Here is a 114758-nt window from a genome sequence, read left to right as displayed (position 1 = left end):
CACTCCATGAGGTGGGGTCAGCAGATATCAAGATTGCAATCGTTCATCACACGCTCGATTGGCTTCTTCCACAGGAGAGGCCCGCTATTCAGCGAGCGCTTGCGATAAATTTTGACGCAATTTTGTGTGGGCATAATCATGATGCCAACGCGCAGAGTCTGACTACTAATCTAGCGAATATTTTTATTAGCAATACTGGTTGCTTGTATCAGAACGAAGAGTATTTCAATGGCTATTCTGTAATTAACTACGATTCAAACGAAGGCGTCTGGGTGGTTGATGCCCGGGAATACTATTTCCAAAGGCAAGAGTTTGATGAGTCGCCGAGATTTTCTGCCAACGGCCGTGCATCGTTTCGCCCATCTGGGGGCAGAGATGCCATAAAGATACTGATACCAGGCGTAGCCTTGCAGGCGGTCCAAGAGAGGGCTGATTCGCTTTTGCTTTCGTATAGTTCCTCAGACGTCGCTCCCAAAACTGCCGGGGCAATTTTCGTGGAGCCTCCTCTGTGCAGATTAAGCGAGGATGAGGCATCCGGTGAACGTGCCGAGTCTGATTTTGTGACTCTGCGAGATTTGGCAAAGTCTGACGGCCCGTTGATTTTTCTGGGAAAAAGAGAGGCGGGGAAGACCTCCTTATTGCATCACATTGCAGTTAATAGATTTACCGATTTTAGAGGAGCGGCGAGAATCGGCATCGTTATCGATTTGAATGCGCTGCGAAGATTCACGGATGCGGCCATTCTTGAGCAGGCAGTCGAGTTTTGTGGCGGAGAAATCCGTAGAAAAGACATAATTACTTTGATGGGCGAAGGGCAAGCTGTTGTTTGCATTGACAATGTCAAGCTTTCGGATAACGAGACAGCGAAACTAGTTACCGCTTTCATCTCCCGCTTCCCTAATCCAAGGTACGTGCTTAGCTCGAGCGAAGAGGTCTATGTCACGCTAAATAGCAGCGCACCTGTAAATTTTGGAGTCGATTTCCAAAAAATACACGTTCATTCATTCAAGCGAAAACACACGCGAGAGTTGACCAAGCGATGGTTCAGTGCTTCCGGTCCTGCTCTGAACACGAGGGTGGCTCTTCTTGAACGGCTGCTTGCTGCACTCAGAGTGCCTAGAACGCCGTTTCTGATATCTGTTTTACTGTGGGTGCTTGAGCAACGCCCGGACGCGCACCTAATTAATCAGGCGACTGCAATTGAAGTTCTAATCGAAGGGTTGCTTAAGAAATTGCATGAATCGAAATCAAGAAAAGAATTTGACTCCACGATTCAGCAGCACTTTTTGGCCGAATTTTCAGCGCTTCTCGATGATAGAGATTCGGAGTGGGTTGCTGCAATTGACTTTGAGCAGTTTGCGGTCGACTATTTTAAGAAGCGGGGCTTGACTGTCTCGAGCAGCGGGTTTACTAGCGAGTTGATGCGCAAGGGAATTCTTTACGACGGAGGTGATCGCGTTGGCTTTAAGTTTGATTGCTTCAGGGCATATTTTTTGGCTCACAAATTTGCAGAGTCCGCAGCGCGTTGGGAGGCAGCGGTAACTCCGGAAAATATTCATCGCTACGTCGCAGAACTTGATCTTTTCACCGGCCTCCATCGAGACAGAGTCGCGGTTTTGCGAAAGGTTCGCGCAGTTTGCGAGACTGCTTTCTCAGAATTTGAAGGAATCTATCCTTTAAGTCAGATCGATACCCTTGCTTCGCAACAAATGGACATCGATGGCGGGTTGCTTAAGGCGCTTGAAGCTCAGATATTTGAGGAGCGAGAGGCGGTCGATTCTGAACAGGGCGGAGGGCCGTTGGTCCGGGTTGAACCAAAGCACATAAATGACGTTGAATCGCGCAAGCGCCGAGGTGCGCACGCTTCTGATGTGGGGAGGCTTATTGAGACATTGCGGGCATTTTCGGTTGTATTGAGGAATTCTGAGCTTGTGGATGAAGTGTCGCTTAAGCGAGATGCTTTTAGATCTGTTCTCTTGTTGTGGTCTACTGTCACATTGGCGGCAATTGTGTCTGTACTTGAGGCACTGAAGACGGACAATTTCGTCGATGAAGAGGGAAAATCGTTTGCAATTCCGGATCAAATGAAGCACTTGATGCGTGCAATCATTCCACAAATGATGATCTCGTTCATGACTGAGAGTCTTTCCACGCCGAAGCTTCAGCTTTTTGTGCGAGAGCAGCAGAAAAGTGATCAGACCTTGATAAAGACGCTTTCGGTGTTTCTGGCATTGGATGCGGATGACGAACACGCAATAAGTATGACCGCAAGCATTCTTCAAAAATTTGGCGGCAATTCATTTGTGGTTGAGTTAATATTTTTTAGATTAATTCACTTGTATTTTTTCAAGGAGGTGCAAGGCGCAAGATTTAATGAACTGCGTAGCTTGCTAGGGACAGTGTTTGCCAAACTGAAGGGCGGGGGTATTGGCGAGACGGCATTCTTGAAATCGAGTTTTCTCGAGAGCTTGGATAAGAAGGCCTTGAAGGACAAGAAGGCAACATAGGCCCCTCTGCGACGGGCCGTGCCGATTTAGAGCTCCGGCAGAATTGGAGGACTCCGGCGCAGGATGCGTTTCGTTTGAGCAACCTGCAGTCTGGAGGGCTCGGGCGGGCGCAGGGCGATTTCGTTTAATCGCATCATCAATGCCTCACGAGGGAAGACCCAACTGCGCCCGATCTTCAGCCCAGGCAACTCGCGCCGCCGGGCTTCTTCTTCCACGGTCGTGGCTTCGCAGTCGAGAAGGCTCGCAACCTCGTCTTTGGTCAGAATTTCCCTCACGCGGTTCCTCCAATTGGCTTGGTGACGGGCAGTCGAACTGTGAGCCCTAGGCCTTCAGTCTCTAGCCCCCGCGCAAACGCGATCTCATCAAACCGATCCATGAACTGCTGCCGCCAGTCCTGCCAGGTCATCGCAGCACGCTCTGGCGGATCGAGGCGCATCCCTTCCAGCGGGCAAATCGGGGTGACCTCGGTTTCGGTGCATTTTGTGGCGGTTCGCAATGACGGCACTCGGCTGCTCACTTGAGATCCGGCTTCGCCGCGCGTTGCGCCGAGGTTCTACGATGCGCTGGCAGTAACTCATTGGGGCCTCGCCACCCAGGCGCAAAATCATCCATCCATGGCCCAGGCACTCACTTTCCCGAGTCCATCATCCATGCCACCGCGCTCACTTGGGCGGCACCCGCTCGGAAGTACCCCGCCACGGTATCCGTGCTGCGATGCCCCGTCATGGCCATCGTGTCCTGAAGGGGCATGTTCTGCCGCCCGGCCTCGGTCACGAACCCCGACCGTAGCGAGTGCGCCGAAAAATCCCCCTCCACTCCGGCGAGCGCGCACCGCGCCTTCACGATGTCCCGCACCGCGGTCCCGGAGAGCCCGTCGGTGCCGAGTTTTCCGTTCTTGAGGATCCGTCGGAAGAGGGGCCCCGAGCTGATGCAGCTCGCCTTGAGCCAGGCGTCCAGCGCTTCGGCCGCCGACCCCACCACCGGCTTCACGTCTTCCGGACGGATCTTCCCGTTGTGGTTCGTCTTCGAACTGGCCAAGGTGTACAGATAGGCGCCTTCATCCCCGCGGTGCAGGTTCTCGAACACAGCCTCTGAGACTTCCGAGCGCCGGCGCCCGCCCGAGGCCCAGGCGAAGAGGAGGAGGGCGCGATCGCGCTTGCCCTTGAGCGAGTCGTCGCAGGTTTCGAGCACCGCCTCCAGCGGCTCCTTGGTCAGCGCACGTTGCTTGTGGGGCAGGGCGTTGCGTTTCGCGTAGGCCTTTCGGGTCTTGCTCAGCAGCGCCTTGACTGCAGGGTCGACGCACGGATTGGGCTGCTTCGAAACGTGGTGCGCCATCGAGAGCACCGAGATCCGGTGCATCAGGGTGTTCAGCGCCGGCGCCCCGAGTTTTCCCTTGAAACCGGCTTCCACCAGCGCCTGGTCGATCTCGGGCGGCAGCTGGTGCTCGAGACCCGCCTTGGTCGAGCGCTGCGCATGGTCGACGATGAACTGGACGACCACAGGAACTGCCACCGGCAGCGCCATCTGCCGCCCATACCGCGCGCCGAACCAGGCGGCCCAGTAGCGCATGGCGGCGCGGTACGCCAGACGGGTGTTGTCCGATTCGCCCTCGGCCATCAGGTCGTGCGCGGCTTCCTCGGCCATGTCCGACAGCTGGCCGGGATCGAGCAGCGCGTGGTCGCGTTGCAACGGCACCAGGGCCTTGGAGACCTTGGGCACCTCAGACGGCGGCACTTTTTCAGCAGATTTCATGGGCGAGCTCCAGCGGCATTGGCTTCACGGACGACGGCGCTCCACAATGTAGTTCTAGTTATTCGTTTGACATTCAGCGTCGGCCCGTGGAATTTCCCCCCCAGGGAAATCGGTGCGCTCGGAAGCGGGAGCCAAAGAGATTTCCTGGTAGCAGTCGAGGCAATTTCTTTGTCAAACTTAGAGTTGAAGGTAGTTTCTTCGGCAAACACCGAGCAGCTAACCGCATGCTCGTCGAAGAGGTCAGACTGCGCCCATGGATCGATCGTAGCGATGACGGCACCACTGCGGGATGACGTAGAGACCACAGGCCGAGTGAGCGATCCACATGGGTTGGAAGCCATGCGCTGACCGAGCAGGGAGTCGCGTTGCCGAGAACGAACAAGACTTGCCAAATCGTGGGGCGTCGCCTATTTTTATTTTTTTCGAAAGGCTCGGTCATGCTGACGTAGACGAAAACTGAGAGGGGCAGCTCGATTGCGGCGAGCTGCCCCTTTTTGCCTCAGAAGCTTTCCTGGTTCGGAATGCGCTGTAAATATAGCGCAGAGGGAAGCCTTTTTCCAGTTTTCTCAACGACGTGAGCATGGTCGTGAATGCGCTATGGATGCAACGACCATCAAATCCGCTCGCGGACGCTCCCCGCTCAAGGCTTCAAGTTCTGTTCGCGCCGAGGTACAGAAGCGGGGAAAACGGCCCGGTAACCTCTGCTACTTCTACGGCGCAAAGGTGGATAGGGATTGGGTGGCAAGGAGTTCGCTCGAGCTCGCGGCCATGCTGCACGCCGAGGCCTCCCAGGACATCCTCTCGTACAGCTGCGACCCCGATCTGATCTGGTCCGAGTTGTCGTCGGCGGGCTTCATAGGCTCCAGGCCGGACATGCGCCTTCAGCGCCGCGGGGCTCCCCCTGAGCTGTGGGCGGTCAGGCATCAAGCTGCAGTGCGAAACGACCCTTGCGACCAAGGACGAATGGAGACCCAGGAAAGCCACGCGAAGTCCGTCGGCTTCTCCTGGAGGTGGTACACGCAGGACGACGCCGCGCGGGAGCAGGTGATGCTGATGAATTGGCTCAGCGTCAACCCGCTCCTGCTTCAGTTTCGCTCCCTCGAGGTCGACGCGCTGCGCGAGGAGATCTCCAGGCTGGTGATCGCCCGCGATGGCACGACCGTCCGCGATGTCTATGCCGCCGTCCACACGCCACGGGCCCATGCTTTCGTCGCACTGATGCGTGGCCACCTGCGGCGGTCGCTCACCGTTGAGATCACCAAAAGGGCGTTTGGCCTGTCCACGCCGGTCATCCCGTGGAGCGAATCGTGAGACATACCGCAAGCCGGGCGATCCGCCTCGAAGAGCTGGACCTGCCTCATGCGCCGCTGCCGGACACTGAACTTCTGACGCCCGGCAAGAGGGCGCAGTACGACAAGCTTCGATGCGCCCTGGAGGCCTACTGGGGCGGCATGCCGCCAAGGGAGGTGTTGCGTCTTCATGGGGTCAGCCGACAGCGACTCAGCTATCACGAGGAACGCTTTTTCCTTCCGCACGCCGATGGACGCGTCTGGGGGTTTCGCGCGCTGATCTCGGGAACCCGAATCAAGAACTACGAACGCGAGCAGCCGTCGAACAGGGAAACAATCAGCGATGGCGCCGGTGCCGCAGGCAGCTTCACCCAGCTTCTCAAGGCCTATCCGTCCGCCAGGGCAGTTCTCGACAAGGCGATCGCAAAGGAGGAGGGGAAGGAGCCCGAATCCATCGCCCTCAATCGGGCTGCGCTGCACCGAGCGTTCTTGGCTGTGCTGCGCAACGAGGGGGTGGGGCCGACGCAGTATCCCCTTTGCACAGCCACGTGCGCCTACGAGGCCATGCGCAACTACGTTTTGGACGGAATCCGAGACAGAGGCACCGGTGCTGCGCGCCAGGGAATCTTTGGACAGGACGCGAATGATGGTTTGGATGGCGGCAGTGGCAAGACCGGCTGGCTTCAACCGCTCTTGCCCTGCGACATTGCCTGCTACGACGAGCAACAACTCCCGGCCATCGGCACGGTCACGTTCGAGCACGAAGGCCAGCAATTTGTCCTTCCCATGGAGCGCATGTCGCTCTGCGTGCTGGTCTCGCAGCACCCGAAATGCATCCTTGCATATCACCTCTCCCATCGTTCCCGCGTGTCATCGGCCGATTTCCTCGAAACGTTCAACAACCTATTGACGCCATGGAGCCCGAGGGAGTTCAAGGCGCTTCCTAAGCTCGCCTACAAGGAGGGGGCGGGACTGCCCAACGGGGTCATCCCTGGCTTTCTCGAGGGTTTGCGTATTGCCCTGATCAGGCTGGACAACGATCTGACGCACTACGCCGATGCGGTCCTCGTCTACCTGCGGGAATTGCTCGGCGCGGCGATCGAGTTTGGGAAGATCAGACGCTGGCTTACCAGGTACGCGGTAGAACAGGTCTTCGCCGCACTTCAGAAGGAACTATCGCGACTCCCATCGACCACCGGCAGCGGTCCGGCGGATCGCCACGTCCACGACCCGGCCGGCAATGCCGTGAAGTGGAACGTCTCGTTCGAGGAACTGTCCGAGCTGGTCGAGGTCATCGTCGCCAACTTCAACGGCGCCGCGCGAAGGGAGTTGTACGGCGCGACGCCACTCGAAGCCCTGCATCGTGAGTGGGCGGGGCGCCACGCCGAAGGAAGCGCCATTCCTGGCTACCTGCCGACATTGGCAGAACACCTCCCTTTGCCGGTCGGCATCTGCAAGGTCACGATCCGCGGCAGCGAAAAGAAGGGCGTTCCTCCGTACATCGAACTGGATCATGCCAAGTACACGAGCGACATGCTCCATTGTGCTTGGCATCTCATCGGCACCCCGATGATCGCCCTGCTTCAGAGGGATCATCGCCTCATTCAGATCAGGTACCCCGATGGCTCGAGCTTCGGCCCCGTCAATGTCACAGGACACGGGTCGCACAGCTTTCACGATCGGGCGACGCGGCAGGAAGTCGTTCGCCTTCACAAGCAACGGGCCATTCAGTACGCGGGCTCGGACGACCCGATCGAGGTCTTCAAGGCGCACAAGGTGGAGCAGATGCGCACCCATGCCAACAGAAACCCAGGCAAGGTCGTTCGGGGCTCCAACAAGGTCCTTGCCACCCTGAGGGGCGGCGCCCCGATCGGGCCGATTTCGAGCGCGCCCGCGGCACCCGTCGCACCCGCACACGCTCCGGACGACCGATCTTTGGACCAGCACCCGGCTGGCGGCGCAGGAGAGTCTGAAATGATCGAGGAACTTGTGTACCGTCAGGCCCACCAGGCCAAACACCCGATCGCCCGGCGCAACGGGTATCTGCTCTCGACCACCATGCTTGAAGTCGCCAGGAAGCTCATCTTCACCTGGGTCGAACTCGGCAAAAGCGGCCTCGCTTTCGCCGGCTCGTCGCGGGCAGGGAAGTCGACAGCGCTGCGTGCCATCTCGGCTGCACTGCGCCAAGCATTCCCGGACCTTCTGTTCGTGGACTTCAGTTCCGAAACGCAGACCCCTACGGACCGCTATGAGCGCCTGTTCACCCAGTTCATGGAACAGCTTGCCAGGGGCAGTTCCCTGCGGCGTCGCACCCAGGACTGCCACGCCTTGGCCAACTGCCTGATGTCGATGTGTCGCGACAGTGGCGCGGCCCACTGCGTCGTCCTGCTGGACGAGGCTCAAAGACTCGGCGTGCACCAATGGGAGGCACTCTCCATTCTGTGGAACCGCCTCGAGATGAACAACTTCGGGATGTGCGTCTTCTCTTTCGGCAGCGAGGAGCTGCGCCACAAGTCCAAACTCATCCAGGATGGGGCAGGCTCGCAGGGGGTAGCGGGACGCATCTTCGTGAAGGTGTTCGACTTCGATGGTTTGCGTACGCGCGACGAACTCAAATTGCTCTTGGCGCAGTTCGACGAAAAGCTCCAGTTTCCGGATGCGCAGTGGCCGTTCACGCGGTATTTCGCTCAGGCGGCGTACGACAGAGGTTGGCGCCTGGCCAACGAGGCGGACTCGTACTGGCAGGCACTCTGCACTCACTCGTGCATTGACAACCTTGGAAACGGGCGGGGCATATGCATGGAGTGGGTGGTCGATCCGATCCACTATGTCCTGAAAGACTGCCTGAACAACCCGCAGTGCATACCCGGAACCACTCCACTGGATTGGGCCAAAGGTCTGGAGTTGCTGCGCCCCAAGAAGATCTATTGAAGCATTCGATCTGGATCTGGCCAAACTCGTACTGGCGCCCGTCGGAGAGTGCTTGGCTGACAGCACACAAATTCGGCTTCCTGAACGGAATCGACGGGAGAGTCCTCGGTCGCGTCTTGGCGGGCGTAGACCCAAGCGGGGAGCAACTACCAAGAAGTGCCCCGGTGCGCCTGTTCAACCGCATCGCCCAAGAACGACGATACGGCAACAGGCCCGGCGGGCGGTACGATGTGCTACGGGCTCATACGCTGGACGAGCTCTTCGGACCACATCGGCGCGCGATCTGCGCGCCCCGCCTGCAACTTTGCCCTGTATGCATCGAAAGGTGGTTTCATTCAAGCCTCCATCAACTCGAAGGACTGCGATCGTGCCCGCTTCACGGCGTCGACCTCGTTTCTTCCTGTCCAGGCTGCGGAAGGAAGATCTTTCTGGACGATACGCCCGACTGCCTGCGGCATCCTCTCTGCTGCCATAGGTGCGGGCGGCCTTTCGCAGGCCGCGAGCCACGTTTTTGTGAGCTTTTTGCTGAGAGGGAAGGGGGGACCTCAAGGGCGGCAACTCGCATTCAGAGCGAGATCGCGATGAACTGTCGATCAAGGTCATTGTCCAGCGTGGATTCGAACGGGGTCTTGCCAGTGGTCGACGCGGTTTCCCTTGAAGCCCTATTGGATGGAACGCCTGTTCGTCAGCGACTCGAACTGAGGGGATCGCTAAAGGTTCAGGTACACGAGCCGCCCTCGCTGAGCTTTCAGTTCGCGGCCTTGGAGGCTGCGCTCCCTTCAACCATCGCGTGGCTTCGTTCTATGGGACGGCATCGCGCAGACGAGTGAAGGTCTCTGCGGACACCGGCGACTCAAATCCTTACTTATGGATAGGGGTGGATAGTGCTCTGTCAGACGACAGCCTTGTGTACAAAAATCGGCTTAGGGGTGAGGACGGAACCCAATGATCAGTACGGGTGGCACCTTGCCTTGGTAGTCCGAGGGGAGTGTATCCACCTGCCTTACGGCCATCAAGACCGCGTCATCCCAGGACTTCGTTCCACTGGAGGCGAGCATCTTGAAGCTGAGAATTCTGCCGTCCGGCTCGCTTCGCACCTCAACTTCCGTGGCGGGGTTGGATCGAAGCGACGGAGCCATAAGCAGCTCCTCTGGGAAGTGGACGTACGGCTTGAAGACGGCGTTCACCCTATCTCCGTAGCTTAGCCATGGGGTCGGAGGAAGCCTTCGTGTAAGCGGGCCGACGCATCCCTTGCCGTCGGCGCTGACACATACCCGGATGCTCGCCCGGTCCGCCGCCATCAGGACGTATCGCACGTACGTCTGTCCCTTCTTATCTGTGGAGGGGCCGGTGCAATCGTCCTTGCGGTTGTCCTCGTCGACTCTCTGGGTGACCCGAATCACGGGAGGTTCTCCCTGAAGGTCCTCGGCGAGGAAGCGCCCCTTCAGCAGCTCCTGGTTACTCGAGCTGTAAAAGAATCCGGTCTTGGCGAATTCGTAGCGCTCTAGACATCTGCCTTCTGCATAGAACCAGGCGCCGAGCACACTGGCGCCCTGAGTGCTTTCTAGCGCCGCGACGCTCGGGGAAGCACCCGGGACACCTGAGGAGCGAATTGGAATTGGGGCATTGCATCCGGAGGTCAGGATCGAAGCCAGCGTAGCGAGGATGAGTGAACGCATTGACATCATTCTATGGAGGTCCGCCGGAACAGCGAGCTTGAGATTGATGGCCGTGCGGCTGCTTCGCCCCCACGCGCTGAGTGAAAATGTGGCCGGCCGTCAACGTGTAGCTGAGCTATACGGGCAGGAGGCAAGGATTCGACGTTCCCGCTGCCGATCTATTTCCGATCCGGAATTGAACTCATGAAGTTGGCTTTCAGTATTTTGATTCTCGTGACTTCGGCCCTTGGCGGATGTGCGGTGGATCGAACCAACGATGCCTCCGCGATGGGTCCTCTGGTCGTTGCCCCTCAGGCGCTTCACGGCAAAAACAAGCCGCCGATCTACCCCGCCATTGCCAAACAAAATGAACAAGAGGGTCGGGTAGTCATTCGTGTCTGGATTGACGCCGAAGGACGACCTTCGAAAGCTGGCGTTCGGGAGTCGAGCGGACACGTGACTTTGGACCAAGCAGCGTTGGATGCAGTTCGCGCTTGGGACTTCTTGCCGGGCCGTCGCAATGCCGTAACCGAGGGAATGTGGTTCAACATTCCAATCAGTTTCAAGCTAGCCGAGAGGAAGATCGTCCGCGAAGGTCTGGATGCTCCGCACGATCGACGACAAACTGAAGGAATGAAGCCGCAGGCAGGGAGAGTGCTGCCCTCCTCAATCGGAGGCGCATCTGCGCAGGACTCGCCATCTCGCATTCCGCAGAATGCGAGTGTCTGCGATCGCATCTACGCAGACATCGCCAAGGCGCCGGAGGAGCTGCAAGCGGTCTTGGATCGCTGCGACTGGGATACGGATGCCTTCGTTGTTGCGCTCGGAAACCTAAACCGGATGCCGCCCCCTGCTGGGCTCAAGTCCATAGTACTCAAATCACGCGTCGATGGACGACACGCTCTTGGCGTGACCTACGAAATTGACGTTTTCTTCAACCCGCTACAAGCGTATCCGCATCCAATCGCGTTCGCAAAACTGGAGCAGTTGATTGCAAAAGTGAGTACGGCGTATGAAGTAGATCGCATCGAGATCGTCGGCTACTCCGATCCCAACGAGCGAGAGGAACTGGCGGAGATGGCGCTAGATTCAAAGCGCGCCGAATTCATGCGCAGGTACTTTGTTGCTGCGGGTGTCCAGCCGGAGCGCATCACTACGACGACCGGCGCCTCGAGGAACGAGAACACCACAATCGGTCGTGCACGAGATCGATCGGCGGCAGTCAAGGTTCATGTGCTTCGGCAAGATTGACCCCGTCCTGAGACGACGAGCGGCCAAGACGCGACATCGCGTCGACCTCAACTTCAGCTTCCGCCCCCGCGAAGTCTTCAATCGACAAACCGCATGTCATCGACCAAGGCTTAGTCCGTTCCCTCAAACACGTGGAGCAGGATGGTTGCAGTGCTTGACCGACGGGGGCGATAGCGGTTTCCGACGGACTTCGCCGGCAGGAGGGGGTGATTCGGCAGACCGAATGCGACCAACCACCAACCGAACTTTTTCGGCGGGAGGAGGCGTCCCGCCTGCACCTCAGTCGCCGGAGCACCGTCGCGCCTTGGGATTTGGCCTATTCAAATTCGTGGCGGCCTAGCTCTGGTCAATCAATCCGATGTTACATTGGGATGTAACTATCTGTTTTTTTGAGGGCTGAAGATGGGTGGAAGAGGACGAGCGGTTCGCCGTGGCGGGACAAGTCGCACACAGCGAGGGCACTGCCGGAGAGGCGTGGATCGTGCGCTCAAACGGGCTTCCGCCATGTTGGCCGTACTTCTCCTGGCGGGATGCGGGCATCGGACGCTTTCTGACGCACCCAGCGATGGGACCCGGGTCATCATCCAATCCGTTGGCGACGTCGGGGTCCGACTTACACGCACCGACAGCAACCGGGAGGCGGCGCCGTACATCCTGAAAGTCAACGGCGCCGTGATCGGCAACGATTTGACGGGCTTGGCGACCCACGTCGTCACCAAGCCTGGGAAGGTACAGCTGTCCATCCGGTGCTTGCTTCCCGGCAGTGCCATCGATCAAGCCCCTCATAACGCGCCCGCCCCCTTTTCCAGAAGCCCAAACGGCGAAGGAAAGATCAGCGGCGTGAGTCGCCAGGCGTTTTCGCTCATCGAACTGACGGACGAATTGGCGGCCGGATCGAGCTACGACCTTCGATGCGCGGCGATCGGTGCGAATCGCGCTCGCGCGTGGCTGACTGTGAAAAAGGAAAATCAATGAGATTGCCCATTACGCTGCTTGTGACGCTGGCTCTATCCGGCTGCAACGCGCCCTACATGATGGGCGACTACAAGGCGCCGGACACCGGCCCCGCAGCAGTGCTTCAGATGAGCACGCCCCAGGCTTCCGGGATTCTTCGTTCGACCGTGTCCGGCAGTTCGTTCTGTGGGAAGACGTACTACCTCGATCGAATCAAGGTCGAGCAGGACGGCAACCAGGGCGCCTTGATGAAGATCGAGGCGGAAAAGCCCATGGACATCACCATGATCTACAGCGCGGCGTTCGAAGGCCCGTTTTGCCGGATCAACTTCTCGTTCTTTCCAAGGAGGAATGCCAAGTACGATGTCGAAGTCGATTCCGTAGGGAAATACTGCTATGTCCGAATGTTCCGCGAAGACAAGCAGAAGGGCTCGGTAACGAGGGTCAAGGACGAAACGTTCCGACAGGTCTACCCAAGCTGCACGTGAAGCCCCCCGGTGAACGGGCGATCGGTGCGGGAGTCGTTTGATGCGGGGCATCGACCGACGCAATGTGACTGGTCGCGAAAAGCTCCCTTCGCGCAGTCTCGAAGATCGACCATCAGAGCGATACAGAAGACCTTATCAACATCGACATGCGGCTCGATGTACGTCCGGAAACTTGCGTTGCAGCGCCGACATCGAGTTTCTTTCTGCACCACAGGGCAGAACCGGTCTTTGACCCCCGCAGGCACTCCGACCAGAACACTCACTTTATGACATCACTATGACCTTCCGGCACGTCACTGCAACGCTGGCCATCACTCTGTCGACTTTGGCTCTTGCCGAGGATCAGCCCACGCGCGAACCGATACCGCGGGAAGATCTTCAGTCGTTGGCTGCAACGTACCAATTGCTCCGGGACTCCTTCGTGAAGCCACTTTCCGGGGAAGAGATCATGCAGGCGGCTCTGCGCGGGATGCTGCGCGAGATCGACGACGAGGGCGGACAGTTCTTGATGAAGGAGGACCTGGCCGATCTCGCCACACCTCCGGGCTATAGAGGCGGCGCAGTGGGCCTCGAAATGCTCTCGCGCAATAGCGAAGTTACCGTGATCTCGCCCATCGCGGACAGTCCAGCGGAGAGGGCCGGCATCCGACCCAACGACGTGCTGCAGGCGATCGACGGCACGCCTATTCGGGACAACATCAAGCTAGCCTTCAGAATGCTGCGCGGCCCACTGGGCAGCAGCGTGACGCTGACAATGCGCCGCCCTGGCATCGAGGCGCCCAGGGAAATCAAGGTCGAGCGACAAAACGTGCAGGGTGCGTTCGTGCGGCTGTCGATGGTTTCTCCCGAAATTGCCGTGCTGCGCGTCTCGGGGTTCAGGGACAACACACTCCAGCAAATAGCGCGCGAGCTCAACACGCAATGGCGCACGCAGCCATTCAAGGGGTTGGTGTTGGACCTTCGGCGCAACACGGGCGGTCTACTCGATGTCGCCGTCGGCACCGCATCGCTGTTCCTGCCGGCGAAAAGCAGGGTCATGGAAACGCAGGGACGCCGCACCGAATCGAACGCCGTCTATTTCGCCGATCCTGCTTACTACGCACGAGGAACCGACCCATTCGCTGCGGTGCCCCCCGAGATCCGGGCGCTCCCGCTAGTCGTCCTCGTGGACGAAGGAACGGCCTCAGGGGCGGAGATCGTGACGGCCGCCTTGCGTGATCACAAGCGCGCGCGCATCGTTGGCCGCAAAACCTTCGGTCGCACGAGCATCCAGACCGTGACGCCGCTGGGCCCTGATCGTGCAGTGCGATACACCTCCGCCTACTGGTTTCCCCCCTCGCAAGAAAAGCTCGAAAAAATCGGTATTACGCCAGACCGCATCGTGGAAGCGGTTGATTTTCAAAAGGAAATCACCGAGGCGACTTCTGAGCTTCGCGCGAAGCTTCAGTGAGTCATGGAGGCCCGCAAGTCCCTGAGAACCTCGCTGCTCCCGCGCCTGATCGCAGCGGTACTCGCGGCGTCGACCAACAGCAGTCCGACTTTTGTAGGCGTCGAGAGGCGGCCAATGGCGGCCGCTCGTTGCGGCGCTCTTCCGGCGCGGCCATTCTGCGGCAGACCGCCTTCGTCAGTTCGTCGGCGGGTTACCTCGACTTCCGCTTTGACGCTTCGTCTGGATTCCTGCCGTTGCCATTGGCGTCGTCTCCTTGGTCGCCTTCGTCTAACCAGGCGGAATTCGACCACCGCGGAATTACGTCACGCCCGGGGCAGATTCCGGACTGTCAGGATCAAAACTGCATCCTCGCGTCGGCGGTTTTTGCAAGCGGTCTCTTGCCATGCGATGGGTAACCGATAGACTGGCTCGGCTATAAAAGTCGCGGCCCAGACTATGGGAGGCGCAATTTAGCTAGTCCTCACTTGCGCTTTCTGTCGATTTCGAATTCTTTCCATTTTATTGTGGCCAGGTTCGAGTTGACGCTCGCCACACCAACAAAGACAACCTATGGCCTTCCTTCGCGCGTCGCTGCTTGTCGTCCTGGCTTTCATGTCGGCTTGCGGAGGCGGAGGGTCCGCTGGAGGAGGTGGCAGCACGACCAGTGGCGGTGTCCAGACCCTGCAGGTTGGGTTGACTTGGCCCAATCGGGATGTCTATCTGTTCAAGGACTCCGTGGTTATGCCCGCGTTCTTCGGATTCGATGGCCACGCGCCAATCTGCGTGGCGACCGCCGGCAAGCTGCCCGCCGGTATGGTGCTCGGCAGCAATTGCGCGATCGTTGGGCGCCCCACCGAACCCGGGAGCAACTTCAACATCAGCATCCGGGTTGGCGCCTCTGGGGTGTCAAACACGATCCAGTCGACTGTCACCGTCCGCGTGCTGGCGCCTTCTGCACGCTACATGGCTCGCACGATGAGTCAGAATGCCTTCTCCATCGGCGAGACGGTGAACGATGTCGTGACGATCTCCGGATGGGAGGCGCCGGCCGACGCGGAGATTGCGTGGGTCTACACGCTCAAGAGCGGCGCTCTGCCACCAGGACTCACGCTGAACGCCAACACCGGCGCAGTGGTCGGTACCACGACCTCTGTCGGCTCCTTCTCCGCCGAAATTGGCGCGCGGATGAGCACGAAATTCGGGGCCTACGAGACGGTGGCGACGTATGCCGTCAACGTCGGCGTGCCAGGCTTCGGCTACGTCAACACGGGCGGCACGGGGCAGAGCCTTAACGGAATGAACTCGTACATCGGCCAGCCTTTCTCCGCCGAAGTCAGTCTCAGCGCCACGGCGCCTGCGGGCAGCATCCTCAAGGACTTCGCGATACCTGCTGTGCAACTACCCGCCGGGCTGACGATCGACCCCGCCACCGGTCGAATCGCCGGAACGCCGACGACGACCTCGGCAAACCTATCCATCCTGGTGAAGGCCACCATCGTCACCCCGGGCGGCGCGAGCAATCCCACCCAAACGAACTTCGGCGTGAGCGCTAGCCGACCGATCCTCATTCGCCATGTCTCGAGCACCGTGCCCGTCGGCACGGTAGGCACGCCCATCTCTCTGAATCCCATCATCACGGCGATTAGTTCACTGCCCCTGACGGCGCCGACATACAACTATGCGAAGCAGCCAGGACCGTGCTCGCTTCCGACCGGTGTTTCGATCGACCCCGCGACAGGAGTCGTGTCGGGCACCCCGGGTACGGCTGGAAATTTCATCTGCTACTTGGACATCACCATCACAAACGCGGGAATCAGTTGGCTGCAGCAATCGACCCTGCTTACCTTCGCCATCCGCTAGTGCGGCCTAACTGCGGCGACTCAATCATCAGCGAACTCCGACGCACCGGGATCGACCGTCGCGTGCTCGCTCCTCCTATGCCTGCTGATTCGGACTGGCGGTCCGGTGGCTCTGGCTCGCCTGCGATGCCTTGACGCAACATTGTCTGCAGCGCTGGGTTTGAAGCGCGTGCGCACCAACTGCGCGACCGTCAACAATCGAGTACGGATCAGTCCTTTGTTAGGGCTTGCAGCTAGAGCGGAAGTCCGCCTACGCGGCCGGAACAGGTCCGTGAGAATCCTCTTTTATTGCGCACGTACATTCACTTCCATGAGCCTCATCAGAATCAGCTTATTCTCCTTGGCTTCGCGTGTCGGTCTTCTGCTTTTGACTTTGATATTGACGAGCTGCAGTACGACCCGAACCCTTCAACCGACTTCAGCTCCTGGCGACGGGAAGGCACTCGTGTATTTCATTCGCAAGAGCTATCCGCCATATGTGCGGGAACTGCGATTGAACGTGAACGGAAACCTCGTAGCGACGATCTCGAACAATGACTTTGTGGCAGTCAATGTTCCAGTCGGAAGGAATACGATCTTGCTTGAGGTCAATGACGGCAAGCCATTCTCGTTCCAAATGCCGATCGATCGAGCGGAGCCGAAGTACGTGATTCTTACGGGAGATGTGAAGAAGGTTGGACAGGCGATGACGGGCTACCGGGAGTTCACCGTGTACTTGAACTGGATCCTAAGGGCGAATCCGGTTAGTCGGTCCGAGGCTGAATCAGCAGTCGCCGAATTCGGCAAGCGCCTAGAGTGAATGCCTGTTTTGATCGGATCGCGCTGCCACCACCCTATATTTAACATAAGCTGCATTGCATGATTTAAGCCGTTGATTTATAACGACTTTTCTTCCGCACCAAGAGATTGCCATCACGCGAGATCGCGATGGTCAGCGTGAGCTTGTGGTTGTGGTTGTAGTCCAAGACTCAGGACGTTGAGTCGGGGCGCTGCCCGGGCTCGGGCCGCCGATGCAGGCCCGCGTCAGAGCGTTCGTGTTCAAGCATTTGATCGCGCGCGTTGGGCGGCTAACTGCCCACATCGTCGTCGGGCCTCGCGCACGAGCATCGCCCAGCGACGCTCGTTCCCAACCGTGGAGCTTCGCAGACTCGTTCAGTGCCGCGGGCAACTCGCGAGGACCCGAGGGCCTCCGCCCACCGCTGGCAGCTCTAGCGGGCCCGAAATCCCAACTGCCGTCCTTCGGCGGCCGGACTCCCGGGGCGGACCCCACCTTGGCTCTGGTTACCAACGGGGCACACCCCACGGCCTGCAAAGGAATTACCTGAACTTTGTCAAACGAATTACTAGAACCGCATGTCGTTCCGTTATTCGTCACACATGCCATGTATGATGTCTTACGTATATTGTAAATATATTTCGATAATCCATTATTATCGAAAGTAAAACCTCAGGGAAGGAACCCGCATGGATCCGAGAAGTTCGAGCGCCAACATCCTCCCGATCCGCAGCGCCGGCCGCGGCATCCAGGAAGCCCAGGTTTGGGAAGCGGCCGACGCGCTGTTGCACGAAGGTCTACGCCCGACCATCGAGCGCGTGCGCCAAAAGATCGGCAGCGGCTCACCCAACACCGTGAGCCCCATGCTCGAGCGCTGGTTCGCCACGCTCGGCAAGCGCTTGGACGGCCATGGCGCAAATCTGGCCGCCGGCGAAGCGCATCAGCTGCCCCTGGGCATCGTCCAGGCCGCCAAGCTGTTCTGGGAGACCGCCCGCCGCGAAGCCGACCAAGCGCAGGTTCAGAAGACCGAGGCGACCCGCCGCGAGCTCGAGCTGCAGCGCAGCGCCCTGGCCCGGGAGGAAGCGGACCTGCAGCAGCGCGAGACCTCCTTCGAGCAGGCGCGCGTGGCGCTCGATGAAGCGCTGGCGTCCTCGCGTCAGGCGGTGACGGCCATGGAGGCCCAGATGCACGCGCAGCAGCAGGAATCCGCTCGCCTTCTCAGCGACGCCGAAGCCGAGGTGCGGCGCCTGCGCAAGGCGTTCGACGAGGCCGTGGCCAGCAAGGAAGCGCTGCGGGAGAAGGCAGCAATGGAACTGGGCACGGCGCAGCGCGACGCCAGAGAGGCCGAGCAGCGCCACGTTGCGCACGAGCGCCGGCTACTGGCCGACGTCGACCGGGAGCGGGTCGCAGCGCGCCAGGCCTCCGGGGACCTCGTCAAAGAGCAGAAGGCGCGGGCGGCAGAACACGAGGCCGCACGTACCGCGCAGGCCGCGGCAGAGCAGGCCCTCCGAGCCGAGAAGGCCGCGCACCGCGAGGCGGCCGCCACCTGGTCCCGCCAGCATCAGGAGGGCCAGGTCGAACTGGCGACACTGCGCGAGCGCGCCGCCGGGGCAGAGCAGCGGGCCACCGACCTGGCCGCGCAGCTCGAGCGCCAGCAGGGGCAGGCCGAGCGGGAGATTGCCCAACTGGGGGAGGGACACGCGGCGACGATGGCAGCCCTGCGCCAGCTCGAGGCGAGCCGAAGCAGCGAAGGAGCAGCGAAGCCCGCGCCCGGCCGTGCCGCTAGGGGCAAGAAGACGTCGGAATGAGTGCGCACGGGCAAAGACAATAGCTTTTCATGTCGCCTTTCAACGAGCAGAAGGCGGCCTAACTCGTGGATGGGCTCAGGACTGAGCTCCGACTGCCGAGGACCTATTGGACCGATTCAGGAAGATGCGCCATCTGAAGGGCATTGGGGCCCCGCCCTCGCCTCTTCTTCAGGCCCACCCTTTCCCGCCGAACAACTCGCCTATCCCTCCCCTCCCTTCGATAGACCTCCTCGACGAAGAGTTGGCCGAGCTCAACCGGCACGCGGGCGCAAACCCCCTTTCGAGGTTGCTTGCAAACCCCAGGTGGAAGGAGGAGTCGGCCATCGACTTCGCCCATACGTCTGCGCAGATCGAGGGCAACACCTATTCGCACGCGGACACCATAACCTTGCTGAAGATGGGCCGCACCGCGGGCGGAAAGAGCTTTGTTGAAGCCCAGATGATCGTCAACCTGCGCAGCGCCTACGAGTTGGTTCTAGGCGACGCCTCGGCATTGGTCCACGCGGGCGTCGAGGGCGTGAGGAGGATCCACTCCGTGTTGATGCGAGGGATCTTGCCGGACGATCAACTCGGCGCAACGCGTAAGACCCGGCGGGTACGCATCTCCGGCACAGAGTACAGGCCGCCCGACGCCCCCCCGTATCTGGACAAGCAGGCTGCCCGCGTCCAGGAGAACATTGTTCGGGCAGCCAACCCCTTCGATGCTTCGGTTTACGCAGCGTGCGCGCTCTCATGCTTGCAGCTCTTCGAGGATGGGAACAAGCGAACGTCGCGGGTCTTCCAGATCGCGATCCTGATCGCCTCTGCCGCCGATCCAGTTCCCTGTTTCGATGATCGAGGCCTACATCAGCGCCCAGCTGACTTACTACGAGATCGGTGACCTGCTAATGCATCCCCCTTCGTGCTCGACGCATACCGCAGCGCCTATCCGGTCCAAGAACCCGAGGAGCGTATCGCCGCGGCCAGCTCCGACTCCGTCGAAAGGCCCGCGCCTCCCGCCCCGGAGACTCCGGGCGGCAGCAGCAAGGGCTGAATGCGTCCGCGAGTGAATTCGATCCAGGCACACTTCCGCCTGGACTCGACTCACCCTCCGAACTAGGACCCCTGAGCCCCCTGCAACCGGTCGGCCTCTCGCGCCAGCGCTACCGCGTCAGCGACTTCCTTGGTGGAGAGCGGGCCCGCGAGCTCCACCTCGCCTGAAAGTACGCTCGCGAGTGCAGCACTACCGGCCTTCCCCGCCAGCCAAGCGAACGCTGACGTGATGGACCCGCCGCCGAACTTCGCGAGCAAGGCTTTGCCCGCAGCAAGGCGGACCGACGCGAATGGCTCGTGATCCATTGCGGCAGACGCCTGCCGCACGATGAGGGAGAACGCCTCCAGCTTGTCGGCCTCGGTCCGCAGCCGCCGGGCCTTTGCCGCGCTGTGGGCGGTGTGCCCGAGGAGCGCCGATTCGAATGCCTCGATGAATACCTGGATCTCTCGACCTTCCTCCCACCCCGAATCTCCCCGCGATAAAACCACGACGGGGCGTTGGCGTGCTGCCGTAGCGCGCGCGGCCGCCGCATTGGCCAGGTCGGCGTATGCCGGATCCCAAACAAGCAGCGGCGCATGCTGCGAGCCATGCACCGCCCAGCGGCCATCGATGTTCAGGAACCGCGTGTAGGTGCCCGGGGCCCCGCCGTTCCTGTCAAGCTCCAAGGTAGCTGAACGGTGATCAGAAAGGGTGAGCAGAAGGTACTGGCGCGGAGGCATCGGATCGCATGGGCAAGACAGGGGACACGATTGTCCACGCTCATTGGCCGCTACCCGCCCTTCTCAGTTCCGGCGGGCTCCCCCGTTCAAAGACTTCAAGAATCGACAGGCCGCGACTCATCGGCCGCGAGCTTGCCTTCAAACCTGTCTACAAGCCGTGCAGATTGGCGATTGCGATATGGCCCTATTGGCGGCTCTCTGAATCCTTCTGCCTTCCGCCGCTGAGCGGACAGAACTGCGTTGAGCGCATCGAGCGTGCCCTCAGACCGAGGCTCAAGAATAGCAACCGGCGTCAGTCCGTACTCGTGACAGAGCACCCAATGCTGACGCCAGCGGGCCAGACCCGCTTTATAGACCGGCACCCCGACTTCCTCGAGCACAGGTCGGACACTCGGCAACCAGGGCCCGGATCCCGCCAGACGATCGTGCGGAGAGTGTGGGCAGGATCGCGGGCCGTGCATGGCATGCTCGCAGGCGGCGGCGTGCGACGCCAGAAATCAGTGACGCAGTGGCGGAATGCGCCGACTGCGCGCGTTTGCAGTTGTGGAGAACTTCGTGGCTTAGATCGCAAGCTCCTTGAGCGTTTTGCCAGAGGCGACCAAGGCCTTGAACTACTTAGGGTGAGGCCCCATGCCTCCCCAGACTTGTTCATGTCCATTGGCGTATTTGGCTTTGTGATGCACCGAGGTCGCAGGAGGTGCATTGCGACCTTGGGCCATTGCGGCCTCCGTGCAATGACGGGGGCGACTCAGGCCAGTTCGCGCAGGGTTGCTTCGAGCCGGGTTCCGAGCCACACCGGCGTTTCGAACATCGGATAGTGGCCGGAGTTGGGCAGTTCCTCCACGATGGCATCGGAATACCAGCGCAGCCAGGTCCGCTCGATGGCGGCGCGGGTCAACCCCGGATCGTGCTGTCCGACGAACAGGCGCACGGGGCAGGCGCTGCCGGCGATCTCGTCTTCGAATCCCTTTCGTGCCCATTCGTTCAGGTAGGAGACGACGGCGTCCTCGCTCGATCGCTGACAGGACGCTCGTGCGACTTCGCGGGCCCAGTTTGCCGACAGCCGCTGGCCGGTGGATGCGGCGACGATGGCCTGCCGGCCGGCGACGTCGTGAGCAGCCGCCTCGAACGCGGCAAAGCGCTGCGCATCCATTCGCGACCCGCAGGCGGGCACCGGGGCGATGCCCACCAGTGCCCGGACCCGCTGGCCCGCATCTGCCAGCACCCGCTGCATCGCCATGGCGCCCATGGAATGCCCCACCAGTGTGCAGTTGTCCCAGCCTAGTTGGTCGAGGATGCGTTGCACGTCCTGCGCCACTTCGCTGAACGAGAAGTTGCCTGACTCGCCGCGGCGCGCGCCATAGCCCCGGATGTCCGGCAGGCAAGCCGACACCGCGTTCGGGTCCATGGCCTGCAGCACGGCACCCCAGTCCTGCGCGGTGCCCAGCCAGCCCGCGAGGAAGAGGACGCGGTGCCCACCCTGCCCGAAGCGCAGGCAAGAAATCGGTGCAGTCATGCCCTCACTCCCCCTTCATGCCCGTTTCGCGAATCAGCTTCTCGTAGCGGGTGAATTCGCGCGCCAGCGTCTGGCGAAAGCGCGCAGCGTCCTCGAAGGACCGGGTGAGCCCATTGGCGGCCAGCCTGGCCTGCACGTCGGGGTCGGCCATCACGGCAGCCAGTTCGCGCTCCAGTCGCTGGACCACGGCGTCGGGCGTCCTGGCAGGCACCATGACGCCCTGCCAGGCCGTCAGCTCGACACCGGGCAGCGTCTCGGCCACGCTGGGCAGCTCGGGAAACTGGGGATCGCCCCGCTTGCTGTTGGTGGTGGCGATGGCGCGCACACGGCCCGCAGCAACGTGCGGCTTCGCCGAACTCACCAGATCGAAAAGCAGGTTGATCTGGCCTCCAGCGAGGTCGGTCAAGGCTGGAGCATTGCCCTTGTACGGAACCACGGTGATGTCGACATTGCCCCGGCTCTTGAGCAGTTCGCAGCCCAGGCCAGGCGTGGCGCCCGGTGATCCGCAACTCACCTGGCCAGGCTTCTCAGCCGCCAGCTTCAGTAACTCGGGGACGCTGCGCGCAGGGAATTCACTGCTGGCGAGCAGCACGAAGCTGACCTCGGTTAGCTTGGCCACGGGCCGCAGTTCCGTGCGCGGGTCGAAGCGCAGCTTGTATAGGTAGGGGTTCTGCACCACGGTCGGCAAAGCGAAGAACAGCGCGTAGCCGTCCGCCGGCTGGTGGACCACCCACTCCATCGCGATGTTCGTCGCCGCGCCCGGCCGGTTCTCGATCACGACCGGTTGGCCGAGGCGTGCACTCAATTTCTCGCCGACGAGGCGCGCCGTCGTGTCCGCGCCCGCCCCGGCCGGATACGGCACCACCAGCTTGACAGGCCGCTCGGGCCAGGCCGCCGCCGCGGACACTGCCGGCGCTGCCACCGGGCCGAGGAGAGTGGCAAGCACGAGCGCGCAGGCCGCGCGGAAGGCTCTCGGATTGTTCATGACGTTTCCTTCATGGATTCGGGCGGGCAAGCTCAGGAACGCAGACGCCAGCGGCCACGGTCGTCGCGATCCAGCCGCCCTTCGGCGCCCTGCGACTCCAGCCAGCGCACCAGTTCCCGGCCATCGCGGCTGCCGGTGGCCCGCATCAGCTCGGCGAACGTCTTCGCCCCTTCGGCCAGCGCGACCTCCGGGCTGCGCACGGGAGCGTCGGCCGGCGCTACCTGTGGCGGAGTGGGCACCAGGTATTCCATGCTGCGCTGCTCGCCCGGCGCGAGCAACGGCAGGGTGAGGTCGAAGCCCAGCTTGCTCCCAGCGCGCGCGCCCCGCAGCGACGGATCCAATGGCATTGCCCGCATGCCATCCATGGCTACCAGGTCGCGGCCGGCCTGGAAACGCGTCGCCAGCGCCCACTCCATCTCGGCGTCGGAGAAGATGTCGATGTCGGGGTCGACCACGAACACGTGCTTGATGTTGGCTTGGCATGCGAACGCCGCGGCGATGGCGTTGCGCGCCTCGCCAGGTACGCGCTGCTGCAGTGCCACGCGCAGGTTGAACATGCCGCCGGTCGCCGCGCTGGCGTAGACCGCCTTCAGTTCGCGCACGGCCAGCTGGATCGACTGCCACGCGGTCACCTCGGTGCGCAAGGCGCAGAGCTGCGCGGTGTCGGTGCGGTCCATGTTCCGGCCGCTGATCGTGAGGGTCTGGAACACCGGATCGCGCCGGTGCGTGATCGCCGTCAGGTGGAACACCGGGTTGCGCTTGACACCGCCGTAGTAGCCCAGGAATTCGCCATAGGGCCCTTCCGGGTCCACGTGGCCGCGTTCGTCGAGGTAGCCTTCGAGCACGTATTCGGCATCGGCCGGCACCAGCAGGTCGCTGGTGATGCACTTGACCACGCCCAGCGGCGCGCCGCGCAGGGAGGCCAGCAAACCCATCTCGTCGACCGGCATGCGCATGGTGGCGGCGACGTAGTCGATCGGGTTGGCGCCCACTACGAAGGCCACCGGCATCGGCTGCTTGCGCTGCGCGTACCCGAGGTACAGGGCGCGCATGTCCGAAGGCGCCACCAGGTCCACGCCCGCCTTGCGGCGACCGCGCAGCATCAGACGGCGCACGCCGATATTGGTCCAGCCATTGGACGGGTCGCGCGAGAAGTCGATCGCGCCGATGTAGGGCGCGCCATCCAGCTCGTGCTGCAGGTGCACCGGCAGTTGCGTGAGGTCGGCGGCGTCCCCCTCCAGCACGACCTCCTGCACCGGGGCATCGGCGCGCTGCACCGTGACGATCGGCTGCGCCTTGCGCAGGCGGCGCAGCACCTCGGTCACGAGGTCGCCCGGCGTCGAGCCGAAAGCCTGCGCCACACGTTCGCGACTGCCCATCACGTTGCCAACCAGTTCGGGCCCTTCGCCGCCCGGCTGCGCGAAGAATTGCGCCGCGGCTGCGCCTTCCAGCGCGACGGCGACATCAGCCAGTGCGGTGACGCCATGCCGTTGCAGCTGTTCGGGGCCGAGCGCGTCGAGGAAGCGTCGGAGGCGGAATTGTTCGAGGTTTGGGTTCATTCGGCTTCAATCCCTGCAAGCTTGACCAGCGCGCCCCAGCGCGCGGTATCAGTGGTAACGCGTTGGGCCAGTTCGGCCGGCGTGGAGGATTCGGGTTCGGCGCCGATGCTGCGCAGCGATTCGGCGAGTTGCGGATCCTGCAGCGCGCGCTGGACCAGCGAGGCCATGCGCGCGTTGTGTTCGGGCGCCACACCGGCCGGCTGGAACACCGCGAACCATGCGGTCAGGTCGTACTTGGGGACCCCTGCTTCGGCCATAGTCGGCACCTGCGGCAGGGCCGCCATGCGGTGCGAACCGCTGACCGCCAGCGCGCGCAGCTTGCCCGCGCGCACCAACGGAATGGCCAGCGTCGCATCGGCGAACACCAGTTGCAGGCGCCCGCCCATCAGGTCGGTCATGGCGGGCGGGACGCTCTTGTAGGGCACGGCAAGCATGTCGGTGCCGGTCAGCGTCTTGAACATCGCGCCAGCGACCAGTCCGGTGGCGTTGCCGGTGCCATAGGCCCAGCGGCCCGGCTCCCGGCGCAGCGCCGTCACCAGTTCCTTCACGCTGGTGACGTTGACCGTCTTCGGGTCGCCGACCAGGACGAAGCCGAGCGTGGCGACGCTGCTCACCGGAGCGAAGTCCTTCACCGGGTCGAAGGGCAGCTTCTTGAACAGGTGGATGTTGGCCGCGTGCGTGGAGTTGGGCGTGAACAGGATGGTGTTAGCGTCCCCGCGGGCAGCGGCGACGGCCTGCGCCGCAAGATTGCCCAGGGCACCGGGCCGGTTATCCACCACCACCGGCTGGCCGGCGAGCACCTCAATGCGGTGCGCCAACTGGCGCGCCGCGGTATCGATGCCGCTGCCGGCGGCATAGCCGACGAACATGCGCAGCGGCTTGTCCGGCCACGCGCCGGCGGCGCTGGGTTGGGCGAAGCTGGCCGCCGGCAGCGCGGCGGCGGCCAGGGCAAGCAGATGGCGGCGGCGAATCGTCGTCGAGTTGGAAAGGTGCATCGAAAGCTCCGGGTTCATCAATAGCGCGCCGACAGCGCGGTGGCGCACAGGTGGGCCGCGAAGGCGCTCGCCCCCTGCGGGTTCATGGCCGGTGCGTGGGCCAGGTACTGCTTGCAGGCGCGCAGGGCTACGGGCGAGCCTGCGGCCAGCGTGGCAATGAGCGCCTGGGCTTCCTGCTCCAGCCGGGCCGCCGGAGCCGTCCAGCTCACCAGGCCGCCGGCCTGCGCCTCGCTGCCGGACCACTCGCGGCGGCTGAGAACCAGCCAGGCCAGCGACTTGGGCGGCACGCGGTCGCACAGCGCCGCCATCACCAGCGTGGGCGGGATGTCGCGCTCCATCTCGGGCACCTGGAAGCAGCTGTCTTCCGCCGCCAGCGTCAGGTCGCACAAGGCGGCCAGCGCGGTGCCGACACCGATCGCGCGTCCCTGCACGATGGCCAGGGTGGGCACCGGGGTGGCCTTGATCGCGTCGTAGAGGTCAAGCGCAGGCTGCGCCACCAGTTGGCGCAGGCGCTCGCTGGACGGCGGCGGCGCGCCCTTGGCTGGCGTGGGCGACACCCGGCCGGCGCAGAAGTCCGCGCCGGCGCCGCGCAGCACCACGAGCCGGACCTGGGGGTCCAGGCCCGTCAGCGCCGCGATGATGGCCTCGCCCATGGGCGCGCTGACGAGGTTGCCGTTGTCCGGCGTGTTGAGGGTGATGTGCAGCACGTTGCCGTCGCGGCGCACGCGCACCGCGTCCAGGCTGCCGCCGTCGTTGTCATGCATGGCGAAGCTCCTGCGATTTCCGGATCAGTTCCCACAGCGCGAGCGCGGTGGCGGGCATGGGGATTTCTTCCCGGGTGTGCGCCGACAGCGCGTCCGCCAGGGCATTGAAGGTGGTCGCGGTAGCCGGGGTGATGCCCGACTCGCCGCCACCCTTGACGCCCAGCGGATTGCCGTGCGTGGGGTCGTTGGTGAGTTCGATCGTAAGGGGCGGCAGCAGGCCGGCACGCGGCAGCCGATAGTCCATGAAGGAACCGGCCAGCACCTGACCCTTGCCGTCGATGGCGTAGTGCTCGCCCAGCGCCTGGCCCAGCCCCTGCGCCAGTCCGCCGTGGATCTGGCCTTCCAGGATCAGTGGATTGATCGCCCGGCCAACGTCGTCGACGGCAGCGTAGCGCAGCAGCTCGACCTCCCCGGTATCGACATCGACCTCCAGCTCGCACACGGCCGCGCCGGTGGGATAGGCGGGCATGCGGCCGAAGAACTCTGCCACGACCGCCAGCCGCTTGCAGGCGCGGTCGTCCGGCAGTCCGTGCTGAGCCACGTGGCGGGCGAGGTCGGCCCAGCTAAGCACGCGATCGAACCACCACTTGCGTTTCAGCACGAAGCCATCGCCATGCCGCTGCAGGCGCTGCGGATCCGCTTTCGCCAGATCGGCGGCGACGAGGCGCGAGCGCTCCAGCAGCCGCGCCGAAGCCTCCACCAGCAGCGTGCCGGCCAAGCGCATCGAGCGGTCGGAATGGGTGCCGCCGCCGACCTTGACGAACTCCGTGTCGCCGGTTCGCAGGTGCATGCGCTCGGGTGGCAGGCCCAGGTGCTCGGCGAGCACCTGCAGGAAGCTGGTCTCGTGCCCCTGGCCGGTGGACTGGGTGCCGGACACGATGTCCAGCTGGCCGTCGGGCCGCATCTCCAGCTCGATGCGTTCGCGCGGAGCGCCCACCGGCGACTCGATGTAGTTCGCCAAGCCAATGCCGCGCAGCTTGCCGCGCGCGGCGGAAGCCTCGCGCCGCCGTGCGAAGCCGGCCCAGTCGGCCAACTGCAGCACCCGATCCATGTTGGCCTGGAAGTCGCCGGCGTCATAGGGCAGACCCATGGGGCTCAGGCGCGGCAGCGTGTGGCGGGGAATCAGGTTGCGCCGGCGGATTTCGATGCGATCGATACCAAGTTCGCGCGCCGCGACGTCGAGCACGCGCTCAATGGCATGCATCGCCTCGGGCCGCCCTGCTCCCCGGTATGGGCCGGTGGGCACGGTGTTGCTCATCGCCGCCGAGATCTTCACGGCAACCGCGGGCACGTCGTACACGCTGGTCGTCACGCGCGAGGAGTTCGACATCGGAACGTACGACACCGCGTGGGCGCCGACGTTGCCGGCCAGATGGTTGTCCAGTGCAAGAATGCGCCCCTGCGCATCGAAGGCGACGGCCGCGCGGATCAGCAGGTCACGCCCCTGGTAGTCGCTGACGAAGGCTTCGCTGCGGTCGCTGGTCCACTTGACAGGCCGGCCTACCCGGCGGGCGCCCCAGAGCACGGCGACCGGCTCCATGTTGAGCGCGTAGCGCGGGCCGAAGCCGCCGCCGACGTCGGGGCTGACCACGCGCAGGCGTTCCGGCGCCATGCCCAGTGCGTCGGTGAGCATCATGTGCTGCCGGTTCACGCCCTGACTGCCGGCGACCAGCAGCCACCGGTCCTGTGCGGCGTCGTAGTGGCCCAGGGCCGAGCGGGGCTCCATCTGGCAGTTCACGATGCGGCTGTTGCGGAACTCGCGGCGCACCACGCAGGCGGCGCCGGCGAACGCGGCATCCACGGCCGCGCGATCGCCCAGTTCCGTTTCGAAGCAAAGGTTGCGCGGCAGGTCGTCGTACAGCTGCGGTGCGCCCTCGGCCAGCGCGTCGTCCGCGCGCACCACGGCCGGCAGCACCTCGTAGTCGATGGCGACGGCCTCCGCCGCATCGCGAGCCTGGTGAACGGTTTCCGCCACTACCATCACGAGCGCTTCGCCGACATGGCGGACCTTGTCGATCGCAAGCGGCCACTGCCGACGCTCGTAGATCCGGCCGGTGCTCGAGCGAGTAAAGGCCTTGGCGCGGGCGTCGACCGCGTCGACGGGATTGGGGATGTGGTCGATGCCGCGGTGGCCGTCGTCCGCATAGTCACGGCCCGTGAGCACCGCGATCACGCCGGGCATGCCGCTCGCTGCGGCCGTTTCGATGGCGACGATGCGCGCGTGCGCATGCGGCGAGCGCACAAATGCGGCCCAGGTCTGGCCCGGCAGGTCCATGTCGTCGGTGTACTGGCCGCGGCCCGTGATCAGGCGGCCGTCCTCGCGTCGCGGCAGTGGCTGGCCGATCATGCCGTCGTCTCCCTGTGCGTCGGTGCGCCGAGCGCGTGGGCGGCTTCCTTCACCGCTTCGAAGATGTGGACGTAGCCGGTGCAGCGGCACAGGTTGCCCTCGAGGGCGCGTTCGATGCTGGCGTCGTCCACCATGCAGCCGCTGCGCAGCAGGCCGTCGGCGGCCATGATCATGCCAGGCGTGCAGAAGCCGCATTGCAGGGCATGGCAGCGGTTGAACGCCTGCTGCAGCGCGTGCAGCCCGCCAACGGGCGCCAGGCCTTCGATCGTCGTGACCGCGCCGCCACTGGCCTGCGCCGCCAGCACGGTGCAGGACTTCACGGCCATGCCATCGAGGTTGACAGTGCAGGCGCCGCACTGCGTGGTGTCGCAGCCGACGTGGGTGCCGGTCAGCCCCAGGTCCTTGCGCAGGAAGTCCACCAGCAGCGTGCGGCTGTCGACCTGCCGCTCCACCGCGCGGCCGTTGACTGTCAGTTGCACGCGGGCGAGTCCGGCCGACGTCACGCCGTCATCGACTTCCCGTGCGGCCGGCGCGAAAGCCGTGGCGCCCCCGCTGAGAAGGGCTGTGAAGCACGAGAAGAACTGGTCGGCCATTTTCTGCGCCACGCCGGCGACCAGCCGGGAGCCGATCTGCGCCAGCTTGCCCCCGACCTGGGCCTGGGCCGTGTAGTCCAGCCGGGTGTCGCCGGCTTCGTCGCACAGCCGCACACGCGCCTCCAGCTTGCCGAAGCCGGCGACTCCACCCTGCCCCTCGCCCTTCAAGCGGTAGCCCACGAGCGGCTCGATGTCGAGCAGCTGCACGCTGCCGGTGAAGCGCGCCTTGACCGGCCCCACGGCGGCCAGCACGACGGCCTGCCACTCGGAAGGACCGGTGAACTCGAACTGCTCGCAGCCCTGGATGCATCGCTGCAGCATCGCCGGGTCGTTGAGCGCGGCCCACACGGCGGCACGCCGGGCGGGGATGAGTTGGGTTCCGGTGAATTCCATGCGGGTATCAGTCCTTGATGGCCACGGGGGACGCGGACAGCTGTCCGAGCGCGCGGTCCAGCAGCACGCCGGCCAAGTGCGCGCGGTAAGCGGGCGTTCCGGCGAGGTCGTCGTTGAGCCCTTCAGGGGCGAGTCGTAGTTGCTGGATGGCGAGCAGCGCGTCCGCTGGACGGGAAGACAGACGTGCCTCGGCTTCCGTCCAGCGCAGCACGCAAGGCGCAGCGCCAGTCAACGCGACGCGCACGCCGGCAGACGTTTCCGCCAGGAACAGCCCCACCAGCGCGTAGCCGGAAGCCGGATGGCGGTGCTTGCAGTAGACGGCGCGCTGCGGCAGCGGGAATTCGACCGCGGTGACGATTTCTCCCGCCTCCAGCGTCGTGCTGAACATGCCGGTGAAGAAATCGTCCGCGGCGATGCGGCGGCGGTCGGTGACGACCGTCGCGCCCAGACCGAGCACGGCCGACGGGTAGTCGGCGGCCGGGTCGTTGTTGGCGATCGAGCCACCCAGCGTGCCGCGCTGACGCACCTGGGCATCGCCGATCAAGCCGGCCAGCTCGGCCAGCGCAGGGATCGCCTGGCGCACCACCGGCGAGGCCGCGACCTGCGCATGCGGAGTGGCAGCGCCGACGCTCAGCACGCCGCCCTGATAGGCGATGCCGTGCAGGCCGTCGAGCCGCGCCAGGTCCACCAGATGCGATGGGCGCGCGAGCCGGTGCTTGAGCGTGGGCAGGAGGGTCATGCCGCCGGACAGCGGCCTCGCCTGCGCGTGCGCGCGCAGCAGGCGCACGGCTTCAGCGAGGTCCTGGGGGCGTTCGTAGCGGAAGGGATACATGGGACCTGGAAAGGAGGCGTCAGCGCCGTGCGCACTCGTCGGCGGCCCGCGCGGCGCGGATGCCGGCCCAGCGGCGCACGGACTGCGTATCGATGTCGAATAGATCGAGACAGCGTCCGACGGTGTGGTCGATCATTTCGGCGATGGACTGGGGCCGGGCATAGAGAGCTGGCACGGGCGGCATGATCACGGCGCCGTTCTCTCCGGCCTGCAGCATCGCCTTGAGGTGGCCGTTGTGCAGGGGCGTTTCGCGCAACATCAGCACCAACCGTCGGCGCTCTTTCAGCACGACGTCGGCCGCGCGCGTGAGCAATCCCGAGGTATTGCCGTACGCGATCTCGGACAGCGAGCGGATGGAGCAGGGAGCGACCACCATCCCCATCGTCTTGAACGATCCAGAAGAGATGGTGGCGCCGATGTTCCCGGGATAGTGGACCTCGGCGGCCAACGCCTCGATCTCCTTCAGGCCCATGTCGCATTCGGCGGCCACCGTCATGCGGGCCGATTCGCTTATGACGAGGTGCGTCTCGATCCCCGAGCCTTGGAGCATCTGCAGGATACGGATGCCGTATGCCGCGCCGGACGCGCCACTGATGCCTACGATGAGGCGGCGGGGGGAGGCTGGTACGGACGGTACGTTCGGATTCATGGATGTCTCTCGGGGGACGCGGGCCGTGATGATGGGCGAACCAGCTCCCGAACGCGAGCGACTCTTGTGAGCAATGCTCACAATCTGCCTCAGGCCGACCGTTTTAGCGCGTGCAACAGCTGGGCGAGCGAACGCTCGGTGTCCTCGCCCTCCTTGCGCAGCCATTGCGTGAAGTTCTCGATCACCGGGTCTCCGTGCCAGCCCGGCGCGATGAGGGCGAAGTACTGGCGCTTGCGCGCGAGTTCCGCCCCGAACGGGGCGCACAGCTTCCCGGTGATGACGTCGTCCGCCACCATCGACAGCGGCGCCAGGACGACGCCCAATCCTTCGGCCGCCGCCTGGATCGCCAGGTACATCTGCTCGAACTGCAGCACGTGGGCCGGTCGCAGCAGCGGCTGCTGCGCCAGTGCCAGCCACTCGGCCCAGGGCAGCGGCTCGTTCCGGTAGCTCAGGACGGTCTGCTGCCTGAGATTCTCCGGCCGCTGCAGCTGCGCGGATTCCAGCAGGTCCGGGTGGCAGATGGGCAAGATCGTCTCCGTCATGAACGGCATCGCCACCTGCTCTTCGGGTTGGCGGAAGGCGCCCCGGATCGCCACCTGGTCGATGTCGAAGTTCGGCGGCCCCGCGGAGGTCGTGAGCTTGACTTCGACCCCGGGAAGCCGCCGGTGGAAGTTCGACAGCCGCGGGATCAGCCAGCGGATCATGATCGTGGGCGGCGCATTCACGCTGAGCGCGCGCGTCTCCCTGTGTTCCTGCAGGTAACTGGCCGCCACGGAGATGCGATCCAGCGCCGGGGTGACCGCCGCCAGCAGCGTACGGCCGGCGCTGGTAAGGCCGAGCGGCGCCAAGGAGCGCTCGAACACCGCCGTTCCCAGCCACTCCTCCAGGGCGGCGACCTGCTTGCTGATGGCGCCGTGCGTCACGCCAAGCTCGCGCGCCGCCTCGCTCATGCTCACGTGCCGGGCAGCGGCCTCGAAGGCACGCACGGCGTTCAATGGCGGCAGTTTTCGCATGCCGCGGATTATGAGGAATTCTCACAAGGATCGCATCCAGGGTCTTACTGGCTGGGCAGAAGAGCTCCACAGAACTAGAGTGAGATCTCGTCCACCCGATAGTCGAAGAGCCAGTGATATCGCTCGATAACGCGATCCGGACTCCATTCCCTGTCAACGTATGAGGCTGCACCTTCGGCGCTAGCGAGTTCGGGGTTGTGAAAGCGCCGCCCGTTCTCGGTGGATTTCTCCACGATCTTCGTCGTTCGAACGATGCGAACGGCTTCGTACCTTTTGAGAGCGGCACTGACGTCGCCAACTTCACCGAGCGCCCGCGCCAGAATGAATCCATCCTCGATGGCCATCACCGCCCCTTGTGCAAGGAAAGGCAACGTCGGATGACTCGCGTCACCCAACAAGGTCACCAGGCCCTTCGTCCACGTGGACATGGGCGGGCGAGCCATCAGAGCCCAGCGGAAAGGAACGTCGATATTGCGGATCAGTTCATGGATGTCCGGGTGCCAGCCTTCGAAGTCGGCGTGACACTCGGCGTGCGTGCCGCGCTGGTTCCAGGATTCCGCCATCCAACGATCGGTCTCGACAATGCCCACGAAGTTCAGGAGCTTGCCTGCACGAAGCGGATACTGAATGACGTGCCGTCCAGGGCCGACCCAGTTAGTGCCGACTTGCCGCACGATCGAAGGGTCGATCCTGTCGACGGGGATGACACCACGCCAGGCCATGCATCCGGAGTACGTCGCCACACCGTCGCCGAAGAGTTGCCTGCGAATCGTCGAATGCACGCCATCGGCACCCACCAGTGCCTGGCCCTCACTGACGGAGCCATCGGCGAGGTACAGCCTCACGTAGCCGCCCGGGCCGTCCTCCTCGAAGCGCTCGCACTTCGCGTTCAGGCGGATGGCGCCGGGCGACAGCGCCCGGATGGCATCGACCAGCACTCGATGAAGGTCGGGGCGATAGATCGTGTAGTACGGGAAGCCGTACTTGGCTATGGAGGACTCGCCCAGGTCGAACAGCTTCCACGTCTGGCCAGTGTTCCAGAGCCTGATTTCCTTGCCTGACGGCTCCACCGCGATGGCTGCCAGCTCTCTGGAAAGGCCCAGCAGGTGCAGCGCCCGCGTCGCATTGGCGCTCAACTGAAGGCCCGCGCCGACTTCGCCGAGTTGCGCCGCCTGCTCGAACACCAGGACCTCGCGGCCCTGGCGCAACAGGGCAAGCGCCGCCGTCAAGCCACCGATGCCGCCGCCTGCGATGAGTATGGGTTTGCTGCTCATGAACGGCTACTCCGCGGTGACGTTGGCTTGCTGGATGATCCTCGACCACTTGGCCGAGTCGGCGGCAATCACCTTGCCGAAAGCATTTGCGCCTTCGACGCCGGGCTCGACGCCCTGTTCGTTGATCACGCGGCGGATCTCCGCCGACTGGGCCGCCCTGGCCATCGACGTTCGGAGCTTCTGAAGGACAGGCTCCGGCGTTCCCTTGGGCGCGACCAGGCCGAACCAGGAGTAGGCCTCGTAGCCAGCGCCTGGAATTGACGCCTTCATGGTCGGCACCTCGGGTAGGGGCGCATATGACGTCGCTCCGCCCACGGCGACTGCGACAAGCTTGTCAGTCTTTACGAAGGGGTACAGCGCTGCCGCTGTGTCGAAGACCAAGTCGACCTGTCCGCCGATGGCATCGGTGATGGCTGGATTGCCGCCGCGATAGGGAATATGGGTCAGCTTGACCCCGGTGGCGTCCGAGTAGTACTCGGTCGAGAGATGGCCAATGGAACCCGTTCCTGCCGTGCCCACGGTGACGGCTCTTTGCTTGCTCGTCCGCGCCACGTCCGCCAACGTACGAATTCCGGATGCTGGCGAGGCGGCAATCATCATGGGCCCGCGCAGTGCCATCCCGATCGGTTCGAAGGATTTCGCGTCGTACTTCAGGTTTTTGTACAGGCCGGGTGCCACGGCCAAGGTGCTGGTCCCGCCCCACAGCAAGGTGTATCCGTCCGCTGGCGCACGCGCGACAAATGCGCTGCCGGTGGTGCCCGCGGCGCCTGCTCGATTGTCGATGACGACTGGATGGCCCAGGTCGTCCGCGAGTGCCTTGCCGTAGACGCGCGCGCTGGCGTCCGTGGGGCCGCCCGCGGGAAAGGGCACCACGATCGTGATTGGACGCGACGGATACGCCGATTGGGCGAACGCGCCGAGGGACCAGGCGGCGCTCAGCGCCACCGCCGCGGCAAGCCGCAGGGAAAAGGCCATGGGATGTGTCTCCTGAACTGGATCTGACGCGGGTCAGGCCCGCCAACGTTTGAATTGGAGCGCTTCCTTAGAAATAAGTGAAGGAACGAAATAGAATCAATTGATAACTAATCGTTTTGAATCGAAGGCCGCGAGCAATGAACTTTTCGATACGGCAACTGAGGGCATTCGTTGCGACGGCGCGCCTGCGAAGCTTCACTCGAGCAGGGGAGCAGCTCCATGTCACGCAGCCGGGCTTGAGCGCGATGCTGCGGGAGCTGGAGGGGCAACTCGATTGCAGGCTGTTCGAGCGAACCACGCGCAACGTTGCGCTGACGGCGCAGGGCAAGGAGTTCCTGCCCACGGCGGTCCGGGTACTCAAGGATCTGGAAGAGGCGGCCGTTTCGCTTGGCCAGATCACGTCGACCCAGCGACGCCGCTTATCGGTCGGCGCCACGCCACTCATTGCCTCATCCATCGTTCCCGAAGCCTGCGCGGCGTTCGCGGGCATGCATCCGAGTGTTCAGGTCGAGTTGCAGGATCTGGACAGGGCCACCATCTATGAGCGAGTGCAGAGCGGCGAGCTCGACGCCGGATTTGGCGCGTTCATGACTGTGTCAAGTCTGGTGCGCCGCCGGCGTCTGCTCGAATCCCCGCTCGTGCTGGTTTGTGCCGGGAATGAGGCGTCGAAGTCCGTGCGATGGAAGGAGTTGCCCGCAGCGCCGTTGCTCGGACTTCCGCTCGACAACCCGATCCAGCAACTGGTCGAAGGCCGACTACGCTCCGCCGGGTCCGCTGCGACCGTCGCGCAGCGATTCAATCAGCTGCACACCTTGCTGGCGATGGTGGAGTCCGGCGCAGGACCCACCATCCTGCCGGATTTCGTAGCGAGCGCTGCGTCCCGATACAGGGTTACGTTTCAAAAGATGAGGACACCTGCAGTCGCCGTCGACTTCTATGAGATCACCAAGGCGGGGCGGTCGACCAGCGATCTGCTGGCCGATTTTGGAATCTGCCTCGTCCAGGCGTTCGAATCTCACAGTGAGGTTTGATGAGCAGTCAATGCTTGCAGTGCGCCTCTCGTTTGTGCTTGAGATACGTTTAGTTTCTGTGCGGTACAACGGTGTGACGCCGACCTAACGCTTTTCTCGCATTGACTGTCCTACCCAACGGTGGGTGACGTGCTGCCGCCATCGCAATTTCGCGGTCGTATGGCAGGACGCGGCCATGGGCCGACTCTCGACAATGATCGTTTTTCGACCGCCCGGCGCGACGGCGACGGGCGATTTTGGCCGGTCCGAAACTTCTGCACGATGCTCATGGGCTCGTTCTTCCTGAGTGCGAACCAAGGCGTGCCTTCGAAAAAAGTGCCGTCGCAAGGTAGCGCAGTCCAGTCCCACGAGCCCGCTGGATCGCGCGCACGCCCCCTTCGGAATTGTCGGCTTCCGCGGATGCGTCGGCCGCACGGTCTTCGACTTCATGGGGTACTGTTCCGCCATTGTCCGTCTGACGGGACACGCTGACGGCTGCAGCTAGATCGTCATGGTGCTTCGAGGTCGCGCAGGCACTGCAGGGCCTGCGCCACGGCGGTACTGCGCGAGGTGTCGTTGCGCCAGTACATCATCACCGGCGGGGCGGAGCTGAAGCGCATGGGAAGCCGCTGCAGCGCACCCATGCGCTCGTACTGCGCGATGGAGCGCTGCGAGGCGATGGTGACCATGTCGCTGGCGGTCAGCATGGAAAAGCTGGCGAACACCGAGTTCGACTGTAGCGCATCCGCCGGCAGGCTGCGCTGAGCTAGGCGCAGTTCTTCGTTGAGCAGCGTTCGCGCAGGCGTATCGCGGCTGAAAACCACCCAGCGGTAGCGGTACAGGTCGTCCCAGTCCATGGATTTGAGGCGGTGCAGCGGGTGGCCCTTGCGGGCCACGAAGTGCAGGGGCTCCGCGTAAAGCACTTCCGATTCGACCAGAGGCGTCAGGTACTGGGGGTGCGAGCGGCCCACCGCGACGTCCAGCTCGCGCCTGCCTAGCATTTCCATCAGGCGGTCCATCGTGCCTTCGACGATGTCCACGCGCGCTCCCGGCATCGCCTTCAGCAAAGCCAGCACGGCCCCCGGCACAGTGGAGGCAATCGTCGCGCCAGAGCCGCCGATGGCCACGTAGCCGGTGCTGCCTGCCAGCAGCAGCGCCATCTCCTCCCGAGCGCGGTCGAGGTCAACCCGGATACGCCGGGCGTGTTCCAGCAGGACTTCGCAGTAGTGCGTGGGCCGAAGGCCACGCGCGTGCCGCTCGAAGAGTTCCACGCCCATGTCCGCTTCCAGGTCCTTGAGCCACTTGGAGAGCGCTGGCTGGGTCATGTGCAGCAGCTCTGCCGAGCGGCTGACATTCTGCGTTTCGGCAAGACTGATCAGCAGCTGCAGATGCCGCAGGCGGATACGTTGTGTCCAATCCATGAAATGCCCAAAGGTATATCAAATATTGTATGACTAACGCATTTTATTCATTGGCTTGTTGATGGCTTGCGGCCAATACTCGCCGGCTGAATGACTACCAGGAGACACGATTCATGAAGGTTGCGCAGCACTACATCGATGGGGCTTGGGTGCCCGGGAGCGGCACCACGGGGACCGCGCTCGATCCCGCCACGGGCGAGCCCGTGTCGGAATTCGCGGAAGGCACGGCGATGGATGCACAAGCCGCAATGGCGGCAGCCACGCGCGCCTTCCACGTCACCAGTTGGAAGCACGATGCAAAGCTGCGCTCTGACGTTCTGCTGTCCGCCGCTACCCGGCTGGAGGAGCGCCGCGAGCAGGTGGCGCACCTGCTGGTGGCGCACAACGGCAAGATGCTGCGCGAGGCCATGGGCGAAGTCGCTGCCGCCATCTCCGAACTGCGCTACTACGCGGGCCTGGCGAGAAACCTCTTCGGGCGCATCATCGAGATCGAGCCCGGCTGCTTCAGCGCGCTGCATCGCGAGGCGGCAGGCGTGGCCGTGATCATCGTGCCCTGGAACGCACCCGTCACCCTGCTCGTGCGCTCGCTGGGGCCGGCGCTGGCGGCGGGCTGCACCGTGGTGGTCAAGCCTGCGCACCAGACCGCGCTGGTGAGCAACATGGTGCTGGACACGGTCCTGTCCGACCCGCGCCTGGCGCCGGGCATCGTCAACACCGTCACCGAGTCCGGCGCCGAGGTCTCCCGGGCTCTGTGCGAATCGCCCGAGGTGGCGGTGATCAGCTTCACCGGCTCGACCGCCGTGGGCAAGGCCATCGCCCGGGCCACGGCGGGAAACCTCACCCGACTGTCCCTGGAGCTTGGCGGCAAGGCTGCGGCGGTGGTGTTCGACGACTGCGACCTGCAACAGACTGTGCGCGGGGTGCTCGCGGGCGGGCTGATCCTGTCGGGCCAGCAGTGCACCGCGCTGGCCCGTGTCATCGTGCATGAATCCCTCTTCGACCGGTTTGCGGCCGAGTTGTCCGCCGCCATGCATAGCGTGAAGCCCGGCCCCGGCATGGACGCCGCGTCCGGCATGGGGCCACTCATTGACCGCGCCAACCGCGACCGCATAAAGGCGCTTGTCGAGGGGGTGGACCGGCCTGCGGACGTGCTGGTGCGCGGCGAGGTGCCCGGTGGCAGCCTAGCGCAGGGCGCCTTCATCACCCCGAGCCTGATTGCGGTAGAGGACCTCGCGAGCCCGCTCGTGCAGAACGAACTCTTTGGCCCAGTGATGGTAATCGAGCGCTTCAACGACGAGGACGATGCCGTGGCCCGGGCTAATGCCACCCGCTACGGCCTGGCGGCCAGTGTCTGGTCCCGAGACACCGGGGGCAAGGCCCGGCGCGTCGCGAACCGGCTGCGTTCAGGCAGCGTCTGGCTGAACGCGCACAACAAACTCTTCGCCGAGATCGAGACCGGTGGCGAGCGTGATAGCGGCTACGGCCGGCTGCACGGCGCGGAGGGTATGAACGACTTCTTGGTGACCAAGCATGTCTACCAGAGCACCACAGTCTGATCCGAAAGCCGCCAAGCCAATGTCACTTGTTCATCAAAAAAGCGCGTCCATGAACTCTCCCAGTCCTGACCTGCAGGCTCTTGCCCTTCCCACTGTGCGGGACGCGTTCTACCACTTCATGCGCGAGGTAGGCTGCCGGCAAATCTTCGGTAATCCCGGCTCCACCGAGCTGCCGATGGTCCGAAATTTCCCCGACGACTTCAAGTACGTGCTGGGCCTGCAGGAAGCCTGCGTGATCGGCATGGCGGACGGCTATGCCCAGGCTAGCCATAACGCCACATTCGTGAACCTGCACTCGGCCGCCGGCGTGGGCAACGCCATGGGCAACATCTACACCGCCTTCAAGAACCAGACGCCGCTGGTCATCGTGGCGGGCCAACAATCGCGCTCGATCCAGCCCTTCGATCCCTACCTGCACTCGCGGCGCGCGGCCGAGCTGCCGCATCCTTACGTGAAATGGAGCATTGAGCCCGCGCGCGCCGAAGACGTTCCGTTGGCCATCCGCAAGGCCTACCACATTGCCATGCAGCAGCCGCGCGGCCCGGTGCTGGTCTCGGTACCAGCGGACGATTGGGACAAGGCCTGCCATCCGCTGATGCCGGCGCAGGTCAGCCAGGTGGTGGCGCCCGATCCGGCGCAGATCCAGATGCTGTGCGGGTTGATTCAGGAGAGCCGGCGCATCGCACTGGTGGTCGGCGCCGCCATCGACCGCGAGGGCGCCTGGCCGGAGGTGGTGCAATTGGCGCAGGCTTGCCACGCCGCTGTTTTCGCGGCACCCATGGCCTCGCGCGGCTCCTTCCCGGAATCGCATTCCTTGTTCCAGGGCTTTCTGCCGGCGTCGTCCGCGGCGATCCGCGAGCTGCTGTATGGCCACGACCTGGTGCTCGTGGTCGGCGGGCCGGCGTTCACCTACCACGTGGAGCGCGATACCGAAGGCTCGCACCTGCCCGAGGGCGCAACGCTGGCGGTACTGACCGACGATGCTGAGGCGGCCGCGTCCGTTCCCCAGGGCTTCGCGGTGCAAGGCAGCGTGCGCCTAGGGCTGCAAGGCCTTCTGCGCGGGCTGGTCGAGCGGCCGGCGATAGAGCCGCCGAAAGTGCCGCGAAGGCCCGTGCCCGCAGTGGCCGAAGGCACGGATCCCATCAGCGTGGCCTTCGTGCTGCAAACCCTCTCCAAGCTGCGTGACCCGCGGGACATCGTCGTCGAGGAGGCGCCCACGGCCCGGGTGGTGATGCACCAGTACTTGCGGATCGATGAACCAGGCACCTTCTACACCATGGCCAGTGGCGGGCTGGGTTACGGCATGCCCGCGGCGGTCGGCATCGCCATGGCCCAGCCGGACCGGCGCGTGATCTGCGTGATCGGCGACGGGTCATCTATGTACAGCATCCAAAGCCTGTGGACCGCCGCCGAGCAGGGCGCGAACGTGGTTTTCGTGGTGCTGAACAACCGCCGCTACGCCGCCTTGAAGCGCTTTTCCGGGGTGCTCGGGTTTGCGGCCGGCGAGAAGCTGGTTGGCATTGACATTCCGGGCATCGATTTCAGTGGCTTGGCCAAGTCCCAGGGCTGCTTCGGCGAAAAAGTCGATGAGTGGGGGCAGGTCGAGGCGGCGCTGTCGGCCGCCCTACAGCGGCAGGGGCCGACGGTCCTCGACGTGGCGGTCGCCTGATGACGAAGACCCTGCCCAGGCCACGCCACAACAGCATGTAGATTGCCACCAGGCGAACATCTTGCGATTGCACTACGAAGAAGACAAACCCATGAAAACCACCCTGCCCTGGCTCAGCCGAGCCCCGAAAACGGTCCTCGCCATCGCCTGCCTGGCGGCGTCTTTAGGCGCCGCTGCGGCCGAATGGCCGGACAGGCCCATCACTATCGTCGTGGGCTATGCGCCGGGCGGCGCCAACGACGTAATCGCACGGTTCCTGGCGGAGAAGCTGCAGCCCGTTCTCAAGCAGACGATCATCGTGGAGAATCGGGCCGGCGTCGCCTCCATCGTGGGCGCGCAGGCGGTGGCGCGCGCCAAGCCCGACGGTTACACGTTGCTCATGGGAGCCAGCGGCCCCATGGTGTTTAACCATGCTCTGTACTCCAGGCTGCCCTACAAGCCCAGTGATTTCGCGCCAATTTCGCTGACCGGCACGTTCCCCCTGGTGCTGATCGCCAACAAGGACGACCCGGCGCGGAACGTCAAGGAACTGGTGGACGCCTCGATCCGCAACCCGGAGCGCTCCAACTACGGCGCCAGCGCGGCGTCGTTCCAGCTGATCACCGAGCTGTTCAATGAGGCCACGGGCGCGAAGTTTTCGCATATCGGCTACAAGGGCAGCATGGAGTCGGTGAGTGCCGTGATGTCCAAGACGGTGTCCATGACCATCATCGACCCGGGCCCGGCGGCCACCGCCATCAGCAGCGGCCGTGCGAGGCCCCTGGCCGTGACCTCTGCCGAGCGCATGAAGCAGTATCCTGACATCCCGACGATGAAGGAGCTTGGCATCGACTCCACCGTCACGCTCTGGAGCGGCCTCTTCGCGCCCGCCAACACGCCGCCTGAGATCGTCAAGCGCCTGCATGCAGAGGTGGAGCGCATCGTGACCACGCCCGATGCCAGGGCGCGCCTGGAAAGCCTGGGGGTCACGGCAGCCGCGTCCAGCAGTCCGGCGCAGTTCGCGGAGCTGATCGACGGCGAGATCGCGCGCTGGAAACAAGTCGCCAAACGCAGCGGCGTGAAAGCCGATTGAAGGCGGAGTTACCCAACGAAGGTAAATGATGGATACCACGATCGAAAGAATGCCGCCAGTGCTGCTGCAGGCCACCCGCAGCGGCCTGAATTGGCCTACCCCGCCGGTATTCGGCAGGCCCGAGGACGAGAGGCGACACCTCAAGCAGCGCCTTGCCGCCGGTTTTCGCATCTTCGCGATGCATGGCTTCGACGTCGGCATTGCGGGGCACATCAGCGCGCGCGACCCGATCCTCATCGACCACTTCTGGGTGAACCCGCTGGGCGTGCACTTCAGCCGTATCAAGGTGTCGGACCTGATGCTGATCGACCACCAGGGGCAGGTGGTGGAGGGCAAACACCCCGTCAATGCGGCGGCGTTTTCCATCCACTCGCGCATCCACCGCGCGCGGCCGGACGTCGTCGCCGCAGCGCATTCCCATTCACGCAACGGCACTGCCTTCGCTTCGCTGGGCAGGCTTTTGCCGCCCACCACCCAAGAGGCATGCGCCTTCTACAATGACCACGCCGTGCTGCAGGCTTACGGCGGCATTGCCAGCGAGCTTTCGGAAGGCGACTTGATCGCCCAGAGCCTGGGACAGGGCAAGGCCGTCATCTGCCGCAATCATGCGCATTTCACCGTGGGGCATTCGGTGGACGAGGCGGTCTTCTGGTTCCTGCGGATGGAACGGGCCTTCGAGCAGTACCTGTTGGCCGCTGCCGCCGGCACACCGGTCGAAATCGACGACGTCACGGCCAGCCTGACAGCCCGGCAGGTGGGCTCGCACAGCGCAGGCTGGTTTGGCCTGCAGCCGTTGATGGACAAGGTGCTGGCGGAGCAACCCGATCTATTGGAATAGTCCATCCACGGTTGCTATATATCCTCAGCCTTACCCATTTCTCGTCGCTTCTGCCAGACATGCTCACCTTGGGGTGATCGTCCTTCTCGTGCATGTATGGGCCCAGCGCCTATTGCAAGGTTTTTTCGGTGACTTGACGTAAACGGTTGCATGCATGTATACGGTCTTGCCGGTGGGCGCGTCGAAACATGACCGCACCCCAGTCCTAAGCAGAAAGACGGCTTGATCCCGAAGGGCAGCTGGCATTAAAAACAGGCTTCAGGGTGTCGATCCAACAGTTTTGTCACTCACTTCCAAAAGCTTCGCAATCCTATGCTGGGGGTCATTCCTCCCTTGATCGCGGAGCTCGGCTATCCGGGCTACGACGCGCCCATCTGGACCGCGCTGATGGCGCCCCAAGGCACGCCCGCACCGGTGCTGGCCAAGCTGCGCACGGCGGCCGCCGAGATTCTGAAGGACAAGGACATGATCGACAAGATGAATGCGATCGGCATGGATCCGGGCGATGCCGATTCCGCCGCTTTGTCAAAGCGCATCGCGAGCGACATCGTGCGTTGGGGGCAGGTTGCGAAGGCCGCGAACATCTTTCCCGAATAGAAGTTGGGAGGTGCACCGCGGCATCCGAGGTCAGAAGTGGCCGCGGAAGCTGAAGATAGATTTCGAAGATCGGTCGCGCACAGGATGGCGGAAGGGTGCCGGTGCGCCACATCGCCGGCCGGCGCATGCGAGGCAAGCCGAATGGTCGCGCCCAGTGGATGTCTCGACCGCTCGTGCATGGTGCCGCCCTGGGAAGTGGATCTGCCGACCTAGGCCGGCCGTCTCGCCGCGGCTTTTTTCACCGTCTCGGCGAAGGCCAACGCAGCCGGCTTCGGCTGCGTGCCGCGTCGCGACACCAGGAACAGGTCGAGACTCACTACGGGATCCTGCAATATCGACACGCCCAGGCCCTGTCCGAGGCAATCCTCTATCGCGAATGACGGAATGACGGCATGGCCACGGCCCGCACGCACCATCGCGATGAGGGTCCCGATCAGGTTCATCCGTGGTCGCTGCTCATGCGCGAGGCCCAACTTGGCGAGGTGCTTCTCGATCAGTACCTGGATTGGGTTGTCGGTCGGCAGACTGACGAGCGGCAGGCCCGACATGCTGGACCAAGGCTGCTTGCGAATCAAGCCACTCACGCCGGTTCCGGGCGGGCTGATGAGCATCAGTTTGAACTTGCACAAGGGCTGGCGCAACAGCCCGACCGCTGGCTTCACGAAGAAGCCGAGGCCGATGTCGGCCTCTCCGTCCATCACCCGCTGGCGCACGACACTGACATCGACGTCCGCCAGATTGACCTGCACTTGCGGATGGCTGTCGGCGAATGCCCGAACTACCTCGGGCAACAGGGTCGCCGACACCATGGGCGTCGCGGAAATATCAAGACGGGAGCGCACGGCCGCCATGCTGCCGCTCACGACCGAAGCAAGCGCGCGCAATTCGTCGATGATCCGCTCGGCCACAGGCAGCAGCCGTCGACCAGCGTCGGTGAGGTCGACGGACCGCGTCGTTCGATCGAAAAGGCGCGCTCCCACCTGCTCTTCCAGTTCCTTCACGAGCATGCTCATGCCCGAAGGCGACAGATGAATCTGATCGGCCGCCTTTGCAAAGCTCTGCAGGCGCGTGACCTCCAGGAAGGCATGGAGCTGGCGGCTGCTCACATTCATCAGTTTTGTTGACGAATTCATCAGAATCTTCCGTTTGATCAATGTCAAAAGTGTCGCTGTAATTGTCACCCACTCATAGAGAGACATAACCGTGAACACATCCAGGACCTTGCAGCCGCCGCCCTCATTCCGGCACCGCCGCCGCATTCTGCTCAGCGGGCTCGCCGCGCTGGCAACCCCCTTTGCCAGCGCACAAGGTTCGGCGGACGCTCCGGTTCGCCTGATCGTTCCCTTTACGCCCGGCACCGGCATCGACCTGATCGCGCGCCAGATCGCTCCCGCCCTTTCAGAACGCCTCAAGCGCCCGTTCTTCGTTGAGAACCGGCCCGGAGCCTCGGGCAACATCGGCACGCAGGAGGTCGTTCGCGCGACACCGGACGGCACCACCCTGCTCGTGAGTGTCAACACGCTCGTCATGAACATGGCCCTCTATCCCAGGCTGGGATTCAATCCGGTGAGCGATCTCGCGCCGGTCAGCCAGACCAGCTGGGGCCAACTCCTCCTAGTCGCGAATCCGGGAACCGGGATCGACACACTGCAAGGGCTGATCGCACGGGCCAAGGCGAAGCCGGGCGCCTTGAACTACGGCTCGCCCGGCGCGGGCACGCCGCACCACCTGGCGATGGAGCTACTCAAGAACAGGGCCGCGGTTTCGCTCACGCACATCAGCTATCGCGGCACCGCTCCGGCCGTCACGGACCTGCTGGGTGGTCAGATCGACGTCATGTTCCTGCCGATCCATGTCGCTCTGCAGCATGTGAAGGCCGGCAAACTCAAGGCGCTCGCGATCAGCTCCGACAAGCCGAGCCCGTTGCTCCCGGAGGTACCGCCACTCAGCATTCTCAAGCTGGGAAACATGAACGTCGACATGTGGTACGGCGTCTTGGCACCCGCAGGCACTCCGCGTCCCTACATCGAGCGCCTCAACAAGGAGCTGCGCGAGATCCTGGCGCAGCCGGCCATTGCCAAGGCCTTCGAGACCCAGGGCATGACCCCTGCCCACAGCACGCCGGAGGCCTTCGCACAACTGATGGCGGCAGACGCCAAACGCTGGGCCGACCTGATCAAGGCCCAGGGTATCACCGCGGAGTAAGCGAGAAATGAACAAAGAATCAGCAATCTCGGCGCAAGCTGATGCCGAGGTCGTCATCGTCGGTGGTGGTCCTGTGGGCATGGGCCTGGCCATCGAGTTGGGCCAGCGCGGCGTTCGCACGATCGTGGTGGAACGCTATCCGCAGCCCCAGCCCATCCCCAAGGGCCAGAACCTCACCCAGCGCACGATGGAACACTTCCACTTCTGGGGAGCGGAGAAGCAGCTGCGTGCGGCGCGCACCATTCCGCCGGAGTACGGAATCGGCGGCCTGACCGCCTACGGCACGCTGCTGGGACCCCACAGCTACGACTGGCTGCAGCGCGACCTGGTCAAGCCCTACTACTACACGTCGAACGAGAGACTTCCGCAGTATGCGACCGAGGCGGTGCTACGACGACGCGCCGCCGAGCTTCCCTCGGTTCAGACCCTTTACGGATGGGATGCGCAAGCGCTGACCCAGGACGCCGACGGCGTGTCGATCACGATCGCCGAGCGCGACGGCGGCAGCCGGCGGGTCTTGAAGTGCGCCTATGCCGTCGGTTCGGATGGAGCCCGCTCGCTGGTGCGGGAACAGGCCGGCATCACGCAGACGCGCACCGACCACGACCGCATGATGGTGCTGCTGGTCTTCAAGTCGCATGAGCTGCACAGGCTTCTGGAGTGCTACCCGGGCAAGTCCTACTACAACGTCCTGCAGCCGGCGCTGAAGGGCTACTGGAAATTCTTCGGCCGGGTCGACCTGGGCAGCACCTGGTTCTTCCATGCGCCGGTGCCGCCCGGCACGACCAAGGACAACTTCGACTTCGCCGCATATCTTCGCGAGGCTGTCGGCGCGGAGTTCGACGTCGAGTTCGAGCACATCGGTTTCTGGGACCTGCGCTTCATGCTGGCCGACAGTTACCGCGAGGGTCGCGTCTTCGTCGCTGGCGACGCTGCGCACAGTCACCCGCCCTATGGGGGCTACGGCGTGAACTCCGGGCTGGAGGACGCGCGGAACCTGGGCTGGAAGCTCGCCGCGACGCTGCAAGGCTGGGGTGGCGAGCGCCTTCTGGATTCCTACGATGCGGAGCGGCGGCCGGTGTTCGGCTCCACAATCCGCGACTTCATCGCCAAGTCGATCGATGCGGACCGGGAGTTCCTGGACGAATACGATCCGGCCCGCGACCCGGCGGGTTTCGAGGCTGCATGGCAGGCGCGCGCCCAAGGCGCGGTCGGCGAGGTCCACGCCTTCGAGCCCAACTACGAAGGATCAACCGTGGTCTGGGGGAGCGAAGGCCGAGTGAGCAGCGCGAAGGGATCCCACCGATTCGATGCCCGTGCGGGACACCACCTGGCACCCGCCGCGCAGTCGTCCGGCAACAACATCTACGACGAGCTGGGACCCGCATTCACGCTCCTGACGATCGGCGCGCCGTCTGGGACTGTCGAGGCATTTCGCGATGCGGCAATTGCGATGTCGCTGCCCCTGAAGATCGTGCCGGCGGAGAGCGGGGTTGAAACCGACCGGTACGGCGCCAAGCTCGTCCTGGTGCGACCAGACCAATTCGTCGCGTGGGCGGCGGACGATGCATCACTCGACGACGCGCGCCGCGTACTGGCGGTCGCGTCCGGTCAAACTTGATCTTGGAGGCTAGAGGCAGGAAGTGGTCGAGCGCAGCCAGTCAATCAGCACACGCAGCTTGGGCGGCACGCGCTTACGGTCAGGATAGTACAGTGCTAGATCCGGCAGCGGAGTGGTCCAGTCGGCCAACAGCTGTACTAACCGCCCCTCGACAATGTGGCGCTCGGTGAAGCTGCCGATCAGGTTGGCGATGCCGATGCCGTCCACCGCGGCGTCGAGCATCAACGCCACGTCGTTCATCACGAGGCGCCCGCTCACCGCGAGTGTCATAGCCTCGCCGTTTTTCTCGAACTCCCAGCGCTCCAGCTGGCCCGAACTCGCAAAGCGAAAGCCGATGCAGTCGTGCGCCAACAACTCGCGCGGATGCACCGGCGTGCCGCGCTCGGCAAGGTAACGCGGCGCAGCGACGATGCAGTTGGCCATCGGCGGGCCGACCCGCATGCCCACCATGTCGCGCTCGACCATGCCGCCGAAGCGGATGCCCGCGTCGAAGCCCTGGCCCACGATGTCGACCAGCGTGTTGTCGATGGACACCTCCAGGTCGATCTGCGGGTATGCGCGCAGGAATGCGCCGAGCACCGGCTGCAGCACCCAGAGGTAGGCCCCGCGCGACACCGTGAGCCGCAGCAGACCCGACGGCCGCTCGGCGCTGTCGCTCAGTTCTTCGGAGGCCAAGGCCAGCTCCTGCACCGCCGGGCCTATGCGTTCGAGAAACCGCGCGCCGGCTTCAGTAAGGTTCACGCTGCGCGTAGTGCGGTTGAACAGCGGCACGCCCACGCGCTTTTCAAGCAACCGCACGGCTTGGCTCACGGCTGAGGGCGATACGCCCAGGCGCACCGCAGCGGCAGAAAAGCCGCGTGTCTCGGCCACGGCCACGAAGGTTACGAGTCCGTCGAGTTGGTCCTGGCGCATGAGGTCAAGCGGAAAGGAAATCGGATCAATCCTTGAGTAACCGACAACGTACTTTATCGACGCGGCTGACGATCAAAGCAACGCGGCACGCGCGCAGTCTAGCAATGGGCTCTTGCATTCCTTATCAAGGGTATTCAATCACATCAGCGAGCGCTTCTTCTTATCCCAAAACATGGTGCGTCAGTGGCCTCGACGACGGCCTCGGCCTGGCACTCGCGCAAGGGGAAGCGGGCCACCGGTCACGGCGCCATCGGCTCGCTGCATGACGCACGGTTGGCTGGAATCGCACTGCGGTTGGCTGGTTTTGGGGCATCGCACCGCGCCGTGCGGCTCCGTTTGCTCCTAAAGTCAAGGCACTTTTTAGGAGCTTTCACATGACCTTATCACTCGACGGCGTCAGCATCCCCGATAGCCAACTTGCCAGAGAAATCACCGAACTCGTGCGGGACACCGAATCCCCGTTGCTGTTCCATCACTCCAGCCGCGTTTATTACTTCGGCGCCCTGGCTGGCAAACGCCGTGGCCTGACCTTCGACCCAGAATTGCTGTACGCAGGCGCAATGTTCCACGACATGGGTCTGACGCACAAGCACAGCAGCGCATGCGAACGGTTTGAGGTCGACGGCGCCAACGTTGCGCGCAGCTTCCTTTGCAGCCACGGCATTCCGCAGAACGACATCGACTTGGTTTGGAATGCGATAGCACTGCACACTACGCCCGGCATCCCGCAGCACATGCACCCGGTTGTGGCGCTCGTGACCGCTGGCGTCGAGATGGATGTACTGGGCATCGACTACCCGGCCTTTGACAACGCCCAACGCGAGCAGGTGGTGGCCGCCCATCCACGCACCGAGAACTTCAAGGAAGACATCCTCGAGGCCTTCTACAACGGCATCAAGCATAAGCCGGACACCACCTTTGGCAACGTCAAGGCGGACGTCCTGATCGACAAGGACCCGAGCTTCCAGCGCGGCAATTTCTGCAGCGTGATCCGCAACTCGGCATGGAAGGGCTGAGCGCGCTCAGCCTTCGCGCTTGCCAGCGCTGCCAAAGTTAAGGCGGTACTGCTGCGGGCTGACGTCCAGCCTTCGCATAAACACAGCCCGCATACGATGAGCATCCTTGAAACCACACTGATAGGCCACGGTCTTCAGGGGAGCCTGACTCGTCTCAAGCATCACGCGCGCCGCGTCCAGCCGAGCGCTTTCGACAAACTCCGCTGGCGTTACCTGCGTGTCGCGCGCGAAGATGCGCGCGAAGGTGCGTTCGCTCATGTTGGCGACTTTCGCCAACGTGCCTACCGTCAAGTCATCGCGCAGGTGGGCGAGGACGTGCATCTTCGTCAGCATCAGCGGTGAGTCGGCCTCGACAGGTGGTGTCAGGAACGGGCTGAATTGCGACTGCCCGCCGGCTCGCTGCGTAAAGACAACCAAGCGCCGCGCCACTTGCAGCGCTACCTCGACGCCATGGTGCTGGCCGAGGATATACAAAGACAGATCGATTCCCGCGGTGACGCCTGCCGATGTGTAGAGCGCTCCGTCCTGCGTGTACAGACGGTTCGAATCGACCCGTGCCATCGGACACAACCTGGCAAGCGCCGCAGCATCATTCCAGTGCGTGGTCACGGTGCGCCCATGTAGCAAACCTGCTCTCGCCAAGATAAATGCACCGCTGCAGATAGAGCCATGGTTCTTTGCGCGCACACTGGCGGCTTTTAGCCACGCGTACAGATCGGGGTGAAATTTTTGGTGGACCAACGCCGGTCCGCCCGCGACCAGCAGCAGATCGTAGGCGTCAAGCGCCTCGCTGTAGTGGCGGTGCGCCTGTACGGGCAATCCGTTGGAGCAGGCCACCAGCCCCCGTTCCACGCCGATGACCTCAATAAGGTAGTGGTCCTCTGTCGCCAGAAAGCGATTGGCTTCCGCGAACACATCGAGCGGGCCGCTGACATCGAGCGATTGAACCCCAGAGAAAACGAGTAGGGCAACGGTTCTGGTCATAGGTAGATGGCGGAAAAACGTCTCGACTTGGCGGGGTACCGCCTGCGATCCCGATCGATATGAGGCAGGGCATTCAGACTTGCCAAGTCAGGTCCCGGGAGGTCTGCACAGCATCCGGCAACCGCCGGGGTCTCACTTTACCAAGGAGTCCATCCTGACAAAACCCATGCTCACCGCGATCCCGGAAGTGTTGCGCGCCACCGGTGCGCCGGTGGTAGACAACCTAAACATTCAGACTGCGGGACCGCGTGGCCCCGCACTACTGCAAGACATCTGGCTCATCGAGAGATTGGCCCACTTCGACCGAGAGGTGATTCCTGAGCGTCGCATGCATGCCAAAGGATGGGCACACGGTACCTTCACGGAGTTCCGGCCCCTTTTGCACCTCCGCAATGTATCTATGAGCGCAAAGCCTGGGACAATTCGCCACAGAAAAGATGTTGTAGCAACAGGAGCGATGCAATCGGTGGTTGCTCTTACTGGCGACCGGCCTACATTGCTACGTCTCGGAGCGGATTAGGCGCCAGTGGGCATGAAGTCGGTCGACACTGACAGCGCTTCCCACGCCTTGATCTCTTCCTGGAGCGCGCCGAGCTTCTCGCGCACCACCTTGACTGCGTCGGGGCCAAGCAGCAAATGCTTGGGCGGGATCGCCGTTTCCGTGATCTGGATCATGGCGCGCGCGGCCTTCACCGGGTCGCCCGCTTGCTTGCCACTGCGCGCCAGGCGCGCCTCGCGCACGGGGCCCATCACCGGCGCGTAGTCGTCTATGGTCTGCGGCGCGCGCACCATCGAGCGTCCCGCCCACTCGGTGCGAAAGCCGCCCGGCTCCACGGCCGTCACGTGAATGCCGAAGCTCGCCACCTCCTTGCCCAGCGTCTCCGAAATGCCCTCGAGCGCGAACTTGCTGCCGTGGTAGTAGCCCAGCCCCGGAAAGGTCACGATGCCGCCCATCGAGGTGATGTTGAGAATGTGACCGCGCCGGCGCGAACGCATGAAGGGCAGCACTGCCTTAGCAATAGCCACAGCACCGAACACGTTCACCTCGAACTGCTGGCGCAGTTCGGCAAGCGACGATTCCTCCACCGTGCCTTCGTGGCCGTAGCCGGCGTTGTTGACCAGCACGTCAATGGCGCCGACCGTGGCCTCCACCTCGGCGACCACGCGCGGCACATCGACGTCGTGCGTCACGTCGAGCAAGCGACCGAAGGAGCGTCCGGGTTGGAGCGCGTCGAACTCGGCGCGGGCGGCCTCGCTGCGCAGCGTGCCGACGACGCGGTGGCCGGCAGCCAGCGCTTCTTGCGCGAGCGCGCGGCCGAAGCCGCTGCTGACGCCAGTGATGAACCAGGTCTTGGGGGCGGATGAAATCGTCATGGTGTATGTCCTAACGGCGAGTGGAAAGGTGATGGAAGAACTGTGCGCGCAACCGATCGCTTTGATAATCCGCTTAACGCGACAAACACCATGAAGCCTTTCTTCAAAATCAGGTCGCAACGCCATGCTTAGCAAGACTCGATTTGGTATCCATTGCGCTATATCAAAGACCGCCTGGAATGGCGTCACTCGCGCATCAACGCGCCCACGAATCAGCGCATATCGTCAGCAATAGCGAGCAGCCAGCAGTGTCAGGCGCCGGTGCCGTTTGATAAGCGCGCGGCCATTCCCATTGCGTCGGGGAGAGTAGTTGGCAAGCAGATCGCACGATCTCACGCGACTTCAACATTCCATCTATTGGAATTGTTGACTTTCGAAGAACTTCGATTGTTTCTACCATGCCAATGCACGTGGTGGCGGCCACGCTGCCACAGCCATCCTTTGTTCACATAGCTACACACGGAGCAACCCCATGCACGGAGACCACACACAGGCAGTCCGCCCCTTCCTAATCGGGTCGACCTGGACTACCGGACAGGGCCAGCCCTTCGAATCCATCAATCCCGCTACCGGCGGGCGCAACGGCCTGATCGGCGCGGCCAGCAAGGCCGACGTCGACTTCGCGGTGCGCACCGCCAAGGCCGCGCAGGCGCGACCCGAATGGCGGCAGATGCTGCCCCACCAACGCGCAGCTATCCTGCACCGCATCGCCGACCTGATTGAGGTTAACGCCGAGGAACTTGCCGACCGGCAGATGCGCGAGAACGGCAAGCTGCGCCGCGAGTGCGTGACGCAGGCCGCCGGTGGCGCCGCGGCGTACCGCTACTTCGCGGCGATCTGCGAGACCATGCCGTCGGAGATCGCGCCCTCGCGCGGCGATCACCTGTCGATGGTGCTGTACGAGCCCTACGGCGTGGTGGCCGCGATCACGCCATGGAATTCGCCACTCACGCTCGAATCGCAAAAGGTGGCCGCCGCGCTAGCCGCCGGCAACGCGGTGGTGCTCAAGCCCTCGGAGTTCACGCCGACGATCGCGCTGCGCATCGCCGAACTCGCGCTGGAGGCGGGACTGCCGCCTGGCATCTTCAACGTGGTGACCGGCCTGGGCGCCGAGACCGGCACCGCGCTGGTAGCGCACCCCGACGTACGCCTGATTTCCTTCACCGGTGGCACCGCCACCGGCAAGGCCATCGCGCGCGAGGCAGCCGGCCGCATGGCCGCGGTGGCGCTGGAGTTGGGCGGCAAGTCGCCCCACATCGTGTTCGCCGATGCCGACCTGGACAAGGCGCTCGAAGGCGTGCTGCACGGCGTGTTCTCGTCGACCGGGCAGTCGTGCATCGCGGGCACGCGCCTGTTCGTGGAGCGCAGCGTGTATGAGGGCTTCGTGCAGAAGCTGGCGACGGCGACCAATGCCCTGCGCGTGGGGCCGCCGGACGATGCGCAGTCGCAGATCGCGCCGCTGTCGTCCTTCATCCACCGGGACAAGGTCGAAACCATGGTCGACATGGCGCGCGAGGACGGCGCCACGGTGCTGGCCGGCGGTAGCCGCCCCGGAGACGCGCGCCTGGCCAACGGCGCCTACTTCCTGCCGACCATCCTCGGCAACGTGAGCAACAGCGCGCGCATCTGCCAGCAGGAGGTGTTCGGCCCGGTGCTGTGCGTGCTTCCCTTCGACAACGAAGCCGACCTCGTGGCGCAGGCCAACGACACGCTCTTCGGACTGGCCGCGGGGGTGTGGACGCAGGACTTTCCCAAGGCCTGGCGCGTGGCACGCGCGATCGAGGCGGGCACGGTCTGGATCAACACCTACAAGACGCTCAGCGTGTCGGTGCCCTTCGGTGGCTTCAAGGAAAGCGGCTCGGGGCGCGAGAAGGGCTTCTTCGGCATCCGCACCTACCAGGAACCCAAGACTGTGATGGTGGGGCTCTGAGATGCCGATCGGTTTTATCGGCCTGGGCGTTATGGGCGAGCCCATGTGCGCCAACCTCGCGGCAAAAAGCGGCGAACGCGTGCTGTGCAACGACCTCGACGGTGCACCGATGCGGCGGCTGGCCGAACGCGGGGCGGTGACGGCTTCGTCGCCGGCCGAACTGGCGCGTGAGGCCACGGTCGTCTTCATGTGCCTGGCGAGCGCGCAGGCGGCACAGGCCGTGGCCGACGCGGTGCTGGCGGGCTGGCTCGGGCTCGAGGGCGGGCGACTGCTGGTCGACATGGGAACCACATCGGTCGCCGCGACGCACGCCATCGCCGCGCGGGTGGCGGCAGCCGGACATCGCTATGTCGATGCGCCGGTAGCGCGCATGCCGGCCGCGGCCATCGAAGGCACGCTCAGCATCATGGTGGGCGGAGACGCCGAAGACGTGGCCGCGCTGATGCCCTACTTCTGCTGCATGGGCACCGACATCACGCATTGCGGCGGCACCGGCAGCGGACAGGTGGTCAAGATCCTGCACAACACCGTGCTCTTCGAAGCGGTGCAAGCGCTGGCCGAGGCGGTGGCGGTCGCTCGGGCGCACAAGGTCGAGGCCTCGGTGCTGCTCGACGCCATCGAGTTGGGCTCGGCCGATAGCCGCGCCGCGCGCGTGCAGGGGCGCCAGGCGCTGCAGCCGCGCGCCTATGAGAAAGGCCGCTTCGCGACGCGCTATGCGCTCAAGGACGTGAGCTTGGCGCTCGAACTCGCAGAGACTGCGGGGCTCGATGCAGCCATGGCGCGCGAAAGCGCGTCCACGCTGCAGCGGGCCGTCGACGCCGGCTGGGGCGACCGCTACTACCCGGCGCTCTACGAGATCATCGCCCGCGACGGGCAGGACGCGCCGGGCGACTGACCTCGGTTTTTCCATCTTCATTCCAACGATGCCGCCAAGCCGGCAGGAGACAACCCCATGAAATCCATTCTTGCGATCGCCCTCGGCTTGCTCTTCGCAGCCAGCAGCGCTTCGGCCGCCTTTCCCGATAAGCCCGTCACGCTGATCGTGCCGTTCCCCGCGGGCGGCGCCACCGACGCCATGGCGCGCTTCACCGCCAACCGCCTTTCCAAGGAACTGGGCCAGCCCGTGGTAGTGGATAACCGTGGCGGCGCGGGCGGCGTCATCGCGGCGGAAACGGCGCTGGGGGCACCGAAGGACGGCTACACCATCTTCTTCGCGACCACGGGGACCATGGCGATCAACCCCTTCATCTACAGGAAGCTCAAGTACAACCCCCTGACCGATTTCGAGCCCGTGGGCAACGTGGCTTCGGCGTCGAACGTGCTGGTTGTGCATCCGTCGGTCAAGGCGAAAAACGTGGCTGAACTGATCGCGCTGGCCCAGGCCCGTCCGGGCAAGCTGACCTATGCGTCAGCAGGCATCGGGACATCGAGCCACCTGTCGGGCGCGCTCTTCGAGAGCATGACCAGCACACAGATGCTGCACGTGCCCTATAAAGGCTCCGCGCCCGCGCTGTCCGACTTTCTCGCGGGCCGGGTGGACATGATGTTCGACACCGCCTCGACCCACGCGCCGTACGTCAAGGCCGGCAAGATCCGCGCGCTGGCTGTGACCAGCCCGCGCAAATCGCCCGCGTTCCCGGGCGTGCCCTCGATTGCCGAGGCCGGTGTTCCAGGCTACGACGTGACGATCTGGTTCGGCGTAGCCGCGCCGGCGGGCGTCCCGAAGGCCTCGCTCGACCGCCTCTCGGCCGCGCTCCAAAAGGCCTGGCAGGCACCCGACATCAAGGCCGCACTGGCCGACGTGGGTGCCGATCCGCTGTACCTCGGGCCGGCCGAGTACGAACGATTTATCGCCGCAGAAAACCAGAAGTGGGGCCGAGTCGTCAAGGCCTCGGGCGCCGAAGCGCAGGACTGATCGGCCTACTAAACCGGGCCGCGTGCAATGGTGCGTTCCACATCGCGCACTAGGGCGAGCAGGGCTGGCGAGAGATCGCGCACCACGCTCGCCATCGACTCACTGGTCGAAACGCTCAAGTTCAGCACATAGTGCGCAGCGCCGTCAGGGCCATCAGATTTATTCGCTCGCACCGGCGCCGCCAGCGCCACCACTTCAGGCTGCCACGACGCGGCACAGAAGCCGTGGCGTCCGACCATGACGATCGCCCTCTCGATCTCATCGCGCAGCGCCGGCCATTGTTTGCCTCGGCGCTGCTTGAAAACCGAGTACAGACGATCGCGTTGTTCGTCAGGCAAGGTCGCCAGATGCGCGCGTCCGAGGGAAGTCAGTTCCATCGGCACGCGCTGCCCCGACACCACGCTGCGCAGCGACACTCGCCGGTTGTACCGGATTGATTCCAGGTAAACCATCTCGTCGCGATCAGGTGCCGCGAGCCCAACGTTGATACGGTTCGCCTCGGCCAATGCGCGCATCTTCGACGCAGCGACGGCCAGTACCGTGGATCCCGAACGCATCGCATGAGCGAGGCCGAGCACAGCCGGCGCCAGCCGATAGGCACGATGCTCGATCTGCAGCATGCCCGAGCCCACCAGCGTTTGCGTGAGTCGGCTGACCGTCGAGCGCGCCAGCCCAGTGCGCTCCGCGAGTTCCGCATTGCCCAGCAGCTCCGACCCGGCACGGAAAGCGCGCAGAAGTTCAATGCCGCGTTCCAATGAGCGGTTGACAGGCGAGATGCCTGGCTTTTCATCGATCGCGTGGGTAATTCGGGTCATCCGATTCTCCTTCGTCAATTCGATCGTCTTCGATCAGGTTCCATTCTATGGAATTTGGGGAGTGCGCGTCGGACACTGAAACCCTATGCTTTCTCACTCGCGATTCACGCCTTCCACAAGGAGACAGACATGCCTCGTTCAAGATCATGCCGCGCGCTGTCGCTAACAGCTTTGCTGCTAACGTCACTCGCGTTCTCCCACCCTGCTGCGGCACAGGCCTTCCCTACCAAAAAGCCGATCAGGCTGATCGTTCCCTTTGCGGCGGGGGGTGGCACCGATGTGATTTCGCGCGTGCTCGGTGCTGGCATCGGTGCCGAACTGCACCAGACCGTCATCGTCGAGAACAAGCCAGGCGCCGGCACCCTTATCGGCAGCGACTACGTGGCCAAGAGCGCGCCCGACGGCTACACGCTGCTCATGGCCACCTTCGCCCATGCGGTGAACCCCAGCTTGCTAACGAAGCTGCCCTATAACCAAGCGACCGCGTTTGCGCCGCTGAGCCTCGTCGGCGAATCGCCCAACGTGCTGGTAGTGCGGCCCGAACACGCTGTCAAATCCGTGGCCGACCTCGTCGCCTATGCCAAGGCCAACCCCGGCAAGCTCAGCTACGGTTCGTTCGGCAACGGCACGTCGGCACATCTGGCGGGCGAGCTGTTCAAGAGCCTGGCCAAGGTCGATCTCACGCATGTGCCGTACCGAGGTTCGGCGCCCGCGCTGACCGACCTGCTCGGCGGCCAGATCGACATGATGTTCACCACGACGGCCAGCGTGGCGCCCTACATTGCGAGCGGCAAGCTGCGCGCACTGGCCGTGACCTCGCCGCAGCGTTCGTCGGCTTTGCCCAACGTACCTACCGTGGCCGAGAGCGGCGTGCCTGGCTATGTGGCGCAGAGCTGGTACGGCCTCTATGCGCCGGCCGGTACGCCACGCGACGTCGTGATGCAGCTCAACGCCGCCATTCGCAAGGCCGCATCGTCCGAGACCTTCCGCAAGCGGATCGAGGACGAAGGCTTGGTGGTGCGTGCATCGCCGCCCGAGGAGCTCGCGCGCTACGTCGCCGCCGAGGAGGCGCGCTGGGGCAAGGTGGTGCGCGACGCGCACATCACCATCGACTGATTCTTCTTTTTCCTCTTTTTTTATCCCGCCATGACCACCAGCAGCCTTTACATCGACCTGCGCACCGAGGACGGCATCGCCATCCTCAGCCTCAATCGGCCCGACGTGCGCAACGCCATAAACGACGACATGCGCGGCGACCTCATGGCCGCGCTCGATCAAGTGAACCGCGACGACGCCGTGCGCGCCCTGGTGCTTACCGGCGCCGGCAAAGCCTTTTGTGCGGGCGGCGACATCCGGGCGATGCAGCGGCGCATGCAGGCCCCCGCGAGCGAAGTAGCCTACAACGGCTGGGCGCGCCAACAACGCACGCACCATGTGCTCACTGCCCTGCATAACCTGCCCAAGCCGACGATTGCCGCGGTGAACGGCGCCTCCACGGGCCTGGGCACCGACTTGGCCATGGCCTGCGACTTCGTGGTAGCCAGCGAGGCGCACGCGAGCTTCGCGTGGAACTATGTCCTGCGCGGACTGATTCCGGACGGCGGTGGCATGTACTTCCTGCCGCGGCGTGTGGGTCTCGCGAAGGCCAAGGAGCTGATCTTCACGGGTCGCACGGTGCGCACCGCCGAGGCCGTCGACCTCGGCATCGCCGACCGCGCGAGCACACCCGAGGCGCTAGTCGCCGATGCCGTGGGCTGGGCGCGCGAGCTGAGCGCGGGTTCGCGCACCGCGCTGGCCCTTGGCAAAACCATCCTGAACCAGAGCTTCGAGCTGCAGGCCGAGCAGGTCTTCGGCATGGGCAGCCAGGCGCAGGCGATCTGCTATGCGTCAAGCGAGCACCATACGGCGGTCAACGCCTTTCTAGCCAAGTCGGCGGCGAAGGAGTAATGGCGATGGTTGCATCCAACGACGCCATTTCGCGTTTGCTCAAGCCACGCAGCGTGGCCGTGATCGGCGCCTCGGCCGACCTCACAAAGACCTCGGGCCGCCCGGTGGCCTACCTCCAGAAGCACGGCTTTGCCGGCGCGATCTACCCCGTCAACCCGAAGGCCGACACCATCGCAGGCCTGCACTGCTACCCCGACGTGGGCTCGCTGCCCCAAGCGCCCGACGTGGCCCTCGTGCTGCTGGGCGCGGAACGCGCGCACACGGTCGTGAGCGACCTCTCGGCGCGCGGCACGGCGGCGGCGATTGTGCTGGCGAGCGGTTATGCGGAAGCCGGCGACCAAGGCCGGCAGCGCCAGCACGAGCTGCTCGAGGCAGCGGGCGGCATGCGCCTGCTGGGGCCTAACACCATCGGGCTCGTGAATCTCAGTGACCGCATCACGCTGTCGGCCAGCGGCGCGCTGGAGTCCGACGAACTGCTGCCGGGCGGGATCGCCGTGGTATCGCAAAGCGGCGGCATCCTGGGCTCCTTGCTGTCGCGCGGTGCGGCGCGCGGCATCGGCTTCTCCAAGCTGATCTCGACCAGCAACGAGGCCGACCTAGATCTCGCGGACTTCGTCAACCACCTGGCCGACGACGAGGCCACGCGCGTGATCGCGCTGTATATGGAGAGCATCCGCGACGTCGCCAAATTCCGAGCCGCCGCCGCCAAGGCTGCGCGCGCGGGTAAGCCGCTGGTGGTGTTCAAGATCGGCCGCTCCGAATCGGGCGCGCAGGCTGCGGCATCGCACACAGGCGCGCTGGCCGGTGCCGACCGCATGTACGATGCGCTGTTCCGCGAGGTCGGCGCGATCCGCGCAAGAGACTTCGCCGACCTGCTCGATCTTCCCGCGGCGCTTGCCACGGAGCGTCGTCTGGAGGGCAAACGAGTCGCCATCCTGACCTCGACGGGCGGAGCGGGCACGCTGGTGGCCGACAGCCTTGGTGTAGCCGGCTTCGAGGCGCCGGCGCCCGATGCTGCCACCGCCGACAAGTTGCGCGCACTTCAGGCTGGAGGCCCATCGGTCCTCGACCGAAATCCGATTGACGTGACTCTCGCGGGCCTTCAGCCGCAACTGCTGCGCCGGGGGCTCGCAGCGCTGCTCGAAAGCATGAGCTATGACGCAGTCGTGGTAATCGTGGGGTCTTCCGCCCTGGCGATGCCGGACTTGGTGGCCGACGCCATTCGCGACTGCCTGCCCAGCACCAGCAAGCCGGTACTTGCCTATGTCAGCCCACACGCGCCGGCTGTTGCATCGTTGCTCAATCGGCATGGCGTACCCGCCTTCAGCGCTCCGGAGAGTTGCACGGTGGCGCTGCAAGGCCTGTTCGCGCATAGCCATCCGCCACTGGTCACGCGCGTCGATGCCGGACCGGTCGTGAGGATTGACGATTTGCCATCGGGTTCTCTCAACGAGGCTGAGGCCAAGTCGCTCTTCGCGCGCTTCGGCGTACAAGGAGTGCGCGAGCATGCGGTGGCCGATGCGCAGCAGGCCGCCGAGATGGCCGGCACGCTGGGGGACAAGGTAGTACTGAAGATTCTTTCGCGCACCATCACCCACAAGACCGAGGTCGGCGGTGTCGCGGTGGCGGTGCCCTCGGCACAGGTGGCCGCGCGCGTGCAGCAGATGGAGCGCGACGTGCGAACCGCGACCGGCGATGCGCCCGAAGGCTATCTGGTGCAGGAGATGGTATCTGGCGGCACCGAGCTCATCCTGGGCCTGCACCGCGATGCGCTGGGCGCGGCGCTGCTGGTAGGGATGGGCGGCGTAACAGCCGAGCTGATCAACGATAGCGTGCTACGCATGGTGCCACCGGGCGGAGCGCTTACGCGCGATGAGGCCACGGCGATGGTGCGCGAGCTCAAGACTTGGCCGCTGCTGGATAGCTACCGGGGGCGGCCGGCGGCTGATGTAGATGCGCTGGTGGATGCGATCGTCGCGTTCTCGCGCATGGCGAGCCAGATGGGCGCTGGCCTCGAGACCGCGGAGATCAATCCGCTTTTCGTACTGCCGAAAGGAATGGGCGTACGAGCAGCCGACGGAGTCGCTGTGTTGCGAGCGAAAACATGAGCTAGTTCCTTCCTTCAATTAATTGATAACCACTAAGGAGACAAAACTGTGAAATTGACAAGAAAAACCGCCGTGTGCGCATTCGTCGCTGTATGCGCAGGCGCCATGGCAACGGCTTCAGCGCAGCCAGACCCCTTCCCCACTCGACCTGTGCGAGTGGTAGTTCCGTTTCCCGCGGGCGGTACGCTCGACGGGCCTGCACGACTGCTCGCGACGTCACTAAGCCGCGTGTCCGGCCAACAATTCATCGTCGACAACAAGGCCGGCGCGGGCGGCACCGTTGGTGCAGGCGAGGTGGCGCGCGCGCCAGCCGACGGCTACACCCTCCTGATCTCATCTAGTGCGGTGCCGATTTCGCAGGTTCTCTACAAGAGCGTACCCTTCGATTCGGTAAAGAGCTATCGCGAGGTTGCCATGTTCTCAGATATGCCCTCGGTCATAGCGGTGAATCCTCAGCGAGTGCCTGTGAAGACATTGGCCGAACTGATCGCATACGCCAAGGCTCATCCAGCGAAGCTCAATTACGGTTCGCCTGGCTCAGGCACTGGCGCTCATCTTGCGGCCGAGATGTTTAAAGACCATGTCGGCGTCGATATCTTGCATGTGCCCTATCGGGGCGCAGCACCCGCCGTCACCGACGCGCTGGGCGGGCAAATCGACATGGTGATCGCCGGGCAGTCCTCGGTCGCTCAGCAAATAGCGGCCGGAAAGCTGCGCGCGTTGGCGGTGACCACAACCAAGCGCTCCGCTCAGCTACCCGATGTCCCCACAGTGGACGAAGTGGTTAAAGGCTATGAATCGACTACCTGGATCGGTCTCGCCGCGCCGGCCGCAACGCCCGACGCGGTGATGGCCCGCCTCACCACGTTTGTGCGCGAAGCCATGGATGACCCCAGCTTGCGCAAGAAGCTGATTGAGGCCGGCGTTACACCCATTCTCAAGGAAGAGAAGGAAGCCGCCGAGCAGATCGCTCGTGAGGTGGTGAACTACGGCGCGCTAGTACGCAAGGCCAACATCCACGCGGAATGACAATGAACCCCCTGACCTCTTCCACTCGCAGACGGATGCTGAACATCGCGTTTTGGGGATCCTTGTTCGCGGCAATTCTGCCAGTTGCGGCACCGGCCCTCGCAGCGGAGGCGACCTCTTTGTCGGCACAGGCACCGGGTTTCTACCGCTTAAAGCTCGGGGACTTCCAAGTCACTGTATTGCTCGACGGCACCCGCACGATTTCGGCGAAAGCTGCTATGCGCAACATTGGCGAGTCCGAGGTAAGAGCGCTAGTGGCACGCGGGGCCGAGCCAGACGAAGTGATGACCTCCTTCAATGCCTTTCTGATCGATACGGGCAACAAGCGCGTGCTCGTTGACACCGGTGGAGGCAGTATGTTCGGTGCCGGACTCGGTCACATGCTTGTGAATCTGCAGGCTGCGGGCTATCGGCCCGAACAGATAGACGAAGTATTGCTCACGCATCTGCACGTCGACCACGTGGGCGGGCTCGTAACGGCGGACGGCCGTCGCGTGTTTATCAATGCGAACATCCGCGTGAGCCGTATCGAAACGGACTACTGGCTCTCAGCCGACAAGCGCAATAACGCGCTACAACCTATGCAGGTCTTCTTTAAAGGCGCCCAGGAGGCGCTCAAGCCCTATGCAGATGCGAAACAGCTCGAAATCTTCGACGGCGACGCTGAACTATTGCCTGGCATTCAGGCGATGGCTCTGCCGGGACATTCGCATGGCCACACAGGCTATTTGGTGTCTTCTCAGGGCCGGCAGCTGATGCTTTGGGGCGACCTTGTGCACATGGGTGTAGTTCAGTTCGCAAGGCCCATCACGGGCTTTCGAGCAGACAGCGATCCAGCCGGCGCCGCCGAAGTGCGGCAGCGCAGTTTCGAGCAGGCGGCACGCACGGGCGCTTTGATTGGCGGTGCGCATATAGCGTTTCCGGGGCTGGGCCATGTGCGTGCGGATGGCCCCGGTTTTCGCTGGCTTCCCTTGGCCTACGATACTGTGCCCTGATCTCATACCGCTCGAGGTGCGGCACGGACGAAGTAATTTATTTCAACGCCGCATTGACTCGGACCATGAGTTGCAGCAACGTCTGCGCCAATTCCTCGACCAACGCTGCCATAGACCGGCCGCCAATCAATACGCTCACATTGAAAGCATAGCCCGCATGCCCACGCAATGGGGCGGCCACCGAGACGATGCCGGTCTGCCAAGTGGCGCTGCAATAGCCTTCGGCGCGGCACTTAGCTATCGCTGCCTGGATTTCGCGCTTTCGTTCAGGCCACTGCACTGGGTGCTTAGCCTGCAGTTCACTCAACATAGCCGTGAGTTCGGGCCCGACAAGCGTGGACAAATGCGCGCGCCCGAGAGCGGTGAGCGCCATCGGAATGCGCGAGCCCGACGTGACATGGCGGAACATCTCACTTCGGCTTTTACGGATCGAGGTGAGGTAGACCATGTCGGTGCCGTCGCGCACCGCGAGCCCGACGTTGATCCGCCGACCCTCGGCCACGCCACCCATCAGCGGCTGCGCTATGTGGAAGAGTTCCGAGCTCTGCTGCATCGCGAGGCCGAGGCTCAGCAGCGGCGGCCCGAGCCGGTAGACGCCGGCTTCGGGCACGTAGTCCAGGAAGCGCTCCTGCACCAGCGTCTGCGTGAGCCGGCTTACCGTTGAGCGCGGCAGGCCGACGCGCTCGGCCAGTTCGCTGTTGCTCAGCGCGTTCACGCCGGGACTGAAGGCCCGCAGCAAGTGCAGGCCGCGTTCGAGCGAACGGTTGTTGTGCTGCTGCCGCGCGAAGGCTGGCGTGGCGGGTGCCGAGTCGTCAGCATCGCGTGGTGAATGGCGTGGGCGGCTCATCGCGTGTGCGGCATCGAACAGGACATCATGCGAGCATAGCCGCGCCGCGCCACGCGCGGCGCCGCTTTCGCAGCGCAATCGAGTCAGACTACGGCGACAGGGCGCAGCGACGGGTCGAGCCGCTTCATCGCCGACTCGGGGTAGCGCTCGCCCGCGGGCAGAATGCGCTCCAGCGTCTGCAGCAGCTCATCGCTGAGTTCGAGCTTGAGCGCCTGCAGGTTCTCCTCGATCTGCGCGGCGGTGGTGGCGCCGACGATGGGCACCGCCTGGTGCGTGCGCAGGATCCACGCGATGGCCAGTTGCGCCGGCGTGGCGCTGAGCGCGTGGGCCTGCGCGCGCACTTCCTCGACCAGCACCAGGTTCTTCGCGAAGTTCTCGCCCATGAAGCGCGGGTACTCCTTGCGCTGGTCGCCGTCGGGAATGTCAGCGGCGGTCTTGATCTGGCCCGTGAGAAAGCCGCGGCCCAGCGGGGCGTAGCCGAAGAAGCGCATGCCGTACTCGCGGCAGGCGGCCAGCGTGTCGTATTCCGGGTCGCGGCTCCACAGCGAGTATTCGCACTGCAGCGCCGAGATAGGATGCACCGCCATCGCCGCGAGCAGTGACGTGCGGCTCACCTCGCACAGGCCCAGCTCGCGCACCTTGCCCTTTTCCACAAGGCGCTTCATCGCGCCAACGGTTTCGGCCACAGGCACCTTGGGATCAACGCGGTGCAGGTAGTACAGGTCGATGTGATCAATGCCCATGCGCTTCAGGCTGGCATCGCACGCGGCCTCGATGCGCTCGGGCCGCGCGTCGAGGCCGCGCTCGTCCGAGCGCAACCCGAAGGTGAAGCCGACCTTGGTGCACACCTGCACGTCCTGGCGGCGCCCGCGAATGGCCTCGCCGACAAGCACTTCGTTGTCACCGTCGGCATAGAGGTCGGCGGTGTCGACATAGGTCTGGCCGGCATCGAGAAAGGCGCGGATCGTGGCGATGGCATCAGCGCGTGCGACAGCGCCGTAGCAGCCGGTCATGGCCATCGTGCCCAGGGCGATGGCTTGCGTGTTTTGTTGCGCGTTCATGGGGAGTCTCCTGGTTAATAGACGAGGGTGAAGAAGGAATCAGGTGCGGATCGAGAACGGGTCGTCGTCGGTCTCCGCGGTGTTGACCATCACGTTCTGCACCGTGAGGTAGGCGCGCAGGCCTTCGGACCCGCGCTCGCGGCCGAAGCCACTGCCCTTGCGGCCACCGAAAGGCGCCTGGACCGCGCCCATGCGGTAGGTGTTGATCCAAACGTTGCCGCATTCGAGACGGCTCGCCACGCGGTGCGCGCGCGCGATGTTCTGGGTCCAGATGCCTCCGGCCAGGCCGAATTCAGAGTCGTTGGCGATGCGGATCGCCTCGTCTTCGTCGTCGAAGGGCAGCACCGCCAGCACCGGGCCGAAGACCTCGTGACGCGCGATGTCCATGTCGTTGCGCACGTCGGCGAACACGGTGGCCGGCACGAAGAGACCGCGCTCAGGCACTTGCTGTCCAGCGCCGCCAGGGCCAGCCACCATGCGCGCGCCACCGCTGCGCGTCTTCTCGATCACGCCCAAGATGCGCGTGTGCTGCGGCGCGTTGGCCACAGGGCCCAGTTGCGTGTCGGGCTGCATCGGATCGCCTTGGCGGATGAGCGCGGCGCGGCGGCCCAGTTCTTCTACCATCTGCACATACACCGGGCGCTGCACCAGCAGGCGCGACCCCGCGATGCAGGTCTGCCCACCTGCGGCGAAGATGCCCGCGATGGCGCCGTTGACCGCACGGGGAATGTCCGCGTCGGCGAACACGATGTTGGGCGACTTGCCGCCGAGCTCCAACGTCACCGGCACCTGGCGCACAGCCGCGCCTTCCATCACCTTGCGCCCGCCGAGGTTGCCGCCGGTAAAGCTCACCTTGCGCACCTTCGGGTGCGCGACCAGTGCCGCGCCAGTGTCGCCCGCGCCGGTGACCACGTTGACAACGCCCGCCGGAAAGCCGGCCTCCTTGAACAGCATCGCGAATTCGAGCGTGGTGATTGGCGCGAACTCCGAGGGCTTGATCACCGCGCAGTTGCCTGCCGCGAGCGCGGGTGCAAGCTTGTTCGAAAGGATCGTCATCGGGCTGTTCCACGGCGTGATCAGTGCCACCACCCCGAAAGGCCGGTATACGGTGAAGTCGACCATCTGCGGGTTGTCCAGCGGCAGGTACTCGCCGTGGATCTTGTCGGCATAGCCCGCGTAGTAGCGGTAGCTGCGCGCGGCAAAGCGCACTTGGACCAGCGTCTCCTTGTAGAGCTTGCCGTTGTTGCGGGTCTCCAGTTCGGCGAACCGCTCGGCCTGCGCGTCGAGCAGGTCGGCCAGCCGGTTGAGCAAGCGCCCGCGCTGGTAGCCGCTGGTGGTCGACCAAGCAGTGTCGAAGCAGCGCTGCGCCGACGCCACGGCACGGTCCACGTCTGCGGCATCGGCTACTGCAACCGTGCCCCATTGCGCCTGCGAGTAAGGGTTCATGACTGCCAAGCGTTCTCTGCCTTGGGCGGATACTTCTTCATGGTCTATCCATAGACCGCGGTCCAAATTCATTCGATGCTCCTTGGGTTTCGGTTTCGTTGTGTTTGCGTGGTCGCACTAGAGCGAGCGGCCACCGTCGACCATCAGGGTCTGACCGGTCATGAAGTCAGGCGCTTGCGTGGCCGCCCAGACCACCGCCTGGGCAATCTCGGCGGGGGTGCCCAGCCGGCCGACCGGTATTTGGGGCACGTAGCGCTGCATCGCGGCGTCCCAGCTTTCGCCGGGCTGCAGGAACTTGTCGAACATCGGCGTCGCGAGCGAGCCCGGCGCCACCGCGTTGACGCGGATGCCCTGTGGCGCGAGTTCCAGCGCCAGCGTTTGCGTCAGTGAGATGGCTGCAGCCTTGGCGGCGCAATACGCGCTCAGACCCCCGCGTGCGCGCACGCCGGCCACCGACGTCACGTTGACGATTGCGCCAGCCTTACTCTCACGCATCGCGGGCACCACGGCGCGCGCGAGGTTCACTATGCCCATCACGTTGACCCCCCAAACGCGCTGCCACTGCGCGTCGTCGACCTGGTCGAAGGGCAGGTTGGCCTGCGGCAGTCCTGCGTTGTTGATCAGCACGTCGATGCGGCCCCAGCGCCGCAGCATGTCCGCAGTGATCTCGCGCACCTGCGCGTCGTCACACACGTCGCAGGCCACGGCCATCGCGCTGTGGCCCTGGGGGTCGAGCCGCCGGGCCTGCGCCTGTGCGGCGGCTGAATCGATGTCGAGAACCACCGTCGCATAGCCGTTCCCATGGAGCAGCGCGACAGTCTCCAGGCCTACGCCGCTGCCCGCGCCCGTGACGAGCGCGACTTTGAATTCACTCATGGTCTCTTCCTGTCTGGCGATGTGCCGTTCAGCCGCGCAACGGCGCGTGCTGGAGGATAGTTTTCTTTCGCATGTAGGCCTCTAGGCCTTCGATGCCCGACTCGTGACCGTGGCCCGAGGCCTTGATGCCGCCGAAGGGGGTTTCCGCGCGAGAGAGCACGACGGTGTTGACGCCGACCATGCCGGCCTCCAGCGCGTCACTGGTGTCGGTAGCGCGCGCCAACGATTCGGTGAACACGAAGGCGCCCAAGCCGTAGGCGGTGTCGTTCGCGCGGCGGATCGCGTCGGCGCCGTCAACGTCACTGAAGGTGGCTATCGGCACGATCGGACCAAAGGCTTCCTCGCGCATCACGAGCGCCGCGTCGGGCACGTCGCTCAGCACCGTGGGCTCGAAGAAGAAGCCGGGGCGGTCGAGCCGCCGGCCACCGATGCGCACGCGTGCGCCGCTGCGACGGGCGTCGTCCATCAGCTGCTCCATTGCCAGCAGCCGGCGCTCGTTGCAGAGCGGGCCCATGTCTATGTCGGGTTCGATGCCCGCGCCCACGCGCAGCGCACGGGCATGCGCCGTCATGCGTTCGGCAAACGCTTCGGCGATACCCTCATGAACGTAGAAGCGGCTGGGCACGTTGCACACTTGGCCAGCGTTGCGGAACTTGGCAATGGCGCAAATGCGCGCAACGGCGTCAACGTCCACGTCGTTGAACACCAGCACAGGCGCGTTGCCGCCAAGCTCCATGGTGGTGACGAGGTGGTGGTCGACCGCCAGATGGCCGAGTGTGCGTCCCACGGCGATGGAGCCGGTGAGCGACACCTTGCGGATCACCGAGCTGCGCAGCAGTTGCTCGGAGATGCGAGCGGGCTGGCCCAGCACCAGGTTCGCGACGCCAGGCGGAAGGCCGGCTTGTGCGAGGCATTCGAGCACCGCCACGGCGGTCGCGGGCGTTTCTTCCGAGGCCTTCAGCACGATGGTGCAACCCGCAGCCAGCGCACCGCCGAGCTTGCGCGCGACGGTGGTGGCGGGGAAGTTCCAGGGCGTAAATGCGGCCACCGGACCGATGGGCTCAGGCACCACCATCAGCCGCGAGCCGGCCCGGCCGGGCACGATACGGCCATAGGCGCGGCGGCCTTCCTCGGCGTACCAATCGATCACGTCGGCCGAGGCCTGGATCTCGGACGCCGCCTCCGTGAGTGGCTTGCCTTGTTCGAGACTCAGGTGCAGCGCGGCGGATGCAGCGCGTTGGCGCAGCAGACTTGCTGCTTCGCGAAGGATGCGATAGCGCAGGTCTGGTGTGGTGGCACGCCACGCCGGCGCGGAGCGGTCGGTGGCTTCGAGGGCGGTCGCGACATCGGCCTCGCTGGCGTGGCGGAACATCGAGAGGGTCTTGCCGCTGGCAGGGTCGAGCACAGCTTCGGTGGCGGCGCCGGTGCCGTCGGTCCATTCGCCGCCGATGAACTGGCGGATAGTCGGAAAAGAATGAGAGGTCATGGTGGGCATCTGTTCAAACGACTGGCATCGGCCGGCCAGCGGTTTCCTTGATGGCGACCGCGGCAACCAGCGACACCAGCGCGGTGGCCATCAGCATCCAGGCCGGCGCATGCGGCTGACCGGTGGCTGCGATCAGCCAGGTGGCGAGATACGGCGCAGAGCCGCCTGCCACGATGGCGGCGAAGTTGTAGCCCAGGCTGAAACCGCTGAGTCGCACGCGCGCCGGAAACATCTCGCAGTAGGCGGCCAGGATCACGCCCAGGTAAGCGGCCTCGATCTGACCCAACACAAACTGCGCGGCGAAGGCGGCCAGAGCCGACTGCTTCATCAGCATGAAGAGCGGATATGCGAGCACCAGGTTGGCCAGGCACACGCTGACCAGCAGCGGCTTGCGCCCGACGCGGTCCGTGAACTTGCCCCAGAAGGGAATGGCGAATGCGGCGAACAGCAGCGTGACCGTGGTCGACCAGGCTGCCTGGCTCGCCTTCATGATCGACTGACGTTCGAAATACGTTGCAAAATAGGTAAAGACCAAGTAGTAGGCCGCGAACGAAACCAGCGAGAGCCCGAACACGCCGAGCACACCGCGCCAGTGCGTGCGCACCACCGACAGCGCGGGCATCTTCGAGACCGCGCCGCGGTCTTCCATTTGTTCAAACTGCCGCGACTCCTCCATCTGTCGCCGCACCACCAACCCGATGAGCCCCAGCGGCAGCGACATCAGGAACGGCAGGCGCCAGCCCCAGTCGAGCAGTTGCTCCGGCGTGAGCCAGCCGCGCAGCAGCGCCACGCTCAGCGAGCCCAGCATAGTGCCGGCCAGCGTGCCCACCTGCGTGGTGCTGGTGAGGTAGCCACGCCGGTGGTCAGGCGAGGCCTCGGCCACATAGGCCGCTGCGCCGCCGAGTTCGCCGCCGGCAGACAAGCCCTGGATGCAGCGCAGCCCGAGTAGCATCAGCGGTGCCGCGATACCGACGCTCTCGTAGGTTGGCAAGAAGCCGATGGCCGCGGTCGCGAAGGCCATGCCGAGGACCGACACCACCAACGCGGGCCGGCGCCCGTAGCGGTCGCCTAGATGGCCCAGCAGGATGCCCCCTATCGGCCGCACGATGAACGCCACGCCGAACACGCCCAGTGTGTAGAGCAGAGCAGCCGTCGGGTCGGCGGCGGGGAAGAACACCTTAGCGAGCGTGGTCGCCAGGAACGCGTAGGCGGTGTAGTCGAAGTATTCGATCACCGTGCCGAAAGCGGCGGCGCGCACAACGCGTCGCACTCCCCGTTCGTACTCGAGATCGTTGAAGGTGGCTGAGATGCCATGCGCCGCGGGAGCGGCCGATAGGGGTTCGGACGATAGCAATTGTGTCTCCGGAATGTGTGGCCGTGCAGGCTTTTTCTGTCCGGGAATGTTGCGCCCTATGCTTCCAATTAACAATCCATCCGTTCCGTCTATCGGAATTAAAGAATATGGTCCCTCCGTAAGCCTGAATCATCTCTGTGAAGATCGGCCCCGACGTCGTTCAGAAATCGTTCGGCTTGACAAATTTCTATGCGCACGCCTTCGGTGCCGCATAGCAAGCGATGCACCGCGTGAGATGCGGAGATGGAGCCACTTCCGAGTGGCGTACCCGAGTCGTATGGCTCGGCCTCCCCCCTTCACTCCGCCGCAACCGACGGATCGATCGCGACCTGTCTGGCAATGCGGGGCAGCAATACAAATAACTCAGCGACCAACCGTCAATCGATGGACTGCACGGAAGTGGGTCTGAGTGGTTCAAACGAAGCAAACGACCGCTATCCTCGATAACCGCTATGGCGTCACAATATTTGCACTCTTTGAACACGCTCCTCGCGAGGACATGCTGATCCGCCATCCTGAGGCACCGAGTAACACCAGCGCCGTGCGCCGTGAAGCGCGAGTCGTTTGATTCGCGCAGCAGGCCACCTGCCGCGAACAGCATTCAATTCGATATTCATATTCGCGCCTTCACGATGTCCCGCACCGCCGTCCCCGAGAGCCCGTCAGTACCCAATTTGCCGTTCTTAGCAGGCTGCTGAAATACCTCACCGGATGGTCCCCCGAAAGTGGACCTGAGGCGTTATCTTTGCAGACTCACGAAACCTGCTCCGATGCGCGGCCCTGACACATTCACCGAAGGCTTGTTCACCATGAGACGGCTGGACGACTTCGTTCCTGCCGACCATCCGCTGCGCCGCATCCGGGTGATGGTCAACGAGGCGCTGGCCAAGATGGACGAGTTGTTCTCTCGGATGTACGGGGCCGACGTCAAGGGAGGACGCCCGAGCATCGCGCCGGAGAAGCCGCTTCGCGCGATGCTGTTGCAGATCCTGTTCAGCATCCGCTCGGAGCGCCAGCTCATGGAGCAGACGCAATACAACATGTTGCTTCGCTGGTTCATCGACTTGGCGATGGACGACGCGGTGTGGGTGCCGGCGGTGTTCACGAAGAACCGCCAGCGCCTGATCGAGCACGATGCGGTGGTCGCCTTCTTCAACGAAGTGCTGGAGACGGCAGAAAACAAGAACTTATTGTCGGGTGAGCACTTCAGATGGTATGGACGCCTCCCACCACGGCCTCTGCCGCACTGCGAAGCGCGGGCGAGGCGGGGCCTCGCGCTTAACGGCAGGGAGTGCCAAAGTGGAGCTTGCGTCCAACCACACAACCGGAGGTCCCGAAATGAACGCTACGACGTACGCCGTGGACACGGCCAAGAGCGTGATGCAGTTGCACTGGGTTGAGCTTGAGACCGGCGAGATCCATCGCAAGAAGCTCAGCAGGGGCAAGTTTCTCGAGTTCTTTGCTCAGGTGCAACCGGCGTGCGTGGCCATGGAGGCCTGCGGTGGTTCTCACCACTGGGCGCGGACATTGATGGCCATGGGGCATGCCGTCGAGCTGTTGCCTGCGGGCCAGGTTCGCGCCTTCGTTCGAGGCAACAAGGATGATTCGGCCGATGCACGGGCGATATGGGTCGCTGCCGGCCACGGCGACATCCGCCGCGTGCCGATCAAGAGCACTGAGCAACAGGCCATCATGTCGCTGCATCGCACGAGATCGCATTGGGTGAGCATCCGTACGGCGACGATCAACTCCCTGCGTGGGCTCCTCTATGAATTCGGAATCTTCCTTCCGCAAGGGCGTCACTCCGCGTTGCGGATGCTCGCAGAGGAACGCGCGGACATCGACGCCAAGCTGCCAGCACTGATGGTGAGGCTACTAAACGAGCAACTAAGGTCGCTGCGCGAGGTTGACCACGACGTCGAGGTAATGGATGAGGAGATCGCCGCAGTCCAGCAGAGCATCGAAGCCGCAAAGACGCTGCGCGCGGTGCCGGGACTCGGTGTGCTGGGCGCGACGGCGCTTGCGGCGGTGTTGGGTGACGGGCGCGCGTGGCGCAATGGCCGCGAATTTGCCGCGAGCCTGGGGCTTTGTCCCGGACACACTGGCACCGGCGGTAAGGTGAGGATGGGCGGCATCAGCCGACGGGGTGATCCTTATCTGCGCACGCTGCTCATTGCCGGAGCGAGAGCGGTCGTGGCCCGAAAGAATTGCTCGGCGTGGCTGCAAGCTTTGCTATTGCGCAGGCCGACCAACGTGGCGGTCGTCGCGCTGGCCAACAAGCTGGCTCGCACGGCGTGGGCGCTTGTTGCGTACAACCGAAGCTACGATATGCGGTGGGTGTCGACCGTGCCGGCCCGTATGTCCAGTGCCGAAACGGCACGAGCATAGGCAGGTTGGCAGCCAAGGGCGCCACACGGCGACGAATACGGCGAACGCCGAACAGAGTGCGCGAGTGCAGTTGAGGAAGTGATGGCAAGCGGTCAGACCGTGGGTCGGAAAAGCCAAGTCAACGCTCAGGCTCGCCGTGTGCGAAGCCCGTACTTCAGGTAGGCACCGACCTCGCGAATGACCATCAGGGCCAGCAGGCGGACCAGATCCGAACTGCGCAAACAGGCCGGATATAAGACCGCAGTTGATCCGCCACTGCCACGACTTCTAAGATTCACTTGCCACACGGGAGGCGTCCATATAAGCGTCGACGGCACGTTGATCCAGGCCTGGGCAGAACACAAGAGCTTCGTTCGCAAGGACGGTGACGACGATGCCGGCAGCGGCGGGGACTTCAAGGGGCAGCAACGCAGCAATGAAACGCACGAGTCGAAGACGGATCCCGATTCGAAGCTGTACGCAAGGGCAAGACGGCCAGCGAGCTGCGCTACATGGGTCACACGCTCACCGACAACCGTCACGGCCTGGTCGTCAATGCGAGGGTCACGCAGGCCGACGGCTTTGCCGAACGGGAAGCGGCCAAGGTCATGATCAGGGACGCGCGCCAAGCCACCGCGAGTGCGGATACCGAGGTCACGCTCGGCGCCGACAAGGGCTACGACGCGGCCGAGTTCATCGAGGCGCTGCATTGCATGAAGGTGACGCCGCGCGTCGCGCAGAACAAGGCGGGGCGTCATTCGGCGGTGGCCGACGAGATCGCGCGGAGCGAGGGCTATGCGATCGCAGCGCAAGCGAAAGCTCATCGAGCAGGGCTTCGGCTGGGCCAAGTTCGTCGCCCCATCCGACAGGTGATGGTGCGCGGCATCAAGAAAGTCGACCAGTTGTTCGTACTGACCATGGCCGCCTACAACCTTGTGCGCATGCGGACCTTGGCAGAAGTCCGTCCGCTGGCCCGGTAGAGGGTCAGAGAGAGCCGAAGAAACGTCCTCGAAGCGCGAAAACCGCGCCGTCAGCGACCCTGGAACGTCGAAATCACACAACCGCCGCCTTCAGTGCGCAGGATGACTTCGGCGCGCCGGGTACTTCAGCAGCCTGTTAAGGATGCGCCGGAAGAGGGCCCCGTCACGATGTCCCTCGCCCTCAGCCAAGCCTCCAGTGCCACGGCGGCCGACCCCACCACCGGCTTCACCTCCTTCGGCCGGATCTTCCCGTTGTGGTTCGTCTTCGAACTCGCCAGCTTGTACAGGTAGGCGCCTTCATCCCCGCGGTGCAGGTTCTCGAACACCGCTTCTGACACCTCCGAGCGCCGGCGCCCGCCCGGCCCAGGCGAAGAGGAGGAGGGCGCGATCACGCTTGCCCTTGAGCGAGTCGTCGCAGGTCTCCAGCACCGCTTCCAACGGCTCTTTTGTGAGCGCACGTTGCTTGTGGGGCAGGGCGTTGCGCTTCGCATAGGCTTTCTTGTCTTGCTCAGCAGCGCTTTCACCGCAGGCACGGATTGGGCTGCTTGGAAAGGTGGTGCGCCATCGAGAGCACCGAGATCCGGTGCATGAGGGTGTTCAGCGCCGGCGCCCCGAGCTTTCCCTTGAACCCCGCTTCCACCAGCGCCTGGTCGATCGCGGGCGGCAACTGGTGCTCGAGGCCCGCCTTGGTCGAGCGCTGCGCATGGTCGACGATGAACTAAACGACCACAGGGTCTGCAACCGCATCTGCCGCCCGTAGCGCGCGCCGAACCAGGCGGCCTAGTAGCGCATGGCGGCGCGGTAGGCCAGGTTGTCCGACTCGCCCTCGGCCATGAGGTCGTGCGCGGCGTCCTGGGCCATTTCGGACAGCTGAGTGGGATCGAGCAGCGCGTGATCGCTTTTCAGAGGCACCAAGGCCTTGGACACCTTGGATGGCGACACTTTCTCAGCAGGTTTCATGGACGAGGTCCAGGCCGCCAGACTGTTCTGGAAAACTGCCCGCCGCGAGGCCGACTAGGTGCAGGTCCAAAAGGCCGAGGCAGCCCGGCGCGAGATAGAGCTCCAGCGCGAGGCGCGCGCCCAGCAGGAGTCGGAGCTCACCTAGCGCGAGACCTCCTTCGAGCAGGCCCGGGTGGCGCTCGATGAAGCCCTGGCGTCTTCGCGCCAGGCGGTGACGGCCATGGGGGCCCAGATGCACACGCAGCAGCAGGAATCCGCTCGTCTAAGCGGGTGGGAGCAAGGCGTCGCAACGGAATGTTCAGTCGGCCAGAACCGCGATCCTCACTCAAGAAGTGACGCGCGTCGGCGATCGGCTTGTCCAACATGGTCTCGACCTGCATCTCCTCCGTGTTGATCCGCAGGACAAACACCCGATCGCGACCTAGTCGATCGTGTTCGGATTGAACGAGATGAACCCATCGAGGCCACTCTGCGCAGTCGTTTTGACGGAGATCCGCTCGTTGATGGCGCTCACCACGTCGTAGCCGCGCTGGTTCACCTCCGTGGCCCGCTGCCCGTTGGTGATCATCGCGACGTACAGTTCGCCGATACGCCGCAGAAGTGTCGAAGCTCAGTCGGGGCAACTTCCCAGGAGATCTCTCGCTCGAAACAGGACATTGCCTCGCCCAAGGACTGGATCAGCTGCTTCTGCGACATCGCCACGCTCTCGCTCCTTTTGAGTGTTTGGGCTCCCCGCCGATCCTATCTCCTGCCCAACGAACGCCGCGGGGTACGATCCCGCCATGCCTGACTCCCTCGACTTTTCCCGCTCACCCGCCCTCCTCCGCATGCCCTCATGGCTGGGTGCAGGTGTCCATGAGGAACACGCGCTCCCGTTCGAGCCCGGCGACTACAAGCTCACGCCGGGCGACCGGTGGATAGTGGTTGCCCTGAAGACGGCGAGACCGTCTATTCGGGGATCGGGCCTGTCGAAATCGATCGATGAGAAGCCAGGCTCCGCGAATCAAAGAAGCGTGAGCCTCAGGAGGCACCATGAAGCTGCGCGCCAGGCGCAAAGTACTGTCTCGGCTCCGGGCGAACCACGTCGCGAAGCAAGAGAGGCGGCCGTGGATCTACAGGGAGAACCGATTCCTCTTCGAACGACTTGCTGACGATTGAGCCGGGCCCCTCGCCCCGTGCTGCCCTCCCAGACGCACCAAGACCTAGAAGCAGTGCGACGGCGAAGCCTCCCGCCAGGGCGATCAGATTCAGGAAGCGGCCCGATTCGCGCTTGACGCGTCGTTTCGTCACGCTTCAGCTGGTCGAAAGTGCGAAAGCGCGGCTGTGAGATCCACGCCTCCATGCTCAGGCATGGCAACCCCGACGATCGCGTCCTCGATCAGATCTATCTCCACCATACTCTCCACGAACCCGATCAGCGTCGAGCGGTCGAGCATGCCGGTAATCGGATCATCGACGTAGCCGAACCCGGCGATCACTTCGCGATCGGCCAGGCGGTACAGCAGCAAGATCCAGTGGTGGTTGTCGAGCTCCGGCGACTGCTCCGCCGTGGCGATGAAGCCCGGCGCGGCGGCGATCGCGCGCAGGCCCGCGGCGAACGCCTGCAACGTCTCTGGGGACGCCATCGATCCCTCCTTCAGGCAGCTGCTGCTTGGCAGACGGTCGGAGACCGTATCCGGGCCGACCTCGACGCTCTGTAGGCTCAGGTACGCCGACGCTCTGGATCTTTTTGACTAGTGCCCTACTGTCCGGGTGGATTTGGCTCGATAGGGGGCCCTATCTCCCTTGGCGCAGCGAGCCACACCGCCCTCCCCTGGCGCCTATCGCGGCGATCGACCACCGAAGCGGAGTAACGAGCGTACGGTGAGCGTAGCCGACAACGGCCGTGAAGCCAGATGGGGAGGCTTGCACACGCGATAGTTCGCGCGGTCGAAAATTTACGCTTGGACCCTGATGGGGGCTTCCAGAGGTCCACGACAGGCGTTCTACAAGCCAGGCCACCGCTGCGGAACTTTTCTAAGGTCCTGCGTCACATAGCCCAGTGTTTGCAGCCGTCGCACGGCAGCTGCATAGTCTTGCTCGGAGATCTGTGGCGTCCGCGCCATGATCCATGCATAGTCGCGCTGGCTGCGACCGATGATCGTGATCCGATAGGCGGGATCCAAATCAACAATCACGTATTCGGCATCGATCGGCCAGACGAATTGCATGTCCCATACCGCATTGCGGGTGCCGGCCCGCACACGGCCGACAGGTTGCAGCGTCTTGACGGGTGCCTCAAAGCTGCCGTCACGATATTCGAAGGTGGTCTGAATTGCCCCGTCGGCGCGCAGGGCGTACGACTCGCGCGCATTGAACGCATCGCGCTCGAGAAGGGTCGGAACGTTCGCGATCACGTACCAGTCGCCCATGAAGCGATTCAGATCAACGTCGGCCACCGGCGCTATCGTCGGCGGCCGGCTTGAGCAGCCTGCCAATCCCGCGGCCAGCACAAGCGAGCCCAGCGTCGCTGCCGCCACCCACATCCATCGAATCATAGAGTCGCTCCGGTGTCCTTGAGCTCGGTATACGCGGCCGCGCGCCTTCTGGATCATTGGCCTGTGCCTGGCAGCCTGGAAGCCGAGTGCGCGAAGCTCCTCTGCATCGAGCGCGGTGAGATTCGCAATGATGGCCTTCCTCCCTGGTCTGCCAACCTCGAAGAAGGCCCAGTTGTAGCCCCAGGCCGAACGCACTGTCTGGAACGGCACGAAGCGCGTACCGTTCCATTTGAGAATGCACGAGTCGGCCGGTTGCGCGGCCAGTCTGCCCCGCGTCTGATCGAGACCGTCAACAAGCTCGACCGGGGCGCCGACCTCTTGACGCCGCCTGAAGAGCGGCTGCGGATATCGAGATTCACCAGCAGGCGCACCGGGCTTGACAAGCGTTTCAGCTCGCCGCCCGGCGACTTCGCATCCATAGAAAACGTCGGCATGTGCGAACAGCTACTGCCACCGCTGTAAGGTGTCCACGGCCCGTTGGTCTAGTCCCGTAACACGATGATCCCGGCTTCGCGCAACTCTGATCACGAGCCAGCCGAGCATGATTCAGATCGCGATCTATGCCTAAGCCGATCAAAAGAAATTCTCGAGCTTCGTTCCCATCTGCCGCGTGTCCACCACGCGGCGGCCGCGGGATCCAGCAGCCACAGGTATCGGAAGCCGCTGACGCGCTGTTGCACGAGGGTCTGCGACCGACCATCGAGCGCGTGCGCCAGACAATCGAAAGCGGCTCGCCCACAACGGTGAGCCCGATGCTGGAGCTCTGGTTCGTCAAGCTCGCCAGGCGCCTGGACGGCCATGGCGCCAACCCGGCTGATGAGGCGCACAGGTCCCCTTGGTCATCGTCCAGGCCGCAAAAGTGTTCTGGGACGCTGCGCGCCGCGAGGCCGACCAGATGCAGGTCCAGAAGACCGAAGCGGCCCGGCGCGAGATCGAGCTGCAGCGCGAGACGATCAGGGCTTCGGCTTTGTCGAAATGGCTTCTGCCGAAGTCGCCCAGCGCGCTCCGCAACGAAACGGATCAAGGCCGCGCCGTCGAATCGCTCTGTACTGCTGCTGCGCCGTTCCATCAGCATTCATCGGAGCCGCGTTCTCATCCAAGGCCGGTTCACCGAAGCCGGGCACCGCGTTCTGGAGGTTACCTACCCCGACTCCGATCATGCGCACGAGGTGCTGTGCGGACTACCTTCGTTCGACGCCTGTGTCATCCAGTCGACGTTCGAGACCATCAAGATCGACATGCTTTCGACGTTGCGAGGGAAGACCGCCGCGATCGCCGTGGATGGCGCAGCGCTCTCAGGGCTCGATGTGGACGCCGTCGGCGTGGAATGGGGCGAGTCCCTCAGCGCAGCAGTCGACGTTTTGCGGCAGCGCGGCCACCGCGAGATCGCCTTCGCAACGACCTCGCATCCCTTCCTGGCGAACCAGTTGGGCCTGAAGCGGTGGGCACAGATCTGCAGCGCGGAGCCAAAGCTGCATCTCCAGACGCTGGCCGTCCCGCGCCTGTCCCATGAGGACTATCAAGACGCGTTGGTCGAACTGATCAGGGAAAGGAAGGAAGAGGCGGGCCGGCTTCCTTTCACCGCCGTCGTGCTGGGGCATCGAGGATGGCCTGAGCTTTCGGGCCGCGCTGTCGAAGATTGGCCTCGAAGCGCCGAAACAGCTGAGGCGTCGTGCTTCTTAAGCGGACAGATCTCGACAATGAGCACGGCAACTTCTTCGAGACCTTCGGCATCGACGTCGCAGATCAGATTGAATACCTCTACAAGGCAATCGATGCGCGTTGGGAGGAACCGGAAAGACCTTATGCGCTGGAGCTGATTCCCCTGACGCATTTCGCTGGGGAGTCGGTACTGAAAGGTCCGAGCCGCCGACAAGATCTGGTGACCTGACGGCGGCGCCTGTCGATGCGACGGGGCCTTAGCTCGCAAGAGGTTTGCTGATCGCGATGTTGCTCAGTACGCGGCCCTGAGGTCGACGGTTTTCTTCGTGAAGCTCTCGAGGAAATCGAGCAGTTCGTTGGACGCGCCCACTGCCGCCTGGGGGTCCGATGTCGCGATAGCCTGCAGGATGCGTGCGTGCAGGTGGGCGGCCGTTGAGAGGCTGTCGGGGAATCGGCTGTGATAGGCGACCCAGAACCGACGGGAGAGCCCGTAGAACAGATCCATCGTATTCGTCAGGGTTTCATTGTGCGCAGCGCGTGCCTTCAGGTCCTGAACCCTGCGATTCACCCGCAAAAACTCAGTAGCGTCACCCCTCCGGGCACTCTCCTCGCAAGCTTCGGCCAGTTCCAGCATTTCCCTGCGCTCGGGCTCGGTCGCTTGTTCGCAAGCCCGCACGGCCAGCAGCTGTTCAAGGGCTCGTCGCACATCGAGCAACTGCAGTTGGCGGATGACATCGATCGGCGTGATGAAGATCCCGCGGTTCTTGCGCGTCACTACGAGTTCCTCGCGAATGAGCCGATGCAGCGCTTCGCGGACCGGTGTGCGGCCCAAGTTCACAAAGGCAGCGAGATCGCTCTCCGAGTACATCTCGCCGGGCCGGAGCTTCAACCCAATGATCGCTTCGCGCAGCCCTTCGTAAGCCAGGTCCGTCTGGGATCTGGCGGCTTCGGCGCCTTCGGATTTCACCTGCGGCGGGTTTCGGCGTGGAACATTTTTCACGGTGATATGTTACTTGCATACGGCCGTTTGCGGCCGAATCCTCGTTGCCTCTCTAATGATAAACCCTGATTCACAGGCTTTGAACTCGAGCCCTATGATCGCAACAGCGACAAGTAATATATCACTTGGATATTAGATGCCATCCACCGATCTCAGGCCCCGGCTCGAATGCGACTGCGACGTTCTCGTCGTCGGTGGCGGCGCCGCCGGCGTGGCCGCAGCTGTCACCGCAGCCGAACAGGGTCTCGACGTCATTCTTCTGGAGCGCTATGGCTTTTGCGGCGGTGGCGCGGTCGCTGGCCTTTCCGGAACGGTCTGCGGTTTGTACGAGGCAACCGATTCACCCACCCTCGCGCCAAACCAAGTCGTTTGGGGTTTCACGTCCCGCTTTGTCCATGCCCTCAAGGAGCGCGGGGGCCTCGGTCCGCTGCTGAAGTACGGCAAGACCTGGACTCACGTTCACGATCCCCTGGTGTGGCGCGAGGTCGCTGACGCGCTGCTGCGCCAAGCGGCTGTGCGCGTGATCCTCCACAGCGTTGTCACCTCGGTCCTCGTGGAAGGCGGGGAGCGAATCGAAGGTGCAGTGGCCTATACCAAAGAAGGCGAACTCACGGTGCGAGCGCGCATCACGATCGACGCGAGCGGCGACGCGGACCTCATGGCGATGTCAGGCATGGGCACCTTCACGGGTCAGGACGGCCGTGTGCAAAACCCGACCATGATCTTTCGGCTGCTCGGCGTCGACGTGGAGCACTTCCTGACGGCCTACGGACGCGACACGATCATGCCGTTGGAGGTATCGGAACTCATCGCCGCTGCGAACGCTTCCGGTCGGTTCGCCCTGCCCCGTCACAAGATATGGCTTTTCCCGACCACGCGACCGGGGGAACTACTGTGCAACTGCACACGAGTCTTGGGGCCGGACGGCCGGGAACTCAACGCCACCCTTGCGCAAGACCTGACGGACGCCGAAATCGAAGGGCGGCTGCAGGCGCGTGCGTACGCGGATTTCTTCCGTGAGGCGCTCGCCGGGTGCGAACACAGCTTCATGAACGATACCGGCGTACAGGTCGGCGTGCGGCAAACGCGCCAGGGCATCGGCCGCACCCTGCTGCGCAATGCCGACATCCTCGCCGGTCGCAAATCCGCGGAGGGCATCGCGCGCTCCCCTTGGCCGATCGAGCTGCACGCGGGGGTCAAACCTGTCGTGAATTGGCTCCTTGACGACTGGTACGAGGTGCCCTACGGCTGCTTTGTGCCGCAAAAAGGCAGCGGCCTGCTGTTCGCGGGTCGTTGCCTGTCGGCAGAGCACGAGGCAGTGGCCTCGGCGCGCGTGACGGCGCAGTGTTTCGCCTACGGCCACGCGATCGGCCACGCCGCCACCCTTTCCATCAACGAACGCATCGACGCGCACCGCATAGACGGGCGCGAAGTGCGAACCCTCCTGAACCAGCACAACGCACGATTGGACGACTGAATGAGCGCACAACATCAAAGCCCCTCGGGGGTATGGCACTTCCGCATCGAACGGCCCACTCGCCGCAACGCCATCGACAGCAACACCGCCAACGCGCTCGCAGCCTCGTTGCGCGCCGCGAGCGAGGACAAGCGTTGCGCCGTGGCAGTGCTTTACGGCCAGGAGGACTGGTTCTGTGCCGGCAGCGATCTCAAGGAACTCGCCGGGCAAAGCGGCGAGCAGATGGCCCGCATCGAGTTCGCCAAGGCGGCCCTGGCACGCACGCTCTACGACATCGATCTGCCGGTCATCGCGGCGGTTCGCGGCTTCGCGCTGGGCGGCGGCCTGTCGCTGGCTGCGGCCTGCGACCACGTCGTCTCTGAGGACAACGCCCGCTGGCACATGCCCGAGGTGCTCAATGGCTGGATTCCTCCATGGGGGATCCAACCGGTGATCGACCGTTGCGGGGCCGTGCGTGCGCGCAACGTCCTTCTCGGCGCCAATCCAATGTCCGCGTCGCAGGCCAAATCAATTGGTTTGGTCGACACGCTGTGCGCCGACGGCCAGGCTCTTGCCACGGCATTGGAACTGGCCGAATCGTGGGCCCGCCTGCCGGCGGCGGCGCGGCGCTCCATCAAGCGCTTCCTTCGGGAGCACCACGGTTCCACACCCGCCGAGGCAGACGCAGCGGCCTCGGAACTCTTCGTACAGCACTGTGCCAGCGACGCGGCGCAGACCACCCTTTCGCGCTTCGGAGTCAAGGCATGAAGAACATGAGCAAAGTGATGACCGCCGATCAAGCCGTCGCCGACATCCCGTCGGGTGCCACGATCGCCAGTGTCGGTGTCATCGGTTGGGTGACGCCGGAGCGCTGCCTCGAGGCGCTGGGCCGCCGTCATCGAGAAACCCAGACGCCGGCCGACCTGACCCTGTATCTCCCGGTCGGAACGGGGGACGCCATGGAGATCAAAGGCATGGACCACCTGGCCCAGGAAGGCATGCTCAAGCGCATCGTGTCGGGCTCTTACATCAATCCGGTGCATCCTAAGACTGGCAAGCGCCCAGAGCTCATGCGGCTTATCCGCGAGAACAAGATTGAAGCGTACAGCTGGCCGATTGGCGCGTCGATGCACTGGCTGCGCGAGGTGGCCCGCAAGTCGCCCGGTTACCTGACAAGCGTCGGCCTTGGCACCTACATCGATCCGGAGAACGGCGGAGGCAAATTCACCGAGCTTGCCAAGGACGACCTGGTCCGCAAGATGGACTTCGAAGGAAAGCCCTACCTGTTCTATCCGACCTGGAACATCGACTGCGCGTTCATTCGCGCATCGACCGCCGACGAATTCGGCAATCTGAGCTGGGAAGACGAGGCACTGGTGTCATCCAACGTCGCTCTGGCGCTGGCTGCCAAGGCTTGTGGCGGCCGCGTCATCGCGCAAGTTCGCCGCGTGGTGCCGCGCGGCAGTCGGCCCGCCACCCAAGTGCCACTCCCCGGGGTGCTGGTCGACGCAGTCGTCGTCGATGAAGCCCAGATGATGGTCACGCAGACCCCGTTCGACACCGGCTACCTCGGCGGCCAGCCGATGGAGCCGGTGATCGCAGCGCTCCCGCGCATGCCGTTCGGGGCCGACAAGATCGTGGCCTGGCGCGCTGCTCAGGAAATGCGCACGCACGAACTCAGCATCCTGGGTTTCGGCGCATCGTCGGACATGCCGTTGGTGATGGCAGAAACCGGCCAGCTCGATGCGCAGACCGTTCGCGACTACTGGTTCACCACCGAGCACGGGTCCTACGGCGGCGTCGTGATGAGCGGCTGGCAGTTCTCCGCGAACGTGAACCCGGAGGCGATTCTCGACGGCCTGAGCCAGTTCGACCTCATTGACGCAGGCCTCTGTCGATTCGCCGCGCTGGCTTTCGCGGAATTCGACGACGAGGGCACCGTGAACGTCAGTCGATTCGGTACTGCCAACCCAGGTGCGGGTGGGTTCATCGACATCGCCGAGAACGCGCGCCGGCTGCTGTTCTGCGGTACCTTCACGACCGGCGGGCTCGAAGTTCGACTGGAGGACGGGCAGTTGCGGATAGTCAAGGAAGGACGCCAGAGAAAGTTCGTCGCGCGCGCCTCGCACATCACCTATCGCGTGCGCGACGGCGTGGCCCGCCGTGCACAGGAGGCACACATCGTCACCGAGCGCGCAGTCTTCCGCGTTGAAGCCGATGGCCTGGTCCTGATCGAGGTCGCGCCTGGGATCGACGTCCAGACCCAAGTTCTCGACCTCATGGACTTCGCCCCGGTGCGTATCGACCCCGCGCTCAAGCCCATGGATCTCTCGACCTTCGCGCTGCAGACTTGCATGACCTCTCAAGACCTGTTGACCACGGCGGACGCATGACCATCGAAACCCTCACCGAGAAACGCACGCCTCGCCTTGAGCGCTTTCGCAGCGGCGCCGTGCTGCCCGCGCATCTTCTGGCGCTCACGCCCGAACTGCGCCTTGACGAGCGCCGGATGCGGGCGCTGACGCGCTACTACCTCGACGCGGGCGCCGGCGGCATTGCCGTCGGCGTGCACACCACCCAATTTGCGATTCGCGCGCACGGACTGTATGAAACCGTGCTCTCCCACGTCGCGGCGAGCGCACGGGAATGGGACAGACCGGACGCCTTCATGGTGGCGGGTGTCACGGGACGCACGGCGCAGGCCGCGAACGAAGCGCGCATGGCGGCCGCACTCGGCTACGACGCCGCGCTACTCAATGTGGCGGCGTTCAAGGGATGCAGCGAGGACGAAATCATCGCCCATTGCGACGAAATCGCGCAGATCATGCCGCTCATCGGCTTCTACCTCCTAACCGAAGTCGGCGGCATCGTGCTGTCGCGCGACTTCTGGCGGCGCTTCTGCGAAATCGAGAATGTGATCGGCATCAAGATGGCGCCCTTCAACCGCTATCGCACGCTCGATGTGGTGCACGGGCTGGTTCAGGCGCGGGCCGAAAACCGCGTCACGCTGTACACCGGCAACGACGATCACATCGTGCTCGATCTTTTGCAGCCCTTCGTCGTGCCGCGCGAGGACGAGCGTGTGACAGTTCGCATCCGCGGGGGCCTGCTCGGCCATTGGGCCGTGTGGACACGCAGCGCCGTGCAGCTGTTCAACCGATTGCGTGCCGCCCAGGACGGCGACAGCGCGAGCAACGAACTGCTTGCCCTCGATTCGATCGTGACCGACTGCAACCGGGCGATCTACGACGCGCAGAACGACTTTCGCGGCTGCGTACCCGGGTGCCACGAAGTGCTTCGACGCCAGGGGCTCTTCGAATTCACGCGCTGCCTGGATCCGAACGAAGTGCTCAGCCCCGGCCAACTCGAGCTGATCGATCGCGTCTATCGCGACTACCCCGAAATGAACGACGACGAGTTCGTCCGCGCCAACCTTGAGCGTTGGTTGGCCTGATCCTTTTCTTTTCTCTTCTATTCTTTCAATTCCCGGAGATACGCATGACCGAACTCTTGAACTTCGCTTCGCTGCCCGAACGCTTCGAAAGCGTGGAGCATCTGGAGGACTTCATGTCCACCCCGTCACAAGCCCTCGTGGACGACCTGCGTCGCCTTGAGGGCGACATCATCATCCTCGGCGTGGCTGGCAAAATGGGGGTCACACTAGCGCGCTTGGCCAACCCCGCGGCGCCGACAAAGCGCGTGGTGGGTGTGGCGCGCTTCTCGGACGCCCAGGAGAAGGCCAAGCTTCAGAACTGGGGCGTAGAGACCATCACGTGCGATCTGCTCGACCGCGAGGCAGTCGAAGCGCTGCCCCGTCTCCCCAACGTCATTTTCATGGCCGGGCGCAAGTTCGGCACGGACGGCGACCAGGAGATGACCTGGGCCATGAATGCGCTGGTGCCTGCCTTCGTCGCCGAAGCCTTCAAAGGCAGCCGTATCGTCGCCTTCTCCACCATCCACGTGTATCCCGGCGTCAGCGTGCTGCACCGCGGGTCACTTGAATCGGCACCTCCGCTGGCCCGTCCTGGTGAATATGCCAACTCGGTCGTCGGGCGCGAGCGCATGTTCCGGCACTTCTCGAAGAAGTACGGGACGCCGGGACGCATCAGCCGTCTGTCGTACTCCATCGACATGCGCTACGGGGCACTGCAGGAGATCGCGAACTGGGTGTTGAAGGATGAAGAGATCGACCTGACGACGGGTCACGTCAATGTCATCTGGCAGGGCGACGCCAACTCGCAGATCCTGCGCTGCCTGAATCATTGCGAGACGCCTTCGGCCCCGATCAACATCACAGGCCCGGAGGTGGTGAGCGTCTACGACATTGCCCTTGAGTTCGGCCGCATCATGGGCAAGACCCCGCGCTTCAAAGGCAGCGAGCAGGACACCATTGTCGTCAATGGTGACCTTTCGGCCGAATTGTTCGGCTACCCGACGGTGCCCCTGCGTCGCATGGTCAAGTGGGTCGCAGACTGGGTGACCAACGAGAAGCCCTCGATCGGCAAGCCCAGCAAGTTCGAAGTCCACACCGGCAAGTTCTGAGAGACCCAAGGTGAGTGTCTTGATCAATCCCGTCCTTCCGTCACCGCGGCTCCTCGAAGCGCGGTACTTCAGCCTTCGCTCCATCGCCGGCGGGCGATGGTTTTGGCCTGCCACGATTCATCTTGCAGTGCTGGCGGCATGGTGGGCGGTCACGACGTTCGGTGGGGCACCGAAGTACATCCTGCCGAGCCCACAAAGCACGCTGATGACCCTCACGCAGGCCAGCTACAACTGGCCCAGCCACGTGGTCGCGACCACGATCGAGGTGTTTGGAGGCTATCTGCTGGCAGTGGTCGTAGGTATCGCGCTTGCCCTTGTCACGTCGTGGTCACGTTGGCTCTCGCTGACGCTGATGCCGCTGCTGGTGACGCTCAACATGATTCCCAAGATCGCTTTGGCGCCCCTTTTCATCGTGTGGCTGAGCTACGGTGTGATCCCCAACATCATCATCACCTTCACCATCTGCTTTTTCCCAATCGTGTTGACAACCGCGCGCGGCCTGAAGGAAGTCGAGCCCGACCTGATCGACCTGGTGCGTACGGTGAAGGCCTCGCGCTGGCAAATCTTTTCGAAGATCCAGCTGCCGAGCGCGCTGCCCTACATCTTCTCTGGGATGAAGGTCGCAAGCGTCTTTGCCGTGGCGGGGGCCGTGGTGGGCGAGTTCATCGGTTCGGAGAAGGGCCTGGGCAACCTGATGCTCTCAGCACAGGCCACCATGGACACGGATGCAATGTTCATGGCAGTCATCCTCATCACGCTGATCGGGGTCTTGCTCTATGGGCTCGTCTTCCTGCTCGAGCACCTTCTTGTCGTGCGCGACGCTCGGCTGGACTGACACCATGAATACCGCGAACACATTCATTCACCTGGACAAGGTGCGCAAGGTTTACCGCGCCAAGGACCAGGAGTTCCTGGCAGTCTCCGACGTGACGCTCGACATCCAGGAGGGAGAACTGGTCTCGCTCGTCGGCCCCTCGGGGTGCGGCAAGTCGACGCTTCTGAAGATTCTCGCCGGGCTGCACGCGCACGACGGCGGACAGGTGCGCATCGGCAGCGACAAGGTCTCCTTCGTCGAGGGGCGGGACATCGGCATGGTGTTCCAACAACCCCTTCTGTTGAAGTGGCGCACGATCCTGGACAACGTTCTGTTGCCCGCCGAGATACTGGATTTGCCGACCCGTGAGGTGCGCGAGCGCGGCAAGGACCTGCTGCGCATGGTCGGCCTGGAGGGCTTCGAGAACAAGCATCCGTTCGAACTGTCCGGCGGCATGCAGCAGCGTGCGGCAATTGCACGCGCGCTGATCCACGATCCCAAGCTGGTCCTGATGGACGAGCCGTTCGGCGCGCTGGATGCGCTGACGCGCGAAAAGATGAATCTCGAGCTCCTTCGCATCTGGGAGGCTGCGCGCAAGACGATCATCTTCGTCACGCACGGCATCCAGGAAGCGGTCTTCGTCGGGAGCAAGGTCGTCGTGCTGTCGTCGCGGCCGGCGCGCATGGTGGACAACTTCCAGGTTGATCTGCCGTACCCGCGAACTCTCGACATGAAGACGAACAATGAGTTCGGGCGATACACCAAGCGCGTCTATTCGCTGCTCGGCATGGACTGAGCTACCCCACCACATCAAGTCAACGGAGACACAGATGAACAAGACAAGATTCGCGGCCCTTGCCGCGGCGTTCCTCACGGCCGGGGCGGCCCATGGGCAGGACAAGATCAACCTCGTGCTCAACTGGCTGCCGGGCGCAGACCACGCGCCGCTCTTTTACGCGCAGAAGATGGGTTGGTTCAAGCAAGCTGGACTGGACGTCTCCCTCGAGAACGGCAAAGGGTCCACGTATTCGCTGCTCAAAGCGGCCAGTGGTGAGAGCGCGCTCGGTATCGTCGACATGGCAACCGCCATGCAGGGCCGCGACAAGGGCGCGGACGTGGTTGGAATCTACGTCATCTATGCAAACTCGCCGTATGGCATCTATTGGAAGAAGAGCTCCGGTATCCGCAACGTCCTTGATCTTAAGGGCAAGAAGCTCGGCAACCCGCCCGGCGACGCTGCTCGCGTGATGTGGCCAGCCATCGCAAAGACCGTGGGGCTTGCTGCCGACGACATCACCTGGGTGAACGTCGCACCGGAAGGCAAGATCGCCGCGCTGCAATCCGGTGCGATTGCGGCCACCACCCACTTCTACAGTGTCCACTACGTCTATGAACGGACCTTCGGCAGTGATCTCGGATTCGTAGCGACGCGCGAACTCGGCTTCAACCCGTATGGAAACGCCATCGTCGCCAATCGCGCCTACCTCGAAAAGAACAAGGCCGCGCTGGCGAAGTTCGTGCCGGTCGTGCAGCGGGCATATGCCGCCTGTTTGCAGAACCCGCAGCCCTGCAACGAGTACCTAGCCGAGGTAGCCAGTCAAAAGCTCGAAGATGTCAATGCGAGCTGGAAAAACGTCGAGACCTTGCTGGTGGACGACACCTCACGCAAGCTCGCACTCGGCGGGTTCGATCCCAAGCGGGTCGAGGCGGACTACAACGTCGTCAGGGACGTTTTCAACGTGAAGCCGTTCAAGCCGACCGACGTCTTCACAAACGATCTTCTGGACCAGAGCATCAAGAGCAAGTAGCGGAGTTCCGGGGCCCTAGGGATGGTCTGCAGAACACGTTCTGCGATCACGTCTGAATGAATAGGGTGGTGCCACCGAAACCAGATGGCTCGATCGAGCAAGGTCAGCAACGTTTTGCTGCGTGGGGCAGCCACTGCGTCCGCCTTTCGAGCCCGATTCGGTCTTCGCAGGCGCACTCATCCCCTGACCTCCATCAACTTGCGCCGCGTCATCCACAGGTTCGACAGTGCGAACAGCGTGACGATCTGCGCCGTGTTCTTCGCCAAGCCGCGATAGCGCACCTTCGTGAACCCGAACTGCTGCTTGATGACCCGGAATGGGTGCTCGACCTTGGCTCGGATGCTGGCCTTCATCTTATCGACACGCTCAGCTACGAACTCCAGCTAGATGAACGGGTTGAGCAGCCTGCGCTTACCCGGGCGCATCGCCACATGCCAGGTCGGCCCTGCAGCTTCCGCTCGTTTGTGCACCCCCTGATAGCCTGAGTCGCCGAATGCCGCGTGCTCCTCGCCGTGCAGCAGCGCTCCGGCGACGTTGATGTCGCTCACATTGGCCGACGTCCCAACCACAGTGTGCACCAGCCCCGACATGGCATCATCCGCGAGGAGGCGCGACACACACGAATGGCCTTTGATCGGAACCTAGCAGTGGCCGCCCGCGCCTGGAGACAAATTCGGCTCGGATTCCTCCCCTGCGAGCTTGCCGGGGGTTGCTTCGGACGATAGGCTAGTGGATGGGGTTGACGTCGCCCGGCGGAGACCTGACATCGCCCGCGATATGCCACATCTTGTTGTCCATCCCGCGAACGAAACAATCAACACGATCTGGTCCCCACGACGCTGCCGCAGGAGCATCTGCGATGAGACATGGTGGTGCGCCCAAGTCTTCCCACTCCAACCAAGAAGATCCGTCCCAGCACTTGTGACTAACCCCGTGATTCGTATTGTGGGCGAACACGTGAATTTGTTTCGGGGGCCGAAAAGCTGCCGCTGGCGCGGATTCCAAGACGCCGCCAAGGTCGTGCCAGCCATGGTGCGCCTCGGCTCCGTCGGTTGGGAAGTCGCCCACAATGGAGAACGCGTAGAGCGAGCCAGGGGAAGCGGAGCCGTAGCTAGACAAAAATTGCAGTGTCTTTCGGTCCCGTGGCAACGGCGGCGGGGCCTGATACCGGGGAGACGTTCAGATGATCGCCCGCCAACGTGGTTCCTCTCCATTGCCATACCTCGCGTGACAAGCGCAGAACAGATATTTCTCGGGGGCCAAATGTGGGTTCGTCAGACCACCACTCAGGTGCGTATTCGCCAACCTTAAATTGTCATTTAACTGAAATACGTCGATCCGACCTGGCCATCGAGAAACTGCCGCAGGCGCGAAACGTGGGCGCATTGCCCTTTCCCCAAAAGGATCTTCTGCTGGGAAGAAAGCGAGTCCGCGATCAGCCCATTCGCCCCATCCACCATTCCACGAGAGCTGGCGAAGATGAAGGTCTGGATAGTTGAGCCAAAAACATTCAAGGTTGCCGGCGCCAGAGGATTAGGCGACCACGCATGGAGCGAGCGAAAACGTCTATACGATTGTGCCCCCAAGAGACCGCGGCGGGAGCGCTTGCAATGTCGCCGTCATGGGGCTCCCAGCCACTCCAGATAAGCGGAAGGCCGGTGGGTAGATTAAAGCCGCCGGTTGCCATGTCGTTCTCCTAGTTAAATGAAGGACGACGGCGGGTTACCAATCACAACGGTACCCACCGCGTCCCATAGGGTCGACGTCATCGGTCGGCCGGCATTGTCCCGAGGATGGGCCGCCCGATGTCGCAAGCGCAAGCGCAAGGATCACCAGTCCCACGCCACCGACCGCATTGGTTCCCGCCAAAGGGAATAAAGCGGCACCATTACCGCGCCAGCAATAGGGTTGTTGGAGGCCGCAACAAAACACTCTATGCCTGTACCGACATAACCGACGTTGGCGCGCAGTACCTCCTGGTACTCCCCATCACTCATAGTTAGGAAGTGGTCATTGACCTCTTGTTTGTATCCAGAAAAAAGCGGGAAGAGAGGTCCCACCTCGGGCACCTTCGGCGGCATGTAGTGCGCGCTCTTATGTGCTTCGTCGACTGTGACGATCGGCTCGTACACGTAGCAAGCGATGCCCTCATCGCGGTACCCAAAATTGATCGCAGCGTCACGATTTTCTTTGTGGATTGTGTTGTAGTGTTGGCCATGCATGTTGCTCTCCTGTGGTCGGGGCAAATTGGTCCCGGTTCGGGATCTCGCGCGGCGTCATGATTCGCCGTTTAACGACCTGGTTCCGTCGAACTAAAGGCGGCCGTTGTGTTGCTAGCTGGCTGCTGAAGGTGCCCGGAGCAGCACGCGCGCGTTACTGAGGGCTCTAAGCGAGACGATGGCGGTTACTGTCGTTATACGCCTCGCCACGTGGCTCCGCCATATGGCAGGGGGCTTGTTCGCTGGTTCATTGCGAAAGGCGCGCGACTCGACCATGTCTTAGGCGAATCCTTTGCGCGCATCCGTCGTTCGCCGTCGTCGATTAGCCGTGGCGAACCACTTCGGCGCCTCGATCGTCAGCTTGGTTGACAGTGGATCGAGCCTGGGCTGGATCTTCATGGATGCGCGGGCCGACGTCGAGCCCGAATCAAAACGGCCAGTGCCGTGGCGATGGTGGGCGGCGGCTCCCGTCACGGCCGCCGCGACGAGTTCGAACGACCGACCGTCTGAGTTCCTCCGAAGTTGTCGCACTTTCAAACCGAGGAAATCAACAACTTGCGCGCGCCGTTTTCAAATTTACGCCGATCGGGTCTTCAAAGTTCCGCCGGCACCTGTGAAGCGAGCCCCAACGGCCGCCTCCCGCCTTCATTGCCGCCCCGCTGTAGCTCCGTTCGACCCAAAGGGCCTGGTAGCCGACGGGCTACAGTCGGACATGAGCGGACTCTCGGTAGGCGGATCAATTCGCTTCATCGCAGACGTCGCGGCTGAACTAACCAAGCGAACGGAAGAATCAGGACTGGGGCTTCGCGCCACGACGGATGCGGCCACGAACCTCGTGCAATTTCGCTCGCCGTAGGGCACGATGCGGCCAACCCTTGGCCTGTTCAATCGCCGCTGCCATCGAATTCCGCCATGAGGCACCACTACGCCCTGATCCTTTTTTCGCTGCTCCTCTCCAACGGCCACGCTTTCGCGCAGAGCACGGTGGGCGAGCTGATCGATGGAGGCGGTCACCAGATGGACCAAGCAGAGTTGATTTCCTTGCTCAGCGGAAAGACTTGGCAAACCGGCATGCGCGGCGAGCCCGTGCGAACGCAATACGCGACCGACGGCAAGTTCACCCAGACCGTGCGATTGGGCACGGGCAGCGCCTTCGGCGGTCAGAACGTCGGCCACTTCGGTGACTGGGTGGTCGATGAATCGGGGCAGGAATGTCAGGTCCGCAAAGACCTGAGGGGCGGCGGAGCCAAGCGCTGCAGGTACTGGTTCGCGATCGGCGGCATGTATTTCACGGTGGACGACGACCCCAAGGATCGGGCTTCCAAGCTACACAAGCGCACTGCTGCCGAGTGACGGCTTTGGGCCCGGAAGAGACATTGGCAACGCAAATCTGGCGGCCGGAAAGCCGACATTGCATCTAAGGGTCGGCTCTCCTTTTTGCGACGCGGCGATGTGCGGACGGATGACGAGACTTCCATGTCAGCGTAGCCTCGAACTTCCGACGACAAAGCAACGATCTTTCTGCGAATGCACAGAATCTTCGGCAAGCTGATCGGTTGCCGACCCACGCGCCGGCTCTTGCGGGACAGCGGTTCCACCACCGCTATCTAACGTGCCGAGGGCACGATGCGTTCCATCTCGGCGAGAAACCTCTCGCGCCGCGTCCGCTTCTTCTTCTTTATCGCGAACCCGGCACTGGCAAAGCTGCGCTGACTCGTCGTCGTTACTGGTCCCTTCTGGCGTTTGATCAACAGATCAACAACGCATCGCTCGCCGGCTGAGTGGACGCGACGTTGAAAAAATAAGCGTCTCCCTAGCTCCACCCACTGGGGGCGCGGCAAGTCCTCAGCCCGCGGCGTTTTCCGGATCACCATTAGCGTTCGCGGCACCGTCCTGTGCCTTGGCCATCACGGCCCGGCGAACGAGGCCGATGTGCTCGCGCAGCGTGTAGGCTTCGCTGGCATAGCTCAACGGAGCCCGAATCCGCGCGGCCGCCTGCTCGATGCGGTTCAGGTCGCCCAGCCATTGTTCGACGGGCAAGACGCCGGTGCGCGTACCGACCTCGCGTTCAAGCAGCGCCAGTTCCCCGTACCAGCGGTAGATGCGCGACCGCGTGCGCCAGCGGAGCAGTTGCGGCAGGAGCTTGGACAACGGAACGATCACGAACAACACGGGCACCAGCAGCACGATCAGGCGTTCGAGGTAGGCCGCGACGCCGAACGGCAGGTAGCGGTGAAGTAAGCTGGGGCCGAAGCGGTGGTGGCGATCCGCATCGGCCGAGACAGACAGGTCCACCATGGCCGTGTTCGGAAACTCGTCGAGGGCTTCGAAATAGCCCTGCGATCCATGCAATTCACGCGCCGCTCCGAGGAGCAGGTTGACGATCGGCGTCGACAAGTCATCGCGCGAAACCAGCATCGCCTTTGTGCCAATCAGTTTCACCTCCTGCCCCGGAATATGCTGCGCGAGATCGATCGTGCCTGGCGGCAAGGTCAACTTCGTGATGTATGGGAATCTGCGCGGATAGGCTTCTGAGCGCGCCAGGCTCATCAGTTTCAACTCCGGGTCGTGCAGAGCCTGCCAGATCGCCGGGAACTCCGCGGGCCCGAGCAAGAACGCGGCGTCGACCTGGCCCGCCTGCAGCGCGCGCAAGGCCTCCAGATTGACCAGGGGCACCAGATCGGAGTTCAAGCTGGTGATGTTGTTCACCGCGAGCAAGGGCTCCATGAACGCGCGCACGCCGCTGTCCGCGGAGCCCACAGCGAGCCGCCGGTGGCGCAATTCATCGAAGTGCTCGTGCACGACGTTGTCGCGATAGAAGATCCACAGTGGTTCGTAGTACAGGGTGGCCAGCATGACCAGCTTCTCCCGGTCCGCCGGGCGTACCACACCACCATGTACGAAAGCCACATCCACGCCGGAATGGGGATCCCGCAGCAAGCGCTCGTTCTCTTCCGCGCCGCCCGTCATGCGTTCCTCGACGGTCACTCCGTCGCGTGCCAGAATCTCCTTGTAACGCTGCGCGTATTGGTGGTACATGCCGTCGCGCAGGCCGGACGCGAGAACGATGTGACGCGGAATCGCGCTTCGCAGCGACCAGGCGCCAATCAAGGCAAGGGCAATGCTTGCCACCACGAGCAAAGTCCAGCGCACACGTTCGCGTCGCGCTCCGCCGGGCAAATCACCGAGTTGCATACGAAGTCGAATGTGCAGGGAATGCCGGAAGTTGACGCCGTGGTCTTGAGAGTTGTCAAGTCATAGAGACAGTATCGGGGCTTGGCAGAACGCGCGCCCGCACGCGTTCTTTGTGCGTTAGTTGGCTGGGCGATGTGGGGGGGCGATCTTTTCAGGTTCCTTGCGCTACACAGGATCGTCATGATTTCGATCGCGCAGTTGATCGAATATCGACAGCATGTGGAAATGCCGACGGCCGACCTCCAGCCTTAAGTCAGCTGGCGCTCGGTGCCGCCAAGAAAGGGGCGCGCCTGCCACTGCTGCTCAGGCGACCGCTCGCCTCACGCGAAGCCTGCTCAGGATTCACGAGCTACACCAGTTCGGCCGCCCGATCCGGCTTCCACTCTCTTGCTGAGAGTCAACTACATGAACGGCCTGATGCAGACGGAACCACTGCTCATTTCAAACCTGTTTTCCTTTGCAAGCCTTTCGCTCCGCGGCGAGGCTATGTGAGACCCGAGAAAGCGGCCGCAACCGCGGCCGCTTTTCTTTGGGTTGACCAAAGCGTGGATTTCGCCCGGGAAGTTGATATTCGTCAATTCGGAGCGCGCCATCTTCCTTAAGGTCGATGCACCCGACTCAGGAACTCAGCCATTGGTGAAGTCGGGCTGCATGAATTCGCCGAGGGGCGTCGAACCGGCCGATTCATGTCCCACGGGATCGTGGGTAACTTCTTGCCGCATGAATTTTCTTGGAGGATCGAACCATGAAACTCGCTCTCGCCGCAATGGCCATTGCAGTCTCAGGCTGCGCCAGCCAGCCCACATCAGCGCCTTCAGCACCACTGCCCCCAGACGCCCGTCCCGTCGGCCAAAGTCAGCTTGCCCCCAAGGCGGCGGCCACATGTATTTCGCAGAAATGGGCGAACAGTACCGGGCAGACGGTCTATATCGAGTACGTCTTTGCCAACGACACAGCCTTCAACGTCTACGCTCCGGGCCAGCAACCGCCCAGCGGCTCGGCGGCCCTCATCCGTCCGGCCCCTGCGGGCACCGGCTCAGCAGTGGCCTTCCGCGGTCCCGAGTCCACGATCGGCGGCGTTGTTGGCCAATGCGCGTGACGTCGGCCTGCTGCGAACGCCAACGCACCCGACTGACGTGGTTGCTCGAAACGCGGTCGACCAACGTGCCGCGGCGGCATCGTATGACCGACGCAAGCTGCCATCCGTGAGGTTCCTGTTCGCAACGCTGCCGGCGGCCAAAGTCCTCAAAGTCAAGGCGCAGATTCTCGCAATTCGCGACAAGACGCTCGTAACATGGGGCGTCGGACGATGCCACGGCTTCGGCGCCGAGTTTGTGGAACTGGTCGCACTTCCGCGTTGTTGAAGAGCAAGACTTCGCTGAAATCCTTGTAGCCGATTCCCGGGCCGGTACGGGCCGCACGCCCGCCGACCGAAGAGCACGACGTTGATCTGGTAGGAATTCGCGAGTCGGTGATCGGCAGACAATCTGTCCGCACAGCCGGCCATTCGAAAAGGAGAATGCAAATGATAGATTCGGGATACGGACTTGGTCGCCGGACTGTTGGCGTTCTGGCCTCAACTGCTGTCTTGGTGTTTTCGGGCGTGGCCCTGGCCACCGACCAGTCGCAGCAACGGCAGCAAGGCAGGGACGCAAACCAAGCGGCCAAACAGGACGCGCGTTCGGAAAAGATCGATTGCCGGGCCGAAAATCAAAAAAGCAACGCCGCGTGCCGGCAAGACAAGCGCGACACGAAGCAAGACGGTCGCCAGGAAAAGCGAAGTATCAAGTATTGAAGGCGCCGATCGACTGGCCGCCACCTCATGAGCAAATCGCCGCGCTTCCTTGTAGCATTCCTATCGGTCCTTGTCGGGACCGCGTTCGCCGCTGCTCCGGATCCCGGATCGCCTTGTCGGTCCCGTAGTCTCGCCTTCGATGGCAAAAGTGCAGCCTGGACACACGTGCCCCTATCGAAGCTCAAGCGTGACACGGTATACCGCGTCGTTCAGGAGGGGGACCGATCGGCGGTGCTGCACGCGACAGCGGATCGGTCAGCCTCGCTTTTCGTGGCCGCACTGAAGCCTTCGCAGCGCCCGCCCATGACTCTCAGTTGGGAATGGAAGACTGATGCGCTGGTCGCGAATGCTGACAATCGCGACAGGGACCGCGAGGATGCTCCGCTGCGCGTGTTGGTGGCGTTCGACGGCGACGTCGCCACCCTGCCTGATGCGGAGCGGAAGCGATTCAGCCGAGCCAAGAAGCTGGCCGGGCGCGATCTGCCCTACGCAGTACTGATTTACATGTGGACCGATCATGTCCCAGTGGGCACGTTGATTCCCTCCGCGCACACCAGCCAGGTCAAGATGCTTGCCGTGGCCTCGGGCGCAGCCGGCCTGGGCCGTTGGCAGTCGGTGCGGCGCAATCTCGCTGACGACTACAGAAAGGCCTACGGCGCGGAACCGGGCCCGGTCCTGGCTGTCGCCGTGATGACCGACACCGACAACACCGGCGGGACGGCGCAGGGAAGCTACCACGGCATCCACATCGACTGCGAAGGCGGCTGATTCGGCGGCCGGGCAGGAAGGCCCGGTCTGATTGCGGAACATATCACTGCGCTCGTCCGACGGCGTGCGAGGCGCGTCGTACCCCATCCACGCGCTGGCGGTCATCGTCGGCTGGAAGCTCGCGAACCATGTGACGATCGATCGGCCTCCACACCGGCTCCGCCCTTGACGACGCTCTGCAGCAGCGCATCCACGATGAAGGCGTTGCGTCTCGGCAAGTTCAAATAGGCGACCACGTGTGCAGCTAAGACGACGAACGGCAAGCCCAGCGCCCCGGCCAGGGCCAGCCCAGTCAACCAGCACACGGCACGCAGAAGCCAAGATCGCCAGGACTTGGAGACCGGCTTGACGGCGTCGTTTGTCCCGAAAATGCGATCGGTCGGCCATGGCAGCAAGCAGTGCTCGACGGCCAAGTGTCGCCGAATCACCGCTGAAACGCCCGCGGTGTTGACGAGAACCACGCCAACCCCGACGGGTTGGGAGTGGTCTTCTGGTGAGGCTAGGGAATGAACTTAGCCCGGCTGCTCGCCCGTGGCGCGGATCTCCACGCGGCGGTTCGGCTCGAAGCAGGCGATGAGCGCGGTGCGGGTCTTCGCCTTGCCCTGGGCCCTGCAATCGGCTTCGGTGACCTTCAACTCCGAGAAACTGCGGCCTTCGGTCGTGATGATGTTGGCCGGGACGCCTTGGGCGACCAGGTAGTCGCGCACGGAGTTGGCCCGCGCCAGCGACAGGCGCTGGTTGAACTCGTTGCTGCCGATCGGGTCGGTGTGGCCGACGATGGAGATCGCGCGCAACCGGATGCCCGAGGACTTGAGCTCCGCGAGCGTGTTGTCGATGCGGGTGCGGCCGGTGGGCGTCAGGTCCGACTTGGCGAAGGCGAAGGTGCCGTCGGCCTTGAGCTCGAAGTTGCGCGCAGCCGGCGGCGGCGGGGGCGGCGGTGGCATCGGTGCCGGCATGGCTGCCGGCGGGGCCGCTTGCGCCACCTGTGGCGGCGGCCCGAACGGAATCTGCAGGCCGACCGAGAACAGCCAGTCGTTCATGTTCTGCCGGTTGCCGGTCCGGCTGTTGTTGGCGTTGTCGACATAGCGGTAGCGTGCGTCTGCCACCAGCCGGCCCCAGGAGGAAAACGGCCAGACGATGCCGAGCCCGGCATTGGCCATGAAACTCGTGTGGCTGTCGTTGACGCCGAAGGCCCGCTCCACCTTGTTGTCGATGGCGCCGATGCCGCCCACGAGATAGGGGTGCACGCTGCTCGACTGCCAGCGGTTGATGCCCTGGCGGCTCCAGGGGAACCACTGCGCATCGAGCGTGCCGCTCCAGTTCTTGTATTTGTCCGTGCTGTTGAAGGCGCCGAAGCCGGTGCCGAACTTGCCGTCGAGTTCCTCGTACTGGCCGCGCAATTCGATGTTCCAACTGGGGCTGATCGGCTTGCCGATGGATACGCCTCCGCCCCAACCGTTGTCGGCGTTGCGGTCACCGTCAGGATGGATGTAGCTGCCAAAGGGCGTGATGTACCAGCGGTTGTCGAAGTACTGGTCCGGAGCGAAGGTGGTCTGCGCCATGCAGGCACCATACGGAAGGGCCAGCGCGCAGCAAGCTGCGAAAGTGCGTCGGTGAAACATGAATTCTCCTCACTGTGTTGATGAGAGAGCCTCAGCGCGAGCCTTCGGGACAGTCAATCACTCGAGCCAGTCGAAGTCGACAATAGATTGATCATGTCCGCTGGAATGCATGAATGCAACCGAATGTGTCGTTATCACAGTGAGCGAACAAACTTGCCGTTTCAATTGGGGTGACGGTTGCATGGCCTGAGTTGGGTTTCGGCAACGTTAATTGGCTTCGTCGTGCTTCTCCATTTTCGAAGTGACAAATTCCATGTCCGTTGCAATTAACACTCCAAGACTCCCATTCAATGACAAACGTCAATGCAGGCATTCGCGAGGGACAGACAATTGGCGTCCGCTGGCCTTGCCCAGAACCGGCTTCGCGGGATTGGAAGGAGAACTTCATGACGACGAACATTCGTACCCTGATGGCCGCATTGGCCTTCGCGTCCACCGCCCTCATGGGCGCGGGCACCGCAACGGCGGCTGACCAGTGGTTCGTGCTCGGTGAGCAGACGATCAAGGCCTCCGATCCCAGCGCGCAGATCAAGAGCACAGGCAATCGATGGGAAAAGGACGTCAAGCAGGTGAAGTTGTCGGCCGAGGGCGCAGACGTGCAGATCACTCAACTCGTGCTCAACTGGGACAACCGCAGGGATGACACGCTGAAGGACGTCGGCGTCTTGAAGGCGGGTGGACAGACCGCTCCGGCGGACGCCCCGGGGCGCAAGGGGCGCCTGACGTCCGTGACGGTCCAGTACAAGATCCTCGGCAACGCGTCGGCGGCCACCCTCAAGGTCTGGGGCCTGGACTGAGCAATCGCGAGCGCGAGCGCGGGGCGAGGATGGTGAGGAGCCGGTTACCCGGTGCTGCCCTTCTCCGCTTGCGCCTTGATCATCTGTTGCAGCATCGCCATCAACGCGGCGCCGGTCAGGCCGAACATCAACACCCCGTTTCCGGCCTCGAGCGGACCCAGCAGCTTCCAGGGCTTGGTCATCACCACGTCACCATAGCCCAGCGAACTGAAATTCACTGCAGAGTGATACACCGCCTCGTACAACTCGTCGAACTCGCCCAGCACCATGAACAGCGATCCCCAGATCATGATCTGGAGAAAGTTGCCTAGTACCAGCACGAGCATTGCGACCAGCAGCGAGCGGATCTGAACGAGCGGACGTGCGAAGCCGACGCGCATCGATCGGTCGATGTAGTAGCGAACGCTCCAGAACGTAAACGCCGCCTGGAGCACCAGGCACAGCAGGATGGTCGGCAGCCCGATCGCGAGATTGATCAACATGGTGTGAATCCCTCCGTTCAGCCTTGTCTGTAGAACACCGCATCGGGCCGGGTGGCTAGCCAGCGTTCCAGCGCCCATACCGCCGCCCACGCATAGAGCGCCACGGCAACGAACAGAGCGACGCGCATGGCCGACGCCTTGAGCACGTCCTTGCCTCCACTGCCGCCGCTGTCTTCGATGGCCGGGCCCAGCAGGAGCAGCATGGTCACCAGCGACTGGACCCAGAACGACGGCGACAAGGCGTTGGGCCGAACCCGAAAGAGCCGCGTCCCGACCCAGAGTGCGGCCGCCGCCATCCACAGCATCAGCATCCACAGGTTGGGGCGCAGCGACAGGCCGACCCAGAGGCATCCGGCGATCACGGCGCCCAAGATCGTAGACCCCAGGAGCTCCTGTCCGGCCGCCCGGGCGCTGGCGGAGCCGGCCTGTTGGCCCAGAGCCACCGACTTCATGATGGCTGCGACGTAGAAGGATGGGTTGGTCAGCGCCAGCACGAAGACCGGCATGACGACCACGACGGCGCGCAACGCGGTCCAACTCGCCGACTCTCGCGAGCTGGGCTCAGGCGCCGCCCTTTTGCCCGCGGGCACGGGCGAATCAGGGAACAGCGCATGCGAAGCACCGCTGACCAGCACCCCGATACACAGGCCTACCGTGAGTGTCGCGCCGATCTGGAAGGCCAGGACCTGCGACACCACCCCGACCACCGGAATCAGGGCAATGGCCATCACGAGAATCGTCGTCAGCGGATTGGCGTTGCGAGCGCCAGAATAGAACACCGCGTAGAGCAACGCGCCTGTCAGCAGCACCCCGGCCAGCGCGTAGTGTTGCAGTATCGGAACCACAAGCACCCCTGCGGCCATCAGGGCGAGCACAACGATGGCGAAGACGATGCCTTTGAAAAGCGGGATCGGCGGACCCGGCTTGCACAGGATCAGGACGGCGACCACGCACACTGCGTAGGGTGCCTTCAGCGCGAAACCGTAGGCCACCAGCACCGCGAGGCCCAGGCCGATGGCCAGCCGCAGCACGGCCTTGTCGGCCCGTCCCATGCGACGGCGTTCAATAGACATAGGACAGCATGCTCATCATGCGGACGAAGGCCGCTCCAAGCCAGTTCATCAGGCCGTGATCGCCGGTGTAGACCAGCACTTCGGCCTGCCCCCCGACCCGGACGGCGCGCAGCTTCTCGCGCTCGGACGGATCGAATTCGATGGCCACCGGAAATCGCTGCGCCTGCCGCAGCCAGTCACGGCTGTTCTCGATCGTCGGCAGTGTTCCGGGCTGCGCTGGCTGGCCGCTGGCGACACCGGTCCCGATGCTGCGCACGCGGCCCTTCAGCACGCGGCCCGGCATCACGTCGAGCACGATGGCCACCGCATTGCCGGGCTCGATGTTGCCAAGGTTGTTCTCGGTCATGTCCGCGCTGATCCAGAGGTCGCGGACGGTGATCAGCGTCATGACAGGCGCGCCGGCCTGCACGAACTGCCCGACGTCGGTGCGCAGGTCGGTCACGAGACCGCCACCAGGCGCGACCACCTCGGTGCGCTGCAGGTCCAACTCGGCTTTTTCGACGCCCGATCGCGCGCTGATCAGCTGCGCGTTCTTGTCGCCGTTGTCTCCCGCGGCTTCCTGGGCACGAATCAGATCAACCCGGGCGGCCTGCTCCTGGCTGAGTGCCTTGACCCGGCTTGCCTGCGCGCTCTGGACCCGGCGGATGGAGATCGCGCCAGGGTCTTCGGCAAAGATCTGCTCCAGCCGCGTTGCATCCTGCTGAGCGTAGAGGTAGTTGGCCGTGGCTGCACGCAGGCCGGCCCGGGCGGCTTCGACCGACGCCACCGAGGCATTGACCGAGCGCCGAACCGACTCATAGTCGGAACGGCTGCGTTGCAGCGCGATGCGGTATTGCGTCGGGTCGATCTCGAAGAGCCGTTGTCCGGGTTCCACACTGTCATTGTTCTTGACATGCACCTTCAGCACCCGGCCCGACACCTCCGCCGCTACCGGCACCACGAAGGCCTGCACCCGGGCCTGCGACGTGTACGGCGTCAGGCGGTCCGAAACGAAATACCAGACCAGGCTGGCGACGATCAGCACCAGCACGACGATCGCACCGATGCGCGCGCCCTTGCCGCTGTCGGGCGGCGGTTCGGGGGGCTGCTTGACTTCGTCGCTCATGGGCTTGTTCCTTCCAGAGGGGGCCACGCAGCGTCGCCGGGCGCCGGCAACGGGGCGGCCAGCAGCCCCTTCCAATCGCTGCGCCGACCCATGGCCTCTTGCGTCGCGTCGTCGAGCACCGGCCGGCTGCGGGCCGCCTCCCAACCTCCTCCCATGGCCTTGTAGAGGGTGATCAGGCTCTGCGACTGGCTGCCACGGCTGGCCACCAACTGGTCCTGTTCGCTGAACAAGGTGCGCTGCGAGTCGAGCACGCGCTGGAAGTCGACCAGGCCCTCGTTGTACTGCCGGTCGGCGATTTCCAGCGAACGCTGCGCGGCCTTCACCGCATCTGCCAGCAGCACGATCTGCTCGCCGGTCTTGGCAAAGCCGACCGACGCATCGTCGACCTCGCGAGCCGCTTGCAGCACCGTGTTCTGGTACTGCTCATAGAGTTGCTGAAACCGAGCGTCCTGCACCAGCACGGTGTTGGTCAGACGTCCATGGTCGAACACGTTCCAGACGAGGCTGGGCCCGATGGCGCCACTCAAGACCCGCGATGCCCCCTCGACCGTGGAACCCGACAGGCCCAGCGAGCCCAGCAGCGAGATGGAGGGATAGAGATCGGCCACGCTCACGCCGATCAGGGCGGACTGCGCAGCCAGCTGCATTTCCGCCGCCCGCACATCCGGACGGCGCCGCAGCAGGTCGGCCGGCATGTCGACGATCACGTCCAGGCCGGCCTGCGGGATCCTTTCTTTCCCCTCTTCCATCTCGGGCAAGGGGCCCGGCGGGCGGGCCAGCAGGATGCTCAAGGCGTTTTGCGCCTGGCGCAGCGCGATCTCCAGCGGGGGCACGGTCGAGAGCGTGCCCAGGTATTGGGCCCTGGCCTGCTGGACGTCCAGCTCGGACTCGTTGCCGCTTTTGAAGTGAAGCTCGGTGATCTGGAGGCTGCGCCTTTGCAGCTGCGCGTTCTCGCGAGAGATCCGCAGCCGCAGTTCCACGGTGCGGATCGTGCAATACAGGCCGGCGACTTGGGCCGCCATCAGCACCTGGACATCGTCGTACTGGGCGATGCTGGCGAGATAGGCGGCGTCCGCCGACTCGATGCTGCGCCTGAACTTGCCCCAGAAATCGATCTCCCAACCCAGGCTGAAGCCGGCATTCGCAGTCCACGCACTGTTGTCGCGCCCGCCAGAACGCTGCTCGCCGACGCCGAGCACCTGGGCCGTTGCCTGCTGCACCTGCGGATAGCGCGTGCTATCGGCAATGCCGAGTTGGGCCCGCGCCTCCATGATGCGCATGCCGGCGATTCGCACATTGGGATTGACGCGCTGCGCCTCGGCGACGAACTGGTCCAGCACAGGATCGTTGAAATTGCGCCACCACGCCTGCATCAAGCCATTGCGCGGGCGCCGCGCATCGGCGGCGAGCGTTTCCAGCGAACCTCCGCTCCACTCCGACAGCCACGGCACGCGGGGCCGCTCGAAATCGGGGCCCACCGTGGTGCATCCCCCGAGCGTCGCGGCGGCGCCGGCGAGGACAAAGATTCGCAAGCTCGACCCCATCGAAGGCATCTCGGGCATCGGTTCAGGACACGACCGGTGGCTCGCCCTCCAGTTCATCCAGGTCGACGACGTCCGGATCCGTCACGACCCACCGCATGAGGATCTGATAGCCGAGGCTCAGCGCGGTCGCGCCGAGGAACATGCCCAGGATGCCGGCGCCCGCCAGACCGCCCAGGGCACCGATCAGAACCACCGGCATGGGCGCATCCACGCCCCGGCCCAGCAAGAGCGGCTTCAGCACGTTGTCGAGCATGCCGGCGACCACAAGAAGCACCGAATCGACGACGGCCGGTACGGTCTCGTAGTCCTTGCTGAGCCAGATGTAGGCGATGACCGGCACGGTGACCAGCAGTGCCGGCACCTGCGCGACGCCCAGCACCAGCACGATCACGGCCAGCACGCCAGCAAAGGGAACCTGGGCAAGGATCATGATGATGCCCACCGCCATCGCCTGGATGAAGGCCACGCCGACCACGCCCAGGGCGACTGCGCGGATGGTCGAGGTGGCGAGCGCAGCGAAATCCTCGCCTCGTCGGCTGCCGACAATGCGCCCGAGGATTGACTTCGCGGCTTGGGCACCCGACTCGCCGAAGGCCATGATGATGCCGGCGATGATGAACGAGACCATGAAGAGCAGGATGGTTCCGCCGATGCTCGCCACCATTGCCAGCGCCTTGGCGGCCAGTTCGCCGAGCTCCGGCTGCATCCTCTGAACGACCGCCGGCATGTCCGTGTGCGCCAGCGACCAGAAGCCGTGCAACTTGGCGCCGACGATCGGCACATCGGCCACGCGCGCCGGCGGCGCGGGCACCGCAAACTCGTTGTCTTTCACCCGCGAAATCGTCTCATGGACCGAATCGCCCATGGAGCCCAGGACGACGGCCATCGGGACCACGATCAACGCAATGCCGCCCACCACGAGCAAGGTGGCAGCCAGACCCTGTTTCCCGCCCAACCGACCGGCCAGCGCCTGGTGGCCCGGATACATCGTCACGGCCAGGATCAGGGCCCAGGCCATCATGGTGATGAAGGGCGAAAAGATCTTGTAGCAGAGAAGCGTCAGGGCCAGAACCAGTCCGGCCCGGATGAAGACGTCCATCAGCTTCCTGGAAATCCGCGTCTCGCGTACGAGATCGGACTGGAGAAGCGTTCTCATGGGTCGACCCTCCGAAAGTGGACTGGGTCTGCGCTAGGCAGGGCCCCCGCCCCGCCCTACTTCTTCGCCGGCTCGACCGACAGCGCCACCGCCTCGGTGTAGACGGCATGAACCTGATCGCCCACCTTGATCATCTTCAGTTGGTCGGGATCGCGGACGATCAGGTCGACCTCGTATTCCGTTCCGCGCAGGGTGATCATGTGGGTTTTCCGGTTGACGGCCACCACGTCTGCGGTGACCTCGACCTTTTCTCCGACCACACCGCCGGGGCGATCGCCGGCCTTGGCCCTGTCGCCGCTCATGGTCTCGACCCGGCTGCGCAGCTCCTTGCCATCCTTCATCAAGGTCAGCGTGAGTGCCTGCGCGTATCGGACGGTCACCTTGTCGCCAACCTTGAGCTGCTCAAGGTTTCGTGCCTCGGGGCCGATTCCGAACACATGCACCTTGCCATTGGAATCCTTGATGGTGACATGGTGCTTCTCGAGGTCCACCGCCTGGATGACGCCCGTGGCCCTGATCACCTCCTTGAGCGTCCCGGTGCCGGGGCTCGTCGAGGCCGCGACCTCCCGGGCCGGCTTGTCCTGCGAGACGGCGGGCGTCATCAGCGCACCCAGCATGGCCATTGCGGTGAGCGAAGTTGCGATCTTCATGTGAATCCCTTTCACGATGGTTCCGGAGGGTGCTGAGCATGATCCATTTCGGACGCGTGAAGTTGACGTTCGTCAATGAGTGGGCGCGCAATACGCGCATGCTCACGCTTCTCGTTCCTGATTGATGTTCTCGTAACACCAAAGGAGGCGTATGAAGCTTGCAGGACTCACATCGGCTGTGGTGGCCATGGCATTGGCCTCGCCACTCGTCGTCGCCCAGACGGCCGTGGCGGGCTCGACCGTTCCCGCAAGTGCCGTCGACACGGCTTCGATTCAGGCTCTCAAAGACATGGGAACCTTCTTGCAGACCCTCAAGCGCTTCCGGGCGTCGACCTCGCTGACGGGCGAACGTGTTCTGGCGGACGGCCAGAAGCTGCTGCACACGGCATCGGCCACGGTCGACGTGCAGCGTCCGGACCGGCTGCGCGCCCGCATGTGGAGCATTCGCTCCGAGCGCGAGATCATCTACGACGGCAAGACGGTCACTCTCTTCTTCCCTGAGCAGAAGTACTACTCGTCGGTCGAGTTCTCGGGGTCGAACGGCGAACTCGTCAAGAAGCTCGAGGAGCGCTATGGGTTCGAGGTTCCGTTGTCCGATCTGTTCCTCTGGGGCACTCCGGCTGCGCCGGTCGACAAGATCGAATCGGCCATGAACGCCGGCCAGGATCTGGTCGGGGGCGACCTCTGCGACCACTACGCCTTTCGCCAGGGAGACTTCGACTGGCAGATTTGGATCGCGACCGGCGCCAAGCCCTTGCCGCGCAAGCTGGTGATCGTCAATCGCTCCGACGAGGCGCGGCCTCAATCGGTCAGCGTCATGGACTGGAACCTGAGCCCGGCCTTCAAGGAGTCCGCGTTCAGGTTCTCGCCACCCAAGGGCGCGACAAAGATCGAGTTCGTTCCGGCGAAGACCACCTAGAGGAGAACGACCATGAAAGGAACATTCGGCAGATTGCTCGCGGCCGCTCTGACCGCTGTCGCTCTGGTTGGTTACACCTGGATCCCCGTGGCCGAGGCCGCCGGCCGGGACGGTGGTGGCGGTGCTCGCGCCGGAGGGGGTGGGGGCGGTGGTGGTGCTCGCGCCGGAGGGGGCGGCGGCGGCGCACGCGCGGGCGCGGCGGCGGGAGGCGGTGGGACTCGCGCCGGGGCGGCTGCCGGTGGTTCCCGCCCCGGCGCGGGCGGAGGCGCAAGCGGAAGGCAAACCGCCCAGGCCGGCGGCAACAGGGCCGACGCGCGGACCAATGATGTTCGCAACGCCAGCGTCAACAGCGTCAACAACACCAACCGCAACACCAACGTCAACCGCAATACCAACGTCAACACGAACGTCAATGCCAACCGGAATACCAACGTGGTTGTCGCCGGCAACAACAACTGCTGTGGCGGTTGGGACAATGACTACCACCCGGTCGCCGGCGCCGTCGCCGTCGGCGCCGCGGTCGCGGTGACCTCCGCAGCGATCGGCTCGATGGTGCACTCGGTGCCGGCCAACTGTGTCCCGGTCAACTACGGCGGCATGGTCTACCAGCAATGCGGAAGCACCTGGTACCAGCCTCAGGGATCGCAGTACATCGTGGTCAACGCCCCGTATTAGCCGCCCTCCAGGCTGCGGCCGTGCAGCGACGTCGAGCTGTCCTTCGGATGGTGGTGGAAGGAGCCAAGATGCAGAGGCTTGTGGCCGTCGCGGACGCCACCCTCGCCATGTGCGGGGCTGCTCGCACTCAGTCCAACAAGGCACTTGAGTGGCTGCCCGAGCGGGCCATGAGGACGATCCCGGGCCCAGGCGGCGCGACCGTCCTCAGCATCCGCCATTCCAGACTCGACGACAACTCCTTCATTCCCACGAGCTACGCGCAGATCAAGACCAACCTCAGCTTCGACGCCTTCGGTATCAACGGCAGCACGCAGGTCCACTGGCTTGATGCCTGGGTGGAACTGGGTATGTACGGCGCCGCCCAGACCTCCTCGAATTTCATTGACGTTGATGCGTTCCCAAGCACCATCAACTACCCTGGGCCAAGCTGCTTGGTCTTCGTGCGCACCCCCGAGTTGGGCATCGCGCCCTACGACAAGGACGGCCTGGGAATGGCGTTCTCCCCGAGGCACCCAGTTCGGCGCTCGATACCGGGCGGATCAACCGCATCGATCCGGCGCCAGGCTCGAGATTCACGGGCTGGCACCAGATAATGGATGCGATCACCTCGCTGCGGCTCGACCGCGCCTACCTGGGAGACAGGGGGTGCTGATCGTCATCGCCCTCGGAGGCAACGCACTTCTTCGGCGCGGGCAGCCCATGACGGTCGAGAACCAGCGTGAGAACGTGCGCATCGCCGCGCAGTCGCTGGCACCGATCGCGCGGCAGCACGACTTGGTCGTCGGCCACGGCAATGGGCCCCAGGTCGGCCTGCTGGCGCTGCAAGGTTCGGCCTATGCCGAGGTCGAGAGCGACCCCCTTGAGGTCTTCGGAGCAGAGACCGAGGGCATGATCGGCTACATGATCGAGCAGGAGCTCGGCAACCTGCTGCCCTCCGAGAGGCCGCTCGCGACGCTGCTGACCATGATCGAGGTCGACCCGAATGACCCGGCCTTCACCAACCCGACCCACTTCATCGGCCCCGTCTATGCCAAGGACGACGCCGACCGGCTCGCGCGGGCCAGGGGCTGGATCTTCAAGCGGGACGGCGACCAGTGGCGCCGGGTGGTCGCGTCCCCTGAGCCAAAACGAATTTTTGAGTCGCGGCCGATCCGGTGGCTGCTCGAGCGCGACACCATCGTGATCGCCGCGGGCGGCGGCGGCATCCCGGCCGCCCATGTGGCAGGCCAAAAGAGAAAGCTGACCGGCATCGAATGCGTGATCGACAAGGACCTGGCCACCGGGTTGCTGGCCCGCGAACTGGGAGCAGACTTGTACGTGATGCTGACCGATACGGACGCGGTGTATGCCGAGTGGGGCAAGCCCGGTCAACGAGCGATCCGCAGCGCAGTGCCAGATGCCCTGTCGGCGCTGCCCTTCGCGGCCAGCTCGATGGGACCGAAGGTCCAGGCGGCCTGCCGCTTTGTGCGCGCGACTGGCAAGCGGGCCGCCATTGGTGAGCTTGCCGACCTGCGCCGCATCATCGCCGGCGAAGCGGGCACCACGATTGCCGCTGATGCCAGGGGCATCGTCTACGCCAGGCCGTGACGATCCTTTGGGCTCCTCACGATGGCCGGCGAGCTCGGCGTCACTTTGGGGCCGCTGTCGTCGCGGCGGGTCAGCACATGTCGCTCGGCCCTAACGAGGAAGTGGGCGACCATCACGTCGCCCCTGATCATCCGCGTGGCATGCATGCGGAACCAGCGCTTCTCGATCTCCGAATGACACGGATATTCGCAGCTGAACGCCGTCCGGGTCTCCGCAAGCACCGCTTCGAGGCCTCTGAGAACCCTGAGCGCCGACAGGTCGTCCAGGGAACTGCGCCGGCAAACCTCCAGATAGCTCGCACCGGGTCCGACCGACGAGGCGTCGGGATCTCCGTTTTTGTGCGCGAACTGCCTCCACTCGCGATTGACGAACCGGATCGTGCCGTGCTTGTCGATAACGGCCACGTTACCAGAAATGGCGTCGATCACGTCCTGCAGCGTCTGGTCCGTCGCCCGGCCCAGGAGCCTCGGCAGCACCTTATCGTCAAGCCTGGCCTCTGCCGCATCATCCGGGCTGTCCGCCTCGCCGTCCGACTCGAACAGGCATGCGTTCGACGGCGCGCCGGCCAGCGGAAGCAGCACGTGCAACACGGTGCCAGCCCCGGGCATGCTATCGATATGCATGACGCCGCCATGGGCCCGGACGCGTTCCCGCATGCCCAGGATGCCGAACGATTCAGGCTTGCGCCGGTTCACTGACTCCATGCCCCGGCCGTTGTCCCGCAGACGCAGGGAAATCGAATTCGCAGGCACGTTCCCCAGCTGGATGCGCACCGCGCTGGCACGGGAATGCTTGGCTACGTTGTTCAGCGCCTCCTGGACGACGCGGTAGAGGCAGATGGCGACCGCAGGGGATTCCAGCAACTCGTCGGTCCGTCCGCCAGCGACATCGACGTCGCACGCAATGCCGGACTGCTGGCTGAACTGGCTGGCCATGGCCTCCAGCGCAGGCAGCAGCCCCAGGTCCTCGAGCATGGGCGGTCGCAGGTCGTTGACGATGCGCCGCGTCGACACGACCGCTTCCGCCGCAAGGCCATCGATGCCGGCCAGCAATCCCGACAGTTCGGGCTGGCCGGCGGAATATTGTTCGGTGACCAGCCGCAAACCCATGCGAATGGCCGCCAACCTTTGTTGCAGATCGTCGTGCAGCTCGCGTGCGATGCGCTTGCGCTCCTCTTCCTGCACATGGTCCCGCGATGCAATGAGTCTTTGCAGCGCCAAATGCGAGGATTCCAAGTCGAGCTGCACCTCCCGCATGGCGCTGACGTCGCGCGCGGTCATGACCGCACCCGCAATCGCGCCATCGTCCGTGAGGACGGGCGCGTAACTGTAGATTCCGATCCGTTGGGCACCAGTGTCGCGGCGCCGCAGCAGGTACTCGACGTTGGTTGCCGCCTCGCCGCGCAGGGCCCTCGAAAGCGGCCATTGCGCCAACGCCTCGAGACACCCTGCGCGGTCGAAGAGGTCCAGGAGCTCAGGGTAGTCGGCGAGCCGCCGGCTGCAGTCCGATCGCTTCTCGAACCCGTGAAACGAGGCGAAGGCATCGTTGATCTCGACCAGCCGGCCATCGACGTCGCAGATGCAGACGGCGTCGCTCATGCTGGCGAGCGCCGCCTGAAGTTTCAAGGCGCCTGCGCGAAGATCTTCGTCCGCCTTCTTGCGCTGAGAGATGTCGCGCAGGATCGCCGTGTAGGTCGCAGGGCCATCGATGGAAATGCGGGAGACCCAAGCTTCGCATGGGAATTCAACGCCATCCAGCCGCAACGCCGTCACATCGCGCTTCGCTGGCGTCGCCGGCGGTACGACCGGCGCCTCGACGAACACGGCGGCCTGTTCGGCGCGGCCGCGTCGGAGCAACTCGGGGACGAAGCGCTTCAGAGACACGCCGATCAATTGGTCTAGCGGGCAACCGAACATGCGCGCCGCAGCCGAATTGGCGTGTACGATGATCCGGTTCTCGTCGACACTAAGGATGGCATCGAGCGCTGAAGCGAATACAGCCTCGCGCCTGGCTTCGCTCAAGGCAAGCGCGTCGAGCATCCGATTGAACTGCTGTGCGACCGAGCGGATCTCCGGCGGTCCGGAGAGTCGCGCACCCGTCAACCTCTTGCCAGCGATGACTTCGCCTGCAGCTTGCTGCATCTGTGCGACAGGACCCGAAATGGCCGCACTCAGACGCCACGCAAGGACCATCACCAACAGGCACAGCCCCAGGCCGATAGCGATGGTTCGCCGGACGGCGCCCCGGAAGTCGGCAAGGACTGCGGCTTCGGGCAAACCGGCAGCCACACGCCATTCGACGCCGGGGAGCGTCATGGAGGCCACGAGCCAAGGCTCGCCATCGCTTCCCTTCGCTAAAGCCAGGCCATCGGACATGCCCCAGGGGCCTGGCTCTTCGGGGGCAAGCCGTGAGCCGACAGAGTCGCCGGGATCGGTCGACCGCAGCAGCACCGCCTTCGTGCGGTCCGTCACCGTGACAACCGCGTGCCCCTTTACCGCGGTCCGCAGTTGGTGGTTCAGGGACGCCGAGTCGATGGTCATGACCAGCAGACCGACGTTCTTTCCCGTCTCGTCACGAATCGGATAGCTCAGCGCGGCGAGGTTGCGGCCCCGGCCGTCGTCGACCCGGACGCCGCTGGCGGCGAACGCGCCCGAAGACAAGGCAGCCACGGCCTCTTCGAGTCGATCCGAGCCCCTCGCAAGGGGAACGAGGCCCGGTCCGTATTGGCAAACGGACTTCCCGCGCGCATCCCACACCCCAAAGCCGAGCGCATCCGAGCTGGGCGACGGGTTTTCGGAGAGCAGCAACTCGCAGCTCGCCGGGTCGAGCGCCCGGACCATCGGCCGGGCCGACACCTGCGCCAACACCGACTCGTATAGGCCCAGCACGCGCCCCAGCTCCACCGCCGTCCCAGCGGCGAGATTCCGGACCTGGTCATAGGCGCCGCTGCGGGCACGACGGACGTCGTCATGGAGCACCCATGCCAGCAGCGCGGCGACCGGAAGCAAGACGGCCACCATCATGAGGATGATTCGGCTGCGGATCGAAAGCCTGTCAAGCCACGCGTGCATGGAATCTCGCCATCCGGGCAATTGCGGCAAATTGCGCCAAGTCGCACAGCATGCCGCAGAACGTCGAATTCTTTGCCGTGAGATTGATTTTGCGCATCTCGTTCATCCCCAATCGGGGGCACCATCGCCGCAGGACCGCGAAAACATGCGCAAGGTGCAGGTAGTGAAGGTGCTCTTGGTCGACGATTCCGAGGCCATTCGGGAGAGCTTCGGTGCACTGCTGGCGACGGCGCCAGGGGTCGAGGTCGTCGGCTGCGCAGAGGATGTGGCCTCCGCGCTGGCGGCAATCGCCTCGACTCGACCAGATCTCATCGTGCTGGACGCCAGGTTGCGAGGGCTCGACAAGGGGATCGACGTGCTGCGGCATGTCCGGCAGAACTATTCGGACATCCAGGTCATCGTTCTCTCGGCGTTTAGCTGGGCGTCCATGCGGAAGCGCCATATGGACGCCGGCGCCGTCGCCTATTTCGACAAGAGCACCGAGTTCTCGCAGGCGCGGGACTGGATCGTGGCGCTGTCGTCCGCCCGATCCATCAAGGCGTCGACCGACCGCAGCTGACGGCGCCCCGCAGCACTTCTCAGGCCGCAACCGCCAGCCTCTGGTCGGGCCACGATACAGCGGCCGACATGGGGCACTGAGCACTGGCGGGGGCGCGCGCGCCGTGGCCGTAGCGCCGCAGTGCATCGAAGTCGAGGATCTCGACCCTGCGTTTATCCACGGTGATGAACGCCGCATCCGCCAGGGCCTTGAACGAGCGGCTGACGGTCTCGTGCGCCACGCCGAGGTAGCTCCCGATGTCGCGGCGTGTCATCGGCAAGTGGAGGTATTCGGCCGGATGGCCATGGTCCGAGGAGCGCCGGGAAAGATACACCAAGAATCTCGCAAGCCGGATTTCGGCTGCGACGGCCGCCATCATGTCGGAAAGCCGTGTCAGGTCGATCATCGCGTTGCTTACGGCGCGCATCGCACCGCGATAGAACGATGGCACGCTTTGTGCGTGGGCGAAGAAATCCGCAAGCGAAAGGGACAGGACGCTCGAATCCTCCAGTGCGACCGCCGCCATCAGGTGGCGATCGCCGCACAGTGCGTCGCAACCCAGCATATCGCCACGTGTGGCGAAGGCGAAGACCTGCTCGCAGCCACCCTCGTCGGTGCGAAAGACCTTGAAGCTCCCGCGGCGAACGACGCAGAGCGAACTCGCCCGACCGCCTTCGAGGAAGAGGGGCTCACGAGTGCGGAGGCGGCGTAGAGTGGGCTGGACGAAGGCGACCGCGCTGCCGCCGACGCCGGGGATGCCGACGAGATCGAGCATTTCGTCCAGGCCGGTCCGGCCGCCACCGCCAGGGCCGCGCATGCGTCCCGTCTCGCCCGGGGTCAAGGGCGATGATCGGGCGGATATAGGCAATGTGTTCACCGGATAGTCTCCGTCCTTGCTCGCCGCCCAAGAGGGATGGCGGCAGCCGGCAGGAAGTCTGCGACGAACGGCCTTTGCTGAACATCGGCTCGATGCGCTTCCAACCGGCGGAGATTTCCGGGTCGATTCGGAATATTCCGAACGAAGCCCGGGACGTGCGTTCGCTGGCTGGGCCCTGCCTGACTTGCGGAGATGCGCATTTGCGGTCAAAGTCCCTAGGCTGAGGCAATGAGCACGGTGGCAGTATTGCTGCCGGCCGAGGAGGGACCCTTGACAGCCTTGACCGTCACCGACCCGGCACTTCGACTGCTTCTGGTCGATGACCACACGATCGTCCGGGAGGGACTGAAGCGTGTGCTCGACTCGGCCGGAAGCGGTTGGACCCTGACCGAAGCCGACACGGGGTTTCAGGCGCTGGAAATCCTCCGAGCCCGCGAAATCGACCTTGCACTCGTCGACCTGTCGATGCCCGGAATGAACGGCCTGGAATTGGTGCGGCGCATCAAGACCGAGTTCCCCCCTGTTCGGGTCCTGGTGTTGAGCATGCACTCGGAGGAACAATATGCGCTGCGCGCCTTCAAGGCCGGGGCCAACGGCTATGTCACCAAGGACATCGCTACCACCGAACTCGTGGGTGCGGTGCGCCGGGTGGCGGCGGGGGGATGCTACGTCACGGAGAGCATGGCCGAACAGGTCGTGCGACAGCTCAATGGACACGGCGATGCGCCGCTGCACACGCTGCTGACAGACCGGGAACTGGATGTGCTGCGGCGCATCGCGGCCGGAAAGCGGCTCACCGAGATCGGCGATGAACTCCATTTGTCCGTGAAGACGGTGAGTTCCCACAAGACGCGTATCCAGGAAAAGCTGCACGTCTCGAATTCTGCCGAGTTGGTTCGCTATGCGTACGAGAACCGGATCGCGGACCCCTTGACGCCGACGGGCCCCGGGGATCTCTCCGCCCGATGACGGACATCCGGCGTCGAAGCGACAGTCCTCAGGACGGCGCCACGCGCCTTGAGGCCGCCGCCGAGCAGGCATCACCCGGGCCGAACGCAACACTAGGGAGGAAGCTGAGCGCTGCGAGCGCGCTGCCGAATTGGCCGCCATCCTGAAGGCCAAGGACGATCTCGCCGCAACGCAGCGCGAGGAAGCCGACCGGCTGGCCGCGATCGAGCGCCAGCGACTGGACGACGAGGCCGCAGTGGAGCGCAAGCGCCTGGAGCACGTCGCCGCCCAGCAGCGCGAGGAGCAGTGCCTCAAAGACGAAGCGGAGCGCGTCAAGGCCGCCGAGTTGGCGACCGAGGCCGCAAAGCAAGCTGCAGCCGAAGCCAGCAAGCCAGAGAAAGACGCCGCGAAACTGGCCCAGTCGCAAAAGTGCGGCCCGCGCCTGCTGGGTCTGATGGGCGCTGGCGCTCGTAGGTTTCAGAGGCCGCCTTCGAGAACCTGCACCGCGGGGATGAACGTGCCTATCGGAGAAGCGACGCTCATCAGCTCGATGTCCCGCAAGGGGTGCTCGCCGGACAACGCCGCATGCGAAGGATTCTTCGGACGCCTGAAAACGGAGATGTTTGACCCTCGGGCCTGGACGGCCACGACCATTGAGCAATTGATCGAGGTAGTTGATTCCTACATCCGTTGATACAGCGAGAAGCGGATCAAGATCTCCCTTGGCTTTCGCAGCCCCATCGAATATCGAAAAGGTCTCGGACTGGCGACATAAAACCGGTCCAACTTTTTATCCGCCCTCCATCGAGCGGCGATCGAAGGCAGCCAGGACACCCGAGTCAGCGGGCTTGCGCGCGTCACCGGGTTGGCGTACGTTTCGTGCAACTCCATTTTGCTTGCAGTCTCTTCGTTCGCGAACACGTCTAAGAGACCCCGGCCTGGTACATCGGGTTCCCGCCGGGAGCCCGAGATGCCGGCAGCAGCCTCACCCGACGCCAAGTACGATTCCGTGCAGATGCGCCTTTTCCGACAACCGATGACAGCGAGGAGGCCGCCCCTCATGAGCATCCGCGAACCGCGCACCATTGCCCGCAGCCGCAAGGTCGCCGCAGGCGCTGCTATCGGCATCGCCTTGTGCGCTGCCGCTGTCGGTTGCACTGGCCGGGACGATCGATATACGCTATACCGTGATAGCGCGGTAGACCCCACCCAGCGCGTCCATGTCGCGACCTTTGACGCGGCGGACGGCGACGCATACAACCACGACAACTGCGAAGCGGCACGGGCCGTGTTCCAGGCCCACCCTGATATCAAAACCAAGTTCTGGTGCGAAAAAGGGCACTTCAAGAAATAGGCGGGCAGCGGAACCGAGCGCCGAGGCAGAGGACGCCTCCGTCCCGACGATGAGCACGCGTGCGCAGCGAAAGCACTTGAATCCGAACATCCCGGCCGCCGATCGCGGCGGTGCCGCCCCAGCCGACGCCGCTGACCACGATGGCTTCGCTCATAGCCGTCGAGAACCACTTGATCACGCCTTGCTTGTTCAGTTGCTCCGCCGGCATGATCAGCGCACCGAACCAGATCAACGTGTCCCAGGCGCTTTTCTTGGACAGCACGTCGTCCCAGTCACGACGATCCGGAGGCTCGCGCCACCGCACATGCACAGGCCGCCGGATGCGTCGCCTACTTTCGCAAGAACAACGCGGGGGCTTCCGGCACGGTCAAGGCCGTCCGCCGAGTCGCGAGATGACATCAAGGTGGACTACCGGAAAGCGGACGTTCATGTACTTCCGCTCATGGCCGGTGGCGGCTGTTGGTCGGATTCTGCCTAAGCACGGCGAGCACCGACACGAACAAGGACCACTTGGTCCCTGGCGGCAGATGCGGTGAGCCAGTTCTTTCCCCCTTCCCGCGCCAGCCCTTCCTTGACGGAGAAGCTGCGCAAAGAAAGGCGGCACCGCTCCGGACGCCACCGGTTCCAGTCAACGCGCAGGGTCAACAACTCTCGACCGCCTTCAAGATTGGCGACGACCGGCGCGTCGCCCACCACAACCTCCAGGGAGGCGTCGGGCTGCTTGCGCTTCAAGGTACGGGGCACCGGAAGGCCAGATGCAAGTTGAGCCTCATATGCGGCTTTCTCGGCGATGTACCCATCCGAGTCGGACGCGATGTCCTGAGCTGGCGGCGTTACTTCCTCTACCTCGAGGAGCGTCACGGCAATCTCGTCGCCGAGGTCGAGAGGGAATTCTTGAATCCATTCCAGGTGCGCTTGGCGGTCATTGCCAAGGTCTCTCATGCCACGCATCTCGAGCGTCGCAGGATGCTCGCCATCGATGCTCACGTGCATTGAAAAGGAGAGGAGAACCGCGTCCTCCGCGCCCGCCACCACCAGGGTCTGCCCATTGCGCAGAACTTCGAGGGCTTGCATGGTCGGTCGAGTCATGAATGCGGGTCAACAGGAGGCTGCCGTTGAAGTTCTGCTACTGGCTGCATCCTGCCACAGCAACCGCCCCGGCCGCGTGGGTCGCGCTTAGCGGCACGTTGCGGTCGATGAAACCTCATCAAACCTGGGGAGGCGGCGGTTTAAGGTCCGCTATCGGGCGAATTGAGAGCCGGCGTCGAATGACGCGTTCTGGCCGATAGTGCTCGTCTACTTTGCACGGTCGGAAGCTCTCCGTTTCGCGGATTCATCGAATTCCGATACACAAGCTGCGCGGAACTCAGCATCTGTGACAGGGACTACCGGGACCTTTTGAAGCTGCATTGCAGCGCTTGCCTTCTGATAGGCCGGTCTGAGCTTGATGATGCGGACCATTTCAGGCCAGTCCACTCCGGGCCTTGGCTCCGTCTCCCACGCCGCAAGGCGACCAGCAAACTCTGGGAACTTGCCGACACACACTTCCCCGGTCACCAGACCAGCCACCACACCTGCCTCTACTTCGCCTACTTCGTCCTCGTTCGGCGCAGCATTCGGACTCGCGCGCGCCGCGTGCATCACGAGGAGAGGGGCACAAAGAACAAGGTAGCTCAAACGCTTCATGTCGCAGCGGATAGTGAATGTCTGCATTTGGCCGAGGCCGTGTGTAAACGGCTTTGATCGCTGGTATGCAGAACACGCGGCCGTGTGGTCGTCATCAGGCGCCACGGATTCATCCAGTGGTCTCATAGCGCAAACGCAG

101 protein-coding genes and 8 pseudogenes (1 of these 109 running past the window's edge) are annotated in these 114758 nt (G+C 63.8%); 56 read left to right on the top strand and 53 right to left on the bottom strand.

The genetic code is table 11. The annotated features are described in order from the left end of the window. Positions 1-2507 carry the 3' portion of a metallophosphoesterase gene (locus QTI33_RS07885; RefSeq protein ID WP_286505241.1) on the top strand. 574 nt of this gene lie to the left of the window's left edge, so only the last 2507 of its 3081 coding nucleotides appear in the window; its start codon lies beyond the left edge, outside the window; the stop codon is at positions 2505-2507. A gap of 26 nt (positions 2508-2533) precedes the next feature. On the opposite strand, the gene QTI33_RS07880 is transcribed toward QTI33_RS07885, so the two are convergent. Both QTI33_RS07880 and QTI33_RS07875 read right to left on the bottom strand, forming a co-directional pair. Next, on the bottom strand, positions 2534-2782 hold the full coding sequence (locus QTI33_RS07880; protein WP_286505240.1) for a helix-turn-helix domain-containing protein: 249 nt from the start codon (positions 2780-2782) through the stop codon (positions 2534-2536). Positions 2783-3134: 352 nt separating this feature from the next. Continuing rightward, complete coding sequence (locus tag QTI33_RS07875; RefSeq protein ID WP_444814820.1) at positions 3135-4259, bottom strand: site-specific integrase; 1125 nt, start codon at positions 4257-4259, stop codon at positions 3135-3137. A gap of 597 nt (positions 4260-4856) precedes the next feature. On the opposite strand from QTI33_RS07875, the gene QTI33_RS07870 reads away from it, so the two are divergent. Then, a complete protein-coding gene (locus QTI33_RS07870) occupies positions 4857-5570 on the top strand; it encodes a hypothetical protein (protein ID WP_286505239.1) in 714 nt (237 codons plus the stop codon). Then, positions 5567-8479, top strand: a complete 2913-nt coding sequence (locus QTI33_RS07865; RefSeq protein WP_286505238.1) for an ATP-binding protein — start codon at positions 5567-5569, stop codon at positions 8477-8479. The genes QTI33_RS07870 and QTI33_RS07865 overlap by 4 nt, the downstream gene beginning before the upstream one ends. Before the next feature lie 923 nt (positions 8480-9402). Here QTI33_RS07865 and QTI33_RS07860 read toward each other — a convergent pair. Next, a complete protein-coding gene (locus tag QTI33_RS07860; protein ID WP_286505237.1) occupies positions 9403-10158 on the bottom strand; it encodes a TonB C-terminal domain-containing protein in 756 nt (251 codons plus the stop codon). A 183-nt stretch (positions 10159-10341) separates the two neighbouring features. On the opposite strand from QTI33_RS07860, the gene QTI33_RS07855 reads away from it, so the two are divergent. The 8 genes from QTI33_RS07855 to QTI33_RS07820 all read left to right on the top strand — a co-directional run bounded on the left by QTI33_RS07855 (position 10342) and on the right by QTI33_RS07820 (position 19581). Then, positions 10342-11388: a TonB family protein gene (locus tag QTI33_RS07855; protein WP_286505236.1), complete on the top strand. Its 1047-nt coding sequence runs from the start codon at positions 10342-10344 to the stop codon at positions 11386-11388. A gap of 504 nt (positions 11389-11892) precedes the next feature. Further along, the gene (locus tag QTI33_RS07850) at positions 11893-12363 is read left to right on the top strand and encodes an LPS-assembly lipoprotein LptE (RefSeq protein WP_286505235.1); all 471 of its coding nucleotides are present in this window, start codon (positions 11893-11895) and stop codon (positions 12361-12363) included. After that, a complete protein-coding gene (locus tag QTI33_RS07845; protein ID WP_286505234.1) occupies positions 12360-12830 on the top strand; it encodes a hypothetical protein in 471 nt (156 codons plus the stop codon). Before QTI33_RS07850 ends, QTI33_RS07845 begins: the two co-directional genes overlap by 4 nt. Positions 12831-13107: 277 nt before the next feature. Further along, positions 13108-14280 carry a S41 family peptidase gene (locus QTI33_RS07840; protein WP_286505233.1) on the top strand — a complete coding sequence of 391 codons (1173 nt, stop codon included), beginning with the start codon at positions 13108-13110 and terminating at the stop codon, positions 14278-14280. 549 nt (positions 14281-14829) lie between these two features. Further along, positions 14830-16119 carry an Ig domain-containing protein gene (locus tag QTI33_RS07835; protein ID WP_286505232.1) on the top strand — a complete coding sequence of 430 codons (1290 nt, stop codon included), beginning with the start codon at positions 14830-14832 and terminating at the stop codon, positions 16117-16119. 309 nt (positions 16120-16428) lie between these two features. Further along, on the top strand, positions 16429-16917 hold the full coding sequence (locus tag QTI33_RS07830) for a hypothetical protein (protein WP_286505231.1): 489 nt from the start codon (positions 16429-16431) through the stop codon (positions 16915-16917). 665 nt (positions 16918-17582) lie between these two features. Continuing rightward, complete coding sequence (locus tag QTI33_RS07825; RefSeq protein WP_286505230.1) at positions 17583-18701, top strand: DNA-binding protein; 1119 nt, start codon at positions 17583-17585, stop codon at positions 18699-18701. Between the two features lie 124 nt (positions 18702-18825). Then, positions 18826-19581 carry a Fic family protein gene (locus QTI33_RS07820; protein WP_286505229.1) on the top strand — a complete coding sequence of 252 codons (756 nt, stop codon included), beginning with the start codon at positions 18826-18828 and terminating at the stop codon, positions 19579-19581. A gap of 215 nt (positions 19582-19796) precedes the next feature. On the opposite strand, the gene QTI33_RS07815 is transcribed toward QTI33_RS07820, so the two are convergent. The 14 genes and pseudogenes from QTI33_RS07815 to QTI33_RS07750 all read right to left on the bottom strand — a co-directional run bounded on the left by QTI33_RS07815 (position 19797) and on the right by QTI33_RS07750 (position 34348). Next, positions 19797-20453: a hypothetical protein gene (locus tag QTI33_RS07815; RefSeq protein WP_286505228.1), complete on the bottom strand. Its 657-nt coding sequence runs from the start codon at positions 20451-20453 to the stop codon at positions 19797-19799. Positions 20454-21201: 748 nt separating this feature from the next. Further along, entirely contained in the window at positions 21202-21969 is a 768-nt protein-coding gene (locus QTI33_RS07810; protein ID WP_286505227.1) for an alpha/beta fold hydrolase, read from the bottom strand. A gap of 4 nt (positions 21970-21973) precedes the next feature. Further along, positions 21974-22954: a Bug family tripartite tricarboxylate transporter substrate binding protein gene (locus tag QTI33_RS07805; RefSeq protein ID WP_286505226.1), complete on the bottom strand. Its 981-nt coding sequence runs from the start codon at positions 22952-22954 to the stop codon at positions 21974-21976. 32 nt (positions 22955-22986) lie between these two features. Then, a complete protein-coding gene (locus tag QTI33_RS07800; RefSeq protein WP_286505225.1) occupies positions 22987-24513 on the bottom strand; it encodes a UbiD family decarboxylase in 1527 nt (508 codons plus the stop codon). Then, positions 24510-25526 (bottom strand): Bug family tripartite tricarboxylate transporter substrate binding protein, encoded by a 1017-nt coding sequence (locus tag QTI33_RS07795; RefSeq protein ID WP_286505224.1) that lies wholly within the window; start codon positions 25524-25526, stop codon positions 24510-24512. The genes QTI33_RS07800 and QTI33_RS07795 overlap by 4 nt, the downstream gene beginning before the upstream one ends. After that, positions 25526-26272 carry an enoyl-CoA hydratase/isomerase family protein gene (locus QTI33_RS07790; RefSeq protein ID WP_286505223.1) on the bottom strand — a complete coding sequence of 249 codons (747 nt, stop codon included), beginning with the start codon at positions 26270-26272 and terminating at the stop codon, positions 25526-25528. The genes QTI33_RS07795 and QTI33_RS07790 overlap by 1 nt, the downstream gene beginning before the upstream one ends. Beyond that, complete coding sequence (locus tag QTI33_RS07785) at positions 26265-28619, bottom strand: xanthine dehydrogenase family protein molybdopterin-binding subunit (protein WP_286505222.1); 2355 nt, start codon at positions 28617-28619, stop codon at positions 26265-26267. Before QTI33_RS07785 ends, QTI33_RS07790 begins: the two co-directional genes overlap by 8 nt. After that, the gene (locus QTI33_RS07780; RefSeq protein ID WP_444814828.1) at positions 28616-29122 is read right to left on the bottom strand and encodes a (2Fe-2S)-binding protein; all 507 of its coding nucleotides are present in this window, start codon (positions 29120-29122) and stop codon (positions 28616-28618) included. Before QTI33_RS07780 ends, QTI33_RS07785 begins: the two co-directional genes overlap by 4 nt. Positions 29123-29191: 69 nt before the next feature. Continuing rightward, positions 29192-29605: pseudogene (locus QTI33_RS07775) on the bottom strand (SRPBCC family protein); the annotation flags it as partial. Between the two features lie 7 nt (positions 29606-29612). Continuing rightward, a complete protein-coding gene (locus tag QTI33_RS07770; protein ID WP_286505221.1) occupies positions 29613-30437 on the bottom strand; it encodes an FAD binding domain-containing protein in 825 nt (274 codons plus the stop codon). A gap of 19 nt (positions 30438-30456) precedes the next feature. Further along, positions 30457-31086 carry a UbiX family flavin prenyltransferase gene (locus QTI33_RS07765; RefSeq protein ID WP_286505220.1) on the bottom strand — a complete coding sequence of 210 codons (630 nt, stop codon included), beginning with the start codon at positions 31084-31086 and terminating at the stop codon, positions 30457-30459. Between the two features lie 89 nt (positions 31087-31175). Then, a complete protein-coding gene (locus tag QTI33_RS07760) occupies positions 31176-32099 on the bottom strand; it encodes a LysR substrate-binding domain-containing protein (protein WP_286505219.1) in 924 nt (307 codons plus the stop codon). A gap of 74 nt (positions 32100-32173) precedes the next feature. Beyond that, on the bottom strand, positions 32174-33373 hold the full coding sequence (locus tag QTI33_RS07755) for an FAD-dependent monooxygenase (protein WP_286505218.1): 1200 nt from the start codon (positions 33371-33373) through the stop codon (positions 32174-32176). Positions 33374-33379: 6 nt separating this feature from the next. Continuing rightward, entirely contained in the window at positions 33380-34348 is a 969-nt protein-coding gene (locus QTI33_RS07750) for a Bug family tripartite tricarboxylate transporter substrate binding protein (protein ID WP_286505216.1), read from the bottom strand. 137 nt (positions 34349-34485) lie between these two features. On the opposite strand from QTI33_RS07750, the gene QTI33_RS07745 reads away from it, so the two are divergent. After that, the gene (locus tag QTI33_RS07745; protein ID WP_286505215.1) at positions 34486-35379 is read left to right on the top strand and encodes a LysR family transcriptional regulator; all 894 of its coding nucleotides are present in this window, start codon (positions 34486-34488) and stop codon (positions 35377-35379) included. 488 nt (positions 35380-35867) lie between these two features. Here QTI33_RS07745 and QTI33_RS07740 read toward each other — a convergent pair whose 3' ends face one another. After that, positions 35868-36779, bottom strand: coding sequence for a LysR family transcriptional regulator (locus tag QTI33_RS07740; protein WP_286505214.1), 912 nt, complete (start codon positions 36777-36779; stop codon positions 35868-35870). Between the two features lie 113 nt (positions 36780-36892). Between QTI33_RS07740 and QTI33_RS07735 the strand changes: the two genes are divergently transcribed. The 5 genes from QTI33_RS07735 to QTI33_RS07715 all read left to right on the top strand — a co-directional run bounded on the left by QTI33_RS07735 (position 36893) and on the right by QTI33_RS07715 (position 42511). Then, a complete protein-coding gene (locus QTI33_RS07735; protein ID WP_286505213.1) occupies positions 36893-38335 on the top strand; it encodes an aldehyde dehydrogenase family protein in 1443 nt (480 codons plus the stop codon). A gap of 49 nt (positions 38336-38384) precedes the next feature. Next, the gene (mdlC, locus tag QTI33_RS07730) at positions 38385-40004 is read left to right on the top strand and encodes a benzoylformate decarboxylase (RefSeq protein WP_286505212.1); all 1620 of its coding nucleotides are present in this window, start codon (positions 38385-38387) and stop codon (positions 40002-40004) included. A gap of 91 nt (positions 40005-40095) precedes the next feature. Further along, entirely contained in the window at positions 40096-41076 is a 981-nt protein-coding gene (locus QTI33_RS07725; RefSeq protein WP_286505211.1) for a Bug family tripartite tricarboxylate transporter substrate binding protein, read from the top strand. 28 nt (positions 41077-41104) lie between these two features. Continuing rightward, the gene (locus QTI33_RS07720) at positions 41105-41914 is read left to right on the top strand and encodes a class II aldolase/adducin family protein (protein ID WP_286505210.1); all 810 of its coding nucleotides are present in this window, start codon (positions 41105-41107) and stop codon (positions 41912-41914) included. Positions 41915-42226: 312 nt separating this feature from the next. Further along, positions 42227-42511: a tripartite tricarboxylate transporter substrate-binding protein gene (locus QTI33_RS07715; protein WP_444814819.1), complete on the top strand. Its 285-nt coding sequence runs from the start codon at positions 42227-42229 to the stop codon at positions 42509-42511. A 209-nt stretch (positions 42512-42720) separates the two neighbouring features. On the opposite strand, the gene QTI33_RS07710 is transcribed toward QTI33_RS07715, so the two are convergent. Next, a complete protein-coding gene (locus QTI33_RS07710) occupies positions 42721-43644 on the bottom strand; it encodes a LysR family transcriptional regulator (RefSeq protein ID WP_286505209.1) in 924 nt (307 codons plus the stop codon). Positions 43645-43714: 70 nt separating this feature from the next. Between QTI33_RS07710 and QTI33_RS07705 the strand changes: the two genes are divergently transcribed. Both QTI33_RS07705 and QTI33_RS07700 read left to right on the top strand, forming a co-directional pair. Further along, a complete protein-coding gene (locus tag QTI33_RS07705) occupies positions 43715-44716 on the top strand; it encodes a Bug family tripartite tricarboxylate transporter substrate binding protein (protein ID WP_444814818.1) in 1002 nt (333 codons plus the stop codon). A 7-nt stretch (positions 44717-44723) separates the two neighbouring features. Beyond that, positions 44724-46337, top strand: coding sequence for an FAD-dependent monooxygenase (locus QTI33_RS07700; RefSeq protein WP_286505208.1), 1614 nt, complete (start codon positions 44724-44726; stop codon positions 46335-46337). Between the two features lie 9 nt (positions 46338-46346). Here QTI33_RS07700 and QTI33_RS07695 read toward each other — a convergent pair whose 3' ends face one another. Next, the gene (locus tag QTI33_RS07695; protein ID WP_286505207.1) at positions 46347-47249 is read right to left on the bottom strand and encodes a LysR family transcriptional regulator; all 903 of its coding nucleotides are present in this window, start codon (positions 47247-47249) and stop codon (positions 46347-46349) included. Between the two features lie 374 nt (positions 47250-47623). Here QTI33_RS07695 and QTI33_RS07690 point away from each other — a divergent pair, with 374 nt between their 5' ends. Beyond that, positions 47624-48265 carry an HD domain-containing protein gene (locus QTI33_RS07690; RefSeq protein ID WP_286505206.1) on the top strand — a complete coding sequence of 214 codons (642 nt, stop codon included), beginning with the start codon at positions 47624-47626 and terminating at the stop codon, positions 48263-48265. Between the two features lie 6 nt (positions 48266-48271). Here the strand turns inward: QTI33_RS07690 and QTI33_RS07685 are convergent, their stop codons facing one another. Continuing rightward, complete coding sequence (locus QTI33_RS07685) at positions 48272-49249, bottom strand: GlxA family transcriptional regulator (RefSeq protein ID WP_286505205.1); 978 nt, start codon at positions 49247-49249, stop codon at positions 48272-48274. Positions 49250-49415: 166 nt separating this feature from the next. Between QTI33_RS07685 and QTI33_RS07680 the strand changes: the two are divergent. Then, positions 49416-49667: pseudogene (locus tag QTI33_RS07680) on the top strand (catalase); the annotation flags it as partial. Positions 49668-49765: 98 nt separating this feature from the next. Here QTI33_RS07680 and QTI33_RS07675 read toward each other — a convergent pair. Continuing rightward, on the bottom strand, positions 49766-50623 hold the full coding sequence (locus QTI33_RS07675) for an oxidoreductase (protein WP_286505203.1): 858 nt from the start codon (positions 50621-50623) through the stop codon (positions 49766-49768). A gap of 472 nt (positions 50624-51095) precedes the next feature. Between QTI33_RS07675 and QTI33_RS07670 the strand changes: the two genes are divergently transcribed. Genes QTI33_RS07670 through QTI33_RS07660 form a run of 3 tightly spaced genes read left to right on the top strand, consistent with a single transcriptional unit; the run spans position 51096 to position 54468 of the window. Further along, positions 51096-52553, top strand: coding sequence for an aldehyde dehydrogenase (locus QTI33_RS07670; RefSeq protein ID WP_286505202.1), 1458 nt, complete (start codon positions 51096-51098; stop codon positions 52551-52553). A gap of 43 nt (positions 52554-52596) precedes the next feature. Beyond that, the gene (locus tag QTI33_RS07665; protein ID WP_444814817.1) at positions 52597-53448 is read left to right on the top strand and encodes an NAD(P)-dependent oxidoreductase; all 852 of its coding nucleotides are present in this window, start codon (positions 52597-52599) and stop codon (positions 53446-53448) included. 57 nt (positions 53449-53505) lie between these two features. After that, on the top strand, positions 53506-54468 hold the full coding sequence (locus QTI33_RS07660; RefSeq protein ID WP_286505200.1) for a Bug family tripartite tricarboxylate transporter substrate binding protein: 963 nt from the start codon (positions 53506-53508) through the stop codon (positions 54466-54468). An 8-nt stretch (positions 54469-54476) separates the two neighbouring features. Here the strand turns inward: QTI33_RS07660 and QTI33_RS07655 are convergent, their stop codons facing one another. Then, positions 54477-55283 (bottom strand): IclR family transcriptional regulator, encoded by an 807-nt coding sequence (locus tag QTI33_RS07655; RefSeq protein WP_286505199.1) that lies wholly within the window; start codon positions 55281-55283, stop codon positions 54477-54479. A gap of 129 nt (positions 55284-55412) precedes the next feature. Between QTI33_RS07655 and QTI33_RS07650 the strand changes: the two genes are divergently transcribed. From QTI33_RS07650 to QTI33_RS07630, 5 genes are all read left to right on the top strand, one after another. Next, on the top strand, positions 55413-56399 hold the full coding sequence (locus QTI33_RS07650) for a Bug family tripartite tricarboxylate transporter substrate binding protein (protein ID WP_286505198.1): 987 nt from the start codon (positions 55413-55415) through the stop codon (positions 56397-56399). Positions 56400-56429: 30 nt separating this feature from the next. Then, positions 56430-57230 (top strand): enoyl-CoA hydratase/isomerase family protein, encoded by an 801-nt coding sequence (locus tag QTI33_RS07645; protein WP_286505197.1) that lies wholly within the window; start codon positions 56430-56432, stop codon positions 57228-57230. A 5-nt stretch (positions 57231-57235) separates the two neighbouring features. Next, positions 57236-59338: an acetate--CoA ligase family protein gene (locus QTI33_RS07640; RefSeq protein WP_286505196.1), complete on the top strand. Its 2103-nt coding sequence runs from the start codon at positions 57236-57238 to the stop codon at positions 59336-59338. 105 nt (positions 59339-59443) lie between these two features. Then, entirely contained in the window at positions 59444-60367 is a 924-nt protein-coding gene (locus QTI33_RS07635; protein WP_286505741.1) for a Bug family tripartite tricarboxylate transporter substrate binding protein, read from the top strand. Positions 60368-60369: 2 nt separating this feature from the next. Beyond that, positions 60370-61362, top strand: a complete 993-nt coding sequence (locus QTI33_RS07630) for an MBL fold metallo-hydrolase (protein ID WP_286505195.1) — start codon at positions 60370-60372, stop codon at positions 61360-61362. 37 nt (positions 61363-61399) lie between these two features. Here QTI33_RS07630 and QTI33_RS07625 read toward each other — a convergent pair whose 3' ends face one another. Genes QTI33_RS07625 through QTI33_RS07600 form a run of 6 tightly spaced genes read right to left on the bottom strand, consistent with a single transcriptional unit; the run spans position 61400 to position 68432 of the window. Beyond that, the gene (locus QTI33_RS07625) at positions 61400-62287 is read right to left on the bottom strand and encodes an IclR family transcriptional regulator (protein WP_286505194.1); all 888 of its coding nucleotides are present in this window, start codon (positions 62285-62287) and stop codon (positions 61400-61402) included. Between the two features lie 5 nt (positions 62288-62292). Then, a complete protein-coding gene (locus tag QTI33_RS07620; RefSeq protein WP_286505193.1) occupies positions 62293-63270 on the bottom strand; it encodes an aldo/keto reductase in 978 nt (325 codons plus the stop codon). Between the two features lie 39 nt (positions 63271-63309). After that, positions 63310-64788: an aldehyde dehydrogenase gene (locus QTI33_RS07615; RefSeq protein WP_286505192.1), complete on the bottom strand. Its 1479-nt coding sequence runs from the start codon at positions 64786-64788 to the stop codon at positions 63310-63312. Between the two features lie 45 nt (positions 64789-64833). Continuing rightward, positions 64834-65592, bottom strand: coding sequence for an SDR family NAD(P)-dependent oxidoreductase (locus QTI33_RS07610; RefSeq protein ID WP_286505191.1), 759 nt, complete (start codon positions 65590-65592; stop codon positions 64834-64836). Positions 65593-65620: 28 nt separating this feature from the next. Beyond that, the gene (locus QTI33_RS07605; protein WP_286505190.1) at positions 65621-67078 is read right to left on the bottom strand and encodes an NAD-dependent succinate-semialdehyde dehydrogenase; all 1458 of its coding nucleotides are present in this window, start codon (positions 67076-67078) and stop codon (positions 65621-65623) included. Positions 67079-67091: 13 nt separating this feature from the next. Next, the gene (locus QTI33_RS07600; protein ID WP_286505189.1) at positions 67092-68432 is read right to left on the bottom strand and encodes an MFS transporter; all 1341 of its coding nucleotides are present in this window, start codon (positions 68430-68432) and stop codon (positions 67092-67094) included. Positions 68433-69202: 770 nt separating this feature from the next. Here QTI33_RS07600 and QTI33_RS07595 point away from each other — a divergent pair. The 4 genes and pseudogenes from QTI33_RS07595 to QTI33_RS07580 form a co-directional block, all read left to right on the top strand. Then, a pseudogene (locus QTI33_RS07595) lies at positions 69203-69658 on the top strand (transposase); the annotation flags it as partial. 112 nt (positions 69659-69770) lie between these two features. Then, complete coding sequence (locus tag QTI33_RS07590) at positions 69771-70820, top strand: IS110 family RNA-guided transposase (RefSeq protein WP_286505188.1); 1050 nt, start codon at positions 69771-69773, stop codon at positions 70818-70820. A 291-nt stretch (positions 70821-71111) separates the two neighbouring features. Next, a pseudogene (locus QTI33_RS07585) lies at positions 71112-71779 on the top strand (IS5 family transposase); the annotation flags it as partial. 168 nt (positions 71780-71947) lie between these two features. Beyond that, the gene (locus tag QTI33_RS07580) at positions 71948-72070 is read left to right on the top strand and encodes a hypothetical protein (RefSeq protein ID WP_286505187.1); all 123 of its coding nucleotides are present in this window, start codon (positions 71948-71950) and stop codon (positions 72068-72070) included. A gap of 229 nt (positions 72071-72299) precedes the next feature. Here the strand turns inward: QTI33_RS07580 and QTI33_RS07575 are convergent, their stop codons facing one another. From QTI33_RS07575 to QTI33_RS07555, 5 genes are all read right to left on the bottom strand, one after another. After that, positions 72300-72446, bottom strand: a complete 147-nt coding sequence (locus tag QTI33_RS07575; RefSeq protein WP_286505186.1) for a hypothetical protein — start codon at positions 72444-72446, stop codon at positions 72300-72302. 113 nt (positions 72447-72559) lie between these two features. After that, a complete protein-coding gene (locus tag QTI33_RS07570) occupies positions 72560-72694 on the bottom strand; it encodes a hypothetical protein (RefSeq protein ID WP_286505185.1) in 135 nt (44 codons plus the stop codon). A 466-nt stretch (positions 72695-73160) separates the two neighbouring features. Continuing rightward, positions 73161-73307: a hypothetical protein gene (locus tag QTI33_RS07565; protein ID WP_286505184.1), complete on the bottom strand. Its 147-nt coding sequence runs from the start codon at positions 73305-73307 to the stop codon at positions 73161-73163. Positions 73308-74025: 718 nt separating this feature from the next. Continuing rightward, on the bottom strand, positions 74026-74364 hold the full coding sequence (locus tag QTI33_RS07560; protein WP_286505183.1) for a hypothetical protein: 339 nt from the start codon (positions 74362-74364) through the stop codon (positions 74026-74028). A 360-nt stretch (positions 74365-74724) separates the two neighbouring features. Further along, on the bottom strand, positions 74725-75486 hold the full coding sequence (locus QTI33_RS07555) for a lipocalin family protein (RefSeq protein ID WP_286505182.1): 762 nt from the start codon (positions 75484-75486) through the stop codon (positions 74725-74727). Positions 75487-75911: 425 nt separating this feature from the next. On the opposite strand from QTI33_RS07555, the gene QTI33_RS07550 reads away from it, so the two are divergent. Beyond that, complete coding sequence (locus QTI33_RS07550) at positions 75912-77096, top strand: DNA-binding protein (RefSeq protein WP_444814827.1); 1185 nt, start codon at positions 75912-75914, stop codon at positions 77094-77096. A gap of 134 nt (positions 77097-77230) precedes the next feature. Here the strand turns inward: QTI33_RS07550 and QTI33_RS07545 are convergent, their stop codons facing one another. Continuing rightward, on the bottom strand, positions 77231-77938 hold the full coding sequence (locus QTI33_RS07545; RefSeq protein WP_286505180.1) for a GntR family transcriptional regulator: 708 nt from the start codon (positions 77936-77938) through the stop codon (positions 77231-77233). A 136-nt stretch (positions 77939-78074) separates the two neighbouring features. Here QTI33_RS07545 and QTI33_RS07540 point away from each other — a divergent pair, with 136 nt between their 5' ends. Genes QTI33_RS07540 through QTI33_RS07505 form a run of 8 tightly spaced genes read left to right on the top strand, consistent with a single transcriptional unit; the run spans position 78075 to position 86558 of the window. Next, positions 78075-79415 (top strand): FAD-dependent oxidoreductase, encoded by a 1341-nt coding sequence (locus tag QTI33_RS07540; protein ID WP_286505179.1) that lies wholly within the window; start codon positions 78075-78077, stop codon positions 79413-79415. Beyond that, entirely contained in the window at positions 79416-80162 is a 747-nt protein-coding gene (locus tag QTI33_RS07535; RefSeq protein WP_286505178.1) for an enoyl-CoA hydratase/isomerase family protein, read from the top strand. Further along, on the top strand, positions 80159-81787 hold the full coding sequence (locus tag QTI33_RS07530; protein WP_286505177.1) for an acyl CoA:acetate/3-ketoacid CoA transferase: 1629 nt from the start codon (positions 80159-80161) through the stop codon (positions 81785-81787). Before QTI33_RS07535 ends, QTI33_RS07530 begins: the two co-directional genes overlap by 4 nt. After that, the gene (locus QTI33_RS07525; RefSeq protein WP_286505176.1) at positions 81784-82848 is read left to right on the top strand and encodes a dihydrodipicolinate synthase family protein; all 1065 of its coding nucleotides are present in this window, start codon (positions 81784-81786) and stop codon (positions 82846-82848) included. Before QTI33_RS07530 ends, QTI33_RS07525 begins: the two co-directional genes overlap by 4 nt. Positions 82849-82892: 44 nt before the next feature. After that, a complete protein-coding gene (locus QTI33_RS07520) occupies positions 82893-83936 on the top strand; it encodes an NAD-dependent epimerase/dehydratase family protein (RefSeq protein ID WP_286505175.1) in 1044 nt (347 codons plus the stop codon). A gap of 19 nt (positions 83937-83955) precedes the next feature. Beyond that, a complete protein-coding gene (locus QTI33_RS07515; protein ID WP_286505174.1) occupies positions 83956-84771 on the top strand; it encodes an ABC transporter permease in 816 nt (271 codons plus the stop codon). A 4-nt stretch (positions 84772-84775) separates the two neighbouring features. Beyond that, the gene (locus tag QTI33_RS07510) at positions 84776-85546 is read left to right on the top strand and encodes an ABC transporter ATP-binding protein (protein WP_286505173.1); all 771 of its coding nucleotides are present in this window, start codon (positions 84776-84778) and stop codon (positions 85544-85546) included. 34 nt (positions 85547-85580) lie between these two features. Further along, positions 85581-86558 carry an ABC transporter substrate-binding protein gene (locus tag QTI33_RS07505; RefSeq protein ID WP_286505172.1) on the top strand — a complete coding sequence of 326 codons (978 nt, stop codon included), beginning with the start codon at positions 85581-85583 and terminating at the stop codon, positions 86556-86558. Positions 86559-86734: 176 nt separating this feature from the next. Here QTI33_RS07505 and QTI33_RS07500 read toward each other — a convergent pair. The 3 genes and pseudogenes from QTI33_RS07500 to QTI33_RS07495 form a co-directional block, all read right to left on the bottom strand. Next, positions 86735-87154, bottom strand: a pseudogene (locus QTI33_RS07500) (transposase); the annotation flags it as partial. A 130-nt stretch (positions 87155-87284) separates the two neighbouring features. Further along, positions 87285-87626, bottom strand: a complete 342-nt coding sequence (locus tag QTI33_RS35335; protein ID WP_506555362.1) for a DUF8189 domain-containing protein — start codon at positions 87624-87626, stop codon at positions 87285-87287. Positions 87627-88387: 761 nt separating this feature from the next. Beyond that, the gene (locus QTI33_RS07495; RefSeq protein WP_444814816.1) at positions 88388-88804 is read right to left on the bottom strand and encodes a hypothetical protein; all 417 of its coding nucleotides are present in this window, start codon (positions 88802-88804) and stop codon (positions 88388-88390) included. An 885-nt stretch (positions 88805-89689) separates the two neighbouring features. Between QTI33_RS07495 and QTI33_RS07490 the strand changes: the two genes are divergently transcribed. Next, positions 89690-90130, top strand: coding sequence for a hypothetical protein (locus QTI33_RS07490; protein WP_286505771.1), 441 nt, complete (start codon positions 89690-89692; stop codon positions 90128-90130). A 179-nt stretch (positions 90131-90309) separates the two neighbouring features. Here the strand turns inward: QTI33_RS07490 and QTI33_RS07485 are convergent. Both QTI33_RS07485 and QTI33_RS07480 read right to left on the bottom strand, forming a co-directional pair. After that, positions 90310-90525 (bottom strand): annotated as a pseudogene (locus QTI33_RS07485) (hypothetical protein); the annotation flags it as partial. Positions 90526-90622: 97 nt separating this feature from the next. Continuing rightward, positions 90623-91972, bottom strand: coding sequence for a TAXI family TRAP transporter solute-binding subunit (locus QTI33_RS07480; RefSeq protein WP_286505170.1), 1350 nt, complete (start codon positions 91970-91972; stop codon positions 90623-90625). Positions 91973-92717: 745 nt separating this feature from the next. Here QTI33_RS07480 and QTI33_RS07475 point away from each other — a divergent pair. The 4 genes from QTI33_RS07475 (at position 92718) to QTI33_RS07460 (ending at position 94535) form a co-directional block, all read left to right on the top strand. Next, positions 92718-93071 carry a hypothetical protein gene (locus tag QTI33_RS07475; RefSeq protein WP_286505169.1) on the top strand — a complete coding sequence of 118 codons (354 nt, stop codon included), beginning with the start codon at positions 92718-92720 and terminating at the stop codon, positions 93069-93071. 106 nt (positions 93072-93177) lie between these two features. Next, complete coding sequence (locus QTI33_RS07470) at positions 93178-93336, top strand: hypothetical protein (RefSeq protein ID WP_286505168.1); 159 nt, start codon at positions 93178-93180, stop codon at positions 93334-93336. A gap of 161 nt (positions 93337-93497) precedes the next feature. Next, positions 93498-93767: a hypothetical protein gene (locus tag QTI33_RS07465; RefSeq protein WP_286505167.1), complete on the top strand. Its 270-nt coding sequence runs from the start codon at positions 93498-93500 to the stop codon at positions 93765-93767. A 27-nt stretch (positions 93768-93794) separates the two neighbouring features. Then, positions 93795-94535 carry a DUF3047 domain-containing protein gene (locus QTI33_RS07460; RefSeq protein ID WP_286505166.1) on the top strand — a complete coding sequence of 247 codons (741 nt, stop codon included), beginning with the start codon at positions 93795-93797 and terminating at the stop codon, positions 94533-94535. Positions 94536-94636: 101 nt separating this feature from the next. On the opposite strand, the gene QTI33_RS07455 is transcribed toward QTI33_RS07460, so the two are convergent. Both QTI33_RS07455 and QTI33_RS07450 read right to left on the bottom strand, forming a co-directional pair. Beyond that, a complete protein-coding gene (locus QTI33_RS07455; protein WP_286505165.1) occupies positions 94637-94996 on the bottom strand; it encodes a hypothetical protein in 360 nt (119 codons plus the stop codon). 51 nt (positions 94997-95047) lie between these two features. Beyond that, positions 95048-96157 carry an OmpA family protein gene (locus QTI33_RS07450; protein WP_353506309.1) on the bottom strand — a complete coding sequence of 370 codons (1110 nt, stop codon included), beginning with the start codon at positions 96155-96157 and terminating at the stop codon, positions 95048-95050. Between the two features lie 386 nt (positions 96158-96543). Here QTI33_RS07450 and QTI33_RS07445 point away from each other — a divergent pair, with 386 nt between their 5' ends. Continuing rightward, positions 96544-96954 carry a DUF2541 family protein gene (locus QTI33_RS07445; RefSeq protein ID WP_286505163.1) on the top strand — a complete coding sequence of 137 codons (411 nt, stop codon included), beginning with the start codon at positions 96544-96546 and terminating at the stop codon, positions 96952-96954. Between the two features lie 44 nt (positions 96955-96998). On the opposite strand, the gene QTI33_RS07440 is transcribed toward QTI33_RS07445, so the two are convergent. From QTI33_RS07440 to QTI33_RS07415, 6 genes are read right to left on the bottom strand one after another with little or no spacing between them, the layout of a single operon-like run. Continuing rightward, positions 96999-97436 carry an ion channel gene (locus QTI33_RS07440; protein WP_286505162.1) on the bottom strand — a complete coding sequence of 146 codons (438 nt, stop codon included), beginning with the start codon at positions 97434-97436 and terminating at the stop codon, positions 96999-97001. A gap of 17 nt (positions 97437-97453) precedes the next feature. Further along, positions 97454-98488: a DUF2955 domain-containing protein gene (locus QTI33_RS07435; protein WP_286505161.1), complete on the bottom strand. Its 1035-nt coding sequence runs from the start codon at positions 98486-98488 to the stop codon at positions 97454-97456. Positions 98489-98498: 10 nt separating this feature from the next. Further along, positions 98499-99614: an HlyD family secretion protein gene (locus QTI33_RS07430; protein ID WP_286505160.1), complete on the bottom strand. Its 1116-nt coding sequence runs from the start codon at positions 99612-99614 to the stop codon at positions 98499-98501. Next, positions 99611-101146, bottom strand: coding sequence for an efflux transporter outer membrane subunit (locus QTI33_RS07425; protein WP_286505159.1), 1536 nt, complete (start codon positions 101144-101146; stop codon positions 99611-99613). The genes QTI33_RS07430 and QTI33_RS07425 overlap by 4 nt, the downstream gene beginning before the upstream one ends. A gap of 34 nt (positions 101147-101180) precedes the next feature. Continuing rightward, on the bottom strand, positions 101181-102314 hold the full coding sequence (locus QTI33_RS07420) for an AI-2E family transporter (protein WP_286505158.1): 1134 nt from the start codon (positions 102312-102314) through the stop codon (positions 101181-101183). Positions 102315-102370: 56 nt separating this feature from the next. Beyond that, entirely contained in the window at positions 102371-102964 is a 594-nt protein-coding gene (locus QTI33_RS07415) for a hypothetical protein (RefSeq protein WP_286505157.1), read from the bottom strand. 151 nt (positions 102965-103115) lie between these two features. Between QTI33_RS07415 and QTI33_RS07410 the strand changes: the two genes are divergently transcribed. The 4 genes from QTI33_RS07410 to arcC all read left to right on the top strand — a co-directional run bounded on the left by QTI33_RS07410 (position 103116) and on the right by arcC (position 106145). After that, positions 103116-103883, top strand: coding sequence for a DUF2092 domain-containing protein (locus QTI33_RS07410; protein ID WP_286505156.1), 768 nt, complete (start codon positions 103116-103118; stop codon positions 103881-103883). Between the two features lie 12 nt (positions 103884-103895). After that, positions 103896-104558, top strand: coding sequence for a hypothetical protein (locus tag QTI33_RS07405; protein ID WP_286505155.1), 663 nt, complete (start codon positions 103896-103898; stop codon positions 104556-104558). A 68-nt stretch (positions 104559-104626) separates the two neighbouring features. Continuing rightward, on the top strand, positions 104627-105151 hold the full coding sequence (locus QTI33_RS07400) for a hypothetical protein (RefSeq protein ID WP_286505154.1): 525 nt from the start codon (positions 104627-104629) through the stop codon (positions 105149-105151). Positions 105152-105203: 52 nt separating this feature from the next. Next, positions 105204-106145: a carbamate kinase gene (arcC, locus tag QTI33_RS07395; protein WP_286505153.1), complete on the top strand. Its 942-nt coding sequence runs from the start codon at positions 105204-105206 to the stop codon at positions 106143-106145. Here arcC and QTI33_RS07390 read toward each other — a convergent pair. Then, complete coding sequence (locus QTI33_RS07390) at positions 106130-109216, bottom strand: PAS domain-containing protein (RefSeq protein WP_286505152.1); 3087 nt, start codon at positions 109214-109216, stop codon at positions 106130-106132. The two genes, arcC and QTI33_RS07390, sit on opposite strands and share 16 nt — an antisense overlap. On the opposite strand from QTI33_RS07390, the gene QTI33_RS07385 reads away from it, so the two are divergent. Then, the gene (locus QTI33_RS07385; RefSeq protein ID WP_286505151.1) at positions 109215-109775 is read left to right on the top strand and encodes a response regulator; all 561 of its coding nucleotides are present in this window, start codon (positions 109215-109217) and stop codon (positions 109773-109775) included. The genes QTI33_RS07390 and QTI33_RS07385 overlap by 2 nt on opposite strands. 19 nt (positions 109776-109794) lie before the next feature. On the opposite strand, the gene QTI33_RS07380 is transcribed toward QTI33_RS07385, so the two are convergent. After that, the gene (locus tag QTI33_RS07380; RefSeq protein ID WP_286505150.1) at positions 109795-110529 is read right to left on the bottom strand and encodes a Crp/Fnr family transcriptional regulator; all 735 of its coding nucleotides are present in this window, start codon (positions 110527-110529) and stop codon (positions 109795-109797) included. Between the two features lie 372 nt (positions 110530-110901). Between QTI33_RS07380 and QTI33_RS07375 the strand changes: the two genes are divergently transcribed. From QTI33_RS07375 to QTI33_RS07365, 3 genes and pseudogenes are all read left to right on the top strand, one after another. After that, a complete protein-coding gene (locus QTI33_RS07375) occupies positions 110902-111600 on the top strand; it encodes a response regulator (protein WP_286505149.1) in 699 nt (232 codons plus the stop codon). Positions 111601-112102: 502 nt separating this feature from the next. Then, positions 112103-112354, top strand: a pseudogene (locus QTI33_RS07370) (IS3 family transposase); the annotation flags it as partial. Between the two features lie 285 nt (positions 112355-112639). Then, a complete protein-coding gene (locus tag QTI33_RS07365) occupies positions 112640-112933 on the top strand; it encodes a hypothetical protein (RefSeq protein ID WP_286505148.1) in 294 nt (97 codons plus the stop codon). Between the two features lie 100 nt (positions 112934-113033). Here the strand turns inward: QTI33_RS07365 and QTI33_RS07360 are convergent. From QTI33_RS07360 to QTI33_RS07350, 3 genes and pseudogenes are all read right to left on the bottom strand, one after another. Next, positions 113034-113207: pseudogene (locus QTI33_RS07360) on the bottom strand (anion permease); the annotation flags it as partial. A 200-nt stretch (positions 113208-113407) separates the two neighbouring features. Beyond that, positions 113408-114007, bottom strand: coding sequence for a hypothetical protein (locus tag QTI33_RS07355; RefSeq protein WP_286505147.1), 600 nt, complete (start codon positions 114005-114007; stop codon positions 113408-113410). A gap of 222 nt (positions 114008-114229) precedes the next feature. After that, positions 114230-114646: a hypothetical protein gene (locus tag QTI33_RS07350; protein ID WP_286505146.1), complete on the bottom strand. Its 417-nt coding sequence runs from the start codon at positions 114644-114646 to the stop codon at positions 114230-114232. Positions 114647-114758 lie beyond the last annotated feature (112 nt).

This window comes from Variovorax davisae, from assembly GCF_030316845.1.
In the GTDB taxonomy this organism is placed as follows: Bacteria; Pseudomonadota; Gammaproteobacteria; order Burkholderiales; family Burkholderiaceae_C; genus Variovorax; species Variovorax davisae.
The sequence above is the reverse complement of the archived record's forward strand: the minus strand, read 5'-3'. Positions and strand labels throughout refer to the sequence as shown.

Coding starts and splice junctions, on each gene's coding strand:
- QTI33_RS07875 (WP_444814820.1), bottom strand. CDS start 4,259: ATGAAATCTGCTGAAAAAGTGCCGCCGTCTGAGGTGCCCAAGGTCTCC.
- QTI33_RS07870 (WP_286505239.1), top strand. CDS start 4,857: ATGGATGCAACGACCATCAAATCCGCTCGCGGACGCTCCCCGCTCAAG.
- QTI33_RS07860 (WP_286505237.1), bottom strand. CDS start 10,158: ATGCGTTCACTCATCCTCGCTACGCTGGCTTCGATCCTGACCTCCGGA.
- QTI33_RS07855 (WP_286505236.1), top strand. CDS start 10,342: ATGAAGTTGGCTTTCAGTATTTTGATTCTCGTGACTTCGGCCCTTGGC.
- QTI33_RS07850 (WP_286505235.1), top strand. CDS start 11,893: ATGTTGGCCGTACTTCTCCTGGCGGGATGCGGGCATCGGACGCTTTCT.
- QTI33_RS07845 (WP_286505234.1), top strand. CDS start 12,360: ATGAGATTGCCCATTACGCTGCTTGTGACGCTGGCTCTATCCGGCTGC.
- QTI33_RS07840 (WP_286505233.1), top strand. CDS start 13,108: ATGACCTTCCGGCACGTCACTGCAACGCTGGCCATCACTCTGTCGACT.
- QTI33_RS07835 (WP_286505232.1), top strand. CDS start 14,830: ATGGCCTTCCTTCGCGCGTCGCTGCTTGTCGTCCTGGCTTTCATGTCG.
- QTI33_RS07830 (WP_286505231.1), top strand. CDS start 16,429: ATGAGCCTCATCAGAATCAGCTTATTCTCCTTGGCTTCGCGTGTCGGT.
- QTI33_RS07825 (WP_286505230.1), top strand. CDS start 17,583: ATGGATCCGAGAAGTTCGAGCGCCAACATCCTCCCGATCCGCAGCGCC.
- QTI33_RS07820 (WP_286505229.1), top strand. CDS start 18,826: ATGCGCCATCTGAAGGGCATTGGGGCCCCGCCCTCGCCTCTTCTTCAG.
- QTI33_RS07815 (WP_286505228.1), bottom strand. CDS start 20,453: ATGCCTCCGCGCCAGTACCTTCTGCTCACCCTTTCTGATCACCGTTCA.
- QTI33_RS07810 (WP_286505227.1), bottom strand. CDS start 21,969: ATGACTGCACCGATTTCTTGCCTGCGCTTCGGGCAGGGTGGGCACCGC.
- QTI33_RS07805 (WP_286505226.1), bottom strand. CDS start 22,954: ATGAACAATCCGAGAGCCTTCCGCGCGGCCTGCGCGCTCGTGCTTGCC.
- QTI33_RS07800 (WP_286505225.1), bottom strand. CDS start 24,513: ATGAACCCAAACCTCGAACAATTCCGCCTCCGACGCTTCCTCGACGCG.
- QTI33_RS07795 (WP_286505224.1), bottom strand. CDS start 25,526: ATGAACCCGGAGCTTTCGATGCACCTTTCCAACTCGACGACGATTCGC.
- QTI33_RS07790 (WP_286505223.1), bottom strand. CDS start 26,272: ATGCATGACAACGACGGCGGCAGCCTGGACGCGGTGCGCGTGCGCCGC.
- QTI33_RS07785 (WP_286505222.1), bottom strand. CDS start 28,619: ATGATCGGCCAGCCACTGCCGCGACGCGAGGACGGCCGCCTGATCACG.
- QTI33_RS07770 (WP_286505221.1), bottom strand. CDS start 30,437: ATGTATCCCTTCCGCTACGAACGCCCCCAGGACCTCGCTGAAGCCGTG.
- QTI33_RS07765 (WP_286505220.1), bottom strand. CDS start 31,086: ATGAATCCGAACGTACCGTCCGTACCAGCCTCCCCCCGCCGCCTCATC.
- QTI33_RS07760 (WP_286505219.1), bottom strand. CDS start 32,099: ATGCGAAAACTGCCGCCATTGAACGCCGTGCGTGCCTTCGAGGCCGCT.
- QTI33_RS07755 (WP_286505218.1), bottom strand. CDS start 33,373: ATGAGCAGCAAACCCATACTCATCGCAGGCGGCGGCATCGGTGGCTTG.
- QTI33_RS07750 (WP_286505216.1), bottom strand. CDS start 34,348: ATGGCCTTTTCCCTGCGGCTTGCCGCGGCGGTGGCGCTGAGCGCCGCC.
- QTI33_RS07745 (WP_286505215.1), top strand. CDS start 34,486: ATGAACTTTTCGATACGGCAACTGAGGGCATTCGTTGCGACGGCGCGC.
- QTI33_RS07740 (WP_286505214.1), bottom strand. CDS start 36,779: ATGGATTGGACACAACGTATCCGCCTGCGGCATCTGCAGCTGCTGATC.
- QTI33_RS07735 (WP_286505213.1), top strand. CDS start 36,893: ATGAAGGTTGCGCAGCACTACATCGATGGGGCTTGGGTGCCCGGGAGC.
- mdlC (WP_286505212.1), top strand. CDS start 38,385: ATGAACTCTCCCAGTCCTGACCTGCAGGCTCTTGCCCTTCCCACTGTG.
- QTI33_RS07725 (WP_286505211.1), top strand. CDS start 40,096: ATGAAAACCACCCTGCCCTGGCTCAGCCGAGCCCCGAAAACGGTCCTC.
- QTI33_RS07720 (WP_286505210.1), top strand. CDS start 41,105: ATGGATACCACGATCGAAAGAATGCCGCCAGTGCTGCTGCAGGCCACC.
- QTI33_RS07715 (WP_444814819.1), top strand. CDS start 42,227: ATGCTGGGGGTCATTCCTCCCTTGATCGCGGAGCTCGGCTATCCGGGC.
- QTI33_RS07710 (WP_286505209.1), bottom strand. CDS start 43,644: ATGAATTCGTCAACAAAACTGATGAATGTGAGCAGCCGCCAGCTCCAT.
- QTI33_RS07700 (WP_286505208.1), top strand. CDS start 44,724: ATGAACAAAGAATCAGCAATCTCGGCGCAAGCTGATGCCGAGGTCGTC.
- QTI33_RS07695 (WP_286505207.1), bottom strand. CDS start 47,249: ATGCGCCAGGACCAACTCGACGGACTCGTAACCTTCGTGGCCGTGGCC.
- QTI33_RS07690 (WP_286505206.1), top strand. CDS start 47,624: ATGACCTTATCACTCGACGGCGTCAGCATCCCCGATAGCCAACTTGCC.
- QTI33_RS07685 (WP_286505205.1), bottom strand. CDS start 49,249: ATGACCAGAACCGTTGCCCTACTCGTTTTCTCTGGGGTTCAATCGCTC.
- QTI33_RS07675 (WP_286505203.1), bottom strand. CDS start 50,623: ATGACGATTTCATCCGCCCCCAAGACCTGGTTCATCACTGGCGTCAGC.
- QTI33_RS07670 (WP_286505202.1), top strand. CDS start 51,096: ATGCACGGAGACCACACACAGGCAGTCCGCCCCTTCCTAATCGGGTCG.
- QTI33_RS07665 (WP_444814817.1), top strand. CDS start 52,597: ATGTGCGCCAACCTCGCGGCAAAAAGCGGCGAACGCGTGCTGTGCAAC.
- QTI33_RS07660 (WP_286505200.1), top strand. CDS start 53,506: ATGAAATCCATTCTTGCGATCGCCCTCGGCTTGCTCTTCGCAGCCAGC.
- QTI33_RS07655 (WP_286505199.1), bottom strand. CDS start 55,283: ATGACCCGAATTACCCACGCGATCGATGAAAAGCCAGGCATCTCGCCT.
- QTI33_RS07650 (WP_286505198.1), top strand. CDS start 55,413: ATGCCTCGTTCAAGATCATGCCGCGCGCTGTCGCTAACAGCTTTGCTG.
- QTI33_RS07645 (WP_286505197.1), top strand. CDS start 56,430: ATGACCACCAGCAGCCTTTACATCGACCTGCGCACCGAGGACGGCATC.
- QTI33_RS07640 (WP_286505196.1), top strand. CDS start 57,236: ATGGTTGCATCCAACGACGCCATTTCGCGTTTGCTCAAGCCACGCAGC.
- QTI33_RS07635 (WP_286505741.1), top strand. CDS start 59,444: ATGGCAACGGCTTCAGCGCAGCCAGACCCCTTCCCCACTCGACCTGTG.
- QTI33_RS07630 (WP_286505195.1), top strand. CDS start 60,370: ATGAACCCCCTGACCTCTTCCACTCGCAGACGGATGCTGAACATCGCG.
- QTI33_RS07620 (WP_286505193.1), bottom strand. CDS start 63,270: ATGAACGCGCAACAAAACACGCAAGCCATCGCCCTGGGCACGATGGCC.
- QTI33_RS07615 (WP_286505192.1), bottom strand. CDS start 64,788: ATGAATTTGGACCGCGGTCTATGGATAGACCATGAAGAAGTATCCGCC.
- QTI33_RS07610 (WP_286505191.1), bottom strand. CDS start 65,592: ATGAGTGAATTCAAAGTCGCGCTCGTCACGGGCGCGGGCAGCGGCGTA.
- QTI33_RS07605 (WP_286505190.1), bottom strand. CDS start 67,078: ATGACCTCTCATTCTTTTCCGACTATCCGCCAGTTCATCGGCGGCGAA.
- QTI33_RS07590 (WP_286505188.1), top strand. CDS start 69,771: ATGAACGCTACGACGTACGCCGTGGACACGGCCAAGAGCGTGATGCAG.
- QTI33_RS07580 (WP_286505187.1), top strand. CDS start 71,948: ATGTCCCTCGCCCTCAGCCAAGCCTCCAGTGCCACGGCGGCCGACCCC.
- QTI33_RS07565 (WP_286505184.1), bottom strand. CDS start 73,307: ATGATCACCAACGGGCAGCGGGCCACGGAGGTGAACCAGCGCGGCTAC.
- QTI33_RS07560 (WP_286505183.1), bottom strand. CDS start 74,364: ATGGCGTCCCCAGAGACGTTGCAGGCGTTCGCCGCGGGCCTGCGCGCG.
- QTI33_RS07540 (WP_286505179.1), top strand. CDS start 78,075: ATGCCATCCACCGATCTCAGGCCCCGGCTCGAATGCGACTGCGACGTT.
- QTI33_RS07535 (WP_286505178.1), top strand. CDS start 79,416: ATGAGCGCACAACATCAAAGCCCCTCGGGGGTATGGCACTTCCGCATC.
- QTI33_RS07530 (WP_286505177.1), top strand. CDS start 80,159: ATGAAGAACATGAGCAAAGTGATGACCGCCGATCAAGCCGTCGCCGAC.
- QTI33_RS07525 (WP_286505176.1), top strand. CDS start 81,784: ATGACCATCGAAACCCTCACCGAGAAACGCACGCCTCGCCTTGAGCGC.
- QTI33_RS07520 (WP_286505175.1), top strand. CDS start 82,893: ATGACCGAACTCTTGAACTTCGCTTCGCTGCCCGAACGCTTCGAAAGC.
- QTI33_RS07510 (WP_286505173.1), top strand. CDS start 84,776: ATGAATACCGCGAACACATTCATTCACCTGGACAAGGTGCGCAAGGTT.
- QTI33_RS07505 (WP_286505172.1), top strand. CDS start 85,581: ATGAACAAGACAAGATTCGCGGCCCTTGCCGCGGCGTTCCTCACGGCC.
- QTI33_RS07490 (WP_286505771.1), top strand. CDS start 89,690: ATGAGGCACCACTACGCCCTGATCCTTTTTTCGCTGCTCCTCTCCAAC.
- QTI33_RS07480 (WP_286505170.1), bottom strand. CDS start 91,972: ATGCAACTCGGTGATTTGCCCGGCGGAGCGCGACGCGAACGTGTGCGC.
- QTI33_RS07475 (WP_286505169.1), top strand. CDS start 92,718: ATGAAACTCGCTCTCGCCGCAATGGCCATTGCAGTCTCAGGCTGCGCC.
- QTI33_RS07465 (WP_286505167.1), top strand. CDS start 93,498: ATGATAGATTCGGGATACGGACTTGGTCGCCGGACTGTTGGCGTTCTG.
- QTI33_RS07460 (WP_286505166.1), top strand. CDS start 93,795: ATGAGCAAATCGCCGCGCTTCCTTGTAGCATTCCTATCGGTCCTTGTC.
- QTI33_RS07450 (WP_353506309.1), bottom strand. CDS start 96,157: ATGTTTCACCGACGCACTTTCGCAGCTTGCTGCGCGCTGGCCCTTCCG.
- QTI33_RS07445 (WP_286505163.1), top strand. CDS start 96,544: ATGACGACGAACATTCGTACCCTGATGGCCGCATTGGCCTTCGCGTCC.
- QTI33_RS07440 (WP_286505162.1), bottom strand. CDS start 97,436: ATGTTGATCAATCTCGCGATCGGGCTGCCGACCATCCTGCTGTGCCTG.
- QTI33_RS07435 (WP_286505161.1), bottom strand. CDS start 98,488: ATGGGACGGGCCGACAAGGCCGTGCTGCGGCTGGCCATCGGCCTGGGC.
- QTI33_RS07430 (WP_286505160.1), bottom strand. CDS start 99,614: ATGAGCGACGAAGTCAAGCAGCCCCCCGAACCGCCGCCCGACAGCGGC.
- QTI33_RS07420 (WP_286505158.1), bottom strand. CDS start 102,314: ATGAGAACGCTTCTCCAGTCCGATCTCGTACGCGAGACGCGGATTTCC.
- QTI33_RS07415 (WP_286505157.1), bottom strand. CDS start 102,964: ATGAAGATCGCAACTTCGCTCACCGCAATGGCCATGCTGGGTGCGCTG.
- QTI33_RS07410 (WP_286505156.1), top strand. CDS start 103,116: ATGAAGCTTGCAGGACTCACATCGGCTGTGGTGGCCATGGCATTGGCC.
- QTI33_RS07405 (WP_286505155.1), top strand. CDS start 103,896: ATGAAAGGAACATTCGGCAGATTGCTCGCGGCCGCTCTGACCGCTGTC.
- QTI33_RS07400 (WP_286505154.1), top strand. CDS start 104,627: ATGCAGAGGCTTGTGGCCGTCGCGGACGCCACCCTCGCCATGTGCGGG.
- QTI33_RS07385 (WP_286505151.1), top strand. CDS start 109,215: ATGGAATCTCGCCATCCGGGCAATTGCGGCAAATTGCGCCAAGTCGCA.
- QTI33_RS07390 (WP_286505152.1), bottom strand. CDS start 109,216: ATGCACGCGTGGCTTGACAGGCTTTCGATCCGCAGCCGAATCATCCTC.
- QTI33_RS07380 (WP_286505150.1), bottom strand. CDS start 110,529: ATGCTCGATCTCGTCGGCATCCCCGGCGTCGGCGGCAGCGCGGTCGCC.
- QTI33_RS07365 (WP_286505148.1), top strand. CDS start 112,640: ATGAGCATCCGCGAACCGCGCACCATTGCCCGCAGCCGCAAGGTCGCC.
- QTI33_RS07355 (WP_286505147.1), bottom strand. CDS start 114,007: ATGCAAGCCCTCGAAGTTCTGCGCAATGGGCAGACCCTGGTGGTGGCG.
- QTI33_RS07350 (WP_286505146.1), bottom strand. CDS start 114,646: ATGCAGACATTCACTATCCGCTGCGACATGAAGCGTTTGAGCTACCTT.